This is a genomic window from Cellulomonas fengjieae, assembly GCF_018388465.1.
GTDB classification, from domain to species: Bacteria; Actinomycetota; Actinomycetes; order Actinomycetales; family Cellulomonadaceae; genus Cellulomonas; species Cellulomonas fengjieae.
Window position 1 is genome coordinate 1 of the sequence record NZ_CP074404.1, and the last position, 113,546, is coordinate 113,546.

The 113,546-nt window shown below is 72.4% G+C and carries 111 protein-coding genes, 3 tRNA genes and 2 riboswitches (1 of these 116 running past the window's edge); of the genes, 72 read left to right on the plus strand and 42 right to left on the minus strand.

Annotated features, from left to right (window positions below; translation table 11 throughout):
* Positions 1–252: 252 nt before the first annotated feature.
* The 11 genes from dnaA (at position 253) to KG102_RS00055 (ending at position 12,564) form a co-directional block, all read left to right on the plus strand.
* Complete coding sequence (gene dnaA / locus KG102_RS00005; RefSeq protein ID WP_208210713.1) at positions 253–1,797, plus strand: chromosomal replication initiator protein DnaA; 1,545 nt, start codon at positions 253–255, stop codon at positions 1,795–1,797.
* A 682-nt stretch (positions 1,798–2,479) separates the two neighbouring features.
* Positions 2,480–3,610: a DNA polymerase III subunit beta gene (gene dnaN, locus KG102_RS00010; protein WP_208210711.1), complete on the plus strand. Its 1,131-nt coding sequence runs from the start codon at positions 2,480–2,482 to the stop codon at positions 3,608–3,610.
* Between the two features lie 60 nt (positions 3,611–3,670).
* Positions 3,671–4,600: a phosphogluconate dehydrogenase (NAD(+)-dependent, decarboxylating) gene (gene gnd, locus KG102_RS00015; RefSeq protein ID WP_208210702.1), complete on the plus strand. Its 930-nt coding sequence runs from the start codon at positions 3,671–3,673 to the stop codon at positions 4,598–4,600.
* A gap of 12 nt (positions 4,601–4,612) precedes the next feature.
* Positions 4,613–5,794, plus strand: coding sequence for a DNA replication/repair protein RecF (gene recF, locus KG102_RS00020; protein ID WP_208289792.1), 1,182 nt, complete (start codon positions 4,613–4,615; stop codon positions 5,792–5,794).
* Positions 5,784–6,350, plus strand: coding sequence for a DUF721 domain-containing protein (locus KG102_RS00025; RefSeq protein ID WP_249667396.1), 567 nt, complete (start codon positions 5,784–5,786; stop codon positions 6,348–6,350). The genes recF and KG102_RS00025 overlap by 11 nt, the downstream gene beginning before the upstream one ends.
* A 193-nt stretch (positions 6,351–6,543) precedes the next feature.
* On the plus strand, positions 6,544–8,589 hold the full coding sequence (gene gyrB / locus KG102_RS00030; RefSeq protein ID WP_208289790.1) for a DNA topoisomerase (ATP-hydrolyzing) subunit B: 2,046 nt from the start codon (positions 6,544–6,546) through the stop codon (positions 8,587–8,589).
* A 47-nt stretch (positions 8,590–8,636) separates the two neighbouring features.
* Positions 8,637–11,252, plus strand: a complete 2,616-nt coding sequence (gyrA, locus tag KG102_RS00035; protein ID WP_208289789.1) for a DNA gyrase subunit A — start codon at positions 8,637–8,639, stop codon at positions 11,250–11,252.
* 455 nt (positions 11,253–11,707) lie between these two features.
* The gene (locus KG102_RS18670) at positions 11,708–12,184 is read left to right on the plus strand and encodes a DUF3566 domain-containing protein (protein ID WP_243884681.1); all 477 of its coding nucleotides are present in this window, start codon (positions 11,708–11,710) and stop codon (positions 12,182–12,184) included.
* Positions 12,185–12,257: 73 nt separating this feature from the next.
* A tRNA-Ile gene (locus tag KG102_RS00045) sits at positions 12,258–12,331 on the plus strand.
* A 22-nt stretch (positions 12,332–12,353) separates the two neighbouring features.
* Positions 12,354–12,473, plus strand: coding sequence for a DLW-39 family protein (locus tag KG102_RS00050; protein ID WP_213363021.1), 120 nt, complete (start codon positions 12,354–12,356; stop codon positions 12,471–12,473).
* A 15-nt stretch (positions 12,474–12,488) separates the two neighbouring features.
* Positions 12,489–12,564, plus strand: a tRNA-Ala gene (locus tag KG102_RS00055).
* Between the two features lie 38 nt (positions 12,565–12,602).
* Here KG102_RS00055 and KG102_RS00060 read toward each other — a convergent pair.
* Together KG102_RS00060 and KG102_RS00065 are read right to left on the minus strand one after the other, a co-directional pair.
* Complete coding sequence (locus KG102_RS00060) at positions 12,603–13,049, minus strand: MarR family winged helix-turn-helix transcriptional regulator (protein ID WP_208210690.1); 447 nt, start codon at positions 13,047–13,049, stop codon at positions 12,603–12,605.
* Positions 13,050–13,162: 113 nt separating this feature from the next.
* Positions 13,163–13,867 (minus strand): hypothetical protein, encoded by a 705-nt coding sequence (locus KG102_RS00065; protein WP_208289788.1) that lies wholly within the window; start codon positions 13,865–13,867, stop codon positions 13,163–13,165.
* Positions 13,868–14,263: 396 nt separating this feature from the next.
* Here KG102_RS00065 and KG102_RS00070 point away from each other — a divergent pair, with 396 nt between their 5' ends.
* From KG102_RS00070 to KG102_RS00080, 3 genes are all read left to right on the plus strand, one after another.
* Positions 14,264–14,614, plus strand: a complete 351-nt coding sequence (locus KG102_RS00070) for a hypothetical protein (protein WP_208289787.1) — start codon at positions 14,264–14,266, stop codon at positions 14,612–14,614.
* 77 nt (positions 14,615–14,691) lie between these two features.
* Positions 14,692–15,900, plus strand: a complete 1,209-nt coding sequence (locus KG102_RS00075; RefSeq protein ID WP_208210677.1) for a sensor histidine kinase — start codon at positions 14,692–14,694, stop codon at positions 15,898–15,900.
* A complete protein-coding gene (locus KG102_RS00080) occupies positions 15,897–16,565 on the plus strand; it encodes a response regulator (protein WP_208289786.1) in 669 nt (222 codons plus the stop codon). Before KG102_RS00075 ends, KG102_RS00080 begins: the two co-directional genes overlap by 4 nt.
* Here the strand turns inward: KG102_RS00080 and KG102_RS00085 are convergent.
* Positions 16,562–17,209 (minus strand): GNAT family N-acetyltransferase, encoded by a 648-nt coding sequence (locus tag KG102_RS00085; protein WP_208289785.1) that lies wholly within the window; start codon positions 17,207–17,209, stop codon positions 16,562–16,564. The genes KG102_RS00080 and KG102_RS00085 overlap by 4 nt on opposite strands.
* A gap of 83 nt (positions 17,210–17,292) precedes the next feature.
* Between KG102_RS00085 and KG102_RS00090 the strand changes: the two genes are divergently transcribed.
* The 5 genes from KG102_RS00090 to hisF are packed head-to-tail and all read left to right on the plus strand — an operon-like array spanning position 17,293 to position 21,336.
* On the plus strand, positions 17,293–18,219 hold the full coding sequence (locus KG102_RS00090) for an ABC transporter ATP-binding protein (protein ID WP_208210672.1): 927 nt from the start codon (positions 17,293–17,295) through the stop codon (positions 18,217–18,219).
* A complete protein-coding gene (locus KG102_RS00095) occupies positions 18,216–19,052 on the plus strand; it encodes an ABC transporter permease (RefSeq protein ID WP_249667397.1) in 837 nt (278 codons plus the stop codon). The genes KG102_RS00090 and KG102_RS00095 overlap by 4 nt, the downstream gene beginning before the upstream one ends.
* Positions 19,049–19,870, plus strand: coding sequence for an ABC transporter permease (locus tag KG102_RS00100; RefSeq protein WP_208210665.1), 822 nt, complete (start codon positions 19,049–19,051; stop codon positions 19,868–19,870). Before KG102_RS00095 ends, KG102_RS00100 begins: the two co-directional genes overlap by 4 nt.
* Before the next feature lie 43 nt (positions 19,871–19,913).
* Positions 19,914–20,549 carry an imidazole glycerol phosphate synthase subunit HisH gene (hisH, locus tag KG102_RS00105; protein WP_208289784.1) on the plus strand — a complete coding sequence of 212 codons (636 nt, stop codon included), beginning with the start codon at positions 19,914–19,916 and terminating at the stop codon, positions 20,547–20,549.
* Positions 20,539–21,336, plus strand: coding sequence for an imidazole glycerol phosphate synthase subunit HisF (gene hisF / locus KG102_RS00110; RefSeq protein WP_208210661.1), 798 nt, complete (start codon positions 20,539–20,541; stop codon positions 21,334–21,336). The genes hisH and hisF overlap by 11 nt, the downstream gene beginning before the upstream one ends.
* A gap of 52 nt (positions 21,337–21,388) precedes the next feature.
* Here the strand turns inward: hisF and KG102_RS00115 are convergent, their stop codons facing one another.
* Positions 21,389–24,541, minus strand: a complete 3,153-nt coding sequence (locus tag KG102_RS00115; RefSeq protein ID WP_208289783.1) for a glycoside hydrolase family 9 protein — start codon at positions 24,539–24,541, stop codon at positions 21,389–21,391.
* A 193-nt stretch (positions 24,542–24,734) separates the two neighbouring features.
* The gene (locus tag KG102_RS00120) at positions 24,735–25,670 is read right to left on the minus strand and encodes a hypothetical protein (protein ID WP_208289782.1); all 936 of its coding nucleotides are present in this window, start codon (positions 25,668–25,670) and stop codon (positions 24,735–24,737) included.
* Positions 25,671–25,810: 140 nt separating this feature from the next.
* On the opposite strand from KG102_RS00120, the gene KG102_RS00125 reads away from it, so the two are divergent.
* A complete protein-coding gene (locus KG102_RS00125; RefSeq protein WP_208289781.1) occupies positions 25,811–26,350 on the plus strand; it encodes a peptidylprolyl isomerase in 540 nt (179 codons plus the stop codon).
* A gap of 82 nt (positions 26,351–26,432) precedes the next feature.
* Entirely contained in the window at positions 26,433–27,227 is a 795-nt protein-coding gene (locus KG102_RS00130; RefSeq protein WP_249667398.1) for a rhomboid family intramembrane serine protease, read from the plus strand.
* A gap of 334 nt (positions 27,228–27,561) precedes the next feature.
* On the opposite strand, the gene KG102_RS00135 is transcribed toward KG102_RS00130, so the two are convergent.
* On the minus strand, positions 27,562–27,810 hold the full coding sequence (locus tag KG102_RS00135; protein ID WP_208210653.1) for a cell division protein CrgA: 249 nt from the start codon (positions 27,808–27,810) through the stop codon (positions 27,562–27,564).
* A 179-nt stretch (positions 27,811–27,989) separates the two neighbouring features.
* Here KG102_RS00135 and KG102_RS00140 point away from each other — a divergent pair, with 179 nt between their 5' ends.
* From KG102_RS00140 to KG102_RS00155, 4 genes are read left to right on the plus strand one after another with little or no spacing between them, the layout of a single operon-like run.
* Positions 27,990–28,820, plus strand: coding sequence for a DUF881 domain-containing protein (locus tag KG102_RS00140; RefSeq protein ID WP_208210651.1), 831 nt, complete (start codon positions 27,990–27,992; stop codon positions 28,818–28,820).
* Positions 28,817–29,584, plus strand: coding sequence for a class E sortase (locus tag KG102_RS00145; RefSeq protein ID WP_208289780.1), 768 nt, complete (start codon positions 28,817–28,819; stop codon positions 29,582–29,584). Before KG102_RS00140 ends, KG102_RS00145 begins: the two co-directional genes overlap by 4 nt.
* A gap of 31 nt (positions 29,585–29,615) precedes the next feature.
* Complete coding sequence (locus KG102_RS00150) at positions 29,616–29,774, plus strand: hypothetical protein (protein WP_208289779.1); 159 nt, start codon at positions 29,616–29,618, stop codon at positions 29,772–29,774.
* A gap of 2 nt (positions 29,775–29,776) precedes the next feature.
* Positions 29,777–30,409, plus strand: a complete 633-nt coding sequence (locus KG102_RS00155) for an aminodeoxychorismate/anthranilate synthase component II (RefSeq protein WP_208210646.1) — start codon at positions 29,777–29,779, stop codon at positions 30,407–30,409.
* A 47-nt stretch (positions 30,410–30,456) separates the two neighbouring features.
* Here KG102_RS00155 and pknB read toward each other — a convergent pair whose 3' ends face one another.
* From pknB to KG102_RS00190, 7 genes are read right to left on the minus strand one after another with little or no spacing between them, the layout of a single operon-like run.
* Entirely contained in the window at positions 30,457–32,472 is a 2,016-nt protein-coding gene (pknB, locus tag KG102_RS00160; RefSeq protein WP_208289778.1) for a Stk1 family PASTA domain-containing Ser/Thr kinase, read from the minus strand.
* Positions 32,472–33,725 (minus strand): serine/threonine-protein kinase, encoded by a 1,254-nt coding sequence (locus KG102_RS00165; protein ID WP_208289777.1) that lies wholly within the window; start codon positions 33,723–33,725, stop codon positions 32,472–32,474. The genes pknB and KG102_RS00165 overlap by 1 nt, the downstream gene beginning before the upstream one ends.
* A complete protein-coding gene (locus tag KG102_RS00170; RefSeq protein ID WP_208210640.1) occupies positions 33,722–35,173 on the minus strand; it encodes a peptidoglycan D,D-transpeptidase FtsI family protein in 1,452 nt (483 codons plus the stop codon). Before KG102_RS00170 ends, KG102_RS00165 begins: the two co-directional genes overlap by 4 nt.
* A complete protein-coding gene (locus tag KG102_RS00175) occupies positions 35,170–36,606 on the minus strand; it encodes an FtsW/RodA/SpoVE family cell cycle protein (RefSeq protein ID WP_208289776.1) in 1,437 nt (478 codons plus the stop codon). Before KG102_RS00175 ends, KG102_RS00170 begins: the two co-directional genes overlap by 4 nt.
* Positions 36,607–36,616: 10 nt before the next feature.
* Positions 36,617–37,906 (minus strand): Stp1/IreP family PP2C-type Ser/Thr phosphatase, encoded by a 1,290-nt coding sequence (locus KG102_RS00180; RefSeq protein ID WP_208289775.1) that lies wholly within the window; start codon positions 37,904–37,906, stop codon positions 36,617–36,619.
* A gap of 3 nt (positions 37,907–37,909) precedes the next feature.
* On the minus strand, positions 37,910–38,422 hold the full coding sequence (locus KG102_RS00185; protein ID WP_208210634.1) for an FHA domain-containing protein FhaB/FipA: 513 nt from the start codon (positions 38,420–38,422) through the stop codon (positions 37,910–37,912).
* Positions 38,423–38,431: 9 nt separating this feature from the next.
* Positions 38,432–39,142: an FhaA domain-containing protein gene (locus tag KG102_RS00190; protein WP_208210632.1), complete on the minus strand. Its 711-nt coding sequence runs from the start codon at positions 39,140–39,142 to the stop codon at positions 38,432–38,434.
* A gap of 192 nt (positions 39,143–39,334) precedes the next feature.
* On the opposite strand from KG102_RS00190, the gene KG102_RS00195 reads away from it, so the two are divergent.
* Positions 39,335–39,417 (plus strand) — tRNA-Leu (locus KG102_RS00195).
* 198 nt (positions 39,418–39,615) lie between these two features.
* Here KG102_RS00195 and KG102_RS00200 read toward each other — a convergent pair.
* Both KG102_RS00200 and KG102_RS00205 read right to left on the minus strand, forming a co-directional pair.
* Positions 39,616–40,209, minus strand: a complete 594-nt coding sequence (locus tag KG102_RS00200; protein ID WP_208289774.1) for a glycosyl-4,4'-diaponeurosporenoate acyltransferase CrtO family protein — start codon at positions 40,207–40,209, stop codon at positions 39,616–39,618.
* 305 nt (positions 40,210–40,514) lie between these two features.
* Positions 40,515–41,090 (minus strand): TetR/AcrR family transcriptional regulator, encoded by a 576-nt coding sequence (locus tag KG102_RS00205; RefSeq protein ID WP_208210628.1) that lies wholly within the window; start codon positions 41,088–41,090, stop codon positions 40,515–40,517.
* A 68-nt stretch (positions 41,091–41,158) separates the two neighbouring features.
* Here KG102_RS00205 and KG102_RS00210 point away from each other — a divergent pair, with 68 nt between their 5' ends.
* From KG102_RS00210 to KG102_RS00235, 6 genes are all read left to right on the plus strand, one after another.
* Complete coding sequence (locus tag KG102_RS00210) at positions 41,159–42,190, plus strand: hypothetical protein (RefSeq protein WP_208289773.1); 1,032 nt, start codon at positions 41,159–41,161, stop codon at positions 42,188–42,190.
* Between the two features lie 133 nt (positions 42,191–42,323).
* Entirely contained in the window at positions 42,324–42,785 is a 462-nt protein-coding gene (locus KG102_RS00215; protein WP_208289772.1) for a hypothetical protein, read from the plus strand.
* 22 nt (positions 42,786–42,807) lie between these two features.
* Positions 42,808–45,480, plus strand: coding sequence for a choice-of-anchor L domain-containing protein (locus KG102_RS00220; RefSeq protein ID WP_208289771.1), 2,673 nt, complete (start codon positions 42,808–42,810; stop codon positions 45,478–45,480).
* A 125-nt stretch (positions 45,481–45,605) separates the two neighbouring features.
* A complete protein-coding gene (locus KG102_RS00225) occupies positions 45,606–46,202 on the plus strand; it encodes a GyrI-like domain-containing protein (protein WP_208210620.1) in 597 nt (198 codons plus the stop codon).
* A 163-nt stretch (positions 46,203–46,365) separates the two neighbouring features.
* Complete coding sequence (locus tag KG102_RS00230) at positions 46,366–47,931, plus strand: pectate lyase family protein (RefSeq protein WP_208210613.1); 1,566 nt, start codon at positions 46,366–46,368, stop codon at positions 47,929–47,931.
* 98 nt (positions 47,932–48,029) lie between these two features.
* Complete coding sequence (locus tag KG102_RS00235; protein ID WP_208210611.1) at positions 48,030–48,593, plus strand: hypothetical protein; 564 nt, start codon at positions 48,030–48,032, stop codon at positions 48,591–48,593.
* Between the two features lie 372 nt (positions 48,594–48,965).
* Here KG102_RS00235 and KG102_RS00240 read toward each other — a convergent pair whose 3' ends face one another.
* Positions 48,966–49,235, minus strand: a complete 270-nt coding sequence (locus KG102_RS00240) for a hypothetical protein (protein WP_208289770.1) — start codon at positions 49,233–49,235, stop codon at positions 48,966–48,968.
* A gap of 485 nt (positions 49,236–49,720) precedes the next feature.
* On the opposite strand from KG102_RS00240, the gene KG102_RS00245 reads away from it, so the two are divergent.
* Entirely contained in the window at positions 49,721–50,146 is a 426-nt protein-coding gene (locus KG102_RS00245; RefSeq protein WP_208289769.1) for a hypothetical protein, read from the plus strand.
* 10 nt (positions 50,147–50,156) lie between these two features.
* Here KG102_RS00245 and KG102_RS00250 read toward each other — a convergent pair whose 3' ends face one another.
* A complete protein-coding gene (locus tag KG102_RS00250; RefSeq protein WP_208210607.1) occupies positions 50,157–50,726 on the minus strand; it encodes a TetR/AcrR family transcriptional regulator in 570 nt (189 codons plus the stop codon).
* Positions 50,727–50,790: 64 nt separating this feature from the next.
* Between KG102_RS00250 and KG102_RS00255 the strand changes: the two genes are divergently transcribed.
* Entirely contained in the window at positions 50,791–51,252 is a 462-nt protein-coding gene (locus tag KG102_RS00255) for an LIC_13387 family protein (protein ID WP_208289768.1), read from the plus strand.
* 15 nt (positions 51,253–51,267) lie between these two features.
* Here the strand turns inward: KG102_RS00255 and KG102_RS00260 are convergent, their stop codons facing one another.
* On the minus strand, positions 51,268–52,719 hold the full coding sequence (locus tag KG102_RS00260) for a helix-turn-helix transcriptional regulator (protein WP_208210603.1): 1,452 nt from the start codon (positions 52,717–52,719) through the stop codon (positions 51,268–51,270).
* Positions 52,720–52,871: 152 nt separating this feature from the next.
* Between KG102_RS00260 and aceA the strand changes: the two genes are divergently transcribed.
* The 3 genes from aceA to KG102_RS00275 all read left to right on the plus strand — a co-directional run bounded on the left by aceA (position 52,872) and on the right by KG102_RS00275 (position 56,739).
* Positions 52,872–54,170, plus strand: coding sequence for an isocitrate lyase (gene aceA, locus KG102_RS00265; RefSeq protein ID WP_208210601.1), 1,299 nt, complete (start codon positions 52,872–52,874; stop codon positions 54,168–54,170).
* 16 nt (positions 54,171–54,186) lie between these two features.
* Complete coding sequence (gene aceB, locus KG102_RS00270) at positions 54,187–55,830, plus strand: malate synthase A (RefSeq protein ID WP_208289767.1); 1,644 nt, start codon at positions 54,187–54,189, stop codon at positions 55,828–55,830.
* Between the two features lie 99 nt (positions 55,831–55,929).
* Positions 55,930–56,739 carry an SDR family oxidoreductase gene (locus tag KG102_RS00275; RefSeq protein WP_208289766.1) on the plus strand — a complete coding sequence of 270 codons (810 nt, stop codon included), beginning with the start codon at positions 55,930–55,932 and terminating at the stop codon, positions 56,737–56,739.
* Here KG102_RS00275 and KG102_RS00280 read toward each other — a convergent pair.
* Positions 56,736–57,503 (minus strand): VOC family protein, encoded by a 768-nt coding sequence (locus KG102_RS00280; RefSeq protein ID WP_249667399.1) that lies wholly within the window; start codon positions 57,501–57,503, stop codon positions 56,736–56,738. The genes KG102_RS00275 and KG102_RS00280 overlap by 4 nt on opposite strands.
* A 333-nt stretch (positions 57,504–57,836) precedes the next feature.
* On the opposite strand from KG102_RS00280, the gene map reads away from it, so the two are divergent.
* On the plus strand, positions 57,837–58,601 hold the full coding sequence (map, locus tag KG102_RS00285; protein WP_208210594.1) for a type I methionyl aminopeptidase: 765 nt from the start codon (positions 57,837–57,839) through the stop codon (positions 58,599–58,601).
* Between the two features lie 201 nt (positions 58,602–58,802).
* On the plus strand, positions 58,803–60,320 hold the full coding sequence (locus KG102_RS00290) for a CoA-acylating methylmalonate-semialdehyde dehydrogenase (RefSeq protein WP_208210592.1): 1,518 nt from the start codon (positions 58,803–58,805) through the stop codon (positions 60,318–60,320).
* A 94-nt stretch (positions 60,321–60,414) separates the two neighbouring features.
* Here the strand turns inward: KG102_RS00290 and KG102_RS00295 are convergent, their stop codons facing one another.
* Complete coding sequence (locus KG102_RS00295; RefSeq protein WP_208289765.1) at positions 60,415–61,341, minus strand: NADP-dependent oxidoreductase; 927 nt, start codon at positions 61,339–61,341, stop codon at positions 60,415–60,417.
* A 76-nt stretch (positions 61,342–61,417) separates the two neighbouring features.
* On the opposite strand from KG102_RS00295, the gene KG102_RS00300 reads away from it, so the two are divergent.
* Positions 61,418–61,909, plus strand: a complete 492-nt coding sequence (locus KG102_RS00300) for a low molecular weight protein-tyrosine-phosphatase (RefSeq protein ID WP_307802334.1) — start codon at positions 61,418–61,420, stop codon at positions 61,907–61,909.
* Between the two features lie 7 nt (positions 61,910–61,916).
* On the plus strand, positions 61,917–62,399 hold the full coding sequence (locus KG102_RS00305; protein ID WP_208289764.1) for a glutathione peroxidase: 483 nt from the start codon (positions 61,917–61,919) through the stop codon (positions 62,397–62,399).
* A gap of 1 nt (position 62,400) precedes the next feature.
* On the opposite strand, the gene KG102_RS00310 is transcribed toward KG102_RS00305, so the two are convergent.
* A complete protein-coding gene (locus KG102_RS00310) occupies positions 62,401–63,396 on the minus strand; it encodes a magnesium and cobalt transport protein CorA (RefSeq protein ID WP_208210586.1) in 996 nt (331 codons plus the stop codon).
* Positions 63,397–63,427: 31 nt separating this feature from the next.
* Here KG102_RS00310 and KG102_RS00315 point away from each other — a divergent pair, with 31 nt between their 5' ends.
* The 9 genes from KG102_RS00315 to KG102_RS00355 are packed head-to-tail and all read left to right on the plus strand — an operon-like array spanning position 63,428 to position 70,005.
* Positions 63,428–64,591: a pyridoxal phosphate-dependent aminotransferase gene (locus KG102_RS00315; protein WP_208289763.1), complete on the plus strand. Its 1,164-nt coding sequence runs from the start codon at positions 63,428–63,430 to the stop codon at positions 64,589–64,591.
* Positions 64,592–64,614: 23 nt separating this feature from the next.
* Positions 64,615–65,673, plus strand: coding sequence for a lactate/malate family dehydrogenase (locus KG102_RS00320; protein WP_208289762.1), 1,059 nt, complete (start codon positions 64,615–64,617; stop codon positions 65,671–65,673).
* Complete coding sequence (locus KG102_RS00325) at positions 65,670–66,143, plus strand: ACT domain-containing protein (RefSeq protein ID WP_208289761.1); 474 nt, start codon at positions 65,670–65,672, stop codon at positions 66,141–66,143. The genes KG102_RS00320 and KG102_RS00325 overlap by 4 nt, the downstream gene beginning before the upstream one ends.
* Before the next feature lie 10 nt (positions 66,144–66,153).
* Positions 66,154–67,260 (plus strand): molybdopterin-synthase adenylyltransferase MoeB, encoded by a 1,107-nt coding sequence (gene moeB, locus KG102_RS00330; RefSeq protein WP_208210572.1) that lies wholly within the window; start codon positions 66,154–66,156, stop codon positions 67,258–67,260.
* The gene (locus KG102_RS00335) at positions 67,250–68,452 is read left to right on the plus strand and encodes a molybdopterin molybdotransferase MoeA (protein WP_208289760.1); all 1,203 of its coding nucleotides are present in this window, start codon (positions 67,250–67,252) and stop codon (positions 68,450–68,452) included. Before moeB ends, KG102_RS00335 begins: the two co-directional genes overlap by 11 nt.
* Positions 68,449–68,925: a cyclic pyranopterin monophosphate synthase MoaC gene (gene moaC / locus KG102_RS00340; RefSeq protein ID WP_208210568.1), complete on the plus strand. Its 477-nt coding sequence runs from the start codon at positions 68,449–68,451 to the stop codon at positions 68,923–68,925. The genes KG102_RS00335 and moaC overlap by 4 nt, the downstream gene beginning before the upstream one ends.
* Positions 68,922–69,515 (plus strand): molybdenum cofactor guanylyltransferase, encoded by a 594-nt coding sequence (gene mobA, locus KG102_RS00345; RefSeq protein WP_249667400.1) that lies wholly within the window; start codon positions 68,922–68,924, stop codon positions 69,513–69,515. The genes moaC and mobA overlap by 4 nt, the downstream gene beginning before the upstream one ends.
* Positions 69,512–69,772, plus strand: a complete 261-nt coding sequence (locus KG102_RS00350) for a DUF6457 domain-containing protein (protein WP_208210566.1) — start codon at positions 69,512–69,514, stop codon at positions 69,770–69,772. The genes mobA and KG102_RS00350 overlap by 4 nt, the downstream gene beginning before the upstream one ends.
* Complete coding sequence (locus KG102_RS00355; RefSeq protein ID WP_208289837.1) at positions 69,769–70,005, plus strand: MoaD/ThiS family protein; 237 nt, start codon at positions 69,769–69,771, stop codon at positions 70,003–70,005. Before KG102_RS00350 ends, KG102_RS00355 begins: the two co-directional genes overlap by 4 nt.
* Before the next feature lie 52 nt (positions 70,006–70,057).
* Here the strand turns inward: KG102_RS00355 and moaA are convergent, their stop codons facing one another.
* The 3 genes from moaA to KG102_RS00370 are packed head-to-tail and all read right to left on the minus strand — an operon-like array spanning position 70,058 to position 72,044.
* Positions 70,058–71,143 carry a GTP 3',8-cyclase MoaA gene (moaA, locus tag KG102_RS00360; RefSeq protein ID WP_208289759.1) on the minus strand — a complete coding sequence of 362 codons (1,086 nt, stop codon included), beginning with the start codon at positions 71,141–71,143 and terminating at the stop codon, positions 70,058–70,060.
* Positions 71,140–71,553 (minus strand): molybdenum cofactor biosynthesis protein MoaE, encoded by a 414-nt coding sequence (locus tag KG102_RS00365; RefSeq protein WP_208289758.1) that lies wholly within the window; start codon positions 71,551–71,553, stop codon positions 71,140–71,142. Before KG102_RS00365 ends, moaA begins: the two co-directional genes overlap by 4 nt.
* A complete protein-coding gene (locus KG102_RS00370) occupies positions 71,550–72,044 on the minus strand; it encodes a MogA/MoaB family molybdenum cofactor biosynthesis protein (protein ID WP_208210559.1) in 495 nt (164 codons plus the stop codon). Before KG102_RS00370 ends, KG102_RS00365 begins: the two co-directional genes overlap by 4 nt.
* Before the next feature lie 95 nt (positions 72,045–72,139).
* Positions 72,140–72,234, plus strand: a riboswitch (glycine riboswitch).
* Between the two features lie 232 nt (positions 72,235–72,466).
* Between KG102_RS00370 and gcvP the strand changes: the two genes are divergently transcribed.
* The 5 genes from gcvP (at position 72,467) to KG102_RS00395 (ending at position 77,971) form a co-directional block, all read left to right on the plus strand.
* Positions 72,467–75,394: an aminomethyl-transferring glycine dehydrogenase gene (gene gcvP / locus KG102_RS00375; protein ID WP_243884719.1), complete on the plus strand. Its 2,928-nt coding sequence runs from the start codon at positions 72,467–72,469 to the stop codon at positions 75,392–75,394.
* The gene (gcvT, locus tag KG102_RS00380; protein WP_208289757.1) at positions 75,391–76,548 is read left to right on the plus strand and encodes a glycine cleavage system aminomethyltransferase GcvT; all 1,158 of its coding nucleotides are present in this window, start codon (positions 75,391–75,393) and stop codon (positions 76,546–76,548) included. The genes gcvP and gcvT overlap by 4 nt, the downstream gene beginning before the upstream one ends.
* A gap of 28 nt (positions 76,549–76,576) precedes the next feature.
* Positions 76,577–76,948 (plus strand): glycine cleavage system protein GcvH, encoded by a 372-nt coding sequence (gcvH, locus tag KG102_RS00385; RefSeq protein ID WP_208289756.1) that lies wholly within the window; start codon positions 76,577–76,579, stop codon positions 76,946–76,948.
* A gap of 283 nt (positions 76,949–77,231) precedes the next feature.
* Positions 77,232–77,465: a LuxR C-terminal-related transcriptional regulator gene (locus KG102_RS00390; protein ID WP_208210554.1), complete on the plus strand. Its 234-nt coding sequence runs from the start codon at positions 77,232–77,234 to the stop codon at positions 77,463–77,465.
* An 80-nt stretch (positions 77,466–77,545) separates the two neighbouring features.
* Positions 77,546–77,971: a (deoxy)nucleoside triphosphate pyrophosphohydrolase gene (locus tag KG102_RS00395; RefSeq protein ID WP_208210553.1), complete on the plus strand. Its 426-nt coding sequence runs from the start codon at positions 77,546–77,548 to the stop codon at positions 77,969–77,971.
* A gap of 12 nt (positions 77,972–77,983) precedes the next feature.
* On the opposite strand, the gene KG102_RS00400 is transcribed toward KG102_RS00395, so the two are convergent.
* From KG102_RS00400 to KG102_RS00430, 7 genes are all read right to left on the minus strand, one after another.
* Complete coding sequence (locus KG102_RS00400) at positions 77,984–78,127, minus strand: hypothetical protein (protein ID WP_208210552.1); 144 nt, start codon at positions 78,125–78,127, stop codon at positions 77,984–77,986.
* 109 nt (positions 78,128–78,236) lie between these two features.
* Positions 78,237–79,403, minus strand: a complete 1,167-nt coding sequence (locus KG102_RS00405; protein WP_208289755.1) for a MalY/PatB family protein — start codon at positions 79,401–79,403, stop codon at positions 78,237–78,239.
* A gap of 66 nt (positions 79,404–79,469) precedes the next feature.
* Entirely contained in the window at positions 79,470–81,812 is a 2,343-nt protein-coding gene (metE, locus tag KG102_RS00410; protein WP_208289754.1) for a 5-methyltetrahydropteroyltriglutamate--homocysteine S-methyltransferase, read from the minus strand.
* Positions 81,813–81,817: 5 nt separating this feature from the next.
* Positions 81,818–82,846: a methylenetetrahydrofolate reductase gene (locus tag KG102_RS00415; protein ID WP_249667401.1), complete on the minus strand. Its 1,029-nt coding sequence runs from the start codon at positions 82,844–82,846 to the stop codon at positions 81,818–81,820.
* 64 nt (positions 82,847–82,910) lie between these two features.
* Positions 82,911–83,006, minus strand: a riboswitch (SAM riboswitch).
* A gap of 124 nt (positions 83,007–83,130) precedes the next feature.
* A complete protein-coding gene (locus KG102_RS00420; protein ID WP_208210548.1) occupies positions 83,131–83,343 on the minus strand; it encodes a hypothetical protein in 213 nt (70 codons plus the stop codon).
* A 64-nt stretch (positions 83,344–83,407) separates the two neighbouring features.
* Entirely contained in the window at positions 83,408–84,007 is a 600-nt protein-coding gene (locus tag KG102_RS00425; protein ID WP_208289753.1) for a DNA-3-methyladenine glycosylase I, read from the minus strand.
* 68 nt (positions 84,008–84,075) lie between these two features.
* Positions 84,076–85,320 (minus strand): TetR family transcriptional regulator, encoded by a 1,245-nt coding sequence (locus KG102_RS00430; protein ID WP_249667402.1) that lies wholly within the window; start codon positions 85,318–85,320, stop codon positions 84,076–84,078.
* A gap of 80 nt (positions 85,321–85,400) precedes the next feature.
* On the opposite strand from KG102_RS00430, the gene KG102_RS00435 reads away from it, so the two are divergent.
* Both KG102_RS00435 and KG102_RS00440 read left to right on the plus strand, forming a co-directional pair.
* On the plus strand, positions 85,401–86,297 hold the full coding sequence (locus KG102_RS00435; RefSeq protein ID WP_208289751.1) for an ATP-binding cassette domain-containing protein: 897 nt from the start codon (positions 85,401–85,403) through the stop codon (positions 86,295–86,297).
* Entirely contained in the window at positions 86,297–87,079 is a 783-nt protein-coding gene (locus KG102_RS00440; protein WP_208289750.1) for an ABC transporter permease, read from the plus strand. The genes KG102_RS00435 and KG102_RS00440 overlap by 1 nt, the downstream gene beginning before the upstream one ends.
* 3 nt (positions 87,080–87,082) lie before the next feature.
* Here KG102_RS00440 and hrpA read toward each other — a convergent pair whose 3' ends face one another.
* Complete coding sequence (hrpA, locus tag KG102_RS00445) at positions 87,083–91,258, minus strand: ATP-dependent RNA helicase HrpA (protein WP_208289749.1); 4,176 nt, start codon at positions 91,256–91,258, stop codon at positions 87,083–87,085.
* Between the two features lie 125 nt (positions 91,259–91,383).
* Positions 91,384–92,463 carry a phosphotransferase gene (locus KG102_RS00450; protein WP_208289748.1) on the minus strand — a complete coding sequence of 360 codons (1,080 nt, stop codon included), beginning with the start codon at positions 92,461–92,463 and terminating at the stop codon, positions 91,384–91,386.
* Positions 92,464–92,577: 114 nt separating this feature from the next.
* On the opposite strand from KG102_RS00450, the gene KG102_RS00455 reads away from it, so the two are divergent.
* The 4 genes from KG102_RS00455 to KG102_RS00470 are packed head-to-tail and all read left to right on the plus strand — an operon-like array spanning position 92,578 to position 94,223.
* Entirely contained in the window at positions 92,578–92,889 is a 312-nt protein-coding gene (locus KG102_RS00455) for an ArsR/SmtB family transcription factor (protein ID WP_208289747.1), read from the plus strand.
* Complete coding sequence (locus tag KG102_RS00460) at positions 92,882–93,307, plus strand: SRPBCC family protein (RefSeq protein ID WP_208210528.1); 426 nt, start codon at positions 92,882–92,884, stop codon at positions 93,305–93,307. Before KG102_RS00455 ends, KG102_RS00460 begins: the two co-directional genes overlap by 8 nt.
* A gap of 25 nt (positions 93,308–93,332) precedes the next feature.
* Positions 93,333–93,704 carry a nuclear transport factor 2 family protein gene (locus KG102_RS00465; protein WP_208210526.1) on the plus strand — a complete coding sequence of 124 codons (372 nt, stop codon included), beginning with the start codon at positions 93,333–93,335 and terminating at the stop codon, positions 93,702–93,704.
* A gap of 24 nt (positions 93,705–93,728) precedes the next feature.
* The gene (locus KG102_RS00470) at positions 93,729–94,223 is read left to right on the plus strand and encodes an aminoacyl-tRNA deacylase (RefSeq protein WP_208210524.1); all 495 of its coding nucleotides are present in this window, start codon (positions 93,729–93,731) and stop codon (positions 94,221–94,223) included.
* Between the two features lie 3 nt (positions 94,224–94,226).
* Here the strand turns inward: KG102_RS00470 and KG102_RS00475 are convergent, their stop codons facing one another.
* A complete protein-coding gene (locus KG102_RS00475) occupies positions 94,227–94,820 on the minus strand; it encodes a DUF4865 family protein (protein ID WP_243884679.1) in 594 nt (197 codons plus the stop codon).
* A gap of 129 nt (positions 94,821–94,949) precedes the next feature.
* On the opposite strand from KG102_RS00475, the gene KG102_RS00480 reads away from it, so the two are divergent.
* From KG102_RS00480 to KG102_RS00490, 3 genes are read left to right on the plus strand one after another with little or no spacing between them, the layout of a single operon-like run.
* Entirely contained in the window at positions 94,950–95,288 is a 339-nt protein-coding gene (locus tag KG102_RS00480) for an STAS domain-containing protein (protein ID WP_208210522.1), read from the plus strand.
* A 49-nt stretch (positions 95,289–95,337) separates the two neighbouring features.
* Positions 95,338–96,501, plus strand: a complete 1,164-nt coding sequence (locus tag KG102_RS00485; protein ID WP_208289745.1) for an exonuclease SbcCD subunit D — start codon at positions 95,338–95,340, stop codon at positions 96,499–96,501.
* On the plus strand, positions 96,501–99,560 hold the full coding sequence (locus tag KG102_RS00490; protein ID WP_208289744.1) for an AAA family ATPase: 3,060 nt from the start codon (positions 96,501–96,503) through the stop codon (positions 99,558–99,560). The genes KG102_RS00485 and KG102_RS00490 overlap by 1 nt, the downstream gene beginning before the upstream one ends.
* Before the next feature lie 110 nt (positions 99,561–99,670).
* Here KG102_RS00490 and KG102_RS00495 read toward each other — a convergent pair whose 3' ends face one another.
* Together KG102_RS00495 and KG102_RS00500 are read right to left on the minus strand one after the other, a co-directional pair.
* Complete coding sequence (locus tag KG102_RS00495) at positions 99,671–100,087, minus strand: hypothetical protein (protein WP_208210517.1); 417 nt, start codon at positions 100,085–100,087, stop codon at positions 99,671–99,673.
* Positions 100,088–100,295: 208 nt separating this feature from the next.
* On the minus strand, positions 100,296–101,570 hold the full coding sequence (locus KG102_RS00500; protein ID WP_208210515.1) for a multidrug effflux MFS transporter: 1,275 nt from the start codon (positions 101,568–101,570) through the stop codon (positions 100,296–100,298).
* 109 nt (positions 101,571–101,679) lie between these two features.
* On the opposite strand from KG102_RS00500, the gene KG102_RS00505 reads away from it, so the two are divergent.
* The 3 genes from KG102_RS00505 to KG102_RS00515 are packed head-to-tail and all read left to right on the plus strand — an operon-like array spanning position 101,680 to position 104,003.
* Positions 101,680–102,483, plus strand: coding sequence for an HNH endonuclease family protein (locus KG102_RS00505; RefSeq protein ID WP_249667403.1), 804 nt, complete (start codon positions 101,680–101,682; stop codon positions 102,481–102,483).
* A 37-nt stretch (positions 102,484–102,520) separates the two neighbouring features.
* Positions 102,521–103,222, plus strand: a complete 702-nt coding sequence (locus KG102_RS00510) for an LmeA family phospholipid-binding protein (RefSeq protein ID WP_208289743.1) — start codon at positions 102,521–102,523, stop codon at positions 103,220–103,222.
* Between the two features lie 55 nt (positions 103,223–103,277).
* Entirely contained in the window at positions 103,278–104,003 is a 726-nt protein-coding gene (locus KG102_RS00515) for a M50 family metallopeptidase (RefSeq protein ID WP_208289742.1), read from the plus strand.
* Positions 104,004–104,033: 30 nt separating this feature from the next.
* On the opposite strand, the gene KG102_RS00520 is transcribed toward KG102_RS00515, so the two are convergent.
* A complete protein-coding gene (locus tag KG102_RS00520; RefSeq protein ID WP_208289741.1) occupies positions 104,034–104,723 on the minus strand; it encodes an HNH endonuclease family protein in 690 nt (229 codons plus the stop codon).
* A 90-nt stretch (positions 104,724–104,813) separates the two neighbouring features.
* On the opposite strand from KG102_RS00520, the gene KG102_RS00525 reads away from it, so the two are divergent.
* The 3 genes from KG102_RS00525 to KG102_RS00535 are packed head-to-tail and all read left to right on the plus strand — an operon-like array spanning position 104,814 to position 107,574.
* On the plus strand, positions 104,814–105,245 hold the full coding sequence (locus KG102_RS00525) for a ribosomal maturation YjgA family protein (RefSeq protein ID WP_208289740.1): 432 nt from the start codon (positions 104,814–104,816) through the stop codon (positions 105,243–105,245).
* Between the two features lie 30 nt (positions 105,246–105,275).
* Entirely contained in the window at positions 105,276–106,013 is a 738-nt protein-coding gene (locus tag KG102_RS00530; protein WP_208210503.1) for an MIP/aquaporin family protein, read from the plus strand.
* A gap of 58 nt (positions 106,014–106,071) precedes the next feature.
* On the plus strand, positions 106,072–107,574 hold the full coding sequence (locus KG102_RS00535) for an amino acid permease (protein WP_208289739.1): 1,503 nt from the start codon (positions 106,072–106,074) through the stop codon (positions 107,572–107,574).
* Positions 107,575–107,580: 6 nt separating this feature from the next.
* Here the strand turns inward: KG102_RS00535 and KG102_RS00540 are convergent, their stop codons facing one another.
* Complete coding sequence (locus tag KG102_RS00540) at positions 107,581–108,021, minus strand: nitroreductase family deazaflavin-dependent oxidoreductase (protein ID WP_208289738.1); 441 nt, start codon at positions 108,019–108,021, stop codon at positions 107,581–107,583.
* A gap of 143 nt (positions 108,022–108,164) precedes the next feature.
* On the opposite strand from KG102_RS00540, the gene KG102_RS00545 reads away from it, so the two are divergent.
* Positions 108,165–108,794, plus strand: a complete 630-nt coding sequence (locus tag KG102_RS00545) for a hypothetical protein (protein WP_208210497.1) — start codon at positions 108,165–108,167, stop codon at positions 108,792–108,794.
* A 1-nt stretch (position 108,795) separates the two neighbouring features.
* On the opposite strand, the gene KG102_RS00550 is transcribed toward KG102_RS00545, so the two are convergent.
* The gene (locus KG102_RS00550; RefSeq protein WP_208210495.1) at positions 108,796–108,981 is read right to left on the minus strand and encodes an antitoxin; all 186 of its coding nucleotides are present in this window, start codon (positions 108,979–108,981) and stop codon (positions 108,796–108,798) included.
* A 25-nt stretch (positions 108,982–109,006) separates the two neighbouring features.
* Entirely contained in the window at positions 109,007–110,485 is a 1,479-nt protein-coding gene (locus tag KG102_RS00555) for an MFS transporter (RefSeq protein WP_208289737.1), read from the minus strand.
* A 45-nt stretch (positions 110,486–110,530) separates the two neighbouring features.
* Here KG102_RS00555 and KG102_RS00560 point away from each other — a divergent pair, with 45 nt between their 5' ends.
* Positions 110,531–111,817: an alpha/beta fold hydrolase gene (locus KG102_RS00560; RefSeq protein ID WP_249667404.1), complete on the plus strand. Its 1,287-nt coding sequence runs from the start codon at positions 110,531–110,533 to the stop codon at positions 111,815–111,817.
* Between the two features lie 213 nt (positions 111,818–112,030).
* Here the strand turns inward: KG102_RS00560 and KG102_RS00565 are convergent, their stop codons facing one another.
* Positions 112,031–113,431, minus strand: coding sequence for a glucose-6-phosphate dehydrogenase (locus KG102_RS00565; protein ID WP_208289736.1), 1,401 nt, complete (start codon positions 113,429–113,431; stop codon positions 112,031–112,033).
* 79 nt (positions 113,432–113,510) lie between these two features.
* A protein-coding gene (locus KG102_RS00570) for a glycosyltransferase (RefSeq protein ID WP_208289735.1) crosses the window boundary here: on the minus strand, positions 113,511–113,546 show its 3' portion. 1,254 nt of this gene lie beyond the right edge of the window; only the last 36 of its 1,290 coding nucleotides appear in the window; its start codon lies beyond the right edge, outside the window; it ends in the stop codon at positions 113,511–113,513.

Consider the following 113,546-nt stretch of genomic DNA (forward strand, 5'->3'; position numbering starts at 1 on the left):
CCGTGGGTCTCCGGGGCCACTAGCATCGGAGATCGTCGCCGGGGGCGTGCGGCCTGTGGACCACGACGTGGTGGACGGCCGCCGGACGCGACGACCATCACGTCCAGAACAGCGCCGAGAACGCCGTGTCCACCGTGCCCAAGGTCCCATGACACCGTCGTGACCATCTGCTCACAGGTGTGGACAACTGTGTGGACAACGGCGGCCATGCGAGACTCGACCACTCACGCGATCGAACAGCCGAGGTAGCACGTGTCACAGGACGAAGAACTCTCCCGAGTCTGGGGCCACGTGGTGTCGACCCTCGAGTCGAGTCCCGACATCACCCCGCGCCAGATCGCATTCGTCCGGCTCGCCCGCCCGCTGGGTCTCCTCGACGGCACGCTCCTGCTCGCCGTCGGCAACGACTTGACCAAGGACTATCTCGAGTCGCGGGTACGCGGTGAGGTGACCGCCGCCCTCAGCAGCGCGCTCGACCGCGAGGCGCGCTTCGCCATCACGGTGGACCCCGAGCTGGCCGAGGACGCACCGCCGGCACTGCGGATCGTCGGTTCCGCTTCGGAGCAGAGGCACGAGCCGTACAGCCAGTCCCGCGACGAGCGCGAGGCCGACGAGGCAGACGCCCGCCGCGAGGCCCGCCCGGACCTGTCCCTGGTGTCGGACGACGAGCACGACGGCCGCGACGACTCGGTCCGGGAGCGCCGCTACGGCGGACGCAACGACGACCGCCCGCCGCCCGCCAACAGGCGCACCCCCGCGGAGCCCGCGCGCCTGAACCCGAAGTACCTCTTCGAGACGTTCGTCATCGGCAGCTCGAACCGCTTCGCCCATGCGGCGGCGGTCGCGGTCGCCGAGGCCCCCGCCAAGGCCTACAACCCGCTGTTCATCTACGGCGACTCGGGCCTGGGCAAGACCCACCTGCTGCACGCCATCGGGCACTACGCGCAGAACCTCTACCCCAGCGTCCGGGTGCGGTACGTGAACTCCGAGGAGTTCACCAACGACTTCATCAACTCGATCAGCGAGGGCAAGGCCGGCGCGTTCCAGCGGCGTTACCGCGAGGTCGACGTGCTCCTCATCGACGACATCCAGTTCCTGCAGGGCAAGGAACAGACGATGGAGGAGTTCTTCCACACGTTCAACACCCTGCACAACGCGAACAAGCAGGTCGTGATCACCTCCGACCTGCCCCCCAAGCAGCTCAACGGGTTCGAGGACCGGATGCGGTCGCGCTTCGAGTGGGGCCTGATCACCGACGTGCAGCCGCCCGACCTCGAGACCCGCATCGCGATCCTGCGCAAGAAGGCCGGCAGCGAACGCCTGCAGGCACCGCCGGACGTCCTCGAGTACATCGCGAGCAAGATCTCCACCAACATCCGCGAGCTCGAGGGCGCGCTGATCCGGGTCACCGCGTTCGCCAACCTCAACCGCCAGCAGGTGGACCTGTCGCTCGCGGAGATCGTCCTCAAGGACCTCATCACCGACGACCAGACCACCGAGATCACCGCCACCCAGGTGATCGGCCAGACCGCGGCCTACTTCGGCCTCAGCATCGACGACCTGTGCGGCTCGAGCCGCTCACGCGTCCTCGTCACGGCACGCCAGATCGCGATGTACCTGTGCCGCGAGCTGACGGATCTGTCGCTGCCCAAGATCGGCCAGGCCTTCGGCGGGCGGGACCACACCACCGTCATGCACGCCAACCGCAAGATCCGCGAGCTGATGGCTGAGCGACGGTCGATCTACAACCAGGTGACCGAGCTCACCAACCGGATCAAGCAGCAGAATCGCGGCTGAGAGCCCTTAGTTATCCACAGCCATCCACAGGCACCTGGGGATGTTTGTGACGACGTTCACCCATGTGCCGCGACGCCGGGTGCGATCACGCATGGCACCGCGCTGGCCTGCAAGAACACACTCTTTCGGACATCCCGGGGCGAATCTCACGGTTTTCGAGGGCTCTCTCCGACGTGCGTTGGATGAGTGAACTCTCACCGTCGAAACGATCCGAAGGCCTTGACCCCAACCTTCACCCTCCGAGTGAGACATGCATGGGACGAATCTCCACACCTGTGCACTCACCTGTGGATGACCGTGGACGACGCCCCTGTGGGTGTGGACGGAACGCCCCCGAACGGTGGACGCAGAACCGGCCTTCCGGCGCCGTCCACGGCCGTCCACCGGCCGTCCGATCTGGCCCACACCCCACGTGCACAGGCAGATCGCATCGTGACCTGCGCAGACGTCGATCATCCACACAGTGCACAGGACCGATGACGACGACGAGACTTCTCTAGGTGGTGGATCCACACACCGCCACAGGACCCCGGCCGCTCCCGAACGACACGGCTGTCGTTGTCATCCGCCTGCCCGTACCGAGCGTCGGGGCTCTCGCGTAGTGTTCGGCTGACGCCTGCCCGCCGGATCTCCGCACAACCGTGTCGGCACCCGGCCAGGCCAGCTCGACGAGAGGTGAGGTATGAGGTTCCGGGTCGACCGCGACGTGCTCGCGGACGCCGTCACGTGGACGGCACGCAGCCTGCCCACCCGGCCACCGGTCCCGGTCCTGGCGGGAGTCCGCCTGGAGGCGGACACCACAGGCACCGTGCAGCTGTCGAGCTTCGACTACGAGGTCTCCGCGCGGTCGCAGATCCCGGCGGACGTGAGCGAGGCCGGCACGGTGCTGGTCTCCGGGCGTCTGCTCGCCGAGATCTCCCGCTCGCTGCCGGACAAGCCCGTCGACGTGGTGCTCGAGGGCACGAAGGTCATCGTGACCTGCGGTGCCAGCCGCTTCACCCTGCTGACGATGCCGGTCGAGGACTACCCCAACCTCCCGGTGATGCCCCCGACCACCGGGACGGTCGACGGCGACGAGCTCACGCACGCGGTGGCCCAGGTGTCCGTGGCCGCCAGCCGCGACGACACGCTTCCGCTGCTCACCGGCGTGCGGGTCGAGATCGAGGGCGAGAAGGTCACGCTCCTGGCGACCGACCGGTACCGGCTCGCCCTGCGCGAGCTCACCTGGAAGCCGGCCTCGCCCGACATCTCGACGGTCGCGCTCGTCCGCGCACGCACGCTGTCGGACGCCGCCAAGTCGCTCGGCAGCGCCGGCTCGGTGACGGTGGCGCTGTCCACCGGCTCCGGCGTCGACATGATCGGCTTCGAGGCGGCCGGTCGTCAGACCACCAGCCTGCTGGTCGACGGCGACTACCCGGCCGTCCGCCGGCTCTTCCCCGACGAGACGCCCATCCACGCGGTCGTCAGCACGCACGCCCTGGCGGACGCCGCCAAGCGCGTGAGCCTCGTCGCGGAGCGCAACACCCCGATCCGCCTGTCGTTCAGCGAGGGCCAGGTCGTCCTGGACGCCGGCCAGGGCGACGACGCACAGGCCTCCGAGGCCATCGAGGCCACGCTCGTGGGCGACGACATCTCGGTGGCGTTCAACCCGCAGTTCCTGCTGGACGGTCTCGGTGCCCTGAGCACGACGTTCGTCCGCCTGTCGTTCACGCACCCCAACAAGCCGGTGGAGTTCACCGGCCAGGAGTCGCTCGATGGCGAGGACAACCCGGAGTACCGCTACCTGCTGGTCCCCATCCGATTCGCCAGCTGACCGGCGCACCGCCGCCGCACGCGGCACAGTGGGAACAGCGCGCACCGAGAGAGGTCACTCATGCACATCGGACTGGTCGGTCTGGGAAAGATGGGTGCCAACATGCGCACCCGCCTTCGTGCCGCGGGCATCGACGTCACGGGGTACGACCGCAACCCGGACGTCACCGACGTGCCGTCGCTGGAGGCGCTCGTCGAGGCGCTCCCGGCGGGTGAGCGCATCGTCTGGGTGATGGTCCCGTCCGGGGTCATCACCGACGCGGTGATCAACGACCTCGCCGGGCTGCTGAGCTCGGGCGACATCGTGATCGACGGCGGCAACTCGTACTACCAGGACGACCAGAAGCACGCGGACGTCCTGACGGAGCTGGGTGTCGACTTCCTGGACGCCGGGGTCTCGGGTGGTGTCTGGGGCCTCGAGAACGGGTACGGGCTCATGGTCGGCGGAGACGAGGCCGTCGTCGCGAAGGTCATGCCGGTCTTCGACGCGCTGCGGCCGGAGGGTCCGCGCGCCGAGGGCTTCGTGCACGCCGGGACCGTCGGCGCGGGGCACTTCGCCAAGATGGTGCACAACGGGATCGAGTACGGGCTGATGCAGTCCTACGCCGAGGGCTATGAGCTCCTGGCGGCGAAGGACCTGGTCACGGACGTGCACGGCACGATGCGCGCGTGGCAGCGCGGCACCGTCGTGCGGTCCTGGCTGCTCGAGCTGCTGGTCAAGGCGCTGGAGCAGGACCCGGGCCTGGGGGAGATCGACGACTGGGTCGAGGACTCGGGCGAAGGGCGGTGGACCGTCGACGAGGCGATCGACCTCGCTGTCCCGGCGCCCGTGATCTCCGCGGCGCTGTTCGCTCGGTTCCAGTCCCGCCAGGAGGAGTCCCCCGCGATGAAGGCCGTCGCCGCCCTGCGTCAGCAGTTCGGTGGCCACGCGGTCAAGCCTGCGGGGACCACCGGCCCGGTCACGGGCACGCCGCCCGCGCAGTCCCTCTGACCTGACCCGTCGATGTATGTCGCCCATCTGTCTCTGACGGACTTCCGCTCGTACGCGCAGGTCGAGCTCCCGCTGGAGCCCGGGATCACCGCGCTCGTCGGGCCCAACGGGCAGGGCAAGACCAACCTGGTCGAGGCGATCGGGTACATCGCGACGCTCGGCAGCCATCGCGTGCCCACGGACGCGGCGCTGGTGCGCGCCGGGACCTCGCGCGCGGTCGTGCGGGCCAAGGTGGTCCGCGCGCTGGAGCCCGGCCGTCCCCGCTCGACGCTGGTCGAGGTCGAGGTGACCCCGGGTAAGGCCAACCGCGCGCGGGTCAACGGCGGATCGCCGACCCGGGCGCGGGACGTGCTGGGGATCCTGCGGACCGTCCTGTTCGCGCCCGAGGACCTCTCACTGGTCAAGGGCGACCCGGACGGTCGGCGTCGGTTCCTCGACGACCTCCTGGTGCAGCTGACCCCGCGGGTGGCGGGAACGATCGCCGACTACGACCGCGTGCTCCGGCAGCGCTCGGCGCTGCTGAAGTCGGCCGCCGTGGCGCGCCGTGGTGCGGGTGCGGATCTGCGCACGCTCGACGTGTGGGATGCCAAGCTGGCGCAGACCGGTGCGCAGATCATGGTGGCCCGGCGGAGCCTGGTCCGGGCCTTCGCACCGCACGTCGAGCGCGCATATGCGCAGGTCAGTGCCGGTCAGGGCGAGGCGATCGTCACCTACAAGGCATCGCTCGACGCCGTGCTGGAGATCGACGACGACGCGGCCGGCGTGGAGCTGGTGGAGGCGCAGCTGCTGGAGGCGATCGGCCGGCTGCGCAGCAAGGAGATCGAGCGCGGTGTGAGCCTGGTCGGTCCGCACCGCGACGACCTGGTCCTCACGCTAGGCGGGCTGCCGGCGAAGGGGTACGCCAGCCACGGCGAGTCGTGGTCCTTCGCCCTGGCGCTGCGACTCGCGTCCTACGAGCTGCTGACGCGCGGGGACGAGGGCGTCGGTGGTGACTGGGGACCCGACGGAGAGCCGGTCCTGATCCTCGACGACGTCTTCGCGGAGCTCGACGCCCGGCGACGCGACAGGCTGGCGGAGCTCGTGGCGCCGGCCCGGCAGGTGCTGATCACGGCAGCCGTCGCCGATGACGTGCCCGCACCTCTGGCGGGCGCCCGGGTGGACGTCATGGGCGGGGAGGTGGCGCGTGTCCTCTGACCCGGGCCTGTTCCCACCCCCCACCCCCCCGGACGGCACGCCCTTGCGCGAGCTGGTCGAGCTGACCCCGCCACGTCAGGTGGCGTCGGGTGCCCTCGGCCGGGCCAAGGCGGCCGCCGCGCAGCGCGGCTTCCGCCCCGGTGACCCGGCTCGGCGGCGGCCCCTGGTCCAGGTGCAGATGGGGACCGCCGGCCCGGGCGCCCGCGACCCCCAGCTCATCGGGTCGACGGTCAGTGGTCTGCTCGACCAGCTCGGCGGGACGTCGGACCAGGTGGCGGGCGTGCTGAAGCACCGGTGGGCCGAGCTCGTCGGTCCGCAGGTGGCCGAGCACTGCGAGTACGTGTCGTTCGAGGGCGGTTCGCTGACGTTGCGCGCGCACTCGACGTCGTGGGCGACGCAGCTCAAGTTCCTGGCCCCGGCCATGATCGGGCGGTTCGCCGCCGACCTGGGGCAGGGTGTGGTCCTAGAGATCACCGTGCTGAACCCCGGCGGACCGCGCTTCAAGACGGGTCCGAAGCGCGTGCAGGGCCGCGGGGAGCGGGACACGTTCCGGTGAGCGTCCGCCCGATCCGGGCGCCGTGGGACTCGACCGTGTGGAAACCAGGTCCGGGCCGTTCCACCAGGTAGACTGTGAAGGTCATTCCTGGCGCATCTGTGCCCGGAACTCCAGCGTCATGGAGTGATCCGACCCGGTGAAGTTCGGTCGGCGCGCTCCGTCGCGTGTGAGAGCTTGAGGAGCATCACCGCCCGTGGCCGAGCAGAGCACCCCCACGACGAGCACGACGAGGACCACGAAGGATGGCAACGGCGGGTACGACGCCAGCGCGATCACGGTGCTCGAGGGACTCGAGGCGGTGCGCAAGCGCCCCGGCATGTACATCGGTTCCACGGGTGAGCGCGGCCTGCACCACCTGGTGACCGAGGTCGTCGACAACTCCGTCGACGAGGCGCTCGCCGGCTACTGCGACCACATCGAGATCACGCTGCTGGCCGACGGAGGCGTGCGCGTCGTCGACAACGGCCGCGGCATCCCCGTCGCGATCCACCCGACCGAGGGCCGGCCGACCGTCGAGGTCGTCATGACCATCCTGCACGCCGGCGGCAAGTTCGGCGGCGCCGGCTACGCGGTCTCCGGCGGTCTGCACGGCGTCGGCATCTCCGTGGTGAACGCGCTCTCCACCCGCGTCGAGACCGTGGTCAAGCGCGACGGCTTCGTGTGGCAGCAGAACTTCTCCGACGGTGGCAAGCCGCTCGGCGAGCTGCGCAAGGGTGAGCCCACGGACGAGCGCGGCACGTCGCAGACGTTCTGGGCCGACCCTGCCATCTTCGAGACCACCGACTACGACTTCGAGACGCTGCGCGCGCGGTTCCAGCAGTACGCCTTCCTCAACAAGGGCTTGCAGATCTCGCTGACCGACGAGCGTCCCGAGCACCTCGACACCGGCGACGAGGTCGCCGGCAACGAGGAGGGCGACGCCGACCAGCCCGCCTTCCGAACCGTCACCTACAAGTACGACGACGGGCTCGTCGACTACGTCAAGCACCTCAACAGCGCCAAGAAGGTCGAGGTCGTCCACCCGGAGATCATCGACTTCGAGTCCGAGGACACCGAGCGCCGGATCGCCGTCGAGATCGCCATGCAGTGGACCAACGCGTACTCGGAGTCGGTGCACACGTACGCCAACACGATCTCGACCACCGAGGGTGGCACGCACGAAGAGGGCTTCCGTGCGGCGATGACGTCCCTGATCAACCGCTACGCGCGCGAGAAGGGCATCCTCAAGGAGAAGGACGAGAACCTCACGGGTGACGACATCCGCGAGGGCCTCACCGCGGTGATCTCGATCAAGCTGGGCGAGCCGCAGTTCGAGGGCCAGACCAAGACCAAGCTCGGCAACACCGAGGCCAAGACGTTCGTGCAGCGTGTGGTCAACGAGCAGCTCGGCGACTGGCTGGACTCCCACCCGAACGAGGCGCGCGACGTCATCCGCAAGTCGATCCAGGCGGCGGCCGCGCGGATGGCGGCCCGCAAGGCGCGCGAGGCGACCCGGCGCAAGGGTCTGCTGGAGTCCGGCGGCATGCCGGGCAAGCTGCGCGACTGCCAGTCGAGCCGCGCGGAGGAGTGCGAGGTCTTCATCGTCGAGGGTGACTCGGCCGGCGGCTCCGCTGTGCGTGGCCGCAACCCGCGCACGCAGGCGATCCTGCCGATCCGCGGGAAGATCCTCAACGTCGAGCGCGCACGACTGGACCGGGCCCTGGGCAACCAGGAGGTGCAGGCGCTCATCACGGCGTTCGGCACGGGCATCGGCGAGGACTTCGACCTGTCGAAGCTGCGCTACCACAAGATCGTGATCATGGCCGACGCCGACGTCGACGGTCAGCACATCCGCACGCTGCTGCTCACGCTCCTGTTCCGCTACATGCCGGACCTCATCACGCACGGCCACGTGTACCTGGCGCAGCCGCCGCTGTACCGGATCAAGTGGGCCAACGCCGAGCACGACTACGTGTACTCCGACCGGGAGCGCGACGCGTTCATCACGGACGGCCAGGCCAGCGGAAAGCGGCTGCCCAAGGACAACGCGGTGCAGCGCTACAAGGGTCTGGGCGAGATGGACTACCAGGAGCTCTGGGAGACCACGATGTCCCCCGAGCACCGCACCCTGCTGCAGGTCACGCTCGACGAGGCCGCGGCGGTCGACGAGATCTTCTCGGTCCTCATGGGCGAGGACGTCGAGTCCCGTCGCTCCTTCATCCAGCGCAACGCGAAGGACGTGAGGTTCCTCGACGTCTAGTCGAGCAACCACGTCGCCGATCGCCCGCACCCACGTAAGGAACACCGTTGAGCGAGACCACCGGCAACGAGATCGACCACGGCCGCATCGACCAGGTCGACCTGCAGCTGGAGATGCAGCGTTCGTACCTCGACTACGCCATGTCCGTCATCGTCGGCCGCGCACTGCCGGACGTCCGCGACGGCCTCAAGCCGGTGCACCGGCGCGTCCTGTACGCGATGTACGACGGCGGCTACCGCCCGGACCGCCAGTTCTCCAAGTGCTCGCGGGTCGTCGGCGACGTCATGGGCAAGTACCACCCGCACGGCGACACGTCGATCTACGACGCCCTCGTGCGGCTCGTCCAGGACTGGTCGCTGCGCTACCCGCTGGTCTCCGGGCAGGGCAACTTCGGCTCCCCGGGCGACGACCCGGCGGCCGCGCCCCGGTACACCGAGTGCAAGATGGCCCCGCTGTCCATGGAGATGGTCCGGGACATCGACAAGGACACCGTCGACTTCCAGGACAACTACGACGGCCGCACCCAGGAGCCCCGGGTCCTGCCGTCCCGTTTCCCGAACCTGCTGGTCAACGGCTCGGCAGGCATCGCGGTCGGCATGGCCACCAACATCCCGCCGCACAACCTGCGCGAGGTCGCCGAGGGCGTGCAGTGGCACCTCGACCACCCGGAGGCCTCCAGGGAGGAGCTGCTGGCCGCGCTCCTGCAGCGCATCAAGGGCCCCGACTTCCCCACCGGCGCGACGATCCTCGGCCACAAGGGCATCGAGGAGGCGTACCGCACCGGGCGCGGGTCGATCACCATGCGTGCTGTCGTCGAGGTCGAGGAGATCCAGGGCCGGATCTGCCTCGTCGTCACCGAGCTGCCGTACCAGGTGAACCCCGACACGCTGGCGAAGAAGATCGCGGACCTGGTCCGCGAGAACAAGGTCACCGGCATCGCGGACATGCGCGACGAGACGTCCGGCCGCGCCGGCCAGCGCCTCGTGATCGTGCTCAAGCGCGACGCCGTCGCGAAGGTCGTGCTCAACAACCTCTACAAGCACACCCAGCTGCAGGAGACGTTCGGGGCCAACATGCTGGCCCTCGTCGACGAGGTGCCGCGCACGCTCAGCATCGACGCGTTCGTGCGCCACTGGGTGACCCACCAGCTCGAGGTCGTCGTCCGCCGGACCGCCTACAAGCTGCGCGAGGCCGAGGCGGAGATCCACATCTACCGCGGCTACCTCAAGGCCCTGGACGCGCTCGACGAGGTCATCGCGCTGATCCGGCGCTCGCCCGACTCCGACGAGGCGCGCACCGGCCTGATGGCGTTGCTCGACATCGACGAGGTCCAGGCCAACGCGATCCTCAACCTGCAGCTGCGCCGGCTCGCCGCGCTGCAGCGTCAGCAGATCCTGGAGAACTACGCCAAGCTCGAGGCCGAGATCCTCGAGTACCGCGCGATCCTGGAGTCCGAGCAGCGGCAGCGCACCATCGTCTCCGAGGAGCTGGGCGAGATCGTCGCCAAGTTCGGTGACGAGCGCCGCACGACGATCCTGCCGTTCGACGGCGAGGTCAGCGTCGAGGACCTCATCGCCGAGGAGGAGATGGTCGTCACCATCACCCGCGGCGGGTACGCCAAGCGGACGCGCTCGGACAACTACCGGGCGCAGCGGCGCGGCGGGAAGGGCGTGCGGGGAGCGCAGCTGCGCGAGGACGACCTGGTCGACCACTTCTTCGTCACGACCACCCACCACTGGCTGCTGTTCTTCACCAACCTGGGCCGCGTGTACCGCGCCAAGGCGTACGAGCTGCCGGAGGGCGGTCGCGACGCCAAGGGCCAGCACGTCGCCAACCTGCTCGCGTTCCAGCCGGGCGAGACCATCGCCCAGGTGCTCGACATCCGCGACTACACCACGGCCGAGTACCTGGTCCTGGCCACGCAGCGCGGGCTGGTGAAGAAGACGCGCCTGTCCGACTACGACTCCAGCCGGTCGGGCGGCGTCATCGCGATCAACCTGCGCGAGGACGAGAACGGCCTGCCGGACGAGCTCGTCTCGGCACGGCTCGTCGACTCCGACCAGGACCTCATCCTGGTCTCCCGCAAGGGTCAGTCGCTGCGGTTCACCGCCTCCGACGAGACCCTGCGCCCGATGGGCCGCGCCACCTCGGGCGTCACGGGCATGAAGTTCCGTGCCGACGACGAGCTGCTGGCGATGGACGTCGTGCGCGAGGACGCGTTCCTGTTCACCGTGACGCAGGGCGGCATCGCCAAGCGCACCGCCCTCACGGTGGAGAACTACCGCCAGCAGGGTCGCGGTGGCCTGGGCATCAAGGTGGCGAACCTCCCGGAGGCGAACGGCGACCTCGTCGGCGCGCTCGTGGTGGACCCGGACGACGAGGTGCTGGTGATCATGGAGCGCGGCAAGATCGTGCGCTCGGCCACCTCGGAGGTCAGCGCGACCGGCCGCACCACGCAGGGCGTCATCTTCGCCAAGCCGGACAAGGGTGACCGGATCATCGCCGTGGCCCGGAACACGGAGCGACACCTCGGAGACGAGGCGGGTACCGTGGGCACTGAGAACGGCCCGGGCTCAGACGGATCGGACTCCGCGGCGCCCACCGGCGACGCCGAGCCGTCCGCCGACGAGACCGTGCCCGAGCCGCCTGCGGAGGACGCATGACCGATTCCACGCCCCCCTCGATCCCACCACGCAAGCGTCCGACGACGCCGACGACCGCAGGTCGCCAGACGACGTCGGCACCACGTGCGGGATCGACCACGGCGTGGGACGGTCCGCGGTCAGATGAGTCTGCGCCCCCGGTGCCGACCGCCGGCAGCAACGGGACCTTCGCCGTGTCGCCGTCGGGCGCCACGCAGGCGCCGACCGCGGCGGCTCGCCCGGAGGCTGCCCGACCGGAGTCGCCGGAGCGCCGGAACGGGTCCGTCGCGAGGGATGCCGCCCCGACATCTCCACAGGATCGTGACACGACGACACCCGGGGTCGGCGACGAGCACGACCCTCCGTCCCCGATGATGGTCGCGGTGGACACCGCGACCGCGTGGGTCAAGAGGGCCGGCGTCGCCACGTCCGCCGCATTCGCCGCGGCCACTCGATCCCGTACCAAGGAACCGACCATGACGACCACCCCGGCGGCCAGTACCGCGACCCCGCGGACGACGACCTCGTCCGACAACCTCGCGGGCGCCCGGCCCAGCACGGGACGCATCCCGACCGTCGGGCCGCACGGTGCACCGCGCCGGGTCCGGCTCTCGATCTCGCGCGTCGACCCGTGGTCGGTGATGAAGCTGTCGTTCCTGCTGTCGGTCGCCATCGGCGTGATGATCGTCGTGGCGGCGGCCGTCATCTGGTTCACCCTGAACGGCCTCCAGGTGTTCAGCAAGATCGACACCCTGGTCACCACGATCACGGGCGCCGAGGGTGACATCCAGATCCTGCAGTTCGTCGAGTTCCAGCGCGTGATCTCCGGCGCGACCCTCGTCGCGGTGATCGACGTCTTTCTGCTCACGGCCATGGCGACCATCGGCGCGTTCCTCTACAACATCGTCGCCGCCCTCGTCGGCGGCGTGCACGTGACCATGACGGACGAGTGACCGCAGCCGGTTTGGGTGGCGCCCTCGGCCTGGGGTAGTCTCATCCGGCGCCACCGCGGCGCGCGCAGTGCACGGGCCTATAGCTCAGACGGTTAGAGCGCTTCCCTGATAAGGAAGAGGTCACAGGTTCAAGTCCTGTTAGGCCCACTCCCGACCCGTGGGGGAACCGATGAAGAAGCTCCTGCTCCTGGTGGCTGCGGCCGCCGTCGGCTTCGTCGTGTGGCAGAAGTACTCGCAGGATCGCGACGAGCGCGACCTGTGGGCTGAGGTGACCGACACCTTCGAGTGACGGGCCTCGTTCGACGGGGCCATGGCGCAATTGGTAGCGCACCTGCTTTGCAAGCAGGGGGTTAGGGGTTCGAGTCCCCTTGGCTCCACCAGAAGGTGGGCACGACTCGTCCGTGCCGGCTGACCGGCCTCAGGTCGTCGTCGACTCCGAGATCGCGCGCTCGATCGCCAGGCACGGGTCGAGGTAGGGCTGGTCGGAGTGGATAGAGACGGCAAGCCGCTCGACCAGCTCCAGCGTCGCCGCGCGGTCCTGCGCGGACACCCCGGCGAAGACCCGGTCCTCTGCGGCGGCCACCTGTTCCTCGAGACGTGCCAGGACGGCCCGTCCATGAGCGGTGACGGCGATCCGCCGGACGCGACGGTCCGACGGGTCCATCCGGCGCTCCACCAGGTCCTCGTCGACGAGGGCGTCGATCACGTAGGGCATCACGGTCTTGTCGATGAACAGGTGCTTGGCGAGGTTGCTCTGCGTCGGCTCCATGCGCGAGGCGACGGACAGGATCTGATACCCCCGCAAGCCGTGCGGCAGCTCGCTCACGGCGTTCTCGACCTGCTCGTGCCATGCCCGCAGGATCACGCCCAGGGACCACCCGAGATCTGCTCCCGGGATACCTGGCGTCCTGCCGTCATCCGCTGCGCCCACCTCGCCATGGTAGGTGACCCGGTTGTCCGACCAACGATGTGGCGGCGTCAGGGGGTGCGGTCGGCTGTGGCAGGCGGGCGGGGCGCCGCGCCCCGCCGCCGTCGCAGCGCACCGGCTCCGTGAGCGAGCGCGTAGACCACGACCGCGCCGATGAGCACGATGAACCACGAGTAGACGGCGACGAACGCTCCGACGACGGTGGAGGTCGCCCCCGCGGCGGACAGGACGACCGCGACGAGGGCCCACACACCGCCGAGGATCGCGAACGTCCCGCCGAGGGTCGTCCACGCGCTCAGCCGCGGACGGTGCTGCTCGGTGTAGTGGCGCACCTGCGTGGTGACCTCCTGCTGCCGGCCCCGCTCCCGGGCCCTGCGCTGCGCCTCGGACAAGCGGCCCCCGGCGGACCCGCCCGCCACGAGCGCGGCCAGGGCGGGCACCGCGTGAGAGCGCGCGCTGCGTGACCGCGCCCAGCCGACCACCGCAGCGATACCCGGCAGGATGAGGGCGACGAGTCCGACGCACCAGGCGTCGCTCGGGGCGACCTCCCACCTCAGGACGGAGCCGGTTCCCGAGCGGTAGACGGCGGCCGCGAGCTGCAGCGACTCGGCGGAGGACCAGAGCGGGACGCTCGCTCCGACCAGGGCCGTGGCGAGCACGCCGAGCAGGATCGCGCCGACCACGCGCCGCGCCCGCCGCTCGACGGCGCGCCAGGGGGCCGCGAGGGTGTCGACGGCCGGCGCATCGGTCTCCATGCGGCCATACAGTACGCACGGGCAACCGATGGGGGACGGCACGGTGGGACGAGCGGACCGGCACGGCGCGGCCAGCACCTGGCGCTGGCGCTCGGGCACCCTCTACGGATCTGCTCGCCCGCCGCGCTGGCGGGCCGCCGCCGACATCGCCCTGGACGTGGCGGTCATGGCCGCACTCGCCGTCATCCCCGCGGCCTTCCTCGTCTCGTCGCTGCGTGCCGCGGATGTGGCCGGAGGGCCGTGGACCGCGCAGGCCTGCGTGATCGTCCGCGGTGGGACGCTCTGCACCGCCGCCTGGGTCTACCTGGCGGTCGGCGTCGCGCTCGGTCTGGGGTGGGCCGTCCTGGCCGTGCTGCAGGCCCGCACGTGGCCGGGCACGCTGCGGGCAGAGCACCCGTGGCGACCCTCGATCCCGACACGGTCTTCGTCATCGCCGCCCGTGAGCGCGGGAAGCACCCCGAGGCGCTGGACATCCGGTGGGAGCACATCCGCACCGTCGAGGCGTCGCCCGACCGTGGACCCCGGACGCTGCGCATCGAGCTCGTCCCCGGCGGCACCGTGCGGGAGGTGGGCGGACCAGGCCGTCGCAGGCCCCGCCCGCACGTGCGCGACGGGGTGACGATGAGCTGCGGTGACGCCGAGCGGGACGGTGCCGTGCTGCGTCACTTCCTCGACCCGGTCAACCGGGCGGCGCTCGGGTCACCGGCGTCGGCGGAGATCGCAAGGAGCCTTGCCGGCGAGGCCTGACCTCTCCACCGGACGGTGGAGCACGACCGGCCGCAAGGTGGGCGCGAGCCGTGCGGCGCGCTGCCTAGGCTGCCGTCATGCTCCTCACCACCGACCTGTCCGCGGAGACGCCGCTGTCCCGGTGGTCGAGCACCTGGCGCTACCTGCTGGCGGCGGTGGTCGGCCTGCTCGCGTGGGCGATCTCGACCGGCGAGAACATGTCGGTGTCGACAGCGCCGGAGGAGGTCCTCGGCGGGCTCATCACCCTCGACCTCCTGCTCGGTGTGATGACCGTCTGCCTGCTGGGCCTGCGTCGCCGGTACCCCGTTGCCGTGGCGTGCCTGACGATCGCGGCCACCTCGGTGTCCGCGGCGAGCATCGGCGCGGCCACCATCGCGGTGATCTCGATGGCCACGTGGCGCCGCCGGGCCTGGGTCGTCATCGCGGGCGTGGTCACGCTCGGTGCGCTGGGCTTGTCGATGGTCTACAACCGGACGGCGTTCCCCGGCATGCCCGACGACGGCTACGTGACCGTGGTGACCCTGCTGATCAGCGTCATGCACTACGTGGCCTGCGTCGCGACCGGCTACTACATCGGCACCCGGCGGGAGCTCGTGTCGTCGCTGCGCGAGCAGGTGGCCACCGCGGAGCGTGAGCGCGAGCTGGCTACCGAGCGGTCCAGGGACGCGGAGCGCACGAGGATCGCCCGCGAGATGCACGACGTCCTCGCCCACCGGATCTCCCTGGTCGCGCTGCACGCCGGTGCGCTGGCCTACCGCGACGACCTGACCCGCACGGAGACGCGCGAGACGGCGCAGACGATCCAGGGCAACGCCCAGCTGGCCCTGAGCGAGCTGCGTCAGGTGCTGGGTGTCCTGCGGGCCGGCGCGGACACCGAGAGCGTCGAGGGCGTCGAGCCCCCGCAGCCCACCCTCGCCGAGCTCCCCGCGCTGCTGGCCGACGCCCGGGAGGCGGGCTCGGCGGTCGACCTCGACACGACGGGGCTGGCCGACGAGCCTCGACCTGCGACCCTGTCCCGCACGTCCTTCCGCATCGTCCAGGAGGCCCTGACCAATGCCCGCAAGCACGCACCCGGAGAGCCGGTGAGCGTCCGCCTGGCCGGCGGTCCCGGCGCGACGCTCGAGATCCAGGTGCGGAACCCCGTCCGTACCCCACCGAACGGGCACCGGGGTGTCGGTCTGGCCGGCATGACCGAGCGTGCCGAGCTCGCCGGGGGCGAGCTCGAGCACGGCGTGGACCCGGACGGCAACTTCGTCGTCGGCGCTCGGCTGCCGTGGCCGGCATGAGCGCCGGCGGCACCGTGCGCGTCGTCGTGGTCGACGACGACGCCCTGGTCCGTGCCGGGCTGCGCCTGATCCTGGGCGGCGCACCCGACCTCGAGGTGGTCGGCGAGGCGGTCGACGGTCAGGACGCCCTCGACGTGATCGGGCGCGAGCTGCCCGACGTCGTCCTGATGGACATCCGCATGCCGCGGATGGACGGCCTCGCGGCGACCCGGCGGCTGCGGGAGCGCGGCTCGGCCGCGCGGATCATCGTGCTCACCACGTTCGACACCGACGAGATGGTGCTGTCCGCCCTGCAGCTCGGCGCCGCCGGGTTCCTGCTCAAGGACACGGCACCGGCGGACATCGTCGTCGCCGTCCGTCGGGTGGCACTGGGAGAGCCGATGCTCTCGCCGAGCGTCACCAACCAGCTCATCGCCGTCGTCACCCGGCCGACGGAGGACGGACGACGGCGCAAGGCGCGCAGCCTCCTGGCGCGGCTCACGGACCGGGAGCGGGAGGTCGCGGTGGCGGTGAGCGACGGGATGACGAACACCGAGATCGCGAAGGCGCTGCACCTCGGGGTCGCCACGGTGAAGACGCACGTGGGCAGCGTGTTCACCAAGCTGGACGTGACCAACCGCGTGCAGGTGGCGCGGTACGTCCACGACGCGGCGGACGACCGCTAGATCCCCAGCTGCTCGCGTGCCCCGTCGACGCCGGCGAGCGTGACGTCGAGCCGCAGGTGCGCGGGCCGGGCGTCCCAGGCGGCGCGGTCGAGCACGTACGCGCGGCGCGTCGCCGGGCGGCCCTCCCGCACCAGCACCTCGGTGCCGTTCTCGGCGTAGCCGATGCGCCGGGTCACACCGTTCGAGGCGGCGTTGTCGGCGAACGCGCTCGTCGTCGCGCGCAGGCCGCCCAGGCCGTCGAAGAACAGCGTGAGGATCATCAGCCGCATGCGCAGGCCGATGCCCTGGCCCTGGTGTCGTCGCCCGAGCCACGAGCCGGTCTCCGCGGTCCGCGTCACCGGGAAGTCGTGCGCCGAGAGCGACTGCGAGCCGAGCACCTCACCGCCGCGCACCGCCGCGAGCTCGAGGTTCCACCTGTCGGGCGTGACGCCGGCGCGTGCACCCCACTGGTAGGCCAGGACGCTGCGGGCCACCTGCACCGGGGTACCGCGCGTCCAGGGCACCGTGAAGGGCATGGCCTCGGGGTCGTGCACACCGTCGGCGGCGAGCCGCGCGAGCGTGACGACGTCGGTGTCGTCCATGTACCGCAGCTCCAGGTCGTCGCTGTGCACACGCAGGCCGGTCAGCGGCCAGAGGTCGTCCATCGGTGCAGGCTCCCCGCCGCCGCTGCCCGGGTCAACTCGATTGTCCTCGCCCGTGTCGGTGCGCTCGTCTAGGTTGATCGGCTGTGACCGCACCCGTCATCGCCGCCCATGGCCTGACCAAGCGCTTCGGCGACTTCGCCGCCGTCGACGGCATCGACTTCGAGGTCCCACCGGGAGAGTCGTTCGGCCTCCTCGGGCCCAACGGCGCCGGCAAGTCGACGACCATGCGCATGATCGGTGCGGTGTCGCAGCGCACGGCCGGGGACCTGAGCGTGCTCGGCCTGGACCCGGACACGCACGGTCCGGAGATCCGCTCGCTGCTGGGCGTCGTGCCGCAGGAGGACAACCTCGACACCGAGCTGCGCGTCCGGGACAACCTCATCGTCTACGGCCGCTACTTCGGCATCCCGCGGTCCGTGTGCGCCTCGCGCGCCGACGAGCTCCTGGGCTTCGCGCAGCTCGAGGAGAAGCGCAACGCCAAGGTCGACGACCTGTCCGGAGGCATGAAGCGGCGGCTGACCATCGCCCGCGCGCTCATCAACGAGCCGCGCATCCTGATGCTGGACGAGCCGACCACCGGGCTGGACCCGCAGGCCCGGCACGTCCTGTGGGACCGGCTGTTCCGGCTCAAGGAGCGCGGCACCACCCTGGTGCTCACCACGCACTACATGGACGAGGCCGAGCAGCTCTGCGACCGCCTGGTGGTCGTCGACAAGGGCAGGATCATGGCCGAGGGCAGCCCGTCCGCGCTGATCCGGCAGTACTCCACGCGCGAGGTGGTCGAGCTGCGGTTCGGGTCCGACCGCAACGCCGACGCGGCGACGCGGATGGCAGGGCTGGTGGAGCGGATCGAGGTCCTCCCGGACCGGGTGCTGCTGTACGCGCAGGACGGGGAGGCGGTGCTCGAGCGGGTCACCGAGCTCGGGCTGCACCCGACGACGTCGCTCGTGCGGCGCTCGAGCCTGGAGGACGTGTTCCTCCGGCTGACCGGGAGGAGCCTGATCGAGTGACCACGACCCTGACGGACGCGGCGGTCGCGGCGGCCGCGCGGCCCCGACGGTTCGGCGCCCTGTACATCGCCGAGCACCAGCTGCGCGGCATGCGGGCGTACGGCTGGACCATCGTGGTGGGCAGCGTCGGCAACCCCCTGCTCTACCTGCTCGGCATCGGGCTGGGCCTCGCGACGTTCCTCGACCAGCCGATCGCCTCCGGGGCCGACGGGCTCGTGGACTACGTCTGGTTCGTCGCGCCCGCCCTGCTGGCCACCGCCGCGGTGACGGTCGCGATGGACGAGTTCACGTTCGTCATCATGGCCGGGTTCAAGTGGCGACGGATCTTCTGGGGGATGAACGCCTCCCCGATCGAGCCGCCGCAGATCGCCGCCGGACTGGTGCTGTCCGTCATCGCGCGGATGCTGTTCACCTGCACCATCTACTACCTGCTGATCCTGGCGTTCGGTGCGGTCGGCGACCCGCTGACCGGCGCCCTGATGCCCCTGGTCGGTGTGCTCGCCGGCCTGGCGTTCGGGCTTCCGGTGATGGCGTTCTCCGCGAGCCTGACCGAGGACAAGGGGCAGTTCGCCCTGCTGCAGCGCTTCGTGTTCACCCCGCTGTTCCTGTTCTCGGGCACGTTCTTCCCGCTGGCCACGCTGCCCGTGTGGCTGCAGTGGGTCGGCTGGGTCTCCCCGCTGTGGCACGCGAGCGAGATCGGCCGGTCGCTCTCGTACGGCTCGCCCCCCGGCGCCTGGCCGGTGGGGTGGCACCTGGTGGTGCTGGTCGTGCTGGCGGCGGGTGGCTGGGTCACGGCCCGGCGGGTGTTCGTGAGGAGGCTCCGCGCAGGATGACGACCACGACCACCTCCACGCCGGCTCCCCGACGGAGCTTTGGGGCGCTGTACGCGGGCAACGCGCGGGCCGTCGTCGCGCGCGGGCTCAAGGCGACCAAGAGCTCCAGCGGGATCATCGTGCTGTCCGGGTTCTTCGAGCCCGTGTTCTTCCTGCTCGCCATGGGCCTGGGCCTGGGCTCGTTCATCGGAGACGTCGAGCTGCCCGACGGATCCTCCGTGCCGTACGCGGCCTTCATCGCCCCGGCGCTGCTGGCGGTGTCCGCCATGAACGGCGCCGTGTACGACTCCACGTGGAACGTCTTCTTCAAGATGCACTTCGGCAAGCTCTACGACGGGATGCTCGCCACGTCGCTGGGACCCCTGGACGTCGCGTTCGGCGAGATCACCTACGCGCTCCTGAGAGGCGGCGTGTACGCGATCGGCTTCCTGACGGTCATGCAGGTGATGGGCCTGAACCTGGCGTGGACCGCTGCCCTCGCCGTCCCGGCCGTGCTGCTGGTCGCCTTCGGCTTCGCGAGCGTCGGGATGGCCGTGACCAGCTATATGAAGACCTTCCAGCAGATGGACTGGATCAACTTCGTGATGCTGCCGATGTTCCTGTTCTCCGCGACCTTCTACCCCATCACCGTGTACCCGGGCTGGATCCAGGGGCTCATCAAGGCGCTCCCGCTGTGGCACGCCGTCGAGCTGGTCCGGGGCCTGACGCTCGGCGTGATCGATGGGTCGATGCTCACGCACGTGGCGTACTTCGTCGTGATGATCGGGCTCGGCCTGGCGTTCACCACGGTCCGGCTGCGGGCGCTCTTCCTCGACTGATGTCCGGAATGTGAGACATGCGTCCAGGTGTAGGATTGGGCAAGTGATCGGGATCATCGACTACCGGACCGGCAATTCGCAGAGCATTTCCTTTGCCCTCGAGCACCTCGGTGTCCCGCACGCGCTGGTGACCAAGCCCGGCGAGTGCGACGACGTCGACAAGTACATCCTGCCCGGCGTCGGGGCGGCCGGCGTGACCATGGAGTCGCTCGCGCAGGAGGGGTGGATCGACCACCTGAACGAGAAGATCCTGGGCGAGGGCCAGGGATTTCTGGGTGTCTGCGTGGGTCTGCAGGTCCTGTTCGAGCGCTCGGACGAGGACGACGTCGAGTGCCTCGGCTGGCTCAAGGGCAGCGTCCGCGAGTTCGACAAGTCCGAGGTACGCGTGCCGCACATGGGCTGGAACAATGTCGAGGTCCGCGGCGACCACCCGTTCTCGCGCGCATTCACGCCGGACGGTTTCTATTACTTCGTGAATTCCTTCTACGCGGTTCCCGCGGAGGATTCTTCACTGGTGGGAGTCACCACCTACGGCCAGGAGTTCGCCGCCGCGGTCGCGCACAAGAACATCATGGCGACGCAGTTCCACACCGAGAAGAGCGCACGCGCCGGCCTGCAGGTGCTGAAGTCGTTCTGCGACCTGGACGTCGCCGACCTGAAGGATCTCGATGCTCGCTAACCGGCTGATCGCCTGCTTCGACGTCAAGGACGGGCGCGTCACCAAGGCCCAGCAGTTCCAGGACAACATCGACGTAGGGGACCCGGCGGAGCTGGCCGACCGGCTCTACCACGAGGACGTCGACGAGATCGTCATCTACGACATCATGGCCAGCGCCCAGAAGCGTCAGATCGACCTCGCCATGGTCCGCAGGGCGGCCCACCGCACATTCGTGCCGCTGACGGTCGGCGGGGGCATCCGGCACCTCGAGGACATGCACGAGGTCCTGCGCGCCGGGGCGGAGAAGATCAGCATCGACTCCATGGCGGTGCGCAACCCGCAGATCATCACGCAGGGCTCGGTCGAGTTCGGCCGGCAGTGCATGGTGCTGAGCATGCAGGTCAAGCGCGTGGAGCCGACCGCCAAGATCCCCAGCGGCTACGAGATCGCCATCGACGGTGCCCGTACGTACACGGGCATGGACGCCGTGGAGTGGGCCAAGCGCGGTCAGGACCTCGGCGCCGGGGAGATCGTGGTGAACAGCATCGACCGCGACGGCACGGGCGCCGGCTACGACCTCGACATCACCGGCATGATCACCGAGGCGGTGAGCCTGCCCGTGATCGCGTCGGGTGGAGCGGGGCTGGTCAGCCACGTGAGCGATGCGTTCCGGATCGGTGCCACCGGGGCGATCGTGAGCTCGATGCTCTACTCGCCGCGCGTGGAGCACACCCTGTCCGTCGGGGAGATGAAGGCGCAGCTGGCCGACCTGGGTGAGCGGGTCCGTCCCGTGCACAGCGCGGACTGAGCCCGGGCACGACGAGAGGGGCGGCGCTGGGTGCGCCGCCCCTCTCGTGCGCTCAGGAGACCGTGCAGGCCGTGCCGTTGACAGTGAAGGCGGTCGGCGCGGTGTTGGTCCCGGCGTGCGAGCCGTTGAACCCGATGTCCGTGCTCGCCCCCGGTGCCAGCGTCGTGTTCCACCCGAGGCCGGTGGCCGTGACGGCGGACCCCGTCTGGGCCCACGTCGCGCTCCACCCCTGGGTCAGGCGCTGACCGGAGGGAAAGGCGAACCCGAGCGTCCAGGTCAGCGGCGCGGTCGACGTGTTCGTGATCCGCACGCTGCCCGTGAAGCCGACGTTCCAGCTGTTGGTCGAGTAGGTCACGGCGCAGCTGCTGGTGGACGTCGCCGGCAGCGTCGAGAAGCCGACCGGTGTGCCGGCGGCGGACACGTTGCCGGCGGCGTCCTTGGCGCGCACCGCGTACGTGTACGCGGTGTTCGCCGTGAGACCGGTGAGCGCGAACGTGGTGCCCGTCGCGGTGCCGACGACCGTCGAGGTGGTGCCGTTGACCCGCAGCACGTCGTACCCCGCGAGCCCGCTGCCCCCCGCGTCGGTCGACGCGGCCCAGGTGAGCGTCGCGCCGGTCTGGGTGATCGACGAGGCGACCGGGGTGCCGGGCACGCTGGGAGCCGTGGTGTCCGTGGCCGCGCCCGTGGTGAACGTGACCGCCGCGGACACGGGCGAGGTGGTCCCGGCCGCGTCCCTGGCGCGCACCGCGTACGTGTACGCCGTCCCCGCCGTCAGGCCGGTCACGGCGAACGTCGTGCCGGTCGCCGTGCCGACGACGCTCGACGTGGTCCCGGTGACCCGGAGCACGTCGTACCCGGCCACCGCGTAGGTGCCGGCCGCTGACGGCGTCCAGGTCAGTGTGGCGCCGGTCGCCGTCACCGCTGAGGCCACGGGCGTGCCGGGTGTGCCGGGCGGGACGACCTCGACGGGCGACTCCGCCGTGGTGAACGTGCCCGCCGCCGAGGCGGCGGACACGTTGCCGGCCACGTCCTTGGCCCGGACCGTGTAGGAGTACGCGGTGCTCGGCGTCAGGCCGGACAGGGCCGTCGACGGGCTGGTGGTCGAGGCGACCAGCGTCGAGGTGGTCCCCTGGACGCGGTAGACCTCGTACCCCGCGACACCGCTGCCCGCATCGGTGGACGGCGTCCAGCTCAGCGAGGCACCGGTCGAGGTGATGCCGGCCGCGACCGGGGTGCTCGGCACGGTCGGCGCGGTCGTGTCGGTGACCGTGCCCGTCGGCTCGGCGCCCCAGATGAGCCGGCCGCCGTCGTAGAGGGTGATCGCCTTCGTCTTGGCCAGACCGGCGGTGCTCAGACCCGCGAACGACGGGTCGTTCGCGGCGTTCCACGTGGAACCACCGCTGACCCGGAACTGGATCTCCCGCCGGTGCTGCGACTGACCGCCGGGGTGGATGTTCTGCCCCACGCAGGTGAGCTCGGCGTAGTAGAGCCCCCCGCCTGCGCTGACCGGCGTGGCCGTCTGCGGGCCGCACTCGCTGTAGTTGGCCGAGAGGGTGAGGTTGGCGGCCGAGTCACCGGCGTCGAGCGTGAACCAGTAGCGCAGCGTGCCGTTCTTGAGCGCCCGCGCGGGGAACGCCGACTGGTTGCGGATCATCGCCTTGACCTCGGTGAACGTGCCGCCGGCCGGCTGGTTGAGCATGGCCTCCACGAAGATCTCGTCGCCGTCCGGCCGCTCGGCGACGGGGAAGCCGGCCAGCGGGGTGCCGCCGTACTCCTGGGTCAGCCGCGCGAGCGCGCTGGAGAACCCGGCGTTGTAGTCCGTGGCGACCTCGTTGGCCGTGTAGTCGGACCGCAGGTCGGTGTAGGCGTCGTTCGGACCGCTGGGTCCGCCGACGAGCGCGCCGTACAGGACGTGACGGGTCTTCTCCGGCTGCGTCAGCGAGTCGAGCCACGAGCCGTGCGCGGTGCGGTGGTGCGGGTTCTGCGGCGGGTTGGCCCCGAAGCCGACCACGTAGCTGGACTTGCGCGGGTTATCGCCGAGCGCGTAGTTGATCTGCCGGACGCCGAAGTCGTGGTACCGGGCCTTGCGGGTGGTGTCGGTCAGCCAGTCCGAGTACACCAGCGCGACGAACGAGGTGTTCGCCGCGTACCGCAGCGAGCCCCACGAGTCGAGGACGGCCTGGCCGCCGGGCGAGTAGGGGATCCGCTGCCCGTTGACGCCGACGGTCCAGTAGTCGAGCCACCGGTTGGCGTCGTCGACGTACTGCTGCTTGCCGGTCTCCATGGCCAGCAGCGGGTACATCGCGTAGCTCTTGTCGTCCCACGCGACGGTCCACTTGTAGGACCGGGTGGTCGTCTGGTTCTCGACGCTGAGCTTGGTGTACTCGGCCTCCGCCTTGGCCAGGTAGGTCGCGTCGCCGGTCGCCTTGTAGAGCCAGTAGGCGCCCCAGACCAGCTCGTCCTGGTAGCCGGACCACGACTTGTAGTACGCGGCGGCGGCGGTCACACAGTCGGAGTACTTGCCGCGGTAGGTGTCCGCGAACGAGTAGAGCTGCTTGGCGTGCGACAGGAGCGTCGCCGCGTACGTCGGGTCCTCGGACTTGAACACGATCGACGCGGAGGCCAGCGACGCCGCCGTCTCGCCCGCGACGTCGGAGCCCGGGCAGGACGGGCTGATCTTGTACGACGGCCGCGCCATCGTCATGACCTCGGCGGGGCCCCACCACTTGTGGTCGGCCTCGCCGTCGCCGATCTGCACGTACAGCTCGTTGGGTGCGGTGTGCGCCTTGACGAAGTAGTCATTGACCCAGCGCAGGTTGCCCTTGAGCTCGTCGAGCTGACCGGCCTTCGTGTAGCCCTGCGGTGCGGCGATGGCACCCCACGCGAGCATGGTCGAGCTGAACGCCATCGGCAGGCCGAACTTCACGTGGTCGCCGGCGTCGTACCAGCCGCCGGTGAGGTCCTTGCCGACGTCGGCGCCGTCGGTCAGGGCGGAGTCGCCCCGCCACGAGACGGGGTTGTCGGCGGGCAGGTCACCCGCCCGCTGCGCCTGGTAGAAGAACATCGACTTCTGGAGCGCCTCGGCGTAGTTGAACGCCGGCTCCGCGGCGGTCGCCGTCCCCGCGAGCGGGGCGACGAGCAGGCCGGCGGCGACGGTGAGCACGGTGCTGCACGCGATCGCGACGCGAGTTCGGGGGCGGTGCATGGGGTCCTCTTCCACGGCACTGGGGACGGCGGGAACGGCGGGTCCGCCCCGGCGTCGCGTCCGTGCGGCCCCGGCACGACGCGCCTCGCGCATCGTGCAGAGCGCGCGGTGGGAGGGTCAACGGCCAAAACGTTTCGGTAGACGACGACGGCCCCCGGTCCGTGAGGACCGGGGGCCGTTCGCGTGCAGCAGGTCAGGCGGGCGTGCCGCCCTCGACCGGCGGGTCGACCACGGGGTTGACCACGGGGTCGGGCGCGTCGGTCTCGGACGCCTTGGCGGAGCGGCGGGTGGTCGCCTTCTTGGCCGCCTCGGTGGCCTCGGCGACCCTCTCCTTGGCGACGTCCGTCGCACCGGCCACCTTCTCGGTCAGGTCGTCCCTGGCCTCCGTGACCTTGTCCGTGAAGGTCTCCGTCGCGGCGGTGACCTTCTCGGCGGCCTTGCGCGTGGCGTCCCGGCCCTTGGCGACGGCGCTGCCGGCAGCCTCACCGACCGCGTCGGCGGCGTCGCCCACACGGCCGTGCGCACCGCTGGCGTCCGCGGGCTCCCACGGCTCGGCCCACGGGTCGACGCTCGACCGCGACCGCGTCCAGGCAGCGAACCCGGCACCGAGCCCGGCGAGGGCCGCCAGCAGCCAGAACACCTTGGCCCCGGTGTGCTTCTTCTTGCCCGACGCGGCCTCGGCGGCGGCGGCGATCGCGGCCGCCTTGCCCTTGCTCTTGACCGCGGCGCTGTCGGCGACGTGCTCGACGGCCGCACCGGCCTTGACCGCGGCGTCGTTCATCGCGGCCACGAGCTTGGGCAGCAGGTCGTCCACCAGCTTGTCGTGCGCCGTGTCGATGGCGGGCGACACCCGCTCGGCCGCGCTCTCCACCTTGGGTGCGGCGGCCTTGACGCTCTCCTTGTAGAGGTGCTCGACGCGCGGCAGCAGCCAGTCGATGGCCGCCTCGACCTTCGGGGTGGTCCAGTCCTTGGCCTGGGCCGCGGCGTCCCCGGCCCGCGATGCGGCGATCCCCGCCGTCTCCTTGGCACTCTTCGCCGCGTCGGCGAGCGTGGCACCCAGGTCGGCTGCCTGGTCCTTCAGCTTCTCCGTGTCGACGTCGATGTTCGGGCGGCTCTTCGTGAACGGCATTCTCGGCTCCCGTGTCGTCTGCAGCACTGGCCCCCTACTCTGCCACCGTGGAGGCCGCTGTGCAGGCCGGTCTTCGGCCCGTGGCCTGCACAATGGCAGTTTTTGAGGCCTCTCGCAGGCGCGCGTGCGAGACTTCTCGCATGTTTGCGACCCTCCACACGACCGCCGGCGACATCCGGATCGAGCTCTTCCCGAACCACGCGCCGCGCACGGTGCAGAACTTCGTCGGACTCGCCACGGGAACGATCCCGTGGACGGACCCGGCCACCGGTGAGGAGCGGACCGACCCGCTGTACAACGGCGTCGTCTTCCACCGCGTCATCTCCGGCTTCATGATCCAGGGCGGCGACCCGCTGGGTACGGGCCGCGGCGGCCCGGGCTACAACTTCGACGACGAGATCCACCCCGAGCTGACCTTCAACGAGCCCTACCTGCTCGCGATGGCCAACGCCGGAAAGCGTCTCGACCCCACCACCGGCAAGGTCGGCGGCACCAACGGCTCGCAGTTCTTCATCTCCGTGGCACCCACCGAGTGGCTCAACGGCAAGCACACCATCTTCGGCAAGGTGGCCGACGACGAGAGCCGCGCCGTGGTCGACGCCATCGAGGAGACCAAGGTCCGCCCCGGCGACCGCCCGGTCGAGGACATCGTCATCAACTCGATCACCATCGAGGACTGAGACCACCATCAGCGGCTCGTCGGACAGCGGGGTGCCGGGCGCGCCGGTCGCGCCGCCGGTCTGCCCTCGTCACCCGGACCGGGTGTCGTACGTGCGGTGCCAGCGGTGCGGCCGGCCCACCTGCCCGGAGTGCCAGCGGCAGGCTGCGGTCGGCATCCACTGCGTCGACTGCGTCGCCGAGGCGGCGCGAGCGCTGCCGTCCACCCGTACCGCGCTCGGCGGGGTCCGGCACGACGGCCGGCCGGTCGTCACGCTGACGCTCATCGGGCTGTGCGTGGCGAGCTTCGTCCTGCAGCTTGTGGTGCCGACCTGGACCGGGCGCTGGCTGTTCTCGCCGATCCTCGGGTACTACGAGCCCTGGCGGTTCCTGACCGCCGCGTTCCTGCACTCCCCCGGTCAGTACCTGCACATCGTGTTCAACATGGTGGCCCTGTGGTTCGTCGGGCCCACGCTCGAGAACACGCTCGGCCGCGCGCGCTACATCACGCTGTACCTGCTCTCGGCCGTGGGTGGCTCCGTCGGATCGGTGCTGCTCGCCTCCGCGACGGACAGCTGGACGGTCGGCAGCGTCGGCGCGTCCGGCGCCGTCTTCGGCCTGTTCGGCGCGGTCCTCGTGGTCAGCAGGCGGCTGGGCGGGGACGTGCGCGGCATCCTCGTGCTGATCGGGATCAACCTCGCGCTCGGGTTCGTCATGGCCAACATCGCGTGGCAGGCGCACGTGGGCGGACTCGTCACCGGCGCGGCGCTCGCGGCTGCCTACGCCTACGCCCCCGCCGCTCGGCGCCGGCTCGTCGCCGTGGCCGCGCCCCTGACGATCGCCGCCGTGCTCGTCGTCGCGACGCTGCTCACCTACGCCTCGGTCCTCACCTTCAGCTGACCCCGGCTCGTGGTGCGGCCTCCTGCCGCATCCGTCACGATGGGCGCGCGCGGCGGCAGGACTCCCGGCCCGCACGAGGCCGCGGAGAGCAGGTTTCGACCCTCCCGAGCCCGTCCCCACGGTTACCCACACCTGTGGAACTACACCGCTGTAGTTATCCACAGAGTTGTGCACCGCTGGGGACGGAGCGGGTGTACCCGCAGGTCAGGATGCCGGCCTGTGGACGATGAACCGGGCGCCGCGGTGGGCGACGGTTGGGGACAGAGCGCGGCGCAGACGGCGACGGCGCCGCCCGCGGATGCGAGCGGCGCCGTGGCGAGCGGTCTGTGGTCGGTCAGCGCCAGCGGGTCGTCATGGCGAACCCGGCGATGATGAAGACGAAGCCGATGAGCAGGTTCCACTGGTTGATCTCGGGGATCGGGTACTGCGACTGCGTCAGGTACGTGACCACGATCCAGATGAGCCCGAGGATCATCAGGCCCAGCATCACGGGCAGGAACCAGGGCGCGTTGACCTTGGGTCCGTCCGACTTGGCGGGCGGCGGCGTGTACGTCGCCTTCTTGCGCGACTTCGACTCAGGCACGTCCGGTGCTCCTGTCCTGCGGCGGTGCGGCCCGGGGGCCGCGGGGGACCACGGGCGTGACGCCGTGGTCGTGGGGCGGTCGAACAAGCTGCGCCGGGGCCGCATCGTCACGGACTCGTCGCATCGTGACCTAGCGTAGTGCCCACCCGCACTGGCTGGACCCGTCCGAGGAGCCGTCCGTGACCGATCACCCGCACCGCGTGCGTCGCCGCGTCGCGCGCGGGACGCTCTCCGTCGCGCTCGTCCTGGCCCTGTCGGGCGCCCTGTTCGCGGCGAACGCCAAGTTCGCGCGCGCGTCCGGCGAGCGGCACCCGCAGGACCTGCGGGACCTGGCGAGGGTCGAGACCGGCCGGGTCGAGCGTCTGGCCACGGAGGTCGACTCCCTGCGCGCCCACGTCGACTCTCTGACCTCGACCGCGAACGAGGCGGCCGGGACGTCCGTGGGGACCCCGAGCCCGGCCTACGTGGTCGAGGGCGGCCTCGTGCCGGTCACCGGGCCCGGGCTGACCGTCCGCCTCGACGACGCGCCCACGGACTCGCCCCGGCGCGAGGAGGTGAGCGCGGACGTGCTCGTCGTGCACCAGCAGGACCTGCAGGCCGTGATGAACGCCCTGTGGGCCGGCGGCGCCGAGGCGATGGAGCTCATGGACCAGCGGGTGATCTCCACGAGCGCGTTCATGTGCGCGGGCAACGTGCTCAAGCTGCACGGTCGGCTCTACTCGCCCCCCTACGTGGTGACCGCCATCGGGAATCCCGAGGACCTGCGCCGGGCGCTCCTGGCGTCGTCGGCGGTGCAGTCGTACGTGCGTGACGCCGCCGACGTGGGACTCGGCTGGTCGGTGACCGACGCCGACGAGCCGCTGGTGCTCGACGCCTACTCGGGCGCGACCGAGCTGAGCGCCGCGACCGTCCCCGACGGCGTCGAGATCCTGCCCGGCCTCGAGCGGGCGGAGGCCGAGAGCGAGGACCGGACGCCGCCCGCGGGGATGGACCCGGACGGCACGGGATGACCGGCGCGACGGCGACCGAGACGCGCAGGCATCAGCCCGGCCGGCACGACACGGTCTACGGCGTCGTCGGCGTCGTCGGGGAGCTCCTGATCACCTTCGGCGTCCTGATCTTCGCCTTCCTGGTGTGGCAGCTGTGGTGGACGGACGTCGAGGGCAACCGCGTGCAGGCGGAGATCGTGCGCGAGCTCCCGTTCGAGCCGGTGCCGACGGCCGACAGCGTGAACGCCGGGCCGGTCATCGCCACCCCGCGCCGCGACGAGCCGCCCGTGATGGCGGAGCCGGCGTACGGGACGACGTTCGCGACGATCCAGGTGCCGCGCTGGGACGGCGAGCCCGCGCGGCCGGTCAGCGAGGGCACGGAGCGGGCCACCGTGCTCGACGTGCTGGGCATCGGGCACTACGAGGGCACGGTGATGCCGGGTGGGCTCGGCAACGTCGCCCTGGCCGGTCACCGGACCACCTACGCCAAGCCGTTCAACCGGGTCGCGGAGCTACAGCCGGGCGACCCGCTCGTGATCCGGACGACGGACAACGTCTGGTACGTCTACCGGGTGACGTCCACGCAGATCGTCGACCCCGGACAGGTCGACGTCATCGCACCCGTGCCCGGCGAGCCCGGGGCGGTGCCGACCGAGCGCCTGATCACCCTCACCACGTGCCACCCGATGTTCTCCGCGCGGGAGCGGTTCATCGTGCACGGGGTGCTGGACTACTGGGCACCGACGGCGGACGGGATCCCGGTCGAGCTGACCGGTGGCGCATGATGGTCACCGTGGAGCAGGACGGAGGGCGCTGATGTACGGATGGTTGTGGCGCCGGCTGCCCGGGCGTGCGGCGGTCCGTGCGCTGATCCTGACGCTGGCGGCGTTCGCGGTGCTCGCCGTCTGCTTCCTGTGGCTGTTCCCGGCGATCGCGCCGTTCATGCCGTTCAACGAGACGACTGTGGGTGAGTGACAGTGCCATCGACAACGCGGATCCTCGTGGTCGACAACTACGACTCGTTCGTCTACACGATCGTCGGCTACCTGAACCAGCTGGGCGCCGAGACGGTCGTGGTGCGCAACGACGCGGTCCCGCCGGTCGAGGAGCGCGCCGACTTCGACGGGGTGCTCGTCTCCCCGGGACCGGGCACGCCCGCCGACGCGGGGCAGAGCATCCAGGTGATCCGGGACTGCGCCGACGCGGGCGTGCCGATGCTCGGGGTGTGCCTGGGCCACCAGGCGCTCGGTGAGGTGTTCGGCGGCACGGTGACGCACGCGCCCGAGCTGATGCACGGCAAGACCAGCCGGGTGGAGCACAAGGGCGAGGGTGTGCTGGCGGGTCTGCCCGACCCGTTCACGGCCACGCGCTACCACTCGCTCGCGGTCGTGAACGGCACCGTGTCGGCCGACCTCGAGGTCACCGCGACCGCGAACGGCATCATCATGGGCCTGCAGCACGTCTCGCTGCCGTTGCACGGGGTCCAGTTCCACCCCGAGTCGGTGCTCACCGAGGGCGGCCACCGCCTGCTGGCCAACTGGCTCGAGATCTGCGGCGACGACCAGGCCGTGGCGCGCTCCGAGGGGCTGCACCCGCTCGTCCGCCTCTGACCGCACGACGAAGGGGCCGTCCCGGCGGGACGGCCCCTTCGTGGTCGCTACGGCCTCGGCGGGCCCGACGTGCCCGACGGGCTGGGGTTGGGCCCACTCGGTCCCTTCGACACGTGGACGTCGACCTGCTGGTCGAGCGGCACCTCGTCGCCAGCGGTCGGGTCGGTCCGGAGAACCGTGCCGGCCGGCTCGTCGGACGTGTCGTCGATGCGGTTGACGTTGTTGAGCCCGACCGCCCGGAGGGCAGCCACGACCTGCTCGTAGGTCTGGCCGGCCAGCCCCTGCGGGATCGTGGCCGTGGTGGGCGCGACGGCGATCTGCAGGTTGATGACCCGGCCCTGCTTGACCGGCGTACCGGCCGGGACGTCCTGGGACACCACCGTGTCCGGCGGGTTGGACGACTCCACCGTCGAGGTGTTGACCTGGAGCTTGGCGTCGTTGAGCAGCTGCGTCGCCTCCGCCTTGGTCTTGCCGGTCACGTCGGGGACCAGGACGTTGCCGGTGGAGACGAAGAGCGTGACGGTCGACCCGGCGCTCACCGACGCGCCCTCGGCCGGGTCGGTCTTGGTGACCTGGCCCTGCGGGAAGGCGGGGTTGTCGTCGGCCTGCCGCGTGGCGGAGACCACCAGGCCGGCGTCGGTGAGGATGTCGGTGGCCTCCTGCTCGGTCCTGCCCGCGACCGACGGCACGGCCAGGCTGGCCGGTCCGGTGGAGATGAAGACCGTGACCTCCGAGCCGGGAAGGACCGGCTCGCCCTCCGCCGGGTCCGACCGGATGGCGTGGTCGGCAGCGATGGTGGCCGAGGCTTCCTCCGCGCGCACGAAGACGAGCTCTTTGGCCTCGATCGCCGCCTGCGCCTCGGCCGCGGTCAGGTTCTCCACGGAGGGGACCTCGACCGTGGTGGGTGCCGCGGTCCTGTTCGCGTTCGCGATCAGGAGGGCGACGATCCCGGCGACCGCGAGCACCGCGATCCCGACGAGCAGCGGCAGCAGCCACTTGCGCTTGGTCGGCTCCTCCTCGTCGCCCGGACCGCCGGTCGTCGTGGTGGTCACGCCTGCGCCGGTCGACGCCCAGGGCGCGGTCGCGGGCGGCATCGTCTGGGTCGCCGTCACCGGCGGCCCCATCAGCTGCGTGGCCTCGGTCGCGGGCGTCGCCACGAGCGTCGCGGCGGCGAGCGCCCCCACGGCCGGGGCGCCGACGGCACCGCCGCGCACCGCGGCCTCGAGGTCCGAGCGGAACTCGGCGGCGCTGGAGTAGCGGGCGTCGCGCTCCTTGGCCAGAGCCTTGAGCGTGATGCGGTCGAGCGCGTCCGGCACGTCGGAGGCGAAGGTGGACGGCACGGGAGCCGCCTCGCGGACGTGCTGGTAGGCGACGGCCACGGGAGAGTCGCCGGTGAACGGCGGCCGGCCGGTGAGCAGCTCGAACAGCAGGCAGCCCGTGGAGTACAGGTCGGAGCGGGCGTCCACCGTCTCGCCGCGGGCCTGCTCGGGCGACAGGTACTGCGCGGTGCCGATGACGGCCTGCGTCTGGGTCATCGTCGCGGCGGAGTCCGCCATCGCGCGGGCGATGCCGAAGTCCATGACCTTGACCGCGCCCGTCGGCGTGAGCATGACGTTGGCGGGCTTGATGTCGCGGTGCACGATCCCGGCGTGGTGGGAGTACTCGAGCGCGGACAGCACGCCCGCGGTGATCTCCACGGCCTCCTCGATGGGCACCGCGTGGCCGTCGCGCAGGATGTCGCGGACGGTGTGCCCCTCCACGTACTCCATGACGATGAACGGCACGTGGGCGACGACGCCGGTCGGCTCGGTGAAGACGTCCTCACCGGTGTCGTAGACCGAGACGATGGCCGGGTGGTTCAGCGCGGCGGCGGACTGGGCCTCCCGGCGGAACCGGTTCTGGAACGAGGGGTCGCGGGCCAGGTCCGAGCGCAGGATCTTGATGGCCACCGTGCGGCCGAGCCGGGTGTCGTGGCCGATGTGCACCTCGGCCATGCCACCCCGGCCGATGAGCTCGCCGACCTCGTACCGTCCGGCGAGGGTGCGGGATCCGTCGTCCACCACTAGGCGTCCTTTGCTTCCGTCGATGCCGGGACTGCGGCGTGCGCCGCTGTCCCGTTCTCCGTGATCATCCCATCCAGGGTGTCGCCACGAGGGTAATGGGGGGCCGAGGCGGTCAACCGGCTTCCGCCGTCCGCGGGACCGTCGGCCTTGGTGAGCTGCGTCGCGACCGCGGCACCCAGCAGGCCGATGAGCAGCAGCGCGAGGGCGAGCAGCGGCCACGACAGGTGCCCGGAGCGTCCCAGTCGCAGCCCCGTGCTGGTCGAGGCCCGCCGGATGGCGGCGCGTCCCGTCGGCTCGTCGCTGCGACGGGTGCGCCGGGGCGGGTACGACGGCGGCCGTGCCGCCGCCGCGTCCTTGGCCGTGGTGACCGCGGTCGCGAACGTGTCGGGGGCCCGCTGCGGCTTTCCGACCAGCACGGGGATCCCCGAGGGCGGCGTGCGGGGCACCAGCTTGTCGAGCAGCTGCGCGAGCTCCTCACCGGACGCGGGCCGTGCGCTGGGGTCCTTGGACAGCAGCCGCAGGACCAGTTCGGCGAGCGGCTTGTCCACGCTCGACGGCAGCGGCGGAACCGGGTTGTTCACGTGCGCCACCGCGATGTCGACCGCCGTCGGCCCGGTGAAGGGCCGGTGACCGACGAGGGCCTCGTAGGCGATGATCCCCAGCGAGTACAGGTCCGACAGGGGCGTCGCGGGCTTGCCGACAGCCTGCTCCGGGGACAGGTACTGGGCGGTGCCCATGACCATCCCGGTGGCGGTCATGTTCACCTGGTTGCGCGCCAGCGAGACGCCGAAGTCGGTGATCTTCACCCGTCCGCCCCTGCCGAGCAGGATGTTGCCGGGCTTGACGTCCCGGTGCACGACGCCCGCCAGGTGTGCCGCGTGCAGGGCGCGGGCCGTCTGCGCGAGGATCGGCAGCAGCCGCCGGGGCGGCAGCACGGGCTCGCGCTCGAGCAGGTCGGACAGGGGCTCGCCGACCACCAGCTCCATGACCAGGAACCCGGAGCCGTCCTGCTCGCCGTAGTCGAACAGCTGCGCGATGTTCGGGTGCGACAGGGACGCGGAGTTGCGGGCCTCGGTGCGGAAGCGCTCGAGGAAGCCCCGGTCCCCGGCGAACTCGGAACGCAGCACCTTGACCGCGACCGGCCGGGCGAGGGCGTCGTCGTAGCCCTCCCAGACCTCACCCATGCCGCCGACGGCGATCTGGCGGAGCAGCCGGTAGCGCTCGCCGAGCAGGATTCCCGATGCCGTCTTCACTGGCCCAGCACCGCCTGGATGACTGCCTTCGCGATGGGCGCCGCGATCCGGCCGCCCGTCGCCTCGTCGCCGGCGTTGCCGCCGTTCTTGACGAACACCGCCACGGCGACGCGCGGGGCATCGGCGGGGGCGAAGGCCGTGAACCACGCGTGCGGCGCCTGTCCGTCGGCCGTCTGCGCGGTGCCCGTCTTGCCGGCCACCTGGACACCCGAGATCTTCGCGGAGGTGCCCGACCCGCTGTCGACGACGCCGACCATCATGTCCCGCAGCGACGCGGCCGTCCCCGGCGAGACGGCCGTCGAGTACAGCTCCGGCTCCGTCTCGGACACCCGCTGCAGGTCGGCGGAGCGCACGGTCTGCACGATGTACGGCGTCATCAGGCGGCCGCCGTTGGCGATCGCCGCGGACACCATCGCCATCTGCATCGGCGTGGCCTGCACGTCGCGCTGGCCGATGGCCGACTGCGCGGTGACGGGCCCGTCCATCTCCTCGGGGAACACGCTGTCCGCGACCAGCATGGGGATGGTCAGGTCGGGGTCGTTGAAGCCGAACCGCTCCGCCTGCTCGAGCAGGGCGTCGCTGCCGACGTTCAGTCCCAGCTGGCCGAAGGCCGTGTTGCAGGAGATGCGGACCGCGTCCGCCAGCGTGATGGGGTCGGAACCGCAGCCGCCGCCGCCGAAGTTGCCGATGGTCGCGGTGGTCTGCGGGAGCGTGAGCCGCTCCGGTGCGGGCAGCGTGCTGTCCACCGTGTACTGCCCGCTCTCCAGGGCGGCCGCCGCGGTGATCAGCTTGAAAGTCGACCCGGGCGGGTACCGCTCCTGCGTCGCCTTGCTGCGCAGGGGGTTGCCCTCGGCGGAGCTCAGCGCCTGGTACGCCGCGCCCGCGGCCTTGGTGTCGTGGGACGCGAGCGCGTTCGGGTCGAACCCAGGCGTCGAGACCAGCGCGAGGATCTTGCCGGTCGACGGCTCGATCGCGACGACGGCACCCTGCTGACCACCCAGGCCGTCGAGCGCGGCCTGCTGCGCCGCCGGGACGAGCGTCGTCTCGACCGCCGCGCCCTCGGGCTGGCGGCCGGTGACCAGGTCCCTGATGCGGGAGAAGAACAACTGGTCACCGCGGCCGGTCAGCTCGGCGTTCGCCGCACGCTCGAGCTCGCTGCGGCCGTTCACCACCGAGTAGAACCCGGTCATCGTGGAGTAGAGGTCACCGTTGGTGTACGAGCGCTGGTACCCGTAGGAGTCCTCGACGGGGGTGGACAGCGCGACTGCCTCACCCGCGACGACGATCGGTCCGCGGGCGTTGCCGAACTCGCGGTAGAGCGTGCGGACGTTTCGGCTGTCGTTGTTGAGGCGGTCCGCCTGGACGTACTGCACCCACGTGGCGCTGGCCATGAGGCCCACGAACATCACGAGGACGACCGTCGCCAGGCGTCGCAGGGGCGTGTTCATCGCACCCCCTGCACGATCTCGGTCGGCCGATCATCCTCGGTGCTGCCGCCGACGACCGGCGTACCGGCGATGGGCGTCAGGGACGGCTTCATCGACGGCGCCGGGCGTCGGGCCTCGTCGGAGATCCGCAGCAGCAGCGCGACGATCACCCAGTTGGCGACGAGCGAGGAGCCCCCGTACGCGACGAACGGCGTGGTCAGGCCGGTCAGCGGGATGACCCGGGTGACGCCGCCGACCACGACGAACGTCTGCAGCGCGACGATGAACGCCAGCCCGCCCGCCAGCAGCTTGCCGAACCCGTCGCGCACACCGATCGCCGTGCGCATGCCGCGCTCGGCGAGGATCGCGTAGCAGACCAGCACGGCGAGCAGGCCGGTCAGGCCGATCTCCTCGCCCAGCGAGGCGACGATGAAGTCGGACTCGGCGAACGGCACGAGGTCCGGCCGGCCCTGCCCCCAGCCGGTGCCGAACAGCCCACCGCTGGCCATGCCGAACAGGCCGCGCACCAGCTGCCCGGAGCCTCCGGGGCTCTGGTCGAACACCGCGGGGTCGAAGGCGTGCAGCCAGGCGTCGAAGCGGGCCCCGACGTGGGAGAACGTGCTGGCCGCGACGCCCGCGCCCACGACGAACAGCAGCAGGCCGATGATGATCCAGCTGAGCCGCTCGGTGGCCAGGTACAGCATCGCGACGAACAACCCGAAGAACAGCAGCGAGGTGCCCAGGTCACGCTCGAGCACGAGCACGGCGACCGACGCACCCCAGACGATGAGGATCGGCCCCAGGTCCCGCGGCCGGGGCAGCTGCAGACCGAGCACCTTGGGCCCGGCGAGCGCCAGGGTGTCGCGGTGCGTGACCAGGTACCCCGCGAAGAAGATCGCGAAGGCGATCTTGGCGAACTCGGCGGGCTGGAAGCCCACCCCGCCCACCCGGACCCAGATGCTCGCGCCGTTGATGGACACGCCGAGGCCGGGGACCAGCGGCAGCGCCACGAGCACCAGACCGGCGACCATCGCGGTGTAGGTGTAGCGCCGCAGCGTCCGGTGGTCGCGCAGCAGGACGATGACCGCCGCCGCGAGGACCACGGAGATCGCCGTCCACACGAGCTGCCGCTGCGCGAACGTGTCCTCCCGGCCGCGCGCGGCGTAGGCGAAGTCGATCCGGTAGATCATCGCCAGGCCGATGCCGTTGAGCGCCACCGTGATCGGCAGGATCACCGGGTCCGCGAAGGGTGCCCGCCACCGGAGCACCAGGTGGATGCCGATCGCCAGCGCGGCCATGCCGATGCCGTAACCGAGCACGTCGGGCGGCACCTGGTCGGTGGTGCCGATGCCGACGAGCGCGTACGACGCCACGCCGATCGCCAGCGCGAGCAGCAGGAGGCCGAGCTCGACCCCCCGGCCGGCCCGGACCCGGTGCGGCTGGACGGTAGCCATCACGCGCTGCTCACGGGGCGACCGTCGCTGACGAGGACGGGGCCGGCGTCGCCGCCCGGCGGGTGACCGTGTCGTCCTCGAGCATGCTGACCAGCTCGCGGGCGTCGTCCAGGGAGTCGGCGTGGATGGTCTGCTCCACGCGCTCGCGCAGGTAGCCCGAGGTCAGGTCGTCGAGCGCGGTACCGGTCTGCCCGACCACCGAGGACAGGGCGACCGGCCCGAGCGTCTGCGGAAGGCCGCGGAAGATGGCGACCTCCCCGTCGTCGACGCCGACGTAGTACTGCGTCTGCGTCCAGCCGTACGCGATCCCGGCGGCCCCCAGGACGACCACCGCGGTGGCCACCCAGGCGACCACGGCTCGCCAGCGCCGGGGCGGCGCAGGCGGCTCGTCGTCGTCCGGCGTCGTCGCGACGGCAGTCTCGTCGTCGCTCTGCTCGGCCTGCGCGGCGCGCGCCAGGCCGGCCGCACGCGCAGCCGGTCCGTCGGCCGCGGCCGTCGGGTCGTTGCGGGTCAGGGCGGCCGCGCCGACCACGGTCGCGTTCGTCGTCGGTCCGGCGCCGTCCGCGACGTCGTCGAGCTCGATGACGTCCGCGAGCACGACCGTGATGTTGTCCCCGCCGCCGGCCCGCAGCGCGAGCTGCACGAGCCGGTCCGCGCACGCGTCGACGTCCTTGATCGACGCCATCGTCTCCTCGATGGTGTCGGCGCTGACGAAGCCGGACAGCCCGTCGGAGCACAGCAGCCAGCGGTCGCCCGGGCGGGCCTCGCGCACCGACAGGTCGGGCGTGACCTCGGGGTCGAAGTCGCCGAGCACACGCATCACGACGGAGCGCTGCGGGTGGTGCTCGGCCTCCTCGGGCGTGATCCGGCCGATGTCCACCAGGTGCTGCACGAACGTGTGGTCCGTGGTGACCTGCGTGAGCACGCCGTCGCGCATCACGTAGCCGCGCGAGTCGCCCAGGTGCACCATGGCCAGCTTGTTCCCGGCGCGCAGGATGGCGAGCACGGTCGTGCCCATGCCGCTGAGGTCCGGCTCGGCGTCGCTGCGGGCGATGATCTCGTCGCGGGCGTCGGCGAGCGCCGCCTCGAGCTCGTCCAGCGCGTCGTCGGGGCCGTGGGACTCGCCGTCGAGCGGCGCGAACGCGGCGACCGCCACCGACGAGGCGACGTCGCCCCCGGCGTGCCCGCCCATGCCGTCCGCGACCATCAGCAGGTGCGGACCGGCGTACGCCGAGTCCTGGTTGTTGGAGCGCACGAGTCCGACGTCGGACCGTGCCGCGTACCTGAGTGCGACGGTCACCGGTTACCTCTGCAGCTCGAGAACGCTCTGGCCCACGCGGACGGGTGTACCCGTCGGCACGGGGGTCGGAGCCTCGACGCGCTGGTCAGCCACAAATGTCCCGTTCGTCGATCCGAGGTCCTCGACGTACCACTGACCCCCTTGCGGGAAGATCCGGGCGTGCCGGGACGACGAGTAGTCGTCGTCCAGGACGAGGGTGCAGCCGGGCGCGCGACCGATCAGGACCGCCGACGACCCGAGCGGGACGATCGTGCCACGCAGCGGACCCTCCGTGACGACGAGCCGCCCGGGTCCCGAACCGCTGCGGCTCGAGCGCGGAGTGCGCACCGGCGCCGTCTCGGGCTTGGCGGGCTCCGTCGCGACCGCCGCCGCCACGGCGGGCGACTTGCGCCGTCGGCGGTCGGTGATCCGGGTGCCGTACAGGTCGCGGCGCAGCACACCGATCGCGAAGATCACCAGCACCCACAGCAGGGCCAGGTACCCCAGCCGCAGCAGGGTGATGGTCAGTTCACTCATGGGTGCGCGTCACTCGTCGGGGTCCGGCTCGCCGCCTGTCCAGAACAGGATCCGGGTGCGCCCGATGGTCAGCGTGTTGCCGTCCAGCAGGGTCGCGGCCGGAACCTGGTGGCCCTCGACGAACAGTCCGTTGGTCGAGCCCATGTCCGTCGCGACGACCCCGTCGGGCGTCACGCGGATCTCCAGGTGCCGACGGGAGACTCCCGGGTCGTCGACGATGATGTCCGCCTCCGACCCGCGGCCGATGACCGTGACGGGCCCGGTCAGGATGTAGCGCTGACCGTCGATGTCCACCAGCGGGTGCCGCGCGCTCGGCGCCGAGGTGGCCGATGCGGGGGCCACGGCACCGCGCACCGTCGCGCTGTGCACCCGGAACCGGGCGGGCTCCAGCTCGGTGTCCTCGCTGAACGACACGGTCACCGGCCCGACGAACGCGTAGCGCTGGCTGGCCGCGTAGTCCGTGACGTTGTTGGCGAACTCGTCCGCCAACGCCTCCGCACCCCACGACTCCACCTGGTCGTAGTCGGCAGTTGCCAGCTCGATCGTGAACTCGTTGGGCACGACGGTTCGGTCCCGGCCCACCACGGCCGCCCGGTCGTCGACCTCGCGGCGCAGCGCGCTGGAGAGGTCGAGCGGCTTGAGCTCGCTCTTGAAGGCCTTGGCGATGGCGTTGTTGACCACCCGTTCGACGCCGTTCTCGAACCTGTCGAGGATGCCCATGCCCACCTCCCCGTCCCTCGTGCGCGTCTCTGTGCCGGTGCTGTACCCGCAATCCGCCTTGATCGTATCTGCGACCAGCCGGTACGGGGCCTCTTGTCGGGTGATGTGCGCGCGGCGTCGTTCCCGGGAGGCCCCGGGGCGCCTCGGCCGGTTCAAGAGCTGCCCCTCCGTCGTGCTAATGTTCTGCGGCGCGCGCGAGTGGCGGAACGGCAGACGCGCTGGCTTCAGGTGCCAGTGTCCGAAAGGGCGTGGGGGTTCAAATCCCCCCTCGCGCACAGATCCTTGGGAGATATTCCAGGGAGACCGAGAGTCGGGGACCCCAGGGTTCCCGACTCTTTGTCGTTCCCCTGAACAGGTGGGGTCTGCCGCCCCGGACCCCAGGGGAGACATGCCGTCACTGCATCGATCATCAGGCCGCCCTTCGGAGGCGTCCAGCCCCGGTGTCCCCGGAACCCTTCGTCGAAGGACCCGTGCTACGGGCCGTTCTCCTCGTGCCAGGAACTGTGCACCGAACGGGTTCGTCGAAGACGTTGAATCCTCGCCAGGGTCGACCGTTGCAACAGCATCGGCCAGCCGTGCAGCACAGCTCCCGCCGCGGCGGTGACTGCAGCACTCACCATCGACCCCGCCAGCAGGCACGCGACCGTGACCGCCAGGTGCACGACCGCCGCCATGGCGTGACCGGCCATCGCCGCACGGACGTGGCGCTGCAGGTCCCCCACTGCGGAGCGGTCCAGCGGTGCCGCTGCGCCGCGCATCGCGCGGACCACCCGATTCCAGCCGATCCACTCAAGGAGCCGGTCGAACCGTGCAACACCCAACCGGCGGTGCCAGTTCAGCTCCCGGGACGACACGCGCGTCCAGTGCACCGGTATCGAGTCCCCGACCCCAGGACCGACGAATGCGGCGGCCCCGACCCACAGGCACGTGACCAGTGCGGGGAAGACGGCGTGGCTCGACCCCACGACGAACCACGCGGTGACCACCAGTGCCACACCGGCCAAGGCAGTCACAGCTGCGACAGCCACCCCGGCACCACCACCGGAGACATGGTCGGATCTACTCACGCCACCAGCGAACCATGTTCGTCGCGAACGTCTGCCCTGCGCAGCATCGATGCCAACATCGACCGGCGGTGCCTCCGTCTGCGTCTACGGCTGAGTCAGAACGAAGATCCCCAGCAGCGCCACTGCGCCAGCGACCCCGACGGCCAGCAGCCACGCGGTGCGCCGGCTGGTGGCGAACCCCAGAGAGCGGAGGGTTGCGACAGGCGCCCCACCCCACCCACGACCGGAGATCGGCCACAGGACCACCGACTACCGACTGAGTCGGGGACGACAGCACGGTTCGGCGTTCCGGGCCGTGGGGAGCGTCAGCCGGCGAGTGTCGTCAGGTGGTGCAGCAGGATCTCGCGGCACCGGTCGGCGGAGTCGACCTGCGGGCGGATCGCCGCGTGCACCGCGAGGCCGTCGAGCAGGGCGTGCAGCCGCTGTGCCTCGACGTCGACGTCCACCCGTCCGCCCGCGATGGCGGCGACCCAGTGGCGGCAGCCCTCCAGCAGGAGGTCGTGGTTGCGCGCGGCGCACTCCCGCAGCAGGGGGTCCACGAGCGAACGGGCCGTGAACGCGATCCAGACCTCGTTCTCCTGGCGGCGCTCGTCGTCGAGGGGCAACAGCTCGACGAGGTGCCGCTGGGCGGCGTCGAGCGGGTCGCCGGCGGGATCGAGCGCGCCGAGCCGCGCCTCGACGCGGTCGACCACCTGGTTCATGGCGAACACCAGGAGCTCGGCCTGCGTCGCGAACATGTGCCGCAGCGAGCCGGCGGACAGGCCGGCCTCGCGCGCCACGTTGCGGACGGACGCGTTCTCGAGGCCGTCGCGGCGGATCACCCGCCAGGTCGCCTCGGCGAGGTCGCGGCGTCGGGCGTCGGCATCGACGAGCTTGGGCACCTGCCCTTTGTAGCACAGCCGTGCTAACTTCCTGGAGTTAGCACAGTCGTACTACGAAGGGATGCGCCATGGTCAGCCAGATCGAGTCCCGCGCGGCCACGCCGGGCGCCACCCTCCGTGCGCTCGCCCGGCAGCGCAGCGTCCAGGTCACCGCCGTCCTGTGGGTGACGGCGAACGTCCTGGTCCTCCTGCTGGCCGGGCGCAACCTGCCGTTCGACTGGCCTGGGGTCCCGGGCACGTCGGTCGACCACGTGATCGGGACCAACCTCGCGCTCCTCACCGGCCTCGCCATGATGGTCCTCGTCTGCGCACTGACCCGGCGGCGTGACCGCCCGGACCTCGCCGCGCGTGCCCCGGACCTGGCGACGACGCGACGGGAGACGGTCCTGCTGGTCGCCTACGGGGTGCTCGCGCTGATGGTCGGGTTCGCGCTCGGCAGGGCACTGGGCTGGCACCCGTTCGGGCTGCACCTCGCCGGCTCGGTCGTCGGTGCGCACGACCACGTCGGGCCTGCGGAGGCCCTGACGTGGGCCGGCTACAACCTGCTGGCCTACGCCGTGGTGCCACTCGTCGTCTTCCGGCGCAGGTACTCGGCGGAACAGCTGAACCTGGTGTCGAGCGACCGGCGCGGCGACGCGCGCCTCATCGTGGTCGTCCTGCTGGTGGAGTCGGCGATCCAGTTCGCCACCGTGTCGACCGTGGTCGGCCAGCTGTCACCGCGGCAGTACCTGGTCGGTCTGCCCGCCACCTTCCTGCTCTACCTGGCGGGGGCGGTCCTGCCGGCCATGGTCTTCGTCTACGCGCTGCTCGTGCCGCGGTTCCTCAAGCTCACCGGCTCCGCCGCGACGACCGTCGTCCTGGGCGGCGTCGCCTACACGCTCCTGCACGTGTGGGACGCCTGGACCGTGTTCACCAGCCCCACCGACGCCGTGCTGTCCGTCGTCTTCCTGTTCTTCGTCTACCTCACGCCCGGCATGGTGAAGACCGTGCTCACCGTGCGGACCGGCAACGCGTGGGTGCACGTCTGGGCCTACCACGCCCTCGCGCCGCACACGTTGATCGATGCCCCGCACGTGGTGGACGTCTTCCGGATCCGCTGACCCGTTCCGCCGCCCACCCCGACCCCGCGCCGCGTCCGATCAGGTGACTTCCCGCCCATATCGCCCCCGGACGCCCGTCCCGGTCCCTACCGTTCGGGTCACCGCCGACCGGGCGGCCGGTCGAGGGGGCGCGATGAGGTCGGTGCTGCGGGCGTCGTGCCTGGTCGCGGCCGTCGTCGTCGGGCTGACCGGCTGCGGCGGGGCACCGGCGGCCGAGCCGTCGTCGAGCGACGGCGTCGCCCTCGAGGAGCAGTGTGCGGGCGCGCCGGACGTCGAGGACGTCGTCGCGCAGGCCGACGGTGCCGACGTCGTGGTGACGTGGCGGGACACGCGGGCGTACCTGGGCGCGACCGAGTACTGGGTCGCGCGGCGCGCACCGGGCGCGGACGCCTGGGAGGTCGTCGGCACGGTCGAGCTCGAGCCGGAGGCCGAGCGCCGGCACGTCGACACCCTGCTCGTCGACACCCCGCCCGACGGCGCCCTGGCCGAGTACACGGTCGCCGTCGAGGGCAGCTGCGTGCGCTCGGCGGCAGACATCTGCGCGACCGACGCCCCCTGCCCCGTCGCGACCCTCAGCATCGTCGTCAAGCCCTGACCCCACCGAGGAGACAACCCCTATGCACGGTCGTCTGATCACCGCGTGCGCGCTCGCGGTCGCGCTCGTCGCCACGGCGGTACCGGCCTCCGCAGCCGACGACCCCGACCGCGGAGGAACGACGTACCCGTCGCGCGCTCTCGCCCGGGCGGCAGCGCCGAGTGCCGAGGACCTCGCCGCAGCGATGGACGTCCCAGCGGACTCCCTCGTGTCGGCCGACATCGGGGACTCGGACCCGCGGGGCTTCGCGATCTCCGACGGCGTGCCGATCGAGCCAGATCCGGTCGACCCCGACCCCGAGGACCCCAACCCGGACCCGCCGACCGGTCCGCAGCCGACGCTCGCCGCCGCCGACGCGGGCGGACTCGGCTTCCCGAGCCGCGGTTCCGACTTCCTCGTGATGTCCACGGGCGACGCGTCGCAGGCGATGCGGCCCGACGACGACACCGGTCTGACGACCGGGCTCGACGGCTCCGACAACAGCGGCGGCGACGACCTGGTGCAGCTGCACCTGCAGCTGCAGGCGCCGGGCGACGCCCGCTGCTTCGCGTTCGACGTCGCGTTCTACTCGGAGGAGTACCCCGAGTTCGTCGGCTCGTCGTTCAACGACGCCTTCACGGCGCAGATCGGCGACGGGCACACCGAGATCGTCGACGGGTCCGTCGAGGCACGCTCCAACTTCGCCCAGGACCTCCAGGGCAACGCGCTGTCGATCAACACCGTGTTCGGCATGGAGGCGGGCACCGGGACGACCTACGACGGCGGGACGGCACGCCTGCGGGCCGGTGCACCGGTGCTGAGCGGCTTCGTCGACATCTACCTGACGATCCAGGACCTGGGCGACTCCTCGTACGACTCGGCCGCGTTCCTCGACAACTTCTTCTGGTCCACGGACAACAACTGCCGGTTCGGCTCGACCGAGGACAGCGACGGCGACGGCCTGCTCGACGAGTGGGAGACCCACGGCCTGACGATGCTGACCGGGGACGGCCAGGACGTCGTGGACCTGCCGGCGATGGGCGCCGACCCGAACGTGCCGGACATCTTCGTCGAGATCGACCACATGGCCGACGGCAACCACTCGCACCTGCCGGAGCCCGCCGCGATCCAGGCGGTCGTCGACTCGTTCGCGCGGCACGGCGTCCACCTGCACGTCGACTACGGGCCCACCGCGCCGCTGACCTACGGCTCCGCAGCGACCTGGGGTGACCTCAGCGGCGGCGAGGAGCTCGACCACGACGAGCACCTCGGCAACAACGGGCTCTTCGGCTGGTTCGGCTACCAGTGGGGCGACTTCGACGACCTCAAGGACGACCACTTCGCCGAGGTCCGGCTGCCCGTCTTCCACTACAACGTCTGGTCGCACCACCTCTCCGAGCAGCTCGGCAGCACGAGCGGGATGTCCCGGGGCAGCCTGGAGGGTGCGAGCGACTTCGTCGTGTCGCTGGGCGGCTGGTCCGGCGACGTCGGGGCGGTCGACGAGCAGGCCGGCACGTTCATGCACGAGCTCGGGCACAACCTCGGGCTCGGGCACGGCGGTGACGACCACACCAACCGCAAGCCCAACTACCTGAGCGTGATGAACTACCTGTTCCAGAGCGGCCTGCCCCTGGGCAGCGAGACGTTCGACTACTCGCCGTTCGCTCGGGCCGACCTCGACGAGGACGCGCTCGTGGAGGCGGACGGCATCGGGGCGCCGCAGTCCGTGCGCACCGAGCACATGGCGTGCGGGTCCGCGCGCGGGTCGGCCGGCGACAGGATCGACTTCAACTGCGACGGCGACTGGGACGACACCGTGGCCCGCGACGCGAACGACGACGGCTCGCGTGGCGTGCTGCACGGTGCGCGCGACTGGGGCGAGCTCATGTTCACCGGTGGGGCGATCGGCATGCCCGGCGGCATCGTCGACCTGCCGGACGTGACGGTTCCCGTCGAGCCCGAGCTCACGCAGGAGGAGAGCGAGCGGCTCGACGCGGACACCCCGACGACGGTGCCGGCGGTGAGCGCGTCCCCGGTCGTGACGCCGTCCGTCGTGGCCGTGGGCACCCAGGTCACGGCGACGGTCCCCTTCGTGGTGACCGGCGACGCGGCCGGCGTCACCGCGACCTGGTCGTGGGGCGACGGCAGCACGAGCGCCGGTGCCGTCACGGGCGGGGACGCCCCGATCGCGTCGGGCAGCCACTCCTTCGCCGCCGCAGGGAGCTATGACGTGGCGGTCACGCTGACGGCCGACGGAGGCACGGTCAGCTCCACGGCGACGCGCGTCGTGGTGGTCGACCCGGCTGCGGGCGGTGTCGCGGCGGTCGCCGCCCTCACGCCGGTGGCGGGTGCCGCGGCGTCTGCGCCCCACGCCAGCGGATCGGCGTCGGTCGTGGTCGGAGCGAGCTGGGTCGGTTCCCCGAAGCGGGCCGTCGGCGCGACCCTGGTGAGCTGGCCGGGCGCGCGGCTGACGGTCGTCGGGCACGACGTCCGGTGGCTCGTCGTGACGGGCCGCACGGCGGTGCTCGAGTCCGCCGCCGTGGTCAACGGTCGCGGTGGCTTCCTCCAGCGGGTGACCGTCGCGCAGGGTTCGCCGTCGTCGGTCCGGGTCCAGGTCTGGGACCCGCGCGTGGGCGGAGCGGACGATCCCGCGGCTCGCGTGCTCGACACGGGTGCGGGTCGCCCGGCGAAGGGCGTCGTGGCCGTCGGCAGGTGAGTGCACCCGGGGGCCCGCACGGCGTGAGCTGTGCGGGCCCCCGGCACGTCCGGGACCTGTTGACGGTGCGGCGCTCCCCCCGACACCGTTCTCGCGGAGCCTCCGGAGGCAGGAAGGGCCGGGCGATGACGGACAAGACCGACCTCAAGAAGTCCCTCGACTCCTACCGGGCGCGGCGGGGCCGGTTCCGGGTGGTCGACGTGCCCGACCAGCGGTACCTGATGGTCGACGGCCACGGTGACCCCAACACGGCTCCCGCGTTCACGACGGCCGTCGAGGCGCTCTACCCGGTGGCGTACGCCCTGAAGTTCGCCAGTCGGCGCGAGCTCGGGCGCGACTACGTGGTGCCTCCGCTGGAGGGGCTGTGGTGGGCGCAGGACATGGACGCCTTCACGACGGCGCGGGACAAGTCGCGGTGGGACTGGACGCTCATGGTCCTGGTCCCCGACTGGGTCGGCCCGGAGCTGGTCACCGCCGCGATGTCCCGCGCGGCCGGGGTCCGGGTCGCCACCCTGTCGGAGGGTCGGTGCGTGCAGACCCTGCACGTCGGCACCTTCGACGACGAGGCGCGCGTGCTGGCGCAGCTGCACCACGAGTTCCTCCCGGACAACGGGCTGCGCCGCACCGGCACCCACCACGAGATCTACCTGAGCGACTTCCGCCGGGTGCCGCCCGAGCGGCAGCGGACGATCCTGCGGCAGCCGGTGGAGCCGATCACGTAGGTCGGTCCGATGAGAAACACGGTGCCGAATCGTTTTGGGCGTGGCTCGTCGGAAAGCGGTCTCCTAGCATCCAGAAACCGGTTGCTCACGCTCGGCAGGGCGCCGGGCGCCGACCTTCGAACGGACGGCGAGCCTGCATTCAATGACGAAGACGAGGCACACGATGAGACGAACACTCGCACGACGACCCCTCGCGGCGGTGGCCACCGTGGCCATGGCGGCCGCGTTCGGCGTGACCGCGGTGTCGATGTCCGCCGCGCAGGCGGCGACTGGTGGCGTCAGCGGATTCGCGACCCAGAACGGCGGCACCACCGGTGGCGCGGGCGGCGCGACGGTCACGGCCACCACGGGCACCGCGATCCACGCCGCACTGTGCAACCGCGCGAGCGCGAGCACCCCGATCACGATCCAGGTGCAGGGCACCATCAACCACGGCAACACCGCGAAGGTGTCGGGCAACAGCTGCAGCACGGCGGCCGGCGTGATCGAGCTCAAGCAGATCAGCAACGTCACCATCGTCGGCGTGGGCAGCGGCGCCACGTTCGACCAGCTGGGCATCCACATCCGCGACTCCAGCAACATCGTCATCCAGAACGTCACGGTCAAGAACGTCAAGAAGTCCGGCTCGCCCACCTCCAACGGCGGGGACGCGATCGGCATGGAGGGCACGGTCCGCAACGTGTGGGTCGACCACGTGACCCTCGAGGCGTCGGGCGGGGAGTCGGAGGGCTACGACGGCCTGTTCGACCTGAAGAACGACGTCGAGTACGTGACCCTGTCCTACTCGATCCTGCGCAACTCGGGTCGTGGCGGGCTCATCGGCTCCAGCGAGGACGACCGCGGCAGCGGGTACATCACGTTCCACCACAACCGCTACGACAACATCGACTCGCGCACGCCGCTGCTGCGCGGCGGCGTGGCGCACATCTACAACAACTCCTACAACCGGATCCACGAGTCGGGGATCAACTCCCGGGCCGGCGCCAGGGCGAAGGTGGAGAACAACTACTTCAAGGACTCGAAGGACGTCCTGGGCACCTTCTACACGGACCAGGCCGGTACCTGGCAGGTGGCCGGGAACATCTTCGACAACGTGACCTGGTCGAGCCGCAGCGGCGACAACCAGCCGGCCGGGCCCAACCCGACGTCCACGACGACGGTCAGCATCCCCTACGCGTACACGCTGGACGGGGCCAGCTGCGTGCCCGCGATCGTCGCGCAGACCGCCGGGGCCAACACGGGCCTGCGGGTCTCTGACGGCTCGTGCACACCGACGACGCCGGACCCGACGCCGACGACGCCGGGGCCGACGCCGACGACACCCGGCCCGACGCCGACCACCCCGGCACCGACCGCGCCGAGCGGGACCAACCTGAGCATCGGCGCCGGCGCCGACGGCTCGAGCAAGGCCAGCGGCACCAGCTACGGCAACGTCAAGGACGGCTCCACCAGCACGTACTGGTCGCCGAGCGGGTCCACCGGCAGCATCTCGATCAAGTGGGGATCGGCCACCACCGTGTCCTCCATCAACATCCGGGAGGCCTCGGGCGCGGTCGGCAACGTGCGGACGTGGCGGGTGCTCAACGCCGACACCGGTGCGGTGCTGGCTTCCGGCACGGGCGCCGGCGTGATCGGCTTCGCGTCCACCTCGCTGAAGAAGATCACGTTCGAGATCACCGGTGCGAACGGGACGCCGCGGATCGCGGAGTTCGAGACGTACGCGCGATGACTCGGTAGCGACGGTGACACGACCCCGGACCTGGCCGGTTCGGGGTCGTGTCGCGTGTGCTGCCGGGCAGTGTCAGTGGTCCGTTGCACCCTGGTCCCATGATCACTCTCTCCTGCTCGTGCGGTTCCGCAGGGATCACCCGTCGTCACCCGATGCGCGGGCTGTCCGCCGACGAGCGTGCCGCGCTGATCCGCGGCGCGTTCTCCGTCAGCGGCGGCTTCCTGGCCCTCGAGGTCGACGCGTCGTGGCACCCAGGCTCCGAGGAGCCGACCGAGTCGTGCGTCGTGCTGGCGGACCTGGACTCGCTGGACGCCTCGGCGGGTCTGGACGCCGCCGGGGCCACCGCGATCCGGGACCTGCTCGAGATCGGTCACGTGCGCGGCCAGTCGCTCCCGGCGCCCGTGGAGGTCGGGTCCGTGCGGTTCCGGGTCGCACCGGCCGACGAGTTCGGCCCCGCGATGTCGTACGTGGTCACCGAGGGCACCGAGACGCTGCTCGAGGCCACCGTGCCGGTCCCGCACGAGGACCTGCTCCCCGCACTGATCGCCGTGCACCGGGAGCGGGGGTTCGAGGGGCTCACGCGCGTCGACGCGCTCGCGGCCCGCTTCGGGCTGGCGACGGCGCTCGCGCACCTGGACCAGGAGCGCTCCGCGGTCGCGTGAGGTCGTGGGCGGGACGCCCCCGCTCTGGCGGACGGGGGAAATCGCCGCGGACCGGTGGAGCGGCCGCAGCTCGTCGCCGATGACGGTGACATGCACCCGTCGCGGCCCCTGTACTGACCGGTAGCGACGGACGCGCGCGATGGACGGACCACCGTGGTTGCTGCCGGGCGACGACGTCAGGCTGCCGACCCTGTTCGGGGGCGTCATGACGGACGCGCGGGTGGACGACGAGGTCCTCGTCCGCCGGCTCCGGGCCGCCGTCGAGCTCGCCGCCGGCTGGATCGGCGTGGAGGTGACGTGGTCGGTGTGGAGCGACGACAGGCAGCGGTCGGACATCGACTGGTCGGACGAGATCTGGGCGGAGCTCCCCGGTCACCTGGACGGGATCGAGGTCCGTGGGGAGAGCACCGCCCTGCTGGGGCTGACGGACCACCCGAACCGGGAGATCGCGGTGATCACGGCCACGCTCCCGCAGTACGTGCCCGAGCTGTCCCGGGACGTCGGGCAGACGTCGGTGTGCCTGTCGGTCCAGCGCTGGGCGATGTACGGGTCGGGCGTGGACCTGCCGTGGTTCGCCGCGCCGCTCGACCGCTGGATGGTCGACACGGCGGTCGCCCTCCGGGCGGAGTCGGGGTACGCCATCCTCGACACCGCCCGCGGTGACGACACGCAGAGCGCGTGGGAGTACCGGCACCAGATCTCGCCGGTGTTCCGTGAATCCGCGCGCCGGGCGTGGGGCGAGGGCTGGGGGACGTTGCTGAACGCCGCTCACCTCGACGCGATCGGCGGCGTGCGGGCGGTGGCGGCAGTGCCGGGCGCGCGTGTCCGGGAGCTCCCGGACGGCCGGGTCTGGGTGACGCTCGGCGACGACCCCGCCGCGGTGCCGGATGCGACGATGCACGCGTTGCACCAGGCGGTGCTGCCCGCGCTGCCGCCCGCCGACGGCGACTACTCGATCGACCGGATGCCGCCGGGCGGCTCCGTCTTCACCGCCATGGCCGCGCGTGCCCGCCGCGTGTCGTCCCCGGCCGCCCTGCGCGAGTCCTGGGAGGCGCAGGCTCAGGCGGCGCGCCTCCGGACGGCCCGGCGGCGCCTTCGGTCCTGTGGGGCACACCGTGGACGCCGGGGTGCCCGACCTCCTGTTCGACCTGGCGGACGGCGCCGCCGCCGACTCGTTCTTCTTCCGAGGCCTGGGCGCCGAGCACGCCGTCCCACTGCTGGCGGCGCTCGACCCCGACGTCCTCGACGCCCGCGCGGGGCCCGGCCCGAGCCTCGGCGCGGCGCTACGAGCCGCGGCCGCGCATCCCGGCGTGGTCCTGCTGACGGGGCACGTGATCGGCCCGTCGCGCGAGGACGAGCGCCTGACGGTCGACGGGCTGGTCGTCAGTGGCGACCCCGTCCTCGACGGCCTCGGCGAGGCCGATGTCGCACGGGCATGGGACCGGGTGGTCGCACTCGGCATCGACGACGCGCTCGCGCCGCCGGACGAGCTGCGGCCACCGAGCTCGAACGAGCCGGACGGCGCCTCGGGGTGGACCGTCTGGTGGGACTGAGCCGGGCGCGTCAGGGCAGGGCGGCCCGCACCAGGGCCATCGCGACGACGCGCAGGTCGGCCCGGGACATCCGGCGCTCCGCCGGCCCGGTGAGCTGGTCCAGCACCACACCGTCGATGCAGCCGGCGAACCAGAGCGCGGTCGTCGCGGGGTCGGCGCAGTCCTGGGTCGCGAGCACCGTGGTCATCGCGTCCCGGAGCCGGTCCCCCGCGGCGTGGAGCTCCGCCGCCAGCTCGGGCCGGCGGCGGGCGTGCAGCAGCAGCTCGTAGCGGGCGAGCTGCCGGTGCGCGTCGACGGTGATCCAGTGCCACATCAGGTCGGCGCCCAGGTCGGCCAGCACCTCCGGGGTCATCCTGCGCTCGGCGACGCCTGCGGCTGCCAGCTCGGCCAGGTCCAGCTCGACCAGGCGTCGGACGCACGCGGCCACCAGCGCGTCACGCGTGCGGAAGTAGTAGCTGGTGGAGCCGAGCGGCACCCCCGCCTCCGCGTCGACCGCCCGGTGGGTCAGTCCACGCAGGCCCTCGCGGGCGATCAGCTGCAGCCCGGCGTCGGCGAGGGCGGACAGGCGGTCTGTTGACATGCCCGCACTCTACGCGCGTAGTGTCCTCGACATCTGTAGAGGACGCTCCGCGAGGAGGAGTGCGATGAGAGTGCAGACCGCGACGCGCATCGGCGGGTGGGCATTCGTCCTGACCGGCGCCGGGCACCTGATCCTGGACACCCTGCTGCCGTCGACGGGCGACCTGCTCGTCCTCGAGCGCCAGATGGCGCGGGTGCTGTTCCCCATGGCGCCCAGCCACAGCATGGCCGACCTCCTGGAGGGCTTCAGCGTCACGATGTCGCTGCTGCTGATCGGCCAGGGACTGTCGGCACTCCTGATGACGCGCCACGGCGCGACGCCCGAGCGGCAGCAGGTCGTCCTCCTGCTCGCGCTGTCCCTGACACTCCTGGTCACCGCGGTGCTGCTGCTCCCGGCTCCGCCGATCGTGCTCATGGCCGTCGCGACCGTCGCGTTCGCGCTGGCGCTCAGCGCGTCGCGTCGTGAGCAGGCAACGGCACCCCGGCCGGCACCCCAGCCGGCGCACCGGACACCGGCCGGGAGCTGACCGCCGTCGCGGGCGTCACTCCGCGGGCGCGTGCCGGTCCAGGAAGCGGTAGACCTCCGTGGTGTCCACGCCGGGGAACACGCCCACCGGGAGGGCGGCGAGCAGGGACGCGTGCGGGCGCGCGCTCGGCCACGACTTGTCGGCCCAGCGCTCCGCCAGGTCGGTCGGAGGCTCCCGGCAGCACATCGGGTCGGGGCACCTGGAGGCCGCCCGCTCGGTGGTCTCCCGGCCGCGGAACCAGCGCACGTGCGCGAACGGGACGCCGACCGACACGGAGAACGCACCCTGCGACGACGGCTGCACGCGGCTGGTGCACCAGTACGTACCGGACGACGTGTCGGTGTACTGGTAGTACGGCGAGAACCGGTCGGGGAGCGTGAAGACCACGCGGGCGGTCCACTGCCGGCAGACGGGCTGGCCCTCGATGGCGCCCAGCGGGTCCGCCGGGAACTTCACGCCGTCGTTCTCGTAGGCCTTGTGCAGCGTGCCGCCCTCGTGGACCTTCATGAAGTGCACCGGGATGCCCAGGTGGCGCGTCGCCAGGTTGGTGAACCGGTGGGCGGCCGTCTCGTACGGCACGGCGAAGGCGTCGCGAAGGTCCTCCACGGACAGCCGACGCTCGGCCTTGGCCTCCTGCAGGAACCGCACGGCGTCGTCCTCGGGCAGCATCAGCGCTGCGGCCACGTAGTTCGCCTCGACCCGCTGGCGCAGGAAGTCGCCGTAGTCCGTGGGCTCGGCGTGGCCGAGCACGTGGCTTGCGAGGGCCTGGAGCAGCGGGGAGCGGGCGTCGCTGGTGCCGGGGTTGCCCTGGGGCAGGTAGATGCGGCCGTGCGCCAGGTCCGTGACGGAGCGCGTGGAGTGCGGCAGGTCGGGCACGTAGTGCAGGTTGAAGCCCAGGTGGGCCGCGATGTCCGCGGTGGCGCGCTGGGAGAGCGGGCCGCCGGGGTGGTCGATGGCATCGAGCAGCCGCCGTGCGTGGTCCTCGAGGTCGGCGAAGTAGTTGTCCTGCGCGCGCATCCGGACGCGCAGGTCGGCGTTGGCGCGCCGGGCCTCCTCGGGTGTCGCCGCGTTCTCCGTGAGCAGCCGCTGGATCTCGGCCTGCAGCCGGACCAGCGCCTCGAGCGCGTCCCCGGGCAGGGATCGTCCGACCTTCACGGGCGGGACGCCCAGCGACGCGAAGAGCGGTCCCCGCTGGGCGCGCTCCAGCTGGACCTCCAGGGCGGCGCGGCGGGTGGGCGGCTCGGTGCGCAGCAGCTCCGAGAGGGGGACGTCGAGGGCCTCCGCCACCTGCGCGAGCAGCGACAGCTTGGGCTCGCGGTGACCGTTCTCCAGCATCGACACCTGCGACGCCGCGCGACCGATCGCCGTGCCGAGGTCGTCGAGCGTCATGTTCCGGCCCGTGCGCAGGTGCCGGATCCGTCGTCCCAGCACCAGCGTGTCCAGGCCGCCGTTGGCCGTCGTCGTCATGCCGTCCACCCTTGCCCGGGGGTGCTGCTTCTGTCCAGGAGAAGGATTGCCGATCTTCTGCGCGCTTACCCCGGGAAGAACCGCGGAAGTCCGAGGAACGTGGTCGTCAGGCCGAAGGGCCGCTGAAGTTCGCCCCGACGACGGAGGACACGATGAGCACGTACAGGCACGGCGACCAGACCGAGACTGCGGCCGAGCTCGCGGCGAGCTGGGACCTCGACGCGCGCTGGGCCGGCATCAGCCGCACCCATACCGCCGAGGACGTCGTGGCCCTGCGGGGATCGGTCCGCGAGGAGAGCACCCTCGCCCGGCGGGGCGCCGACCGGCTCTGGGAGCTGCTGCACTCCCGCACGCTGCTCCCGGCGCTGGGTGCACTGACCGGCAACCAGGCGGTGCAGCAGGTGCGGGCCGGGCTCGAGGCGATCTACCTGTCCGGCTGGCAGGTCGCGGCCGACGCCAACCTGTCCGGCCAGACCTACCCCGACCAGTCGCTGTACCCGGCGAACTCCGTGCCCGCGGTGGTCCGGCGGATCAACAATGCGCTGCTGCGTGCCGACCAGGTCGAGTTCGCCGAGACCGGCCGGCGCGGCCGCGAGTGGCTCGCGCCGATCGTTGCGGACGCCGAGGCGGGCTTCGGTGGCCCCCTCAACGCCTACGAGCTCATGCACGCGATGATCTCCGCGGGCGCGGCGGGCGTGCACTGGGAGGACCAGCTCGCCGCCGAGAAGAAGTGCGGCCACCTCGGCGGCAAGGTCCTCGTGCCCACGTCGCAGCACGTGCGGACCCTGTCGGCGGCGAGGCTCGCGGCCGACGTCGCGGGCGTGCCGACGGTCGTCGTCGCCCGCACCGACGCCCTCGGTGCCGACCTGCTGACCTCGGACGTCGACCCCCGGGACCAGCCGTTCCTCACCGGTGAGCGCACGGCCGAGGGCTACTACCGGGTGCGGCCCGGGCTCGACCCGGTGGTCGCGCGGGCCGAGGCGTACGCCCCGCACTCCGACCTGATCTGGGTCGAGACGTCGACGCCGGACGTCTCCCTGGCCATCGAGTTCGCCGAGCGCATCCACGACACGTTCCCCGGCAAGCTCCTGGCCTACAACTGCTCGCCGTCGTTCCACTGGCGCTCACAGCTGGACGACCTGCAGATCGCGCGGTTCCAGCGCGAGCTGGCCAGCCACGGCTACGTCTTCCAGTTCATCACCCTGGCCGGGTTCCACGCCCTGAACCACTCGATGTTCGAGCTCGCCCACGGCTACGCCGACCGCGGGATGAGCGCGTACGTCGAGCTGCAGGAGGCCGAGATCGCCTCCGAGTCCGACGGGTACACCGCCACGCGCCACCAGCGCGAGGTCGGCACCGGCTACTTCGACCGCGTCGCCACGGCGATCAGCCCGCAGAGCGCCACCCTCGCGCTCGCGGGCAGCACCGAGACGGCGCAGTTCACCCACTGATCCAGGAGCACCCGCCATGACCGTCACCATCATCCCGCCGACCACCCGACCCCATCTCGACCTGACCGGACCGGCCGTGTCCGGCGCGACCGAGATCCTCACGTCCGAGGCGATCGACTTCCTCACCGACCTGCACGTGCGGTTCGGCGGGAGGCGCCACGACCTGCTGCTGAGCCGTCAGCACCGCCGGACGGCCGTCTCCAACGGTGCCGACCCCGACTTCCTGCCGCTCACCGCCGGCATCCGGGCCGACCCGGGCTGGCGCGTGGCCGGCCCGGGACCCGGTCTGGAGGACCGTCGCGTCGAGATCACCGGCCCCACCGACCGCAAGATGACCGTCAACGCACTGAACTCGGGCGCCAAGGTGTGGCTCGCGGACATGGAGGACGCGACCAGCCCCACGTGGGGCAACGTCATCGGCGGGCAGGCGTCGCTCTTCGACGCGATCCGTGGGCAGGTCGACTTCACGTCGCCCGAGGGCAAGGAGTACCGCGTCGGCGACCAGACCCCGACGATCGTGTTCCGGCCGCGCGGCTGGCACCTGACCGAGAAGCACCTGGAGTTCACGGACCGCGCGGGGCAGAGCTGTGCGGCCTCCGCGAGCCTGGTCGACGCCGGCCTCTACCTGTTCCACAACGCGCAGGCGCTCATCGACTCGGGCCGCGGCCCGTACCTGTACCTGCCCAAGCTGGAGGGGCACCTGGAGGCCCGCCTCTGGGACGAGGTCTTCCGGTTCACCGAGACGTACCTGGGCCTGCGGTACGGCACCATCCGCGCGACGGTCCTGATCGAGACCATCACGGCGGCGTTCGAGATGGAGGAGATCCTCTACGAGCTGCGCGACCACTGCGCGGGCCTGAACGCCGGCCGCTGGGACTACATCTTCAGCGTCATCAAGACCTTCCGCGCTCGCGGCCCGCGGTTCGTCCTGCCGGACCGCAGCAGCGTGACCATGACGGTCCCGTTCATGAAGGCCTACACCGAGCTGCTCGTCGCCACCTGCCACAAGCGGGGGGCGCAGGCCATCGGCGGCATGAGCGCGTTCATCCCCGACCGCCGGGACCCGGAGGTCACCGAGACGGCGCTCGCGCAGGTCAGGGCGGACAAGCAGCGGGAGGCCGGGCAGGGGTACGACGGCACCTGGGTGGCCCACCCTGACCTCGTTCCCGTCGCGCGCGAGGTGTTCGACGAGGTACTCGGCGACCGCGCCGACCAGCGTCACCGGCTGCGGGAGGACGTCCACGTGACCGCGGGGCAGCTGCTGGACATCCCGTCGGCCGGTGGCAGCGAGCCGGGGGCGGTCACCGACGGCGGGCTGCGCAGCAACGTGTCGGTGGGTGTCCGGTACCTCGAGGCGTGGCTGCGGGGCAGCGGAGCCGTGGCGATCGACCACCTCATGGAGGACGCCGCGACGGCCGAGATCTCGCGGTCGCAGGTGTGGCAGTGGGTCCGGCAGGAGGTGGTGACGGCGGAAGGCACGCGGATCGACGCAGCCCGCGTCGAGGAGGTTCTGGCCGACGTGCTCGCGCAGCTGCCGCGTCGAGACGGGGACCGGTACGACGACGCGGCCGGCCTGTTCCGGCAGGTCGCGCTGGCGGAGGACTTCCCGACGTTCCTCACGGTGCCGGCGTACACGCAGTTCCTCGTCGAGGGTGCGTGACGGGTGCGCGGCCCGGGTCGACGGCCCGGGTCGCGCACCGGTATCTCTCCGTCGGTAAGGGCTCGTCGCGGCCCCGAGAGGTAGGCCAGGATGGCCGGCATGGTTGACGACGATCGCCCCGTGCTGGTCACCGGCGGCACCGGGACCCTGGGCCGCTCCCTGGTGCACACCCTGCTGGACGCCGGTCGGCCCGTGCGGGTGCTCAGCCGACGTGACCGCTCACCGGCCGCCCCGGCGGCCGTCGACTGGGTGGTCGGGGACCTGCTCACCGGCGACGGGCTGTCCGAGGCGGTGGCCGGCGTGCGCGCGGTGGTGCACTGCGCGAGCAACCCGCGCCGGCCCGGCGACGACGTCGACGCCGCCGTGCGCCTCCTGCTCGCCGCGCGCGCGGCCGACGTCCCGCACCTGGTCTACGTCTCGATCGTCGGCGTCGACCGCGTGCCGTACCCGTACTACCGGGCGAAGTACCGCGTGGAGCAGATCGTCGAGGACGGCGGGGTGCCGTGGACGATCCTGCGGGCGACGCAGTTCCACGAGTTCGTCGCGAACGTGCTCGACCACCTGTCCCGCGGGCCGGTCGCCGTGACCCTCGCGGGCGTCAGCGACCAGCCGGTCGAGGTGCGCGAGGTGGCGTCCCGCCTCGTCGAGATCGTCGACGCCGGGCCGTCGGGGCGCGCCGACGACCTGGGCGGCCCGGAGGTGTTCACGACCACGGAGCTCATGCGGGCCTACCTCGCGGCGACCGGTCGGCGTCGGCCGGTGTGGGCCGCGCCGGTCCCGGGGATCGGCGGCTTCCGCAGCGGGTACCACCTGACCCCGGAGCACGCCGACGGTCGGGTGACGTTCGCCGAGTGGCTGAGCGGCCCCGCCGAGCTCCCGAAGAACGACGAGCTCTCGACGAACGACTAGCTCTCGAAGAAGCAGAACGGGTGGCCGGCCGGGTCCAGCAGCACGCGCACCTCGTCCTGCGGCTGGAACTGCGCGAGCGTCGCCCCCAGCGACAGGGCGTGCTCGACGCCGCGTGCCATGTCGTTCACCCAGATGTCGAGGTGCTCCATCATCTGCTGGTGGTCCGTGGTCGCCGGCCAGACGGGCGGCGCGTAGAGCGGGTCGGAGCTGAAGGAGATTCCCGTCCCCCCGCCCGGCGGCCGCAGGATCACCCAGCCCGGCTCCTCGACCATCACCTGCCAGCCGAGCAGCCGCTGGTAGAAGTCGGCCAGCGCGTTCGCGTCACGTGCCTCCAGCACGGTGGTCGACAGGGAGAACTCCAGGCCCGCGTGGCGCGTGATCGGCTCGCGGACGGCCGGCCCGCCGAACAGCGCCAACGGTGACGGGTGGCTCGGTTCGTACAGGCCGAGCGTCGCGCCGCTGGGCAGCCCGATCCGGGTGACGACGCCCCAGGTCTCGGTGTGCGGGTTCTCCACCGGCCGCACGCCGTGCTCGGCCAGGCGGGCGAGTGTCTGGTCCAGGTCGTCGCACATCAGGTGCAGGGTCGCGCCGTCCGCGCTGTCACCCGGATGCACCCCCAGCTCGGCCGGCGGCAGCGCGAAGATCAGCCACCCGTCGCCCGAGGTCGCGTCCTCGACCGACGACCAGCCGAGCACGTCCCGCAGGAAGGCGCGGTCCGCCGAGGGATCGGAGCTCGAGAGCAGCACGTGCAGCGCAGCGATCACCGAACCAGGGTTGCCCCGTGTTCCCGTGTTCGCCACCCGGAAAACCCCTTGGCGGCGCGGCCGCACGGACGTACGGTCGTCGGACACGGGAAGGAGGTGGTCCAGGACATGTTCTATTCCAGGACGCGTGAGGTGACTGTCCGCTAGTCGCCCGAACAAGTACTCGGACGGATTGCACGCACGATCCGCCCGCAGGCCCACCCGGACCGGCGAGCGAATCCATGGCAGTCACCGCAGCCCGTGGGAGCCGCGACCTCGTCCTTCGCGGCAGGCCCCCGACAAGGGGTCCGGCCCACGGGCTGTTGCCTGCCCATCTCGTGACAGGGTGGAGCCGTGGCCCTCAAGAACCCCGCTCAGATCGACCAGATGCGTCCCGCCGGGAAGTTCGTCGCCGGCGTGCTGTCCTCCTTGCGTGACCTCGCCCGCGAGGGGATGACCCTCAAGCAGCTGGACACCCACGCGCACCAGATGATCGACGCCGCCGGCGCGCACTCGGTGTACCTCGGCTACCACCCGTCGTTCGGCGCGATGCCGTATCCCGGCGTGCTGTGCACCTCCGTCAACGATGCCGCGCTGCACGGCCTGCCCTCCGACTACGTGCTGGCGGACGGCGACGTGCTGAGCATCGACTTCGCCGCGCAGGTCCAGGGCTGGGTGGCCGACTCGGCGCTCACGTTCCAGATCGGGACGCAGGACCCGGCCGTCCAGAAGCTGATCGAGACCACGGAGCGCGCCCTCGACGCCGGGATCAGGGCGGCCCGCGTCGGCGCCCGGATGGGCGACGTCTCGTCGGCGATCGGCACCATAGGCCGCGCCGGCGGGTACGGGATCAACGCCGACTTCGGCGGTCACGGCGTCGGACGGACCATGCACGAGGACCCGCACGTGCCGAACCTGGGCCGCCCCGGCACCGGGCTCAAGCTCAAGGCGGGGCTCGTCATCGCGATCGAGCCGTGGTTCATGGCCGGTGGCGACGAGTACACGATCGACGACGACGGCTGGACGATCCGCACGGCCGACGGGTCGCTGGCCGCCCACGCCGAGCACACGATCGCGATCACCCCGGACGGCCCCCTGGTCCTCACGGCCCGCGACTGACCTCGTCTTGAGGGCCGCAGCGTCCGAGCAGATGGAGGCCCTGACCGACATCTGCTCGGACGTTGCGTCATGAGGGGCGGCAGCGTCCGAGTAGATGGAGGCCAGGGGCCACATGTGCTCGGACGTTCCGTGTTCTTGACGACGGATCTAGATTGGCTCGATCCGGCACTGCCGTTCGATCCGGTAGGAAAGAGGGCTCCGATGTCCGCGCTCGTCGACACCGCACCACTGATCGGTCACGTCGTCGGGGGGCGGGTGACGACCCCGGACGGCTCGCGCACGCAGGACGTGTTCGACCCCGCGACGGGACGGGTGTCCGGTCGGGTGCTCCTCGCGGAGCAGGCCGACGTGGACGCGGCGGTCGCGGCGGCCGTGGTCGCGGCGCAGTCGTGGTCGCAGGAGCCCGTCGCCAAGCGCGCCGCCGTGCTGTTCGCGCTGCGCGAGCAGATCGTGCAGCACGCCGAGGAGCTGGCCGCGATCATCACGGCCGAGCACGGCAAGGTGCTCGCCGACTCGCGCGGGGAGATCGCCCGCGGGCTCGAGGTCATCGAGTACGCGTGCGGCATGCCCCAGCTGCTCAAGGGCGAGTACACCGACCAGGCGGCCACGGGTGTCGACGTGTTCTCGTTCCGGGAGCCGCTGGGTGTGGTCGCCGGCATCACCCCGTTCAACTTCCCGGCGATGGTGCCGCTGTGGATGTCGCCGATGGCCATCGCGACCGGGAACGCGTTCGTCCTCAAGCCGTCGGAGCGCGACCCGTCCGCGTCGCTGTTCCTGGCCCGGATGTGGCAGGCCGCCGGGCTTCCCGACGGGGTCTTCTCCGTGGTGCAGGGCGACCGGGTGGCCGTCGACGCGCTGCTCACGCACCCCGACATCGCGGCCGTGTCGTTCGTCGGGTCGACCCCGATCGCGCAGCACGTGCACGCCACCGCGACCGCGCACGGCAAGCGGGTGCAGGCGCTCGGCGGCGCCAAGAACCACGCGGTCGTGCTGGCCGACGCCGACCTGGACCTCGCGGCGACCCACCTGACCGGCGCCGCGTTCGGCGCGGCCGGCGAGCGGTGCATGGCGATCTCGGTGGCCGTGGTCGTCGACGAGGTGGCGGACGCGCTGCTCGAGCGGCTGCGCGCGGGGGCGGAGAAGGTGCGGGTCGCTCCCGGGACGGACCCGGACAGCGACATGGGCCCGGTGATCACCAGGGCGTCACAGCTGCGGATCGAGGAGATCGTCACCGACGCGGTCGACAGCGGTGCCTCCGCGGTGGTCGACGGCCGGGGGCACGCGGTGGCCGGTCACGAGGACGGGTTCTTCGTCGGCCCCACCGTGCTGGACGGCGTCACCACGGACATGCGGGCGTACGTCGAGGAGATCTTCGGGCCGGTCCTCGTCGTCATCCGGGCGGCGGACCTGACCGAGGCGATCGCCCTGGTCAACGCCAACCCGTACGGCAACGGCACCGCGATCTTCACGAGCTCCGGCGACGCGGCCCGCACGTTCCAGCGGGCCGTGAACGTGGGCATGATCGGCATCAACGTGCCGATCCCCGTGCCGGTCGGCTGGCACTCGTTCGGCGGCTGGAAGAACTCGCTGTTCGGCGAGAGCCACATCTACGGCCCCGAGGCCGTGCGGTTCTACACGCGCGGCAAGGTGGTCACCAGCCGCTGGCCCGCCAGCCCGGCCACTGCCCGCTTCCACTTCGGCCGCACGACCTCCCACTGACCGCACCCCGCTGACGGCACCCACCGCCCGCGACGTCCGAGCATCTGGCTGCCTTAGCGACCACGTGCTCGGACGTTGCGCGGGGGGGTCGGGGTCAGTCGACGCGGACGACGACCTTGCCGCGGACGTGACCGGTCTGGCTGGCCTGGTGGGCGGCGGCCGCGTCGGCCAGCTCGAACACCTCGGCGACCTCGACCTTGACCGTCCCGGCGTCGATCAGCCCGGCCAGCGCGGCCAGGTCCCCGGCGTCGGGCCGGACCCAGACGTAGTGGCCGCCCAGCTCGTCGCGCGCTGCCGCGTCGACGATCGAGGCCACGGTGCCGCCGTCGGCCAGCAGGGCGCGGGACGTGGCGACGAGGTCGTCGGAGCCGTAGTCGAGGACCACATCGACGCCGTCGGGGACGAGCGCCCGCACCCGCTCGACGAGCCCGTCGCCGTACTCGACCGGCTCCGCACCGAGCCCGCGCAGGTACTCGTGGTTGCCCGCCGACGCGGTGCCGAGGACGCGCGCGCCCAGCGACCGGGCGATCTGCACCGCGAACCCGCCGACGCCGCCCGCTGCGGCGTGCACGAGGACCGTCTGACCGGCGCGCACGCCGGCGCGCGCGATGCTCTGGTAGGCGGTGAGCCCGGCCAGCGGCACCGCGGCGGCCTCCTCGAACGACAGCGACGACGGCTTGCGCGCGACCGTGCGCACGGGCGCGGCAACGTACTCGGCGAACGTCCCGCCGTGCACCCAGTCCCGACGGACGTAGCCGTAGACCTCGTCACCGACCTGCAGCTCGGGAGTGTCCAGCCCGACGCGCTCGACGACGCCAGCCACGTCCCAGCCCGGGACGGCGGGGAACGTCACGTCCAGGAGCGCGTCGAGGTAGCCCTCGCGGACCTTCCAGTCGACCGGGTTCACCGAGGCGGCGCGCACCCGCACCAGCACGCTGTCGGGTCCGACCTTGGGAGTGGGCTGCTCGGTGAGCTCGAGGACATCGGTACCGCCGTAGCGGGAGTACGTGATTGCTCGCATGACTCGCACAACCGGTCGGCGGTGGTGCGTGTTCCGTCGGGGCGACCACCGGACCGGGCTGTGCGACGATCGCTGGGTGCCCCAGCCCTACAGCGTGATGATCGTCTGCACCGGCAACATCTGTCGCTCGCCCATGGCGGAGGTGGTGCTGCGCGAGCGGTTCGCCGCCGCCGGACTCGGCGACCAGGTGGTCGTCGACTCGACCGGCGTCAGCGACGAGGAGGACGGCAACCCGATCGACCGCCGGGCGCGGGCCGTGCTCGTGAGCCACGGCTACCCCGCCGGCGACGGGCACCGCGCACGTCAGGTCCGGCCCGGCGACGAGCGCGACCTGGTGCTGGCGATGACGAACGCGCACGCCCGCGCGCTGCGGCGCCTGGGCATCGAGCCGGTGCTGTTCCGCTCGTTCGACCCCGACGCCACGGGCGACCTGGACGTGGCCGACCCCTGGTACGGCGGTGCGAGCGACTTCGAGGACTGCCTCGCGCAGATCGAGGCGGCGGCCGACGGCATCGTCGAGCACGTCCGCGCTGCCCTGGGGAATGCCCTCCTGCAGCAGAACGGTTGACCGGTACATGCACCTCGACGACATCCCGCTGACCACCCTGCGCGGCGAGACCACCACGTTCGGTGCGTACGCCGACCAGGTCAAGCTCGTCGTCAACGTGGCCTCGCGCTGCGGCCTCGCACCGCAGTACGAGCAGCTCGAGGCGCTCCAGCGGACCTACGGCGAGCGTGGCTTCACGGTCCTCGGCTTCCCGAGCAACCAGTTCCTCCAGGAGCTCGGCTCGCAGGACGCCATCGCCGAGTACTGCTCGGCGACCTGGGGCGTGACGTTCCCGATGTTCGCGAAGACCAGGGTCAACGGCCGGTCGCAGCACCCGCTGTACGCCGAGCTGACCAAGGCACCGGACGCGTCCGGCAAGGCCGGCCGGATCACGTGGAACTTCGAGAAGTTCGTCGTCACGCCGCAGGGCGCGGTGCACCGGTTCCGTCCGCAGACGCGCCCGGACGCCCCCGAGGTCGTCGAGGTGATCACCGCGGCCCTGCCGCGCTGACCTACAGCCAGTGGTTGCGGCGGAACGCGCGGTGCAGCGCGACGCACACCACGCCGATCCCGGCCAGCACGACCCAGAACCCGGCCGGCGAGTGCATCGCCGGCAGCTGGTCGAAGTTCATCCCGTACAGGCCCGCGATCGCGGTCGGCACCAGCGCGATGGCCGCCCACGCGGAGATCTTGCGCATGTCGGCGTTCTGCTGGACGGTCACGCGGTTCTGCTCGACGGTCACCTGGGCCAGGTCGGCCTGCATGACGTTGGTGAGCAGCGCGTCGGCCGCCTCGATCTGCTCCGCGGCGCGCAGTGCGTGGTCCTGGACATCGCGGAAGTACGGCCGCGCGTAGGCCGGGATCCACGGCACGTCGTCCTCCGCGAGCCGCGTCAGCGGCTGCACCAGCGGCACGACCGCGCGGCGGAACTGCTGGACCTCGCGCTTGAGCTTGTAGATCCGCTTCGCGTGGTCGCTGCCCGGGTCGTCCCCGAACACCTGGTCCTCGATCTCGTCCAGGTCCACGTCGATGGCCCGGCTGACGTCGAGGTACTGGTCGACCGACTTGTCGAGGATCGCGTGCAGCACCGCGGGCGGCCCGTGCAGGAGCATGTCGCGGTCCACCTCGAGCGCGGCCCTGACCTGCGCGGGGATCTCGGTGTCACCGTGCCGCACGACGATGACGAACCGGTCACCCAGGAACACGGCGAGCTCGCTGACCTCGACCACCTCGACGTGGTCCACGTAGTGCACGGGCTTGACGACGGCGAACGTCACGTTGCCGTAGCGCTCGAGCTTGGGGCGCTGGTGGGCGCGGATCGCGTCGTCGATGGCGAGCTGCGGCAGCTCGAAGCCCTCCGCGATGGCGGCGAACTCGTCGGCCGTGGGCTCGACGAGACCGATCCAGACGAAGCCGTCGTCCTTCTCGGCCTCGCGCAGGGCCACGCGCAGGTCGTCGAGCCGATGCCGGCGCCGGCCGTCGGAGTACAGCGCGCAGTCAGCGATCACGGTCCGAGGCTAGACGTGTTCAATGGCGGGCATGAAGGTTGCCGCGCGCGCCCACGTGCCGCCGTTCGCCGTGATGGAGATCCTCGCCGCCGCCAACGCCCGCCGGGCCGCCGGTGAGGACGTCCTCAACCTGTGCGCGGGCGAGCCCGCGACGGGCGCGTCCGACGTGGTCCGTCGGCGCGCGATCGACCTGCTGACCAGCGGCGACCTGGGCTACACGGAGCCGATGGGTGCACCGGCGCTGCGGGCTGCCATCGCGCAGCACTACCGCGACCGGTACGACGTGCCGGTCGAGCCGGGGCGGGTCGCGGTGACCACCGGCTCGTCGGGCGGCTTCGTGCTGGCGTTCCTCGCCGCGTTCGACGTGGGCGACCGCGTGGCCCTCGCCGTGCCCGGGTATCCCGCGTACGCCAACATCCTCGCGGCGCTCGGGTGCGAGGTCGTCGTGGTGCCGTGCGGCCCGCAGACCCGCTACCAGCCGACCGTCGCGCAGCTCGAGGCGCTCGACGGACCGCTCGACGGCCTCGTCGTGGCGAGCCCGGCCAACCCGACGGGCACGATGATCGACCCCGACGAGCTGGCCGCGCTGGCGTCGTGGTGCGCCGGCCGGGGCGTCCGGCTGATCAGCGACGAGATCTACCACGGGATCACCTACGGCTCCGCGGCGACCGCGACCGCTGCCCACGCCCTCGACCGGGGTGCCGTCGTCGTGAACTCGTTCTCCAAGTACTGGGCGATGACCGGCTGGCGGCTCGGCTGGCTCGTGCTCCCGGACGACCTGGTCGGGCCGGTCGGCGCGCTGGCCGGCAACGTCGCCCTCTGCCCGCCCGCCCTGGCCCAGCACGCCGGGGTCGCCGCGTTCAGCGCGGAGGGCTACGAGGCGGCCCGGCAGAACGTGGCGCGCTACGCGGCCGCCCGGGCGCACCTGCTCGAGCGGCTGCCGGAGCTCGGCTGGGAGCGGGTGGCGCCGGCCGACGGGGCGTTCTACCTGTACGGCGACATCTCGGCGAGCGGCCTGGACTCGGTCACCTGGTGCGCGCGGCTGCTGGACGAGGCGGGCGTGGCGCTCACGCCCGGGACGGACTTCGACCCGGTGGAGGGCCACCGCTGGGTGCGGCTGTCGTTCGCGTCCTCCGTGGACGTGGTGCGCGCGGCCGTCGACCGGATCGTCGCCTGGCAACGGACCTTGGCGTAACACGCGCGCTCTACAGTCGCCGCATGGACGTGGCGGTGCTGGGGGCGACCGGTGATGTGGGACGGCAGATCTGCACGCAGCTGGTGGAGCGGCGGATCCTGCCCACGACGTCGCGGCTGCAGCTGGTCGGCCGCCCGGGCGGCGCGTCCGGGCGGGCGGTGCACGGCCTGCGGGCGGACCTGATCGACGCGTACGACGAGCACGCCCCGCTGCTCGACGTCGCGCTGGACCCGACCGAGGTCGTGGCCGACGTCGTCGTGGTCGCCGCCGGCATGACGGCGCCGGCCACGAGCGGGGTGCCGATGTCCCGCGCCGCGCTCGCGGACAAGAACGTCGGGGTGTTCACCGCCTACGCGGAGGCGCTCGCCCGGCACGGCTCGGGCCAGGAGGTCGTGGTCGTGGTCTCCAACCCCGTGGAGCTCGGCGTCGCCATCATGGCGTCGGCGCTGGGCCGGCAGCGCGTGATCGGGATGGGCGCCTGGTTGGACACGCTCCGGTTCCGGCGCGAGATCGCCGTGTCGCTCGGGGTCCGGCGGCACCGCGTCGGCGGGTTCGTCGGGGGGCAGCACGGCGAGGACCTGGTGCCACTGTGGTCGACGGTGCGGATCAGTGGCCTGGACGTCGACGAGCGGCGCCGGGCCGTGGACCGCCTGCGCGGGGGTCGCTCGCTCGACGGGTTCGCCGCGGAGGTCGCGTCCGCCAAGGAGCAGCTCGCGGCCACCTCCGACATGGGTCAGGCGTTCGCGCTCATCGACAGCTGGCCGCCTGACCTGCGGGTGGTCGCACGCCCGTGGATGACGCACCAGAGCGGGGCCAAGACCGCCGCGGGCACGGCGAGCGCGACGATCGACCTGGTGGACACGATCCTCGACGGCCGGGACATCGTGGTGGCCGGGCAGGTGGCCCTCGCGGGCGAGGTGCTGGACCGCACGGGCGTCCTGGGCGTGCCGGTCGTGGTCGGTCAGAAGGGCTGGACGCGGGTACTGCTGGACCAGCCGGCCCCCGACGAGGCCCGCCGGCTGGCTGCCGTCGCGGAGCGGATCGATGCGGCCAACGCACCGTGGCTGAGGGGTGCCGCATGATTGCCGCCGACGACGACGACCGCTGGGTGGCGTTCGTCGGCGCCGACCACCGGACCGGCACGATCGCGGCGCTCGCCGGGGTGTTCGCGACCCGCGGCATGAACTTCGACTCGCTGGCCACCCGCGACGTGGACGGGGAGCACGGGCTGGTCATCGTGACGTTCCGGGCGAACGAGCGGCAGCAGCGGATGCTGGTGCGCAGCGTGGAGCGGCTGGCGGCCGTGCGCAGCGTGCAGGTGCGGCGCGCCGAGGACCTGGGGGTGCGTGCCGCGGCCGTCGTCCACCTCCCCCGCGGCGTCGAGTTCCGGCCACCCAGGCACGCCGCGGTGAGCTGGTCGGGATCGTCGGCGCTGGGTCAGCCGGTGCTCGTCGAGGGCCCGCTGGTGGATGTCGAGGCCGTCGTCGCGGCCGCGCTCGCCGCCGGTGCCCACACGGCGGCCACGGTGATCGAGCCGCCCCTCGGGACGTAGGTTGGTCGTCGTGCCGCTGCCCGCGCTGGTCCCGCCCGGACCGTCGCTGACCCCCGAGCAGGTCGAGCGGGGGTCACGGCACCTGCTGCTCGCGGAGCTGGGCGTCGACGGGCAGCGCCGCCTGCGCAACGCGCGGGTGCTCGTCGTCGGCGCCGGTGGGCTGGGTGCGCCCGTCCTGCAGTACCTGGCCGCCGCGGGCGTCGGGACCCTCGGCATCGTCGACGACGACGTGGTCGAGCTGAGCAACCTGCAGCGCCAGGTCGTGCACCGGTCGGCGGACGTCGGACGAGCCAAGGTGGACAGCGCCCGCGAGGCCGTCGAGGCGCTCGACCCGGACATCCGGGTGGTCACGCACCGCACCCGGCTCACCGGGGCGAACGTCGACGACGTGCTGCGGGGCTACGACGTCGTCGTCGACGGGACCGACAACTTCCCCACCCGCTACCTCGTCAACGACGCGTGCGTGCGCCTCGGGCTGCCCGAGGTCTGGGGGTCGGTGCTGCGGTTCGACGCGCAGACGACGGTCTTCTGGGGCCGCGCCGGCGTGCAGCTGCGCGACCTGTTCCCCACTCCGCCCGCGCCCGACCAGGTACCGTCCTGCGCCGAGGCCGGGGTGCTCGGCGCCCTGTGCGGGCAGATCGGCTCGATCATGGCCACCGAGGTGGTCAAGCTCGTCACCGGTACGGGTGAGCCGCTGCTCGGCCGGGTGCTCGTCGTCGACGCCCTGCGCGGCCGGTGGACCGAGGTCCCGCTCGTCGGCCGCCCGACTCCCGCCCCGAGCCTGGAGGCTCAGCCCATGCCCGACGTCCCTGTCCTCACCGCCACCGAGCTGGTGCGGCGGCTCGCCGACCGGGAGGCCGGCACCGACGACTTCCTGCTCGTCGACGTGCGGGAACCCGCCGAGCACGAGCAGGCGGCCATCCCCGGCGCCGTGCTCGTCCCGCTGGGCACCGTGCTCGACGGCTCTGCGCTCACCGACCTGCCGCGCGACGCGCAGATCGTCGTGCACTGCCAGGTGGGTGGCCGCTCGCTGACCGCCGCCAGGATCCTGCGCGACGCGGGCTTCGACGCCGCCAACGTCGACGGCGGGATCGTGGCCTGGATGGATGCACGCTGACGTGCGCTCCCTGACCGAGCACCGCGCGGCGGCCCTCGCGCTGGCCGCACCCCTGCCCGCGGTCGACGTGCTACTCGACGACGCGGACGGCCTGGTGCTCGCCCACGACCTGGTGACCGACGAGCCGCTGCCGCGCTGGGACAACTCGGCGATGGACGGGTACGCCGTGCGGCAGGCCGACGTCACCGAGCTTCCCGCGACGCTGCGGGTGGTCGCGGACCTGCCGGCGGGCTCGGCCGACGAACCCCTGGTCACCCCGGGCACCGCGGCGCGGATCATGACCGGCGCGCCGGTGCCGACCGGTGCGGACACGATCGTCCCCGTCGAGGCCACCGATGCCGGGACCGGGACCGTGGTGGTCCGCGAGGCGCCGCCAGCCGGGACCCACCTGCGGCGTGCGGGTGAGGACGCCGTCCCCGGTGACGTGGTCGTCGCCGCCGGGACGCTGCTCGGACCGGCCGCGATCGCCGCGGTCGCCTCGCTCGGTCGGCCTGTGGTCCGGGCACACCGCCGCCCGCGGGTCGCCGTGGTGTCCACGGGCGACGAGCTGGTCGCGCCCGGCACACCGCTGCGGCGCGGCCAGATCCCCGACTCCAACTCCTGGCTGCTCGCAGCCGCCGTGCGCGAGGCGGGCGGCATCCCGGTGCGGTTCGGACCCGTCCCGGACGACGTGGCGGTGCTGCGCGAGCTGCTGGCCGGCCTCGACGTGGACGCGATCGTCACCTCGGGCGGGGTCAGCGTGGGCGCCTACGACGTGGTCAAGGCGGCGCTGGCCGACGAGCCGGACGTCGAGTTCGTGTCGGTGGCGGTCCAGCCCGGCAAGCCCCAGGGCCTCGGCCGGCTGCCCGGAGGCACCCCGATCTGGACCCTGCCGGGCAACCCGGTGAGCTCGTTCGCGTCGTTCGAGATGTTCGTGCGCCCGGCGATCCTGCGCATGCGGGGGCTCCGCGACGTCGAGCGCCCGACGCGCCAGGCCGTCACCGACGAGGGCTGGACCACCCCGCCCGGCCGCGCCCAGCTCATGCCGGTGCGGTGGGTGGGGCCGGACCGCGTGGTCCGCGCGACCGCGCGCGGCTCGGGCTCGCACCTGGTCGCCCGCCTGGCCCTGGCCGAGGGGCTCGCCGTGATCCCCGCCGAGATCGACCGGGTCGCCGCCGGCGACCGCGTCACCGTCCTGAAGGTGAGCCCATGACCGAGCAGTTCACGCACCTCGACGCCGCCGGGCACGCCCGGATGGTGGACGTCACCGCCAAGCAGCCGACCGTCCGGTCGGCGACGGCGAGCGGGCGGGTGGTCTGCGACCCCACGGTGGTCGCGGCGCTGCGCGACGGCACGGTGCCCAAGGGGGACGTGCTCGCGGTCGCGCGCATCGCGGGGATCGCCGCCGCCAAGCGCACCCCCGAGCTGCTGCCGCTCGCGCACGTCATCGGCGTGCACGGCGTCGTGGTGGACCTCGACCTCACCGACGAGGGCGTGTCGCTGACGGCCACCGTCCGCACCGCCGATCGCACGGGGGTCGAGATGGAGGCGCTCACCGCCGTGTCGGTGGCGGCGCTCGCGGTCGTCGACATGGTCAAGGGGCTCGACAGGTCCGTGCGCATCGCCGACGTCCGGCTCGAGGCCAAGTCGGGCGGGCGGTCCGGCGACTGGCGGCGCGACGCGTGACCGGCGCCGCGCCACGGTTCGACGCGATCGTGCTGGCCGGTGGGCGCGCTCGCCGGCTCGGGGGCGTCAGCAAGCCGGACGTCCGGGTGGGCGGCGTCGCCCTGCTCGACCACGCGCTCGCGGCCGTGGCCGGAGCGACGGCCGCGGTCGTCGTCGGACCGCCGACGCTGGCCCGGCCGGGGGTCGCCACGGTGCTGGAGGACCCGCCGGACGGGGGCCCGGTCGCCGGCATCGCGGCGGGGCTCGACGCGCTCCCGGCCGACGGTCCCGACCTCGTCGTCGTGCTCGCGTGCGACGTGCCGCGGGCCGCGCACGTGCTGCCCGCACTGCTGGCCGCCGTGGGGGACGCCGACGGGGCCCGCACGGTCGCCGACGGTCGCGCGCAGCACCTGGTCGCGGTCTACCGGCGCGCCGCCCTGCGCGCGGCCCTCGACGCGCTGCCCGCGGTGCACGGTGCCGCGGCGCACCGGCTCGTCGGCGGCCTGCGGCTGGTCGACGTGGTCGACGACCGGGGGGCGAGCGCCGATGCCGACACCTGGGCGGACGTGGAGCGCCTCGACGCGGCGCTCGGTGACAGGATCGACCCATGACCGACGACCCCCGCCGCGCCCCCGGCGCCGACCTGCCGGAGTGGATCGACCAGCTCACCGCCGCGCTCGGAGTCGACCGGGAGCTCGTGGACATCGACCGGCTCCTGCAGGTCTCGTCCGACGTGGCGCACCAGGTCGCCCGCCCGGCCGTCCCGGTGACCATGTTCGTCGCGGGCCTCGCGGCGGCCGCCTCCAACCCGTCCGACGTGCTCGCCTGGATCGAGTCGCGTGCCACCGCGTGGACCGCCGAGCAGTGATCACCGTCCGCTACTTCGCCGCCGCCGCGGAGGCTGCCGGGGTGGACTCGGAGCAGCTGCCGGGGGGCACGGTGGCGCAGGTCAGGGCCGCGATGGTGGCCGCGCACGGCCCCGGGTTGGACCGCGTGCTCGACCGGTGCGCGCTCCTGGCGGACGGCACGCGCGTGGAGGGCGACGACGACATCGCGGCGGGCGCGACCCTGGACGTGCTGCCCCCGTTCGCAGGCGGCTGACGCCCGCTCGCCACAACCTGAAGACCTGGTCCTGCCCAGCAGGACGACGTCTTCAGCCGCCGATCGCGCTCATCGGGCGGTCCGGCTGGAGGAACGCCGGGTCGTCGATGTCGTGCCCGGCCTTCTTGCCCGCCAGGCACCGCCGGTAGGCGCCGGCCAGCGCCAGGTCGACGTCGGCGACCGGCACGGGCCGCTCCGGGGCGGTCGCGCCGATGCGCAGCGCCTGACCGGGTCCTACGCCGACCTCGGCGGGTGGCTGCCCGGAGCCCCGCAGCAGGTCACGCACGTTGGTCTCCGTCTGGGAGAAGAGGCACGAGCGCAGCTGACCGTCGGCGGTGAGGCGCAGCCGGTCGCACGCACCACAGAAGGGCGCGGTGACCGACGCGATGACCCCGACGGTCGCGGGGCCACCGTCGACGGTCCAGAGCTCCGCGGGTGCGGCGCCCCGCCCGGGCACCTCCTCGAGCCGGAACACCGCGCGCAAGCGCGCCAGGATCTCCGCCTGCGTCACCATCTCGGCGCGGTCCCACGTGTGCCCGGCGTCCAGCGGCATCTGCTCGATGAACCGCATCTGGTAGCCCCGCTCGACGGCGAACCGGGTGAGCGCCACCACCTCGTCGTCGTTCACCCCGCGCATGGCCACCGCGTTGATCTTCACGGGGTGCAGCCCCGCGGCGTCGGCAGCGGCGATCCCGGCGAGCGTCTCCACCAGCTTGTCGCGGCGGGTCAGCTGGAGGAACTTGGCGCGCTCCAGGGTGTCCAGGCTGATGTTCACGCGGGACAGCCCCGCATCGACCAGGTCGGAGGCGAGTCCGGGGAGGCGCAGCGCGTTGGTGGTCAGCGACACCTCGGGGCTGCCCGCCGGCCCGCTCAGCGCCGTCAGCCGACGGACGACGTCGACGATGTCCACACGCAGCAGCGGCTCGCCGCCGGTCAGCCGGATCTCGGTGATGCCGAGGTCCACACCCACCCGCGCGACGTGCACGATCTCCTCGGTGCTGAGCATCGTGGAGCGCGCCAGCCACGGGACGCCGTCGGCGGGCATGCAGTAGGTGCAGCGCAGCGAGCAGCGGTCGGTCAGGGAGATCCGCAGGTCGCGGTGCACGCGCCCGAACCGGTCGACGAGCTGCTCCGTCATGTCATCCCCACCCACACGTGCGACCCGTCGTCCAGGATCTCTCGCTTCCACACCGGCAGCTCGGCCTTCACGGTCTCGACGAGGGCCCGGCAGACGTCGAAGGCCTCGGCCCGGTGCGCGGTCGCGACCGCCGCGACGATCGCCGCCTCCCCGACGGCCAGGTGCCCGGTCCGGTGGCTCACGGCGAGGCCGAGCACGCTGTCGGTCAGCGCCTCCTGCGCGATCCGCGCGAGCACGGCACCGGCGTCGGGGTGCGCGGTGTAGTCCAGGCCCACCACCCGGCCCTCGACGGACGGGTCGTGGTCGCGCACCAGGCCCACGAACGTGGCCACCGCCCCCGCCCGCGGGTCGCTCACGTGTTCCACGTGGAACTGCAGGTCGAGCGGCTGGTCCACGACGCGGGCGATCACCGGTGGTCGCCTCCGGCCACCTGGTCCAGCACGTGCCCCACGAGGGGCAGCAGGACATCGAGACCGTCGGCCACGCCGCCCGGGGAGCCGGGCAGGTTCACGACGAGCGCGCCGGCCTCGGTCACGCCCGCCAGGCCGCGGGAGAGCACGGCCGTGGGGACGGTCGTCGCGCCCTCCCGGCGGAGCAGCTCGGCGATGCCCGGCAGCTCGCGGTCCAGCACGGGGCGGGTGCCCTCGGGAGTCCGGTCGCGGGGGCCGACGCCGGTGCCCCCCGAGGTGACGACGAACCGGGCCCCGCCAGCCAGGGCCGAGCGCAGCGCCGCCTCCACGGACGACGCACCGTCGGGCACGACCGCGACGTCACCCACCGCGAAGCCCGCCGCGACCAGCCTGTCGGCCGCGACCGGCCCCGAACGGTCCGCGCGCTCCCCGGCGGCGGACCGGTCGGACACGACGACCACCGCAGCCGGAGGTGGCGTGGGCGTCTGCACCTGGCCAATCTACGCAGACCACGGCGCGTTGTGACCCACGCAACTGTCCCCTGGACATCGCCCGGTACGCTGAGCCCACAACTTCACATGCTGCTCGAACCGCGGCGGGAGAGCTCCCGCAGAACGTGCGGGGCGCCGAAGGAGCAATCCTCCCCGGAAATCTCTCAGGCCCCTGTACCGCCACGGCGAGGCGACTCTGGAAAGCGGACCGACTCCCCAGGACGAGGTCCTACCGACGGTGCAAGCCGGCGCGCCCCGACAGGCGGACCGGCAAAACTCTCAGGTCGCGCGGATCCGCGCGGGTGACAGAGCGGGGAGCCCACCCACCGCCCCGGCATGTCCGGGCGACCCCTGCGGAGCAGCCCGTGACCGATCTGAGCCAGTTGCACGACGCCGTCGTCAACGGTGTCCCTGCCCTCCACCTGGACCCCTCGACGGACGCCGTCGCCCTCACCCGCGTCGAGCACACGCCCGCGGCCGAGAGCTTCGCCGACCGGCACATCGGACCGCGTGGCCGCGAGACCGCCCAGATGCTGTCGGTCGTCGGCTACCGGTCCCTCGACGCGCTGGTCGACGCGGCCGTCCCGGCGAGCATCCGCACGGACCGCCCGCTGGACCTGCCCGCCGCGCGCTCCGAGGAGGAGGTCCTCGCCGCGCTGCGCACGATCGCGGGCCGCAACCGCGTGATGACGCAGATGATCGGCCAGGGCTACTCCGACACCGTCACGCCGGCCGTCATCCGCCGCAACGTCCTCGAGTCGCCCGCCTGGTACACCGCCTACACCCCGTACCAGCCGGAGATCTCGCAGGGCCGACTGGAGGCGCTGCTCAACTTCCAGACGATGGTCACCGACCTCACCGGTCTCGACCTTGCCAACGCCTCGCTGCTCGACGAGGCCACCGCGGTGGCCGAGGCCGTCGCGCTCATGTGGCGCGCGGCCCGCGGCAAGGCCGGCACCGTGGTGCTCGACGCCGACCTGTTCGGACAGTCGCTCGCCGTCACGCTCGGCCGCGCCGAGGCGATCGGCCTGCCGGTGGTCGTCGCGGACCTGACCGACGGGCTGCCGGAGATCGAGGGTGACCTCATCGGCGTCGTCCTGCAGCAGGTCGGTGCGTCGGGCCGCGTGCGGGACCTGCGACCGGTCATCGACGCCGCGAAGGCGCGCGGCGGCCTGGTCACCGTCGCGGCGGACCTGCTGGCCCTCACGCTGCTGACCTCCCCCGGCGAGCTCGGCGCCGACGTCTCCGTCGGCTCCGCCCAGCGCTTCGGGGTCCCGCTGTTCGGCGGCGGACCGCACGCCGCGTTCATGGCGGTGCGCAAGGGCCTCGAGCGGATGCTGCCCGGCCGCCTCGTGGGCGTCTCGATCGACGCCGACGGCGCCCGCGCCTACCGGCTCGCCCTGCAGACCCGCGAGCAGCACATCCGCCGCGAGAAGGCGACGAGCAACATCTGCACCGCCCAGGCGCTGCTCGCGATCGTCGCGTCGATGTACGCGGTCTACCACGGGCCGGACGGCCTCAAGGCGATCGCGGAGCGGGTGCGCGGGTTCGCCGGGGCGGTCGCGGAGCTGCTGGGCGAGAACGGCGTGCAGGTCGAGCACGACCTGTTCTTCGACACGGTCCGCACCGTCGTGCCCGGGCTCGCGCACGACGTGGTCGCGGCAGGCGCCCGGCACGGGGTCAACCTGTGGGCCCCCGACGCCGACCACGTCCAGATCTCCTGCGACGAGACCACGGACCCGGACGACGTGGCGGCCGTGCTGCTCGCGTTCGTCGAGGCCCGCGCGACGACGGTGGACGTCGACCAGGACGGAGCCTCGATCGGCTTCTTCCACACCGGCACGGGTGCCGAACCGCTGCCCGCCTGGGCCGCTCGCACCACCGCCTACCTGCAGCACCCCGTCTTCCACCTGCACCGCTCCGAGACCGCGATGCTGCGCTACCTGCGCCGCCTCTCGGACAAGGACCTGGCGCTGGACCGCACGATGATCCCGCTGGGCTCGTGCACCATGAAGCTCAACGCCACCGCGGAGATGGAGCCCATCTCCTGGCCCGAGTTCGCGACCATCCACCCGTACGCCCCCGCCGACCAGACGCAGGGCTACGCGGAGCTGGTCACGCAGCTGCAGGACTGGCTCGCCGAGATCACGGGCTACGCGGCGGTCTCCGTGCAGCCGAACGCGGGGAGCCAGGGCGAGCTCGCCGGGCTGCTGGCCATCCACGGGTACCACGCGTCCCGCGGCGACACGCAGCGGGACGTCTGCCTGATCCCCGCCTCCGCGCACGGCACCAACGCGGCGTCCGCGGCGCTCGCGGGCATGCGGGTCGTGGTGGTCGCGACGGCGGGCGACGGGTCGATCGACCTGGACGACCTGCGCGCCAAGCTGGAGACGCACGGCGAGCAGGTGGCCGCGATCATGATCACCTACCCCTCGACGCACGGCGTCTACGAGGAGGGCGTGCGCACGGTCTGCGACCTCGTGCACGAGGCCGGCGGCCAGGTGTACATCGACGGCGCCAACCTCAACGCGCTCGTCGGGCTGGCGCGTCCCGCCGAGCTCGGCGGCGACGTCAGCCACCTGAACCTGCACAAGACGTTCTGCATCCCGCACGGCGGTGGCGGACCCGGTGTGGGCCCGGTCGCGGTCGCGGCGCACCTGGCACCCTTCCTGCCGGGCGACCCCACGCCGACGGCGACGCGTGAGGGCACGCCCCCGGTCAGCGCCGCGCCCTGGGGCTCCGCGGGCATCCTGCCGATCTCCTGGGCGTACGTCGCGCTCATGGGTCCCGACGGGTTGAAGGCCGCGACCGAGACGGCCGTCCTCGCGGCGAACTACCTGGCCACGCGCCTGTCAGGGCACTTCCCGGTGCTCTACACCGGTCCGAACGGCCTGGTCGCGCACGAGTGCATCCTCGACCTGCGGGACATCACCAAGGAGACCGGGGTGACCGCGGAGGACGTCGCCAAGCGCCTGATGGACTACGGCTTCCACGCTCCGACGCTGTCCTTCCCGGTGGCCGGCACGCTCATGGTGGAGCCCACCGAGAGCGAGGACCTGGCCGAGCTGGACCGGTTCGTCGACGCGCTGGTGGCCATCCGCGGCGAGATCGACGCGGTGCAGGCCGGCCGCTGGCCGCTCGCCGACTCCCCGCTGCGGAACGCACCGCACACCGCGGCGGCGCTCAGCGCGGACGTGTGGGACCACGCCTACCCGCGCGAGCTCGCCGCCTTCCCGGTGGCCGCGCTGCGCGAGGGCAAGTACTGGCCGCCGGTCCGCCGGATCGACGGCGCGCACGGCGACCGCCACCTCGTGTGCTCCTGCCCGCCCATCGAGGCCTACGCCGAATGAAAGAGGACGTCGTGACCGACACGCTCTCCCCGTTGCACGACGAGCACGTCGCCCTCGGGGCCGCCCTGACCAGCTTCGCCGGCTGGCAGATGCCGCTGCGGTACACCTCGGACATCGCCGAGCACACCGCGGTCCGCACTGCTGCGGGGCTGTTCGACCTGTCGCACATGGGGGAGATCGGGATCACCGGTCCGGACGCCGGCCGGTTCCTCGACCACGCGCTGGTCGGCAACCTCTCCGCGCTGCGCACGCTCGGTGCCCGCTACACGATGATCTGCGCCGAGGACGGCGGCGTCGTCGACGACCTGATCGTCTACCGCGACACCGACGACACGTTCCTCGTCGTGGCGAACGCGTCCAACCACGACACCGTCCTGGCCGAGCTCGCGGCGCGCGCGGCCGGCTTCGACGTCGCCGTCGAGGACCGCTCCCCGCAGACCGCCCTCATCGCCGTCCAGGGCCCGCGCGCCCTGGAGATCCTGCGCGCGACGCCGGGCCTGGAAGAGGCCGGCGTCGACGCCGGGTCGCTGAAGTACTACGCGGCCATGCCGATGACCTTCGACGGACAGCCCGTGCTGGTCGCCCGCACCGGCTACACCGGCGAGGACGGCTTCGAGTTCTTCCTCGACGCGCCCCTCGCCCCGGCGCTGTGGCGGGCGTTCCTCGCCGCAGGCGAACCGTTCGGGTTGGTCCCCGCGGGACTGTCCGCGCGCGACAGCCTCCGCCTCGAGGCCGGCATGCCCCTGTACGGCAACGAGCTGGACCGCACCACCACCCCGCACGACGCGGGCCTGGGTCGGGTGGTGAAGCTGGACAAGGTCGACGCCGACGGCAGTCCGCTGCCGTTCGTCGGCCGCGCCGCCCTCGAGGCCCGCGGGCAGTCGCAGCCCGCCCGGGTGCTCGTGGGCCTGGAAGGCCTGGGCCGACGCGCCGCCCGGCACGGCTACCCGGTGCGGTACTCCACCGCCGCCGACGCCCCGACGGTCGGTACGGTCACCTCGGGGGCACCCTCACCGACCCTCGGCCACCCCGTGGCGATGGCCTACGTGACCCCCGAGGTCAGTGCGCCGGACACGGAGCTGGCCGTTGACGTGCGCGGACGCCTGGAACCCGTCCGCGTGGTTGCTCTTCCCTTCTACCGCCGACCGCGGTAGACCAAGCCTGTCGACAGGAGCCAGACACATGACGGAGCTGCCCGCTCACCTGCACTACACGGTCGAGCACGAGTGGTTGGACGACGGTGCCCCGGCGACCATCGGGATCACGGCGGTCGCCGCAGAGGCGCTCGGCGACATCGTCTACCTCGAGCTGCCCGCCGTCGGCGAGGAGATCACCGCCGGCGCGGTCGTCGGCGAGATCGAGTCCACCAAGTCGGTCTCGGAGCTGTACTCGCCCGTGTCCGGCACCGTTGCCGAGGTCAACCAGACCGCCGTGGACGACCCGTCGGTGGTCAACTCCGACCCGTACGGGCAGGGCTGGCTCCTGAAGGTGGACGTGTCGTCGACCGGTCCCGTGCTCACCGCCGAGGAGTACGGCGCGCAGAACGCCGGGTGACCCGGACGGCCCAACGGCCTCGGCCGGGGTGTGAGAGCCGTCACGCACGCCAGTACGCCATCTGAGTGAAAAATCTCCGAACACCACTCGTACGGCGTATTCGAGGGCCAGGGCGGCACTCATTGTGGATGGCACGCGAGATCGGCGGACGGCGGGGGGCGACCCCGCATGACGAGATTGTGGGAAGTGGCGTCATGGCTCACGACCTGCCCTCTCTCATCCGGTACGCAGCCCATCGCGTGGCCCGGACCCACCGGAGCCATGCAGCACACCGGAGGACATCATGAGCATGCTGGAGACGAGCAGGACCGTCGGACTCACGAACGAAGCGCTGACGCGGCGTGAGCGGGTCGTGCTGGCGGAGCTCGCCGAGGACGTCACGCTCGAGGAGATCGCGACGCGCCTCTTCGTCACCCGGAACACCGTCAAGTCCCAGGTGCGCAGCGTGTACCGCAAGATCGGCGCCTCGACGCGCGCCGAGGCCGTGGCGTGGGCCGTGGAGCACGGCATCCGCTGACCCGAGGCATGACGGCTCAAGACACCGGGCCGTCCTCAGGTCGCCACGCTCGCGTCACGCGGGCCTGGCAGACTCACCGCATGAGCGCACCCGTGCTGGTCGTGGCCGCCGCGATCGTCGATGACCTGGACGATCCCCGCGAGCTCCTGGCCGCACGTCGTGCAGTTCCAGCGCGGCTCGCCGGCCGGTGGGAGTTTCCCGGCGGCAAGGTCGACGGAGACGAGACCGCCGAGGATGCGCTGCACCGGGAGATCCGTGAAGAGCTGGGCGTCCGGGTGGGCCTCGGTGAGGAGCTCGTCGGCCCCGATGACGGCATGTGGCGCCTGTCGGACGAGTACGTGATGCGCATCTGGCTGGCCGAGGTGGTCGAGGGCACGCCGGAGCCGCTCGTCGAGCACGACGAGCTGCGGTGGCTCCCTGCGAACCAGTGGCACGACGTCCCCTGGCTCGACGCGGACGTCCGTATCGTCGACGAGCTCGCGAGCCGGTTGGTCCGCCTCACCTGACGGACGGGTCCGTCACCAGCGGTGGTTGGCGTTCTTCATGCACAGCTGCCCGGTCCCGCGGCAGTAGCTGCACTCCCCCGACCACCGCTTGCGCCCCGCGCCGTCGCACCGCTCGCACACCTGCACCGCCGAGCTGCACTCATCGCACTTCACCACGTCGAACTCCCCAAGACATCGTTGTACTGGCGTGGGCCTCCGTGGGCTCCTGTGGGACAGATCGGCACGAAGGCGGGGTGGACATGAGGTCCGCCGACCCGCGTCTTGGTCACGAAACGGTTGCGACGGCCCCCAGGCCCGCGCGCAGCCGCGCCACGGCGTCCGTGAGCGTCGCGGTGGAGGCGGCGAGGTTGAGGCGGACGTGGCCGACGCCCCCGGCGCCGAAGGTGGGCCCGGGGTTGAGCGCGACGCGGCCCCGGTCCAGCGCGAGCGCGGCGGGATCGGCGCCCGCGCGGACCGCCTCGACCGCGCGCAGGTCCAGCCAGGCGAAGTACGTCGCTTCCGGCGGGGACCACCCGGCCGCCGGCACCTGCGCGCCGAGCAGGCGTGCCGCCAGCGCCTGGTTCTGCCTGAGCCCGTCGAGCACGTCGTCCAGCCAGGCACCGCACTCGCGGTACGCGGTCTGCTGCGCGATGACAGCGAGGTGGCTCACCCCGTGGGCCACCACCTCGGGCAGCCGGGCCAGGTCCGCCGCCGCGTCGGGTCCGGGCACCGCCACGGCCACCCGCAGACCCGCCAGGTTGAAGGCCTTGGACCCGGAGTGCAGGGCGATCGCGTCGGGGATCTGCGTCGTGGTGGGGACGAACCGGGCGTCCCGGCCGAGGACGATCGGGGCGTGGATCTCGTCGGCGAGGACCCGGACGCCGTACCGGGCCGCCAGCGCACCGACGGCCCGCAGCTCCTCGGCCGTGTGCAGCGTCCCCGTGGGGTTGTGCGGATGGCAGAGCAGGTACGCGGCCCGCCCGCCGGTGCCGGTCGCCTGCGCGAACGCGGCCTCGAGCACCTCCAGGTCCAGGCGGTCGTCCGGTCCCAGGGGCGCGTTCACGACGCGTCGGTCGGCGTACGCCACGAACGCGGCGAACGGCGGGTAGACCGGCGGGTTGATCACGACCGCGTCGCCCGGGTCGGTGACGAGCCGGAGGAGCTCGACGACACCCAGCATGACGTCGGGGACCAGCCGCGTGCTCGCCACGTCGACCGCCCAGTCCCAGCGGTCGGCGGCGAACGCGGCCACCGCCTCGGCGAAGCCGGAGCCCGACGGGTAACCGGTGTCACCGCGACGCACGGCGTCCGTCACCGCGCGGACCACCGGCTCGGCCTGCGGGACGTCCATCTCCGCGACGAACAGCGGCAGCACGTCCGCCGGGTAGTGCCGCCACTTCTCGCTCGTGCGGGTGCGGAGCTGGTCGAGGGGAACGGTGTCGAAGATCGTCACCCGACCGACCCTAGGACGCACGACGGCCCCGGACACCCTGATTGGGTCCGGGGCCGACGTCGCCCGTCAGAGGGTGGCGCGGACCGCCCGGGTCGCCTGGAGGATGTGCTCGAGCGACGGGACGACCTCCTCGTAGCGTCGGGTCTTCAGGCCGCAGTCCGGGTTGACCCAGAGCTGGTCGACCGCGATGGCCTTGACCGCCTCGGTGAGCAGCTCCTCGACCTCGGACTCGCTCGGGACGCGCGGCGAGTGGATGTCGTAGACGCCCGGGCCGATGCCGCGGGGGTAGCCCGCCGCCGAGATGTCGCCGAGGATCTCCATCTTCGAGCGGGCCGCCTCGATGGACGTCACGTCGGCGTCCAGGCCGTCGATCGCGCCGATGATCTCCCCGAACTCCGAGTAGCACAGGTGCGTGTGGATCTGGGTGTCGGGGCGGACGCCCGCCGTGGCCAGCCGGAACGACCGGACGGACCAGTCGAGGTAGGCGGCGTGGTCCTCCACCCGCAGCGGGAGGAGCTCGCGCAGGGCGGGCTCGTCCACCTGGATCACCGCGATGCCGGCGGCCTCGAGGTCGGCGATCTCGTCGCGCAGGGCGAGGCCCACCTGGTTGGCGGTCTCGCCGAGGGGCTGGTCGTCGCGGACGAACGACCACGCGAGGATGGTCACCGGACCCGTGAGCATGCCCTTGACGGGCTTGTCGGTGAGCGACTGCGTGTACGACGACCACTCGACCGTGATCGGCTTCGGCCGCGAGACGTCGCCCCACAGGATCGACGGGCGCGTGCAGCGCGAGCCGTAGGACTGCACCCAGCCGTTCTGCGTGACGGCGAACCCGTCCAGGTTCTCCGCGAAGTACTGCACCATGTCGTTGCGCTCCGGCTCGCCGTGCACCAGCACGTCGAAGCCGATCTTCTCCTGCAGCTCGACGACGCGGCGGATCTCCGCCCGCATCTCGTCGGCGTACTGCTCGGGGGTCAGCTCACCCTTGCCGAACGCCGCACGGGCGGTGCGGATCTCGGTCGTCTGCGGGAACGACCCGATCGACGTGGTCGGCAGCGGCGGCAGGTTCAGCCGGTCCGCCTGGGCGACCTTGCGCTCGTCGAACGGACCGCGACCGAACGCGGACTCGTCCAGGGCGGCCACCCGGTCGCGGACGGCGGGGTTCACCACGCCGGGTGCCGACCGGCGGGAGCGCACCGCGTCGCCGGCGGCGAGGAGCTGCTCGTGGATGGCCTCGCGGCCCTCCGTCAGCCCCTCGGCCAGCGTGACGACCTCGACGACCTTCTCGTCCGCGAACGCGAGCCAGGTCCTGAGCGTGGCGTCGAGCGCGGGCTCGTCCTCCAGCGTGTGGGGCACGTGGAACAGCGACGTCGACGTGCCGACGGTGACCGAGGCGGCACCGAGGCCCTCGAGCTGCTCCAGGACCGCCAGCTTGGCGTCGAGGTCCGCGCGCCAGATGTTGTGGCCGTCGATCACGCCGGCGACCAGCGTCTTGGTGGACAGGCCGGGAACGGTCTCGGCCGGGACGTGCCCGCGGACCAGGTCGATGCCGATGGCCTCGACGTCGGTGGCGGCGAGCACCGGGAACGCGGCACCGAGGTCGCCGTAGGGCGCCGCGACGAGGATCGCCGGGCGCTCCGGACGGGCCAGCCCGGTGGCCAGGGCGCGGTACGCCTCGATGACCGAGGCGAGCAGCTGCTCGGCCGGGACGGCGACCGAGTCGGAGACGAGAGCGGGCTCCTCGAGCTGGACCCAGGTGGCACCCGCGGCCGCGAGGTCCTTGAGCAGGTCGGCGTACACCGGTAGCAGGTCGGCGAGGCGGTCGATCGGGGCGAAGCCGTCGGGGGCGTCCTCGGTGGGCTTGGCCAGGGCCAGGTACGTGACCGGTCCGACGATCACGGGGCGCGTGAGGATGCCGTCCGCGAGGGCCTCCTTGAACTCGCGCACGGGGCGGTCGCTCGCGTAGCGGAACGTCGTCCCGGGGCCGATCTCCGGCACCAGGTAGTGGTAGTTGGTGTCGAACCACTTGGTCATCTCGAGCGGCAGGTCGTCGCCGCGCCCGCGCGCCACGGTCGAGTAGCCCGCGAGGTCGAGGGCACCGTCGGCGCCGACGACGTCGGCGAAGCGCGCCGGGACGGCACCCACCACGGCGGTGGCGTCGAGCACCTGGTCGTAGAACGAGAACGCGCTCGGGATGGCCGGCACGTCGGTGGCGAGGCCGAGCTCGGCCAGGCGGTTGCGAGTCCGACGGCGCAGCTCAGCTGCCGTGGCCTCGACGTCCTCGGCCGACGTGCGGCCCGCCCAGAATGCCTCGAGGGCCTTCTTGAGCTCGCGGCGTGGGCCGATGCGGGGGTAGCCGAGAACGGAGCTGGCGGGGAAGGTAGCGCTCGGTGCGGTGGTGTCCGTCATGTGGTTCAGTCCCTCGGGGTTCGGGCGGGTGCCGTGTCCTGCGGCCGGCTGGCCAGGTCAGGAGCTGTCCGAGCTCCGCCGTCGAGGTGTGCACCCTCGAGCAGGTCAAGTGCGGCATGGTGCTGGTTGAACGTGTAGAGGTGGACGCCGGGGGCACCGCCGTCCAGGACGCCGTTGACCAGGTCGACGCTGGCCCGGATGCCCCGGCGGTGCCGTTCGAGCTCGTCGTCGGCGCTGCCCAGCAGGTCGATCAGGTCCCGCGGCACGGGGACACCGGTCAGCTCCTGCACGCGCAGCAACCGGGCCGGGTCGGTGGTCGGGATGATGCCAGGGATGATCGGGATGGTCACCCCCGCCTCGCGCGCCTCCGCGACGATGCCGAGGTAGTCGTCCGCGTCGAAGAACACCTGCGTGATGGCGAAGTCCGCGCCGGCCTCCTGCTTGGCGAGCAGCGACGCGACGTCCTGCGCCCGGGTGCCGCCGGTGGCGTGGTTGCCGCGCGGGAACGCCGCGACCGCGATCGACAGCGGGCGGACCCGCGCCCGCACCGCCTGCGACGGGCTGTCCGCGCAGCGCTGCGCCTCGATCTCACGCAGCAGGGCGACCAGCTCACCGGCCGTCTGCAGGCCTTCGGGGTGCGCGGACCAGCCGCTCTGGTCCGTCGGTGGGTCTCCGCGCAGGGCGAGGAAGGACCGCAGTCCCTCGTCGAGGAACTCCCCGACGATCGTCGTGATCTCCTCGCGCGAGGTCCCCACGCAGGTCAGGTGCGCGATCGGGTTGAGCGACGTCTCCTGCAGAAGCCGGCGGACCAGCGCGCGGGTGGTCACCCGGGTCTTGCCCGAGGCGCCGTAGGTGACCGAGACGAAGTCGGGGTGCACCGACTCCAGCTCCTTGATCGTCGCCCAGAGCCGAGGGGCCGCGTCGGGGTTGCGCGGGGGGAAGAGCTCGAAGGAGACCGTCGGCCGGTCGGTCGCGGACGGCGCCGAGAGCGCTCGTGCGGCACGCACGCGGGGCTCCACGGCGGAGGCGCTCACGGCGCGACCGACGTCGTCGGCACCGACGCGGTGCACGAAGCCAAGACCTGCAGGGACATAGCTCACTCCATCGCCCCTGGCGGAAGCACCCACACCCTCATCACGAGGGGGGTTGCTGCGGCGTCGTCGAGCCAGGTCTCTCGGCCGCTCTGGATGGTAGGCGCGATGCTAGACCGCCGACCACATGCTGGGCAACCATGCTCGCTGCCTGAGACGCCGCCGTCCGCTGTGCGTCGGCGACCGGTCCTGCCGTGCGGCGGAGGCTGCCGCGACGACCCGCCCGCTCAGCGTCGGCGGCGCGCGGCGAGCGTGTTGGACCGGAGGCGGGTGCGCTGCGAGGGCACGTCGAACCACGACGTGGGGGAGCCGGCGGGGACGGACAGGAGCCCGTCCTGCACCGCCGCCAGGATCTCGGCGTCGGGCGCGATGTCGTCCGCCATGGCCGCGGCCGCCGCGCGCGCTGGGTCGTGCCCAGGGTCGAGGGGCATGTCGGTCATGCGGGCACTGTAGTCCGCGCGGTCCGTGGTGCCGAGCCCGTCGCCCCAGCATCACCCGGCGGGACTAGCGGGTAGGAGCCGCGGGGGCGGACCGCCCGGCGATGGGGCACGAGGCCAGGTGGTCGTCGACGACACCGCAGGCCTGCATCGCCGCATACGCCGTCACCGGGCCGACGAACCGGAAGCCGAACGCCTTGAGCTCGCTCGCGAGGGCGCGGCTCTCGGGCGTCTGCGCCGGGACGTCGGCCCACGTGGCGGGCCGGACGTGACCCGTGCGGTCCGGTGCGTGCGACCAGACCACCTCGTCGAGCGTGCGTCCCGACGCGTGCAGGTCCCGCAGGGCCCGGGCGTTCGCGATCGTCGCGTCGATCTTGGCCCGGTTCCGCACGATGCCGGCGTCGGCCAGGAGCCGGGCGACGTCGTCGTCGTCGAACGCGGCGACCACCTCGGGGTCGAAGTCGGCGAACGCCGCCCGGAACGCGGGTCTCTTGCGCAGGATCGTGATCCAGGCGAGGCCGGACTGGAAGGCCTCGAGCGCGAGCCGCTCGAAGAGGGCGTGCTCGCCGTGGACCGGCCGTCCCCACTCCTCGTCGTGGTACTGCTCGTACAGCGGGTTGCCGTCACCGAAGCAGCGGCCGGTGACGGGGGCATCGGGCGTGGTCATGCGCCGAGTCTGCCGAGCGCCGCCGTCACCGCGGTAGCCGGAGGTGCACGGCGAGGGCTGTGGGCGGCTCAGGACGCCAGTGCGATGAGTCGCTCGATGCCGTCGAGGATCAGCACGGTGCCGAAGTCGAGCTCGCCCTCGTCCTCGTCCTCGTCCCCCTGCGCAGCGTCCTCGGGGAACGAGAACGCCCCCTGCGCCGCAGCCCGCAGGAGCGCCGGGTGCTCGTCCGGTGAGGCCAGCGTGGTGATCAGCTCGCCCAGGTCCGGCGCAGGGGCACCGTCGGCGGGGCTGCCCATGGCCGTGGCGCGCCCGCTGCCGCTCAGCTCCTCGCCGATCCTCAGCTGGTCGAGCGTGTGCGACGCGAGCAGGCCGATCGCGCCCACCTTCTGCTCCTCCGTCAGCGGCGTGCCGTCGAGGGCGGAGAGCATCGCCTCCATCCACGCGAGCCGGCCCGGGCCGACCGCGTGCAGCACCTGGGACGTTCGCGCGAGCCACGGGTGCGCGGCCAGGATCGGCTGCTGCACCGCCAGGAGGAGCTCCAGCCGCTCCCGCCAGCCACCGACCTCGGGGCCGACCGCCGGGGGGCGGCCGCTCGCGCGGTCGGACATCAGGCTGACCACCTCGTCCTTGGAGGAGACGTAGCGGTAGAGCGACATCGTCGTGAAGCCCAGCGACTCGGCCAGCCGCGCCATGGAGACGGCCTCGATCCCCTCGGCGTCCGCGAGGGCGATGGCGGCGTCGGCGATCCGGTCCAGCGTGAGACCCGGCCGCGGTCCGGGGCGGCCGGGGCTGGGGGTGCGCCACAGGACCGCGATGCCGGGCGGCAGGTCGGCCGGGACGCTGTCGGAGCCGGCCACGCGCACCGCCTGGCGGCGGGCCTTCTCCGCCTCGCGGGCCGCCTGCTGCTGGGCCAGGGCTGCGGCGCGCTGGGCCTTCTCCGCCTCCCGGAGCTGGCGGGCGGCCTCGCGGACCGCCTGCTGGGCGGCGCGTTCCTGCTCGTTGCGCTGCCGTTCGACCCCCTTGGCGGCGTCCTGCTCGGCCTTGCGGCGGTCGCGCTCGCGGCGGTCGAGGTCCTTGGCGGCCTGCTGCTCGGCCTTCAGCCGGTCCCGCTCCCGGCGGGCGACCTCCTTGGCGGCCTGCTGGTCGGCCTTCGCCAGCTCCCGGCGGAGGCGCTCCGCCTCCTTGGCCTCGGCGCGCTCCGCCTCCTTGGCCTCGGCGCGCTCCGCCTTGTCGCGGTCGCGTCGCAGGAGCTCGGCCTCCCGCCGGGCCTCCTCGGCCTCGTGCCGCGCCAGCTCGGCCTCGTCGTGGTCCACGGCACCTCCCTTGACCCGCGATCCTACAAGTGTGTATGAAGTACACATACAGTTTATGGCATACACAGAAGGGATACGCGATGAGTGCCGTCGTCATCACCCGAGGGCTGCGGAAGTCCTACGGCGACCTGACCGTGCTGGACGGCGTCGACCTCGACGTCGGCACAGGTGAGGTGCTCGCGCTGCTCGGTCCCAACGGCGCCGGCAAGACCACCCTCGTGCGGATCCTGTCCACCCTCCTGCGCCCCGACGCGGGGACCGCGAGCGTCGCCGGCAGGGACGTCCTGCGCGAGCCCGCGCAGGTCCGGGCGGCCATCAGCCTCACCGGGCAGTTCGCCGCGGTCGACGACCTGCTCACGGGCGTGGAGAACCTGCACCTGATGGCCAAGCTGGCCCACCTGGGCCGCGCCGAGGTGCGCACCCGCAGCGCCGAGCTGCTGGAGCTGTTCGACCTCACGGACGCGGGCAGGCGCGTGGTCAAGACGTACTCGGGCGGCATGCGCCGGCGGCTCGACCTCGCCGTGGGCCTGCTCGCCCGGCCGCAGGTGGTGTTCCTCGACGAGCCGACGACGGGCCTGGACCCGCGCAGCCGCAACGACCTGTGGGACGTCATCCGCTCCGTCGTCGCCGCCGGCACCACCGTGCTGCTCACCACGCAGTACCTGGAGGAGGCAGACCAGCTGGCCGACCGGGTCGCGGTCATCGACCACGGGCGGGTCATCGCCAACGGCACCGCCCCGGAGCTCAAGCGGGCCGTCGGCTCGGCGCACGTCGAGCTGCGGCTCCGCGACGGTCGCGAGGAGCGGGTCGTCACCGACGGGTCGGTGGCGGACGTCCGACGGATCCTCGGGGACATCGAGCGCCGCGGCGTCGACGTCGAGCACTGGGAGGTCCGCTCACCGACTCTCGACGACGTCTTCCTCACCCTCACCGGCCGGCCCACCGAGGCCGACCTCGTCACCACCCGGGAGTCCTGATGAGCACCCTCGCCCCGCACGCGCCGGCCCTCGGCTGGTCCGTGCACGACACGTCCGCACTGATCGGCCGGTGCGTGCGGCGGTCCCTGCGTCAGCTGGACACCGTCCTGATGGCGGTGATCCTGCCGGTGGTCCTGCTGCTGCTGTTCGTCTACGTGTTCGGCGGAGCCATCCAGACCGGTGGCGCCTACGTGAACTGGGTGGTGCCGGGGATCGTCCTGCTCACCGCGGGCTACGGCTCGGCCACCACGGCCGTCGACGTCGCCGGCGACATGACCGGCGGCATCATCGACCGCTTCCGGTCCCTGCCCATCCGTCCCACCGGCGTGCTCACCGGGCACGTGGTCGCCAGCATGGCGCGCAACGCGATCTCGACCGCGCTGGTGATCGGCATCGCCTTCGTGATCGGGTTCGACGCCGCCGCGTCGCCCCTGGCGTGGCTCGGGGCGATCGGGCTCATCGCGCTCTTCGTGCTGGCCCTGACCTGGGTGGCCGTCGCCATCGGGCTCGTCGCGTCCGGGCCCGAGGCCGCGAGCGGGTTCACGTTCGCGATCCTGTTCCTGCCGTACGTGTCCAGCGCGTTCGTCCCGCCCGAGTCGATGCCCGCGGTGCTCGAGGTGCTCGCCACCTACAACCCGATCACGCCCGTCACGGACACGCTCCGCAGCCTGCTCGCCGGCGCGGGCGCCGGGGACTCGTGGCTCGCGGCGGTCGTGTGGTGCACGGGGATCTTCCTGGTGGCCCGGCTGGGGGCGGCCTGGCTCTTCCGGCGCACCCGCTGAGCGTCAGTACGCGCTGAGGGCCTTCTTGATGCGGGTGGTCGACACGGGCACCGGGGTGCCCAGCTGCTGGGCGAACAGGCTGACCCGCAGCTCCTCGAGCATCCACCGGAGGTCGGTCAGCGCGGCGTCGCCCGCGCGACGGGCGGCGACCTCGTCGTAGAGCGCCTCGACGTCGTGCACCTGCCACGCCAGGTCGGCGTCGCGCTGGGGGTTGTCCGCGGCCTTGACCAGCCGGTGGCGGGCGGCCCGCAGGTACCGGGTCAGCTGCGGGAGGCGGGCTGCCCCGACCTCGCTGACGAAACCGTCGTGCACGAGACGGGCGGCCTGCGCGCGGACGTCCTGCGCCGTGGCGAGCAGCGCGAGGCTGGACCGGGCCCGGATCTCGGCATCGAGCTCGCGCCAGGCGGTCAGCACGGCGACGAGGTCCGAGACCACGGTGAAGACCGTGTCCTCGAGCCGTCCCTGCACGGTGCCGCGCAGGGACCGGTACGCCTCCGCGGTGCGGACGCTCTGGGGAGGCACGGTCACCAGGTGCTCGATGGCGGCCAGCTGCACATCCGTGACCAGGGCCTGCGTGTTCGGGTAGGGGCTCGCGGCCAGGGTCAGGGCCTGCGTCCCGGTCCACCGGGAGGTGATGCGGCCGGTCGCCAGGCCGACGTCGAGCAGGAGCAGGCGACGCAGGCCCAGCCGCGACGCCTCCGGGACGGCCGACTCGTCGGCGCGGGCACGCACGGCGACCGACCGCGTCTCGTCGACCAGCGACGGGAAGGCCCGGACGCGACCGACCTCGACGACCTCCGGGAGCTCGGGCAGGTCCGCGGGCCACGTGGTCAGGCCGGTGCGCTCGACGTCGATCGCGGGCGCAGGCGGCACGGCGGTCGGAGCCGGGGCTGCGGGCGCGGCCTTGCGCGCCTCCTCCATCGCCGCCCGGACCGCGGTGCGCACCGCGTCGTCGACCGCCTGCTGGGTGCGGTCGGCCAGCCGGCGCTGGAGCACGAGCAGGTCCTTGCCCTCGTCCACCACTCCCCCGCGGTCGCCGACCACGCGGAACGTCATCCGCAGGTGCGGGGGCAGGCGGTCGTCGTCGAAGGCGTCCTCCGGCACGTCGACGCCGCGCAGCTCGCGCACGGCCCGGCGGAACACCTCGCGGAACGACGGCGCGGCGTCGCCCGCGCGCACCGTGTCCTCCCAGCCGGCCGTGTGCTCGTCCATCCAGGCCATGACACCGCGCGCCACGTCGGGTGCGGGGACCAGCTGCACGCGGACCGGCTTGGGCAGCGAGCGGATCGTCGCCGTCACGAGCTCCTCGCGCAGGCCCGGCACCATCCACCCGAAGCCGTCGGGCGTGAGACGCGCGAGCGTCGACAGCGGGATGTGCACGGTCACGCCGTCCGCCTCTGTGCCCGGCTCGAACTGGTAGGTCAGCGGCAGGCGCAGGTCACCCTGCGGCCAGCGCGACGGGAACGCCGACTCGTCGATCGCGCCGGCCTCACCCACCAGGAGCTCGCGCGTGAACGTCAGCAGGTCGGGGTCGTCGCGCCGGGCCCGCTTCCACCACTGGTCGAAGTGCCGGCTGGAGACGACGTCGTCGGGGATCCGCTCGTCGTAGAACGCGAACAGCGTGTCGTCGTCGACCACCAGGTCGCGACGGCGCGCCCGCGCCTCCAGACCCTCCGCCTCGGCCAGCAGGCGCCGGTTCTCGTGGAAGAACTGGTGGTGCGTGGTCCACTCGCCCTGCACCAGCGCGTGCCGGATGAACAGCTCGCGGGCGTGCTCGGGGTCGACCCTGGCGTACAGGACCCGGCGCTGGTTGACGATCGGGACGCCGTACAGCAGGACCTTCTCGAACGCGGTCGCCGCACCCTGCTTGGTGGACCAGGCCGGCTCGGAGTACGTGCGCTTGACCAGGTGGGCGCCGACCTCCTCGGCCCACTCGGGCTGGATCCGGGCGACGTCGCGCCCCCACAGCCGGGAGGTCTCGACGAGCTCGGCGGCCATGATCCAGGCCGGCGGCTTGCGGGCCATGCCCGACCCGGGCCAGATCGCGAACCGCACGCCGCGGGCGCCCAGGTACTCGTTGCGGCCGCGCCGGTCGGGGCGGCCCTGCGCCCGGCCCTTGGACTGCGTCGAGACCTCGGTCGCCTCCTGCATCCCGATCTGCGAGAGCAGCCCCGACAGGATCGCCACGTGGATCCGGTCGCCGTCCCACTCCAGCTGCAGGCCGTCGTCCTCGGCCGCCGGACGCGGTGCGTTCATCACGATGCCCAGGGGCTTGGCCAGCTCGCGCAGCTGGGCGACCACGTCCTGCCACTCGCGGATCCGCAGGTAGTTGAGGTGCTCCGAACGGCACATCCGCCGGAACGCCGAGCCCGACAGGTCCCGCTGCTGGTCGCGCAGGTAGTGCCACAGGTTCAGGTACGTGAGCAGGTCGGAGGTCGGGTCGGTGAACCGCGAGTGCGACAGGTCGGCCTTCTCGCGCTCCTCGACCGGTCGCTCGCGCGGGTCCTGGATGGACAGGGCGGCGGCGATGATCATGACCTCGCGTGCCACGCCCCGGCGCCCGCCCTCGACGATCATGCGCGCCAGCCGCGGGTCCATCGGCAGCTGCGCCAGGGCGCGGCCGGTGTCGGTCAGCCGGCCCTCCCCGAGCGCGCCCAGCTCCGTCAGCAGCTGGACGCCGTCCCGGATGGCCCGGGTGTCGGGCGGGTCGACGAACGGGAAGTCGCCGATGTCCTCCGGGGTCGTCGCGACGCCCACCGAGATCATCTGCAGGATCACCGACGCCAGCGAGGTGCGCAGGATCTCCGGCTCCGTGTACAGCGGGCGGGACTCGAAGTCCTCCTGCGAGTACAGGCGGATGGCGATGCCGTCCGCGACGCGCCCGCACCGGCCCGAACGCTGGTTGGCCGAGGCCTGCGAGATCGGCTCGATGGGCAGCCGCTGCACCTTGGTGGCCTTGGAGTACCGGGAGATGCGGGCCGTGCCCGGGTCGATCACGTACCGGATGCCGGGGACGGTCAGCGACGTCTCGGCGACGTTGGTGGACAGCACCACGCGGCGGTTCTGGTGCCGCTCGAACACCCGGTGCTGCTCGGCGGCGGACAGCCGGCTGTACAGCGGGAGGAGCTCGACCGCGCCGGGGCTGCGCGGGTCGGTGGCCCGCACGCCCAGCGACGAGCGGAGGGCCTCCTCGGCGTCGCGGATCTCCCGCTCGCCGGACAGGAAGACCAGGATGTCGCCGGGCCCCTCCAGGCAGAGCTCGTCGACCGCCTCGCAGATGGCCGTCATCGGGTCGCGGTCGTCCGCCGCTCGTTTCTTGACCGGCGCGCCCTCCTCGACGTCCGGCGACAGCGGGCGGTAGCGGATCTCGACCGGGTACGTCCGCCCGGTGACCTCGACGACCGGCGCCGGCTCCCCGTCGGCCGAGGCGAAGTGCCGCGCGAACCGGTCGGAGTCGATCGTCGCCGACGTGATGACGACCTTGAGGTCCGGTCGCTGCGGGAGCAGCCGGGTGAGGTACCCGAGGATGAAGTCGATGTTGAGCGAGCGCTCGTGGGCCTCGTCGATGATCAGCGTGTCGTATGCCCACAGCATCGGGTCGCGCTGGATCTGGGCCAGCAGGATGCCGTCGGTCATGACCTTGACCAGCGTGGACTCGCTCGACTCGTCGGTGAACCGCACCTGGTAGCCGACGACCCCACCCAGGGGCACGTCCCCGACGAGCTCCTCGTTGATCCGCTCCGCGACGCTGCGCGCGGCGATCCGACGCGGCTGCGTGTGCCCGATCTGGCCGGCGCGGCCCCGCCCGAGCTCGAGCGCGATCTTGGGGATCTGCGTGGTCTTGCCGGAGCCGGTCTCGCCTGCGACGACGACGACCTGGTGGTCGCGCAGCGCGTCGCTGATCTCTGCCCGTCGCGCGCTGACGGGCAGCTGCTCCGGGTAGGTGATCGGCGGAAGGTCGACGGCCCGGCGCACCTCGGCGGCACGCGCACGGCGGGCGGCCGTGCGGGCGGGGTCGTCGCGACCCGGAGCACGGCGAGCCGGCGGTCGCTGGCCCGGCTGCGTCGGCTGCTCGGCGACGGCGGCGGCCGGCTTGCGGCGCCCGCGGACCCGGCGTCTCGGGGGTCGCCCCGACCCGGACCCGGGCGGGTCGACGGGGGAGGGGGACGGCAGGCTCACGACGGTCCAGTCTCCCAGGTGCGGGGCGTCGGCCGCTCGCTGATTCGTCGCGGGCGAACGCCGGGCGCTCTCGCGGCACGCGGACGACAGGCCGAGGGAGCGACCGGGTCGGCCGAGTGGGGGGCTCAGTCGCGAGCGAAGGCCCGGTACGCACCCACCGGCGCGGCGGACGCACCCCACTCGTCGTCGGCCCAGGTTGCGGCCGCGCCCAGCAGGCCAGCGACCGCCGGGAGGGTGGACCGCAGGCGGACCGCGCCCCAGCGCCAGCGGGTGGTGAGCAGCTGGCGATAGCTCGGCGACGGGACGCCCGCGGGCCCGACGCGGGGCCGGTCCTCGTCGGCGCCGAACAGCAGCCAGCCCGTCATCGCCAGGATCCACGCCGCCGATGCGAGGTCGACCGACCGGGTCCAGCCCGGCTCGCGCACCAGGTCGGGCAGGTGCGCGCCGAGTGCCGCGGTGAAGCGGTCCACCAGCTGGTCCGTGAACCCGGGCGGCGGGTCGAAGACACACCAGCAGGTGGAGAACGGCATCGCGGCATAGGCGGCGTCGTACGCCGCATGGTGCACGGTCGCACCCTCGAGGTCGAGGAAGCGCCAGCCGCCGGCGGTGCGGACCGCGTTGTCCGGGCAGGTGTCGGTGGGGGAGACGACGTCCGACGCGGGGTCGCGGCGGTCGAGCGTCGCGATCAGGTCGAGCTCGGCGTCGAGGGCCGGGTCAGCGGGGAGGCCGAGCACGTCGTCGAGGAGCATGCGGACGCCCACCCGGGCAGCGGCCGACGGCTCCTCGGGGGACAGGTCGCCGAGCGCCGCGTCGAAGACCGCCGTGCTGTCGCGCGACCGCCCGAGGGCGTCGCCGAGAGCCTCGACCCACTCGAGCGCCCCTGCCCAGGCGGCCGCCGGGTCCTCGCCGAGCAGCAGGTCGGCGAGGGTCGGGCCGGTGCCCAGGTCGGTCATCACGACGATCCCGTGCTCGCGGTCCACGGCGAGCAGGTCCGGGGTGTGGTCGAGCGCGGCCAGGCCCGCGACCTCACGGGCGAAGGACGAGGACGTCCCCTCCGGGTACTTCTTGACGACGACCGTCCCGCCCGGGACGGAGCAACGGAGCACCGTCGAGCGGTCCGAACCTGCGAGCGGCTCGGGGTCCGTCACGGGCGTACCGAGCGCGGCGGCGGCGAGCCGGACGATCTCCGTGGCGATGGCGGGCATCGGTGGGTCCTCCCCGTCGGTGTCGTCACACAGCATCCCCTGTCGGCGGGCCTTGCCGGGCACGGCACCGATGGATAGTGTCTGCTTGTACAAGCAGCAACTTGTGGAGGCTTGATGGACAGCGCAGCCGCGGCACTGCACGCCCTGGCCGACCCGAACCGTCGGCGGATCCTCTCCGTCGTCCGGGACCAGCCGCACGCGGTCGGGGAGATCGCCGCTCAGGTCGAGATGTCGCAGCAGGCCGTCTCGCACCACCTGAAGGTCCTGCGGGACTCGGGCCTCGTGTCGCAGGAGCGGGACCGGACCCGGCGCCTGTACACGATCCGTACGGACGGTCTGGCGGCCGTCCGCGAGTACCTGGACGACTTCTGGCCGGACCACCTGCGCGCACTCAAGGCGGCTGCGGAGGCGTCCTCCCGTGGCTGACTACGCGACGTCGATCCAGATCGATGCCCCGCCCACCGTCGTGTTCGCCCACCTCGTCGTGCCCGCGCGCATGGTCGCCTGGATGGGGCACCGGGCGATCCTCGACGCCGTACCCGGAGGAGAGTTCTGCGTCGACATCGGCGGGTCGCAGGTGCGTGGGCAGTACCTGGAGGTCGAGCCGGACCGCCGGGTCGTCGTCTCCTGGGGGATGGCCGGCAGCGAGGACCTGCCGCCCTCCGCGAGCCGCGTGGAGTTCGTCCTCACGCCTGTGGCCGGAGGGACCCGGGTCGATCTCTCCCACACGGGCCTGCCCGAGGCGCGCGCGGCCGGTCACGCCGACGGCTGGGCTCACTTCCTCACCCGCCTCTCGATGCGGGCCGCGGGCGACGACCCGGGCCCCGACACCTGGTCCAGCTGAGTCCCGTCATCACCGCGGAGGAACCATGCAACCGATCGACCTCGTGACCGCCTACCAGGACGCCTGGACTGCCGGCGACCTGGACCGGGCAGCGACCTTCCTCGCACCCGACTTCACCTTCGAGGGCCCCGGAGCGCGCTTCTCCTCGCCGGTCGAGTTCCTGCCGTTCCTCACCCGGTTCCGCTCGCGCATCGGCTCCGGGTGGCGCCAGGTCGCGGCGTTCGGCGACGCGGACGAGGTGCTCGTGATGTACGAGCTGCGTGGCCCCGACGGCCAAGCGCTCCCACGGACCGTCGACCACTTCGTGGTGCGTGACGGGCGGATCGCCGCGGAGACGTTGGTCTTCGACACCGCTGCATTCGCGGATGCGATGGCGGCTGCTCCGCCTGCCCGGTGAGGTCCCGGGTCCTACAGTGACCGGATGAGCGATGCAGCCGCCGCACCGTCCGACGGCGAGCGCCGCGCGCTCGCGGGCCTCGAGGCCTCGGGGATCCGGTTCCAGGTGACCCGGCACGGCCCGGTCGCCTCGCTGGAGGAGGCGGCCGAGGTGCGCGGCATCGACCCCGCGGGCATCGTCAAGACGATCGTGGTGCGCCGTAGCGACGACGACTTCCTGTTCGTGCTGGTGCCCGGCGACCGGACCATCTCGTGGCCCAAGCTGCGCGCCCTGCTGGGGGTGGCGCGGCTGTCGATGCCGGACGCGGAGACGGCCAAGGACGTGACCGGCTACGTGCGCGGCACGATCACGCCGTTCGGCGCCCTCACCGCCTGGCCGGTCGTCGCCGACTCCCGCGTGCCCACGCGGACGGTGTCGATCGGCGGCGGTGCGCACGGGGTGGCCGCCAACGTCGACGGCGCCGAGCTGGTCCGGGCGCTGGCGGCGACGGTGGCGGACGTCACCGACCCCGCGACCTGACCGTCACGGACCGGCAGCGACGTGCAGGACCTCGTAGCCGGTGTGGTCGGGTGCGCCCTCGTCGGCAGGTCGGGTGCTGAGCTCGGCGAGGAGCACGCGCCAGGTGCCGACGTCCACGGCTGCGACCCTCGCGACCGTGTCGGGATCCGTCCCGCCGAGGAACGGCTCGGTCACCGCCTCGAGGCACTGGGAGGGCGCGATCCCCTCCGGCAGGTCGACCGTGCGCAGGAGCAGGCTGGTGGTGTCTGCGTACCCGTGGGGTCCCTGGGTGACGCCGGCGACCGTCCAGTCCTGGATGGGCTGCCGGCCGAAGTCGCGGACGATCGCGGAGTAGCCGGTCTCGCCCCAGCAGAAGGAGCGCATGCCGTCGACGTCCCGCCAGACGTAGAAGGGTGCGTACTCGTTGCGCGAGGCGCCCCGTGCCTTCTCCCGGACGGCGTAGGCCTTGAGCTCGAGACCGGCGAAGCCGTCCATGAGGTGGCTGGTGCGACGCACCCGGTCGCGGATGGTCGACATGGCGTAGTCGCTCGGCAGTCCCACGAAGTACTGCATGGCGTACATCGGCGCGCGCCTCCTCGGGACCTCATCTGAGGCCATCGGACGAGGCTAGTGCGGAGGCGCGCGGGAACCCAGGGTCGCTCTCGGGCGTTCTTCTCGCGGATGACGACGTCCGGCAGGACGGCTGGCGTCCTCCCGCCGGGGGCAACCGCAAAGGAGCGAGGGAACGTGATCGAGCACGCGGCAGCGGCCGGGACCATCCGGGTCGACGCGCAGGACGCTCGGACGGTCATCGTCCTCGTCGGAGAGATCGACGCCGCCCTGCGGGACGAGGCCAGCGCGTGCATGGGCCTCGCCCTGGTCAGCGGGCACCCGGTGGTCGTCGACTCCACCGATGCCACCTTCGTCGACTCGTCGGGCATCGCGTTCGTCCTGCAGCTGCACCTGGCGGCGTCCGAGGCGGGGATCCCGGTCACGCTGCTGGACCCGCACCGCGTCCTGCGGGACGTGCTGGACATGGTCGGCCTCTCGAGCGAGCTGGAGACGGAGCCTGTGTCGTCCGTCTGACTGCGCGCCGGTGGGCCGGGGTGTCAGTGGCCTGGTTTACGTTCCCCGCATGCGGTTGTTGCACACGTCGGACTGGCACCTGGGCCGGACGCTGCACGGGGTCGATCTGCTCGACCACCAGGCGGCGTACCTCGAGCACCTGGTCGACGTCGTGCGCGCCGAGCAGGTCGACGCCGTGGTGGTCGCGGGGGACGTCTACGACCGCGCGATCCCGCCCGTGGAGGCCGTGACGCTGCTGTCCGAGACGCTCGCGCGGCTGGCGGAGCACACCACCGTCGTGGTCACGTCCGGCAACCACGACTCGGCCACTCGGCTGGGCTTCGGCTCGTCGCTGATGCGGGACCGGGTCCGCCTGCGCACGAGGGTCGCCGGCCTGGCGGAGCCGGTGGTGCTCCCCGACGACGAGGGTGACGTGCTCGTGTACGGCATCCCGTACCTGGACCCCGACTTCGCCCGCGTCGAGCTGGCCGAGGGCCCCCAGCCGCTGGTCCGGTCGCACGAGGCCGTGGCGGCCGCGGCCATGCGGCGCGTCCGGGCGGACGTCGCGGCGCGGTCCGGGTCCGCGCGTCCTCGGTCGGTGGTGGCCGCGCACGCGTTCGTCATCGGCGGCGCGCCGACGGACTCCGAGCGTGACATCCGCGTCGGAGGTGTGGACCAGGTCCCCGCGGGCGTGTTCACGGGGGCGGACTACGTGGCGCTCGGGCACCTGCACGGACCGCAGAAGGTGACCGGCGCCGACGGCACGGTGCTGCGGTACAGCGGCTCGCCCCTCGCGTACTCGTTCTCCGAGCAGCACCATGCCAAGTCGACCGTCCTGGTGGACCTCTCCGGCGGGCAGGTGCGCACGTCGCTCGTCGACGCGCCCGTGCCGCGCAGGCTCGCGGACGTGACCGGCACGCTGGAGGACCTGCTGGGCGCGACCGGTGAACCGCACAGGGACGCGTGGGTGCGGGTGACGGTGACGGACGCGCACCGCCCCGACGACCTCTACCGGCGCGTCAAGCAGCGGTTCGCGCACGCGCTCGTCGTGCAGCACCGGGCCGTGGGCCCGGCGGTGGCGTCGCACGCCGCGGTGGTCACGGCCGCGCACGACCCGCTCGACGTGGCCGCCGACTTCCTCGCTCACGTCACGGGCTGCCGGCCGACCTCGGCCGAGGCGGACGTGCTGCGCCGCGCGTACGAGGACGTCACCGCCATGGAGCGGAGCGCCTGATGCACCTGCGCACGCTCACCCTCCAGGCGATCGGGCCGTTCGCCGGCTCGCACACGGTGGACTTCGACGCGCTCGGCCAGGCCGGGCTGTTCCTGCTCGAGGGGCCGACCGGCTCCGGCAAGTCCACCCTCATCGACGCGATCGTGTTCGCGCTCTACGGCAAGGTCGCGTCCAGCGAGGCGTCGGAGGACCGGCTCCGTTCCGCGTACGCGCCCGACGACGTCGAGAGCGTCGTGGACCTGGTCTTCGAGGTGCCCGCGGGCACCTTCCGGGTCCGGCGCACGCCGGCCTACCAGCGCGCCAAGCGGCGCGGCAGCGGCACCACCCTGGCGAACGCGAGCGTGAAGGCGTGGCGCCTGCCCGCCGGTGCGGACGTCACCGCGGGCACCGACGCGCTCGACTCCCTCGGAGTCCCGCTCGGCAACCGGCTCGACGAGATCGGTGCCGAGATCCAGAAGGTCGTCGGGCTGGACCGCACCCAGTTCGTCCAGACGATCGTGCTGCCGCAGGGCGAGTTCGCCCACTTCCTGCGCGCCAAGCCGGAGGAGCGGCGCGGCCTGCTGCAGAAGATCTTCGGCACCGAGGTGTACGAGCGGCTCGCGCTGCGCCTGGCGGAGATGCGCCGGGAGGGTGACCGCACGAGCGCCTCGGCCCGCGCTGCGCTCACCTCGGGGGTGTCGCAGCTGGTCGGGGCCGCGCGGCTCGGCGAGCAGGAGGCGGCCGAGATCCGGGCAGCGGTCGATGCCGCGGTCGTACGCGGTGACGGTCTGGTCGAGGCCGTCCGGGCGGCGGTCCGCGCGCGGACCGAGGTGCTCGACGCGCGGGCGGACGCCACGCGCACCGCAGCCGCCACGGCCGACGCGGCGCGGCGTGCGGCCCGGGAGCACCTGGACCGGTCGACGGCCACGGAGGCACTGCTGCGCCGCCGCGACGCCCTGCGCGCGGAGCACGCCGCGCTGGACGCCGCAGCGGACGTGAACGCCGAGGCGATCCTCCAGCTGACCGCTGCGCGCGCCGCCCAGGCCGTGCGCCCCCTGCTCCGCGGAGCCGACCGGGCCAGGGCCGCGCACGAGGCGGCCCGCAAGACGGTGACCGCCGCCCTGGACGCCGCACCGCACGACATCGCGACCCCGCCCGCGGGCACGGACCTGCGCAGCCACGTCCAGGTGGCCGGCCGGTCGGCCGCCGAGGCGGCGGGGGCGCTCGCGCGACTGGTGGACGTCGAGGCGGGGCTCGAGGGGCGCCGCCGGGCGGTCCGCCGGGCGCACCACGGCATCGACGACCTGATCGCCGCCATCGCGGCAGACGACCGGTGGCTCGCTGCCCGTCCGGACGCCCGGCGCGCGCTGGTGGCCGAGCTCGACGCCGCCCGCGCGCTGGCCGCAGCGGCCGGTGAGCACGAGTCGGCATTGGCCGCGGCCCTCCAGACCGTCACCGCGCACCGGGACCTCGCCGCGGCCGAGCTCGGCCACGCCGAGGCGGTGGCCGCCCGGGCCACCGCCGGCGCCGTGGCGGCGACGGCGCTCGCGGCCGAGCGCGACCTGCGCGCCGCGCGCATCGCGGACCTGGCGGGCGAGATCGCCGCCGGGCTGGGCGACGGTGACGCGTGCCCGGTGTGCGGTTCGGTCGAGCATCCCGCCAAGGCCGTCCTCGAGGACGACCACGTGTCGGCCGAGCAGGTGGAGCGCGCGGAGGCAGCGCGTGCGGCGGCCGAGAGCGCGCTGCACGCCGCCGCAGAACTGTGCAGCGTGCTGGGTGAGCGGTCCCAGGCCCTGCTGGCGCGGGTCGGGACGGTGACCGCCGAGGCCGCGGGCGAGCGGTGCGAGGCGGCACGGGCAGCGCTCGCGCGGTCACGGGCGGCCGCCGCGGACGTGGCTCGCCTGCTGCCGGCGCTCGAGGGGTTCGACACGCTGACGCGTGAGCGGGAGGCCGAGCGCACGGCGGCTGTGTCTCGGCTCGCCGCGGACCGTGCCACGCTCGAGGTGACGCTGCAGGACCTGGACGCGTCGGAGGCCGAGGTCGTGACCGGGCGGGGAGACCACCCGACGGTCGCGGCGCGACACTCGGAGCTGCTGGAACGCGTCGCGGCCTCGAGCGCGGTGCTCGACGCGCTCGCCGAGCAGGAGACCGCCCAGGACGAGTCGCGTCGGCGACAGGACGAGCTGGCCGAGGGCCTCGCGGAGCACGGCTTCGAGTCCGCCGACGAGGCACGCGCCGCAGCGGTCGACGCGGCGGTCCTCGACGAGCTGGATCGGGTGGTCACCGCGTACGCCACGCGGCTGGACCGGGCGACCGCGGGTCTCGCCGAGCCGGCGATCGCCGCGCTCGACGACGACCTGGCGGTGGACGTCGGTGCGGCGAGGGAGGCGGAGGCGTCGGCCCGCGCCGAGGCTGACCGGACGAGCGGCGAGGCCAGCGTCGCGCAGGAGTGCGCCGCCGCCGCAGCCGCCGCGGCGCAGGCCGTGCACCGGGCGGCTGCCGTCCTGGCCGAGGCCGTCGACGTGGCGGGCCCGGTGAGCAGGCTCGCTGACCTCACTGGCGGCGGCGGCGACAATGCGCGCAACCTCTCGCTCGCCACGTTCGTGCTCATGCGCCGCTTCGAGGACGTCGTGGCGGCGGCCAACGACCGCCTGCTCGTCATGTCCGACGGTCGCTTCGAGCTGGTGCGCAGCGACGAGAAGGAGGACGTCCGCGCGCGGAACACGGGACTCGCGATGCGTGTGATCGACCACCGCACCGAGCAGGCCCGGGACCCGCGGACCCTGTCCGGCGGCGAGACGTTCTACGTGTCGCTGTGCCTGGCGCTCGGCATGGCCGACGTCGTGACGGCGGAGGCCGGCGGCATCGACCTGGGCACGCTGTTCGTGGACGAGGGCTTCGGGTCGCTCGACCCGCACACGCTCGACGCCGTCCTCGCCGAGCTCGGGCGGCTCCGTGCGGGCGGTCGCGTGGTCGGCGTGGTGTCGCATGTCGAGGCGCTGAAGCAGTCGATCGCGGACCGCATCGAGATCCGGCCGACCCCCGCCGGGCCGAGCACGCTGACGGTGCGCGCGGGCTGATCACGACGCGGGCATCGGGACCGCCCCGGTCACGGCGCACCTGCCTCGGCCGCCACCGCCCAGCCCTCGGTCACCACGCCCAGCCCTCGGTCACCACGCCCAGCCCTCGGTCACCACGCCCAGCCCCGCGACGCGAGCTCGACCTCCTCGCGGAACCGCTCGGCGGGGTCGCCCTTGGCAGCCTGCTTCACCTCGACGCCGGCCAGCAGGCACGCCTCCAGCAGCAGCTGGTCGTAGGCCAGCTGGGACGCGATGATCCGCTCGGCGCGAGCGAACGTGTGCGGGTCCCGCTCGAGCGCGCGCACGTGGTCGGCCACCGCCCCGAGCCGCTCCTGGACGCGCAGGGTCATGAACGGGTCGTACTCCGGCGGACGCGGTGGGCGCAGCCGGGCGGCCAGACGTTCGAGGCGGTTGGCCAGGAACGTGCGCCATCGCGGCGGCTCGTCGGGCGACGGGAACAGCTGCCAGATCGCACCGAAGACGAGCGCCGGGACGAACATCATCGCAACCAGCATGACCCAGCTCATGGTGCGTCCTTCGTCGAGCGCGTTCTCCTCAGGTTAAGTTGCGAATGTGACCCGCGCCACATCATTGCGGGGTGCCCCGGCGAGGGTGTGACTTGCGGTGAGACGCCGTCGAACCGCAGGGCGCCGCCGACCGTCCGGCCCACGGCCTTGCCCTCGTTCTCCTCGGGGTCGGGCTGCCGGTCCGGTCGGGCCCGGGCGAGCCAGGCGGTCAGGCCGGGCGCGGCACCGCGTCCAGCTCGTCCACCGGGGCCGGATCCCGCGGCACCGCACGGGCTTCCTCGACGGGACGGCGAGCCCAGGAGCGCCGCACCAGCACGAGCAGCAGCGCCGCGACCACGATGACCCCGGCGATCACCGCACCCATGGTCACGGCGGTCGGCTCGCCGCCGAGGCTCGTGACGGGGGCGAGGATCGCGCCCAGCCCGAACTGCAGAGCGCCGAGCAGCGCAGCGGCAGACCCCGCGCGGTGCGGGTTCGAGGCCAGGGCGATTGCGGGTGCGGACGGCAGGACGAACCCGGCGGTGCCCATGGTGAGCACGACCAGGACCGTGACGGGCCAGAACGGCGCGCCGAACAGTGTGACGGCGAACAGCGAGAGGCCGAGCACGAGCCCGACGCCCACGGTGACGGAGAGGACCTGCTCGGGCCGGAACCGCCCGACGAGGGCTCCGTTCACCTGGGAGCCGGCGGTGATGGCGACCGCACCGGCGGCGAACACCCAGCCGAACTGCTGCGCCGTCAGGCCGTACCCGCCCTGGAACACGAACGTGGAGGAGGCCACGTAGGTGAACATCGCCGACAGGTAGAACGCGGACATCAGCGCGAGCCCGAGGAAGGGCAGGTCGGTCAGCAGGTCGCGGTACGTGCGCAGCGCGGCCACCGTCCCGCCGGTGCGCCGCAGGTCGACCGGCAGCGACTCGCGCAGCGCGAAGGAGGCGATGGCGAGCAGCGCGGCCCCGGCGGCGGCCAGGAACACGAAGATCAGCCGCCAGGACCCCAGCAGGAGCAGCTGCGCCCCGATCGTCGGCGCGAGGATCGGCGCGACGCCCACGACGAGCATCAGTCGGGCCATGACCTTCGAGACGGCCAGCCCTTCGTACCGGTCCCGGACGATGGCCAGCGACAGCACCATGCCGGCCGCCGCCGTGAAGCCCTGCACGAACCGCAGGGCCGTGAACGTCGTGATGCCCGAGGCGAGCACGAGGCCGACGGAGGTCAGGATGTAGACGACGAGCGAGGCCAGGAGCGGACGGCGCCGACCGTAGGCGTCGGAGATGGACCCGATGAGCAGCTGGCCCAGGGCCAGGCCCGCGAGCGAGGCGGCGACGGTCAGCTGCACGGCAGCGGACGTGGTGCCGAGGTCGTCGGCGATCTGGGGGAAGGCCGCGAGATAGGTGTCGAACGTCAGTGGGCCGAGGGCCGTGAGCGCCGACAGCAGGAGGACGAATCCGACGCTCACCCGCGCCGAGGTGCTGCGAACCATGACAGTCCAAGGCGACGGGGTGCGCGCATTCTTCCCGGCTGTCCACTTTCTGGGACGCCGACCGGGGCGTCGCCTCGGTTGCGGCTCCCGCGGTGTCGATACTCAGGCAGTGAGATCTCCGCTGTCCGCCTGCCTGGCCGTCACGGTGGCCGTGTCGGCCCTGCTGGCGGGGTGCCAGGAGCAGGGCGTCACCGACGTCCGCCCGGTGCCGACGCCGGCTGCGGAACAGGCCGTCACGGTGCCCGATGCCGTCGCCACGATGCCGGAGCCGGTCACACCCCAGCCCGTCACACCAGCCCCGGTCACACCGCCGGTCACCTCTGAGCCGGTCACGCCGTCGACCGCTCTGGCGACCGTGGCACTGCTGCCGGTGAAGGGCCGCGCCCCGAAGACGGGGTACGACCGCGACCTGTACGGCCACGCCTGGAAGGACGTCGACCGCAACGGGTGCGACACCCGCAACGACATCCTGCGCCGGGACCTGGTCGACCAGGTGATCAAGGACGGGACGCACGGGTGCGTGGTGGCGGCCGGCACGCTGCACGACCCGTACTCGGGCGAGCCGATCGCGTTCGTCCGCGGGCAGGGGACCTCGTCGGCCGTCCAGATCGACCACGTCGTGGCGCTCTCGGACAGCTGGCAGAAGGGCGCCCAGCAGTGGGACACGACGACACGGGAGGCGTTCGCGAACGACCCGCTGAACCTGCTGGCCGCGGACGGGCCGCTCAACCAGCGCAAGGGGGACGGTGACACGGCGACGTGGTTGCCGCCCAACACCGGGTTCCGCTGCGCCTACGTGGCGCGGCAGGTCGGCGTGAAGCACGCGTACGGGCTGTGGGTCACGCAGGCGGAGCAGGACGCGATGGTCCGCGTGCTCTCGACGTGCCCGAGCGAGCCGCTGCCCGTGGGTTGACCAGCGCACGGACGTGCCCACCCCTACGGTGAGGCGCGTGAGCGGACGCGGAGTGGTTGTCGGAGTGGTCGCGGTCGTCGTCCTGGTGGGCGGCGCCTACGTCGGCGACCGGGTGGCGGAGTCGGCAGCGGAGGAGCGGGTCGTCGAGGCCATCGAGCAGAACCTGGACGTCGTCGGGACCCCGACGGTCGAGCTCGGCGGCTTCCCGTTCCTGACCCAGGTGCTGGCCGGCTCGATCGACGACGTCACGGGCCAGGTCGCGGGCGTCACGCTCGACGGCATCGACGCCACGGACGTGACGATCGACGCGCACGACGTGAGCACCTCGGAGCCGTACACCATGGGTACGGCGACGATCTCGGCGACGCTGCCGACCGCCTCGATCGAGCGGATCGTCGCGGAGCGCTCCGACCTCGAGATCACGCTGGCCGTGGACGGGGACGCACTGACCGCGTCCGGCAGGGTGCTCGGACTGTCGCTGGCGGCAGACCTGGTCCCGCGGGTCGAGGACGGCACGCTCCTGGTGAACGTGCGGAACGTCCAGGTCGCCGGGCTGACCGTCGACGTCGACGACCTGCCCAGCGCGCTCGGCGACCGCCTGACCGACGTCGAGATCCCCGTCGCCGGTCTGCCGGAGGGGCTGGTGCTGTCGGAGGCGACCGTCGTGCCCGACGGCGTGCGCATCACCGCCACCGGCCGCGACGTCGTCCTGCCCACCGAGGCGCCCCCGGCTGGGTAGGGTCCTGCCTGCCCCGCCCGCCCGGGTGGACGACGACCGACCGAAGGACCCACCCGTGGACTGGCTCGGCGCCGCCTGGCAGGACATCACGACACCGCAGCCGGTGCCGTCGAGCACGGTCGTGCTCCTGACGGCGGCGGCCGTGCTGCTGATCCTCGTCGTCCCCGCGGCCTGGCACGTGGCGCGGCACGGCCTGACGATCGTGCACGAGGCCGCCCACGCGGGCGTCGCCGTGCTCGTCGGGCGCCGCCTGTCCGGCATCCGCGTGCACTCGGACACCTCCGGTCTGACGGTCTCGGTGGGCAGGCCGAGAGGGCCGGGCATGGTGGCGACGGCCGCTGCCGGCTACACCGGTCCGGCGCTGCTCGGCGTGGGTGCCGCCTGGCTGCTGTCCCGGGGTTACGCCGTCGCGCTGCTGTGGGCCCTGCTCGTGGTGCTGGTCCTGGTGCTGGTGCAGATCCGCAACTGGTACGGGCTCTGGTCGGTGCTGGTGACCGGTGCCCTGCTGGTCGGCGTGACCGTGTGGGGGTCGGCGACGGTGCAGAGCGTCGCGGCCTACGCGGTCACCTGGTTCCTGCTGCTCGGTGCCCCGCGCGCGGTCCTCGAGATGCAGACGGAGCGTCGCCGGTCGCGGCGGCGCGGCGTCTCGGACACCTCGGACGCCGGGCTGCTGGGGCGGCTGACGCACCTGCCCGGCGCGGTCTGGGTCGCGATCCTGCTGGTGGTCTGCGTGGCCGCCCTCGCGCTCGGCGCGGCCTGGCTGATCGGTCTGCAGGTCTAGCCGAACCCCCGCGTCCGGCGCCGGTCCCGCTCACGGCGACCGCGCGACGCCGACCACGCACCGCCCCAGCTCGCGGTCCAGGGCGTCGCGCTCGGCCGCCGTCACCCACAGCCCGTAGGCCGCCTTCACCCGGACCTGGCGCAGCGCGTAGACGCACCGGTACCCGCGGTTGGGCGGCAGCCACGTGGCCGCGTCCCCGGCGCCCTTCTCCTGGTTGGCCGGCCCGTCCACGGCGAGCAGGTTGGCCGGGTCGTTGGCGAACGCCTCGCGCTGGGCGGCGGACCACCCTTGCGCGCCCTTCTGCCAGGCGTCCGAGAGGGCGACGACGTGGTCGATCTGCACCTCGGCGGAGCCCGGTCCGCGCGTGAACGCGATCCGCACGCCGGTGTAGGGGTCGTCGAGCGTGCCGGACATGACGACGCAGTGCTCCACCGCGGGCTGCGTGAGATCGCGGCGCAGCACGTCGTTGCGCGTGTCGCAGCCGTTGCGGTCGGTGTCCGCCCACGCCTGCCCGAACCGCTCGCGCGCGTACCCGGTGCTCGGCGCCCGGCCGCGGACGTCGAGCGTGTCGAGCGCAGCCCGCCCGGCCGCCAGATCGGCCGCACCGACCGCGTACCGGGCGGCGACGCGCCCCTGCGTCCAGGCGGGGACGCCCGCGCCGACCACCGCGCAGACGACGAGGCCGACGAGCCACGGGCCGGGGCGGCGCCACGTCGTCATCCCGAAAGGCTGGCGTGCGACCAGGGGCGACGGCCGCCACCCCTGAGGACGCGTCGGGCTGTGGACGGCTCGCGCGCGTACGGTCGTCGCGTGACCGCGCCCGACGCCCCCGAGCTCCGTGTGCCGACGTCGCCGGGACCGCGCCCGCGCCCGCGCCCGCGGACCCGCCTCGCGGCGGTACTGGTCGCCGTCGCGCTCGTCGTGGTGGGTGTCGCGGTGAGCCGCATCGACGCCGCGTTCGCGGATCCCGTCGGTGACTCGCTCTACGCGGCCTTCGTGGTCGCGCTCCTGGTCGTGATCGCGCCACGCGCCCGTCCGGTGGCGGTCGCGCTCGTCGCCTTCGGGCTCTGCACGCTGGTCGAGCTCGCCCAGCTCACCGGGGTGCCCGCCCGCGCCGTCGACGCCGTCCCGCTGCTCAGGTACGCGCTCGGCACCACGTTCGCGGCCGTCGACCTGGTCGCCTACGCCGCCGGGGCGGCGCTCGCGCTGATCGTCCGTCGCGTCGCCGCTGTGCCACGCTGACGGTCCGAGCAGACCGACCGCGGGGGCCGCATGGATCCGACGTACAGCCTCGCCGTCAGGCTGGCCTGCGAGTTCATCGGCACCGCGATCCTCATCATCCTGGGCAACGGCACCGTCGCCAACGTGCACCTGAAGGGCTCCAAGGGATACCGCGGCGGCTGGTCGCTGATCGCGATGGGCTACGGCTTCGGGGTGATGATCCCCGCGCTGATGTTCGGCGGGATCAGCGGCAACCAGATCAACCCCGGCTTCACGCTGGGCCTCGCGGTGTGGGGCCTGTTCCCGTGGTCGGAGGTGGCGCCGTACGTCGTGGCGCAGCTCCTGGGCGCGATGGCCGGGCAGCTCGCCATCGTCGTGACGCACAAGCCGTACTACGACCTCACGACGGACCCCGAGGACATCCTCGCGACGTTCTCGACCATCAACGCCGCGCACTCGCGCCTCAACGGCTTCCTCAGCGAGCTGCTCGGCTCCGTGGTGCTGTTCTCGTGCGCGCTCGCGATCGTCAACTCGCCGCTGACCACGGACGAGCCGGCCGTCGCGCACCTCGCCCTGGGCTTCCTGGTCTGGGGGCTCGTCGCGGGCCTCGGCGGTCCGACGGGTCCCGCCCTCAACCCGGCGCGCGACCTCGGGCCCCGGATCATGCACGCGGTCCTGCCCCTGCAGCACAAGGGCGGGTCCGAGTGGAGCTACGCGTGGGTGCCCGTCGCGGCGCCCCTGCTCGGCGGGATCATCGGCGTCGGCGGCTGGTACCTCCTGCTCGGCTGAGCGCAGCGGGTGACGAAGCCCTCCAAACCCGGCATGCTCGATCGCGGAGGTGGCGTCCATGGCGAGCAGCACGAGCATCTGGCGCAGGAAGTCCGTGGAGGACTCCCTCGAGGAGACGTTGGACGTCGAGCGGTCGCTGCGGCGCAACCTCACCACGTGGGACCTCATCGTCCTGGGCGTGGCGGTGGCCGTCGGCGCGGGCATCTTCTCGGTCGGGGCGACCGCGGCGGCGAACTACGCGGGACCCGCGGTCATCGTCTCGTTCCTGATCGCCTCGCTCGTGTGCGGGCTGGCCATCATGTGCTACGCCGAGTTCGCCTCGACGCTGCCGGTCGCCGGTTCCGCGTACACGTTCTCGTACGCCTCGATGGGGGAGTTCGTCGCCTGGATCATCGGGTGGGACCTGATCCTGGAGATGCTCCTCGGGTCGGCCGTCATCGCGAAGTTCTGGGGCGTGTACCTGTCCGACGCCTTCGCCCTGTTCGGCATCGAGATCCCCACGACGATCAGCCTCGGGTCAGTGGATCTCGACTGGGGGCCGGTGGTCATCGTCGCGGTGTTCTCCACGCTGCTGGCCCTGGGCACCAAGCTGAGCACGCGCGTGAACAGCGTGTTCACCGTCATCAAGGTCGCCATCACGCTCTTCGTCATCGTGGTGGGCCTGTTCTACGTGAACACCGCCAACTTCTCGCCGTTCGTGCCGCCGTCGGAGCCGGCCCCGGAGCGGACGAGCCTCGAGCAGCCGGTGTTCGCGTACCTCTTCGGCCTCGAGCCGAGCGCGTACGGCGTGATCGGCATCCTGTCCGGTGCCGCCCTCGTGTTCTTCGCGTTCATCGGGTTCGACGTCGTCGCGACGACGGCCGAGGAGACCAAGAACCCGCAGCGCACCGTTCCCCGCGGCATCCTGGGCGGCCTCGCGATCGTGACCGTGCTGTACGTGCTGGTGACCGTCGTCGTGACCGGGATGGTCTCCTACCGCGAGCTCGCCGAGGTGGAGACGCCCTCGCTGACCACCGCGTTCGTCCTCGTGGGTGCGGACTGGGCCGGACGGGTGATCTCGCTGGGCATCCTGGTGGGCCTGACCTCGGTCCTCATGGTGCTGCTGCTGGGCCTCACCCGCATCGTCTTCGCGATGAGCCGCGACGGTCTGCTGCCCCGCGGCCCGTCGCGGACGTCCCCGAAGTACGGCACACCCGTCCGGCTGCAGATCGGGGTCGGCATCATCGTCGCCCTCATCGCGGGCCTGTCCGAGGTGGAGCTGCTGGAGGAGATGATCAACATCGGCACGCTGTCGGCGTTCGTGCTGGTCAGCTTCGGGATCCCGATCCTCCGGCGGACGCGGCCCGACCTGGAGCGGGGGTTCCGGGTGCCGTGGTCGCCGGCGCTGCCGATCATCGCGGGCGTGGCGTGCCTCTGGCTGATGGCGAACCTGACCACGCTGACGTGGCTGCGGTTCCTCGCCTGGCTCGCCGTCGGCGTCGTCATCTACTTCGCGTACTCGTACCGGCACGCCGTCGCGGCCAACCCCGGCCACGACGCCCGGACCGGGGCCAAGCTCTAGCGCCGGTCAGTCGTCGATCGGCTCCAGGACGAACACGGGGATCTGCCGGTCGGTCTTGGCCTGGTACCCCTCGTAGGCCGGCCAGACCTCGTTGGCGCGCGCCCACCACTCGTCGCGCTCGGCGCCGCTGGTCTCCCGGGCGACGTAGTCCTTCTTCACCGCCCCGTCCTGCAGCTCCACGTGGGGGTGCTCGACGAGGTTGCGGTACCAGGCGGGGTTCTCCGGCGTGCCCCCCTTCGACGCGACCACCGCGTAGCGGCCCTCGTGCTCCACGCGCATCAGGGCGGTCTTGCGCAGCTTGCCGCTGCTGGCGCCGACCGACGTCAGCACGATGACCGGCTTGCCCTGGAGGGTGTTGGCCTCCCGGCCGTCGGTCCGCTCGTACGTCTCGGCCTGCGTGCGGGCCCACTCGGAGGTGCTCGGCTGGTACTCACCGGTCAGAGGCATGGCCTCAGGATGCACCGCCTGACCTGCACACGCGACCTGCGCCGCGCGACACCGGCGCGGTCACGGGGGCGGCGCGGGAGACGGCATCATTGGCGCCGTCCAGCATTCTCCCAGCCGCCGCGGCGGCACGTGATCGGAGCCCGATGAAGTTCAACCCGCCCCCGAACTGGCCCGCGCCGCCCGAAGGGTTCCGCCCGGAGCCCGGCTGGGCCCCCGACCCCTCGCTGCCCGCGCCGCCTCCGGGGTGGGAGCTGTGGGTCGAGGACGACGTCGCGCTGCCCGGCGAGACCACGGACGCCACGCGGCACTACAAGCAGGCGACGACGACGTTCCTCGTCGGCGTCGCGTTCTTCCTCGCCGGCTCGATCTCGACGATCGTCACGGCGAACTCGAAGAGCGGGTTCTACTGGTGGGGCGGCATGGTCATCGGCCTCATCGGGCTGGCGCGCGCGTTCGCGGCCTACCGTTCCGCTCGCAAGGAGGGCGCGCCCAGCCTGAGCGGCCTCGCCAAGGGCGTCGTCATCGTCGGCCTCGTGCTCGTGCTCGGCACCGGGATCGGGGCGGCGACGAGCTTCATCTCGACCGCGTCGATCACGACCGGCACGGGATCGTGCTGGATCGTCGACGAGGACGGCATGGCCGAGGCCGTGAGCTGCGACTCGGACTACCAGTTCAAGGCGATCTCCGAGGTCAGCAGCGCCGACGAGTGCCCGCAGGACCTGTATCTCGAGGCCGACGACGAGGACGGCATCCTGTGCCTCGAGGAGAAGTGACCTACTTCTTCTGCTGCTCGTCGAGGTAGGTCTTCGCCTTCTCGACGACGCTGTCGATCTGGGCGTCCTGGCGGTCGCCCGTTCTCGACTTGACTGCCTCGGCAGCCTTGTCGAGCGCGTCCTTCGCCTGCTCCTCGCGGCCGGAGACGGCTGCCTTGGCCTGCTTGACCAGGTCGTCGATACCCATGGTGAACCCTTCGCTCGGTGACGTCTCAGTCTGCGACGTCACCGAGCGGAGTGCCCGCCGAACCGTGCTCCGTGGTGGTGCGCGGCATCGCAGCCGCGGCCGCCACGGTCGCCAGCGCGACGACCACCAGCGCCGCGAACGACAGCGTCACGGCATCGCCGAACTGCTCGGGGTCCTGCGCCGGGCTGGCTCCGCGCATGAGGCCGTTGATGAGCGCGCCGAGCGCGGCCACCCCGAGCGCGCTGCCCATGGACCGCGAGAACAGGTTGGCACCGGTGACCACCCCCCGCTCGCTCCAGCCGACGCTCGACTGCGCGGCGATCAGGCTGGGGGCGGCGACGAGACCGAGGCCGGCTCCGATGACGAAGCAGGCGAGACCGACGGCGAGCAACGACGGGCGCATCGCCGCGAGGGCGAGCCCGGCGGTCCCCGCGACCACCACCGCGCACCCGACGAGCACCGTGGTGCGGAACCCGACCCGCAGGTAGAGCCGGCCGGACTGCGACGCGGAGATCGGCCAGCCGATCGTGAGCGCGGCCAGCGTGAGGCCCGATGTGAGCGGCGAGACGTCGAGCAGCGCCTCGAGGAACGTCGGCACGTACGAGGTGATGCCGATCAGCAGCACGCCGACCCCCACCGACACCAGCGACGCCGAGAGCAGCAGCCGGTCGGAGAACACCCACAGCGGCAGCACCGGCTCGTCGGCCCGCCGCTCGACGCGCACGAACGCGACCAGGAGCACCACGCCGAGGGCGAACGCGCCGACGCTCGGCACGGACAGCCACTCCCAGGCGTTCCCGCCCTCGAGCAGCGCCAGGATCAGCAGGCTCATGGCGGTGGTCAGCAGGAGCCCACCGGCCCAGTCGATGCGGTGGCTCGTGCGCTCCACGGTCTCGTGCAGGTGGCGGACCAGCAGCCATGCCGCCGCCAGGCACAGGGGGATGTTGACGAAGAAGATCCAGTTCCAGGACAGGAACTCGGCGAACACGCCGCCGAGCGTGGGGCCCACGACCGACGACACGCCCCAGACGCTCGCGATGTAGCCCTGCGCCTTGGCGCGCTCCGCGACCGTGTAGATGTCGCCGGCGATCGTGATCGCGATGGGCTGCACCGCCCCGGCACCCAGCCCCTGCACCGCCCGGAACGCGATGAGCGCGGGCATGCTCCACGCGAACCCGCAGAGCACCGAGCCGAGCAGGAACAGCCCGATGCCGAGCAGGATCACGGGCTTGCGCCCGATCGTGTCCGCGAGCTTGGAGTAGATCGGCACGCTGACGGCCTGCGTCAGCAGGTACACGGAGAACAGCCACGGAAAGCTGGTGAAGCCGCCGAGGTCCGCGACGATCGTCGGGACGGCCGTCGCCAGGATCGTCGCGTCGATGGCGATCAGGCCCGTGGTGACCATGAGGGCGATGAGGATGGGTCCGCGCTCGGACCGGAACCCGACGCCGGTGCTGGTCGTGGTGCTGCTCAGGGGAGCCTCCTCGGAATCAGCCCTCAGCATGCGACACCCTCGGCATCCCGGCTCTGTGAATCTAGGCTCACCCACGTGACGCACGAGTACGCGATGACCGGGTTCACCGTCCGCGAGCACCGGGTGCAGGTGCCGGTCGACTGGTCGGCGCCGGAACGGTTCGGCTCGATCGAGGTGTTCGCCCGCGAGCTGGTCGACCCGGAGAAGGCGTCGGACGACCTGCCGCTGCTGCTGTTCCTGCAGGGCGGCCCCGGCGGGCAGGGCCCCCGACCGCTGGGCGGCGGGTGGATCGGCACCGCCCTGGAGAAGTACCGCGTGATCCTCCTGGACCAGCGGGGGACCGGCCGCTCCTCGCCCGTGGACGGCCGCGTGGTCGGCGGGTTCGACGACGCCGCACAGGCCGCCGACTACCTCGCCTGCTTCCGCGGTGACGCGATCGTGGCCGATGCCGAGCACCTGCGCCGGACGGTGTACGGCGGCAGGCAGTGGGCCACGCTCGGGCAGTCCTACGGAGGCTTCCTCACGCTCACGTACCTGTCGCGGCACCCGTCCGCGCTGACCCGGTGCTTCGTGACGGGCGGGCTGCCGCCGGCGACGACCGACGCCGAGGGTGTCTACGCCGCGACCTACCGTCGCCAGGCGGCGCGCAACCGTGAGCACGCCCGGCTGCACCCGTCGGACGCGGCCGTGCTGGCGCGCATCGCGGACCTGCTGTCCGACGGGTCCGTCACCCTGCCCACGGGCGAGCCCTTCACGGTCGAGCGGCTGCAGCAGCTGGGCCAGCCGTTCGGGATGAGCACGGGGCTCGACGAGGTGCATTGGCTGCTCGACACCGCGCTGACGCCGGCCGGCCAGCTGTCCGACGCGTTCCTCGGGGCGGTGGTCCGCGAGACCGGCTTCGACGACGGGCCCCTCTACGCGGTGCTCCAGGAGGTCATCTACCACCAGGGGGAGCGTGAGCCGGGCTGGGCCGCGCAGGCCGAGCACGACCGGTGGCCGTCGTTCGCGGCGTCGGCCCGCCCGCTGCAGCTCACCGGCGAGGTGGTCCTCCCGTGGATGTACGAGCAGCACCGCGCCCTGCGGCCGTTCCGCGCGGCGGCCGAGGAGCTCGCCGCCCGCACGCGGTGGCCCGCGCTGTACGACCTGGCCGCGCTGGCCGCCAACGAGGTCCCGGTCGCCGCCGTGCAGTACTACGACGACCCGTACGTGGACCTGGACCTCGCCCTGGCGACGGACGTCGGAAACCTGCAGGTGTGGATCACGAACGAGCACCTGCACGACGGGCTGCGCGTGGCCGGCGACGCGATCCTGCCGAGGCTCTTCGACCTCGCGGCGGGCAAGGCGCGCGTCACCGGCCGCTGACCGGGTTGCCCTCAAGGCGCCGCCGCTGTCGGAACCAGCCGCAGTTGTGGCGGGAGGGGCTGGTGGGGCCCAGGTGAGTCCCCCTGGTCGCATCCGTCACTCTCGTACCAAGAACGGCTGGTTCCGACGCACCGGGGGGTGCCGGCAGCGGGCCTTCTCCCAGGAGCGTGCGCCCCGGACGGACTCCGGTCGCGCTCGACCGGGCTCTGGACGTCAGCCGCCCAGCACCCAGCCGTGCGGCTCCGCCAGCCGACCCGCCGACTCGGGACCCCACGAGTCGGCCGGGTACGGCTCGGGTGCCGGGCGGTCGGGGCCGAGAAGGGGCGCGAACGCCTTCCAGGCGGACTCCAGGCCGGCGGCCGTGGTGAACAGCGTCCGATCGCCGACGAGCACGTCCTCCAGCAGCCCCGCGTACGGCGGCAGCGACTCGCCGGGCTCGACGTCGGCCAGGGCGAGGTCGGCGGTGCCGGTGCCCAGCTCGAGGAACGCACCGGGCTTCTTGACGGTCGTCGTGACCTGGAGATTGCCCGAGCCCGCCAGCGAGACGATCACACGGTTGGGGCCGACGGGTGATCCGAAGAGCTCGTCCGGCGTCCGCAGCACGAGCGTGACCTGCTGTGCCGACGCGCCCATGCGCTTGCCGGTGCGCAGCAGGAACGGCACCCCCCGCCACCGCTCCGTGTCCACCCAGAGGCGCGCGGCGACGAACGTGTCGGTCGTCGAGTCGTCCGGCACGTCGTCGATGTCCCGGTAGCCGTCGAACTGTCCGAGGACGACGTCGTCCGCCGGGTCGAGCGGGCGGAAGTGGGCGATGACGTCCTCGCGCGCCTTGCCCAGGTTCGCCGCGTCCAGCCGGCGGGGCGGCTCCATCGCCACCTCGGCGGCCACCTGGAACAGGTGCGTGACCAGCATGTCGAGGGCGGCGCCGGTCGCGTCGTAGAACTGGGCGCGCTGCGCGACGTCGAGCGTCTCGGGCACGTCGATCTGCACCTGCTCCACGTGCTGCCGGTTCCAGATCCCGCCGAACAGCTCGTTGGCGAACCGCAGGACGTGCAGGTTCTGCGTCGCCTCCTTGCCCAGGAAGTGGTCGATCCGGAACACCTGCTCCTCGTCGAACACCTCGTGCACGATGGCGTCCAGCTCCCGGAACGACTCCAGGGACGTCCCGTACGGCTTCTCGTAGACGATGCGGATGCCGTCGGTGAGGCCCGCCTCCTTCAGCGCGCGCGTGATCGGCGCGAACGACGACGGCGGAACCGCGAGGTAGTGGATGACGGTGACGTCGCCGCCGAGCACCTCGCGCAGCCGGTCCAGCTCGCCGGGGAGCTCGGCGGCGCTGTCGTCCTCGCTGACGTCCCCGCAGTACGCGGTGTGCTGGGTCAGCTCCGGGACACCCTCCGCGGCCTCGTCGTCGCCGAACTCCTCGACGGCCTCGCGCAGCAGCACGTCGAAGTCAGCCGAGCTGATCGGCGTGCGGCCGGTGCCGAGCAGGGCCCAGCGCTCCGGGAGGAGCCCGCGGCGCTGCAGGGTGGCCAGGGCGGGGAGCACCATGCGCTTCGCGAGATCACCACGGGCGCCGTGCAGGACGAAGATCAGGGGATCGGTCGGTGCCATCGGGCTGGGTCCTCACGACGGTGACGGGCGGAGCCTCGACCGTACTTTCGGTGGCCGACGAGCGCGCGGCGGCTCGAGCTCAGCCGACCGGGGCCGGCACGCGCTGCACGGCCGC

Coding starts and splice junctions, on each gene's coding strand:
- recF (WP_208289792.1), top strand. CDS start 4,613: ATGTATGTCGCCCATCTGTCTCTGACGGACTTCCGCTCGTACGCGCAG.
- gnd (WP_208210702.1), top strand. CDS start 3,671: ATGCACATCGGACTGGTCGGTCTGGGAAAGATGGGTGCCAACATGCGC.
- KG102_RS00065 (WP_208289788.1), bottom strand. CDS start 13,867: ATGGAGACCGATGCGCCGGCCGTCGACACCCTCGCGGCCCCCTGGCGC.
- KG102_RS00290 (WP_208210592.1), top strand. CDS start 58,803: ATGTCCGCGCTCGTCGACACCGCACCACTGATCGGTCACGTCGTCGGG.
- moaA (WP_208289759.1), bottom strand. CDS start 71,143: ATGACGGAGCAGCTCGTCGACCGGTTCGGGCGCGTGCACCGCGACCTG.
- KG102_RS00225 (WP_208210620.1), top strand. CDS start 45,606: ATGACGGACAAGACCGACCTCAAGAAGTCCCTCGACTCCTACCGGGCG.
- KG102_RS00220 (WP_208289771.1), top strand. CDS start 42,808: ATGCACGGTCGTCTGATCACCGCGTGCGCGCTCGCGGTCGCGCTCGTC.
- KG102_RS00075 (WP_208210677.1), top strand. CDS start 14,692: ATGCTCCTCACCACCGACCTGTCCGCGGAGACGCCGCTGTCCCGGTGG.
- KG102_RS00050 (WP_213363021.1), top strand. CDS start 12,354: ATGAAGAAGCTCCTGCTCCTGGTGGCTGCGGCCGCCGTCGGCTTCGTC.
- KG102_RS00250 (WP_208210607.1), bottom strand. CDS start 50,726: ATGTCAACAGACCGCCTGTCCGCCCTCGCCGACGCCGGGCTGCAGCTG.
- KG102_RS00170 (WP_208210640.1), bottom strand. CDS start 35,173: ATGAACACGCCCCTGCGACGCCTGGCGACGGTCGTCCTCGTGATGTTC.
- KG102_RS00535 (WP_208289739.1), top strand. CDS start 106,072: ATGGCGAGCAGCACGAGCATCTGGCGCAGGAAGTCCGTGGAGGACTCC.
- KG102_RS00335 (WP_208289760.1), top strand. CDS start 67,250: ATGCACGCTGACGTGCGCTCCCTGACCGAGCACCGCGCGGCGGCCCTC.
- KG102_RS00120 (WP_208289782.1), bottom strand. CDS start 25,670: ATGCCGTTCACGAAGAGCCGCCCGAACATCGACGTCGACACGGAGAAG.
- KG102_RS00295 (WP_208289765.1), bottom strand. CDS start 61,341: ATGCGAGCAATCACGTACTCCCGCTACGGCGGTACCGATGTCCTCGAG.
- KG102_RS00230 (WP_208210613.1), top strand. CDS start 46,366: ATGAGACGAACACTCGCACGACGACCCCTCGCGGCGGTGGCCACCGTG.
- KG102_RS00145 (WP_208289780.1), top strand. CDS start 28,817: ATGACCGGCGCGACGGCGACCGAGACGCGCAGGCATCAGCCCGGCCGG.
- KG102_RS00210 (WP_208289773.1), top strand. CDS start 41,159: ATGGTCAGCCAGATCGAGTCCCGCGCGGCCACGCCGGGCGCCACCCTC.
- KG102_RS00260 (WP_208210603.1), bottom strand. CDS start 52,719: ATGACGACGACGGCCAACGGCGGCCTGGACACGCTGGTGCTGGGACGA.
- gcvT (WP_208289757.1), top strand. CDS start 75,391: ATGAAAGAGGACGTCGTGACCGACACGCTCTCCCCGTTGCACGACGAG.
- KG102_RS00490 (WP_208289744.1), top strand. CDS start 96,501: ATGCACCTGCGCACGCTCACCCTCCAGGCGATCGGGCCGTTCGCCGGC.
- KG102_RS00315 (WP_208289763.1), top strand. CDS start 63,428: ATGAAGGTTGCCGCGCGCGCCCACGTGCCGCCGTTCGCCGTGATGGAG.
- KG102_RS00485 (WP_208289745.1), top strand. CDS start 95,338: ATGCGGTTGTTGCACACGTCGGACTGGCACCTGGGCCGGACGCTGCAC.
- KG102_RS00435 (WP_208289751.1), top strand. CDS start 85,401: ATGAGTGCCGTCGTCATCACCCGAGGGCTGCGGAAGTCCTACGGCGAC.
- KG102_RS00240 (WP_208289770.1), bottom strand. CDS start 49,235: ATGGCGTACCCCGACTCCGCCCGGAGGGCGACCGCCGTGTCGACCATC.
- KG102_RS00465 (WP_208210526.1), top strand. CDS start 93,333: ATGCAACCGATCGACCTCGTGACCGCCTACCAGGACGCCTGGACTGCC.
- KG102_RS00520 (WP_208289741.1), bottom strand. CDS start 104,723: ATGACGACGTGGCGCCGCCCCGGCCCGTGGCTCGTCGGCCTCGTCGTC.
- KG102_RS00565 (WP_208289736.1), bottom strand. CDS start 113,431: ATGGCACCGACCGATCCCCTGATCTTCGTCCTGCACGGCGCCCGTGGT.
- KG102_RS00350 (WP_208210566.1), top strand. CDS start 69,512: ATGACCGACGACCCCCGCCGCGCCCCCGGCGCCGACCTGCCGGAGTGG.
- KG102_RS00450 (WP_208289748.1), bottom strand. CDS start 92,463: ATGCCCGCCATCGCCACGGAGATCGTCCGGCTCGCCGCCGCCGCGCTC.
- KG102_RS00390 (WP_208210554.1), top strand. CDS start 77,232: ATGAGCATGCTGGAGACGAGCAGGACCGTCGGACTCACGAACGAAGCG.
- KG102_RS00235 (WP_208210611.1), top strand. CDS start 48,030: ATGATCACTCTCTCCTGCTCGTGCGGTTCCGCAGGGATCACCCGTCGT.
- dnaN (WP_208210711.1), top strand. CDS start 2,480: ATGAGGTTCCGGGTCGACCGCGACGTGCTCGCGGACGCCGTCACGTGG.
- KG102_RS00395 (WP_208210553.1), top strand. CDS start 77,546: ATGAGCGCACCCGTGCTGGTCGTGGCCGCCGCGATCGTCGATGACCTG.
- gcvH (WP_208289756.1), top strand. CDS start 76,577: ATGACGGAGCTGCCCGCTCACCTGCACTACACGGTCGAGCACGAGTGG.
- KG102_RS00175 (WP_208289776.1), bottom strand. CDS start 36,606: ATGGCTACCGTCCAGCCGCACCGGGTCCGGGCCGGCCGGGGGGTCGAG.
- KG102_RS00305 (WP_208289764.1), top strand. CDS start 61,917: ATGCACCTCGACGACATCCCGCTGACCACCCTGCGCGGCGAGACCACC.
- KG102_RS00555 (WP_208289737.1), bottom strand. CDS start 110,485: ATGCTGAGGGCTGATTCCGAGGAGGCTCCCCTGAGCAGCACCACGACC.
- KG102_RS00550 (WP_208210495.1), bottom strand. CDS start 108,981: ATGGGTATCGACGACCTGGTCAAGCAGGCCAAGGCAGCCGTCTCCGGC.
- aceA (WP_208210601.1), top strand. CDS start 52,872: ATGAGCACGTACAGGCACGGCGACCAGACCGAGACTGCGGCCGAGCTC.
- KG102_RS00115 (WP_208289783.1), bottom strand. CDS start 24,541: ATGCACCGCCCCCGAACTCGCGTCGCGATCGCGTGCAGCACCGTGCTC.
- KG102_RS00215 (WP_208289772.1), top strand. CDS start 42,324: ATGAGGTCGGTGCTGCGGGCGTCGTGCCTGGTCGCGGCCGTCGTCGTC.
- KG102_RS00440 (WP_208289750.1), top strand. CDS start 86,297: ATGAGCACCCTCGCCCCGCACGCGCCGGCCCTCGGCTGGTCCGTGCAC.
- KG102_RS00190 (WP_208210632.1), bottom strand. CDS start 39,142: ATGGGCATCCTCGACAGGTTCGAGAACGGCGTCGAACGGGTGGTCAAC.
- KG102_RS00185 (WP_208210634.1), bottom strand. CDS start 38,422: ATGAGTGAACTGACCATCACCCTGCTGCGGCTGGGGTACCTGGCCCTG.
- KG102_RS00080 (WP_208289786.1), top strand. CDS start 15,897: ATGAGCGCCGGCGGCACCGTGCGCGTCGTCGTGGTCGACGACGACGCC.
- KG102_RS00475 (WP_243884679.1), bottom strand. CDS start 94,820: ATGGCCTCAGATGAGGTCCCGAGGAGGCGCGCGCCGATGTACGCCATG.
- KG102_RS00275 (WP_208289766.1), top strand. CDS start 55,930: ATGGTTGACGACGATCGCCCCGTGCTGGTCACCGGCGGCACCGGGACC.
- KG102_RS00085 (WP_208289785.1), bottom strand. CDS start 17,209: ATGGACGACCTCTGGCCGCTGACCGGCCTGCGTGTGCACAGCGACGAC.
- KG102_RS00545 (WP_208210497.1), top strand. CDS start 108,165: ATGAAGTTCAACCCGCCCCCGAACTGGCCCGCGCCGCCCGAAGGGTTC.
- KG102_RS00100 (WP_208210665.1), top strand. CDS start 19,049: ATGACGACCACGACCACCTCCACGCCGGCTCCCCGACGGAGCTTTGGG.
- KG102_RS00540 (WP_208289738.1), bottom strand. CDS start 108,021: ATGCCTCTGACCGGTGAGTACCAGCCGAGCACCTCCGAGTGGGCCCGC.
- KG102_RS00530 (WP_208210503.1), top strand. CDS start 105,276: ATGGATCCGACGTACAGCCTCGCCGTCAGGCTGGCCTGCGAGTTCATC.
- KG102_RS00500 (WP_208210515.1), bottom strand. CDS start 101,570: ATGGTTCGCAGCACCTCGGCGCGGGTGAGCGTCGGATTCGTCCTCCTG.
- hisF (WP_208210661.1), top strand. CDS start 20,539: ATGCTCGCTAACCGGCTGATCGCCTGCTTCGACGTCAAGGACGGGCGC.
- KG102_RS00495 (WP_208210517.1), bottom strand. CDS start 100,087: ATGAGCTGGGTCATGCTGGTTGCGATGATGTTCGTCCCGGCGCTCGTC.
- KG102_RS00255 (WP_208289768.1), top strand. CDS start 50,791: ATGAGAGTGCAGACCGCGACGCGCATCGGCGGGTGGGCATTCGTCCTG.
- aceB (WP_208289767.1), top strand. CDS start 54,187: ATGACCGTCACCATCATCCCGCCGACCACCCGACCCCATCTCGACCTG.
- KG102_RS00125 (WP_208289781.1), top strand. CDS start 25,811: ATGTTTGCGACCCTCCACACGACCGCCGGCGACATCCGGATCGAGCTC.
- KG102_RS00150 (WP_208289779.1), top strand. CDS start 29,616: ATGTACGGATGGTTGTGGCGCCGGCTGCCCGGGCGTGCGGCGGTCCGT.
- KG102_RS00320 (WP_208289762.1), top strand. CDS start 64,615: ATGGACGTGGCGGTGCTGGGGGCGACCGGTGATGTGGGACGGCAGATC.
- metE (WP_208289754.1), bottom strand. CDS start 81,812: ATGACGGACACCACCGCACCGAGCGCTACCTTCCCCGCCAGCTCCGTT.
- KG102_RS00455 (WP_208289747.1), top strand. CDS start 92,578: ATGGACAGCGCAGCCGCGGCACTGCACGCCCTGGCCGACCCGAACCGT.
- KG102_RS00420 (WP_208210548.1), bottom strand. CDS start 83,343: ATGACCGACATGCCCCTCGACCCTGGGCACGACCCAGCGCGCGCGGCG.
- KG102_RS00470 (WP_208210524.1), top strand. CDS start 93,729: ATGAGCGATGCAGCCGCCGCACCGTCCGACGGCGAGCGCCGCGCGCTC.
- KG102_RS00425 (WP_208289753.1), bottom strand. CDS start 84,007: ATGACCACGCCCGATGCCCCCGTCACCGGCCGCTGCTTCGGTGACGGC.
- moaC (WP_208210568.1), top strand. CDS start 68,449: ATGACCGAGCAGTTCACGCACCTCGACGCCGCCGGGCACGCCCGGATG.
- KG102_RS00325 (WP_208289761.1), top strand. CDS start 65,670: ATGATTGCCGCCGACGACGACGACCGCTGGGTGGCGTTCGTCGGCGCC.
- KG102_RS18670 (WP_243884681.1), top strand. CDS start 11,708: ATGACGACCACCCCGGCGGCCAGTACCGCGACCCCGCGGACGACGACC.